This window comes from Arthrobacter sp. LAPM80, assembly GCF_046736435.1.
Taxonomy (GTDB): Bacteria; Actinomycetota; Actinomycetes; order Actinomycetales; family Micrococcaceae; genus Specibacter.
The window spans coordinates 1-105,390 of sequence record NZ_JBCHVD010000012.1; the positions used below are offsets into that span (position 1 = coordinate 1).

Consider the following 105,390-nt stretch of genomic DNA (forward strand, 5'->3'; position numbering starts at 1 on the left):
CTCTATCTGTAGGTATTGTCTGCCCCGTCCAAAAAACCCGCAATGTTGCATCGAGACGGAAAACCGCAGATGCTGGAAAACGACTTTTGTCGCTCGCCAAGGGGTCTACCCGGCAAGGAGTTCAGAACCGTCCCGAAAGCCGATCGGCTAACGGATGGCACCCAGCCTTGACCTGCGGATTAAGATTTTCTTGGATTTACAGGAAGTCGAACCTTCCGTGACACCCGTCCGGTGGAACATACCGGTGACGGGGTGTGAAACGAAACACCGGTACAGGCCCGATTCGAGCTCAATAAGGAGGAACGCCGGCCGAGGCTTGCGCGCGCGGGTCTAGTGCTATTTCAGGAGCTTGTTGCCGTCGGGCCTCAACTCCCCGGTCAGGGAGTGGTGGCGGCAGAGGGTTTGGCGGGTGTTGCCGGGTTCCTCGCACAAGACGCCGATTTAGTCTCTTTGTCCCCCATGGAAGCCATGGCAAGTCGGGCTCCCCGCTTTCCCCACGCCTTACGGTTAGGATCGAGGGGCGCTTGGAAGAGCCGGGTGGCTTTCGTTCCCGCCCAATCAAGTCGCGCGAATCCATCCGTCGAGGTGCAATTGGAATTTTCCCGTCGTACAGATGCACTTGGCCGGTTTGAGGCGGTCTGGAAGATCCGAAATTGCGGAGATGCCGCGCCCAGGAAGTCAACCTTTGAGGGCAGTTGAACAAAGGAGCTACGGTTCCCCGAGTCACCACGAGCACACTAGGTTCTCGGGACAGGACTGCGTGGAGATTTACGCTGTGTGCATGCCGGCGTCGTCGTCGCCAGCGACCACCACGAAATCATGATCGAATAGCCTAGCTTTCATCCTGTAGACACAAGTTCGCCACGCCTTTACAAGCAATTTGGCAGTCGGATAGCCATCTTCTCTGGGGGGCGCCTAGGGGGCAGAAACCAAGGGGCGGTTCGCTGCCTTCATTACTCCTGCAATGGTTAGAAGGTCACCACTCCTTGTAAAGTGCAATCATGGACTTGAACGCGCTCGGAGATTGGATATGGGTCTCCCTTCAGCAATTGTCAGGCGTGGCGCCTCTGGGAACACTTCTAGCCGTAGTCGTTGCGTATTTCTCCTACCGCGGGACAATCCGACAAAAGACATTGGCCGACAACCGGAACGCATGGTGGAACCGTGTTCAGTGGGCTATCGATGCGGCGCTGTCCGGTGATGAGCAACGTCGGGCAACAGGTATGGCGGCGATCGAACAGATGCAGGACTCCGAGCTTGCGACGGTGGCCGACCAAGCACTTCTTGCGGCCATGGCCAACGCGGTCGTTGACGAGACACTCGAAATACTTGAATCGGACAACGACTCCGAGCCCATGGTTGGAACCTAAACCGTGAACTATGATGAAGATAGCGAAAGAGGTGCACTAGGTCATGACGAACCCCCAGCGAATCGACGGGACGACGAATAATCCTGCACGTTCGGGCAGGTACGAAGTCAAGTTGAACTCTCGCGACGGCAAGGTTGTCTACGCGAAGTCAATGACCCAAAAGCGGATCTTGGAAAGCGCCGAACGGATCATCGCCAAAGCCAACAAAAAGATTGCTGGGTAGGCGGATCACCCACGTCACCAGGGATTGCTGATCGCATGTTTTCTTGGGGCCGAGGGGCCGAACCCCGTACCCTGAACAACACGAAATATCGAGGCCTGACGGCCGCCCATTCACAAGAAGTGACATGCCATCCATCGTGTCGAGGAACGTGCAAACGACCATCAAACAGCAGCTCCGGTGTTTCGTTGCAAGTCCTCGTCACGTTTTACTCGCGTTTTTGAACGAAAACCAACCTGTGAATCATGGCATTTCAAGGGACCCCTATTGCCCTCTACTCCCCCGCAAACTAGCGGTTTTTGCTAAGGAACGAGGACTGTTGGCATGAATTTCCTGAGATTCTCCTTGCCGCCGGTTCGAGCCCGGCCGGGGGCATCAAATGTGGCTCAGACCTGCAGTTTTACTGCATCTGGCGCGTGCGCTTGAACGCCAAATCACGTTCTACTTACGTTTTTGATCGAAAAGTTGGTCACGTTTTTGGCTTATTCAGGTCCAACTAAGACTCCGTCTATCGGCTCTCCTGACACATCCGTGGGTCACTTTTCTCCCTGGGAGAACCGGTTTGTGACCGCCGAGGCTGAGCATGTCCAGGCTGATCAGGGCTTGCGGGAATTTGAATCCGAAGGCTACCCGGGTCATGAGCCTGATCTTGGTGTTCATGGATTCGATGCGGCCGCTGGAGAGCCCATGTAGGATCGATGCCAGGGTGCTGTGGGGGGTGTTTGACGATGCTTTTTTGCAGTTTCACAAACGCGGTGATCCTGCAGCACCTGGCCCAGTTCATCCATTTGTCCAGGGCTTCGGTGGCTTCTTGCCGTGGCAGTTTGAAGACGGTCCCTAGACCCTCTTTCAGGTAGTAGGCTAGGCCAAGCAGTGGGTCCGTCTGCACGATACAGGCGAGCTTGACCTGTTGCTTCTCTGTGAGGTCCCCGGGGTTTTTCCAGAGCGCGTAGCGGGAGTTCTTTAGCTTCGTGGCCTGCTCGCGATCAGGGCTCGGTGGTGCGTCCTTGGCTGGTCGTCCCCGGCCCCGGGCTGACTCGTTGTCCTTGGCTGCTTTCCGTGCCCGATTCCAAGCCGTACGGCGCTCTTCATCCAGGGCCTCGGAAGCCCACATGACCACGTGGAACGGGACGGCGACCCCGACGGCGTTGGGGCAGCGTTCGGCCACGACTGTGGCGATCCATGCGGCAGCATCAGCGGAAACATGCTTAATTTCGTTACTGCGTTCCTCGCCGAGAGCGTCAAAGAACTTGCGGAGGGTGGCCTTGTCGCGGCCGGGTGAAGCCCACACCAATCTGCCGGCGTCATGGTCCACGACCACCGTCAAGTACTTGTGCCCTCGTTTGTAGGAGATCGCGTCAAGGCCTATGCGTGTCAGGTTCGCGAACGGGTCAAAGCTCTTGTCGGTGTCCTTCCAAACTCGATCGATGATGGAGCCAACGGTGCGCCAAGCGATGCGCATCAATTCGGTCGCCACGCTCTTGGAGCACTGAGTTGCCAACCACGGGACCTGCTGGTCAAATGTCCTGGTGTGTCCGGCTTGGTCGCGAGCCCAAGGAACTGCGGCAACGACCACCTTGTGCTTGGGGCAGCGCACACGCAGGCCTCGGCGACGAGATAGGTTTCAAAGGTCCCCAGATCCAGCGTCCGCCAACGCCGCGGACCATCACCGCGGTCATACCGGGGACAGCGGCTCGAACAGATCCCGCACCGGTTACGCATGGTTTTATGGGGCTGTACCCGGGCCAGCAAGACCTCATCATCGTCATCGAAATCCACGCCCATGACCGTGGTATTTTCGACTCCGAGCATCCCAGATCACATGCTTGATTTCTGCGCGCCGTTTCCCCACCCAGATCCTTGTTCCTTAGGTAGTCAAAAATCATAGGCAGGAAGCGGCGTGTTGGCGTTAAGACGCGCGGATACCAGCCACGGAAGAGTCACAAGAGCCATTTTCCTAGTCGGCAGAGCGAGCTTCTTGCTCAAGTTCACTACTTCGGGGGCCGACCACACGACTTGAACATTGCAACGACGGTCTGTGGGTTGACGGCAGGGTTGGACTGCGGAAGTATCGCTCGTATCGTGGCCGCTCTTGGGTGCTCATGTCTTTACTCGGGGGTGCACATGGTTTGAAAGGAAGATCGGTGTATGACTCAACCTAAAGAAGTCTCAATCGTCGGTCTGGGAACTGTTGGGCAAGCACTGGCTTGCGCCATGTTGGCCGCCGGATACCGAGTAACTGGAATCGATCTCAACGTCGATCGGCAGAATGACCTGCTACGTTTCGCCTGCGCCTCCTCGGCGTCGCAGAGACTTGTCGTAGGGCTGCGTCCCCTTCCCTCACGCAACCACATTATTGCCGTCGCGACACCGCTGCGAGTCAAGGACAAGGTTGGAGACCTACGTTCTCTGGTCAGCGCAAGCCGCGCCATCGGAACTGTGCTGAGACCCGGTGACCTTGTAGTCGTGCGTTCGACCGTGCCGGTTGGAACGGTTCGGAACATAGTGAGTGGTGAACTCTCTGACTCTTCAAGGCTGGCGTCTGACGAATTCCACCTTGCCTATGCGCCCGAAAGGTGCGTCGTCGGCGATGAGGCTCGAGAAATTGCCACGCTACCGCAACTGGTCGGGGCGATTGACTCTGAGGCGGCACTGCGCGCCCACGACCTCTTCGCCTCTGTCACCGGGCCTGTGATTTCCATGCAGGCAGTCGAGGCCGCTGAACTCGCCAAGCTTGCCAACAACGCCTATAACGACCTGCGGCATGCCTTTTCGAATCAGATTGCCATGATCGCTGAGCGCTACAACCTAGACGCGGTTCGCTTAATCGACGAAGCGAACAGAGATTACCCTCGGGACCCCATGGTCAGACCATCTCCCGGGGTCGGAGGCTCGTGTCTGACTAAAGACCCCTATTTGCTTGCCCAATCACTCGATGAACCGAGCCTCCCCAACCTATTCACTGTCGGACGCAATGTAAACGACCGAATTGTAGCCGACATCATCACCCTAGCCGTCGAATTCTCCAATATTCACACAACTGATACTCGAGTATTGGTCTGTGGTGCTGCATTCAAGGGGCACCCGCCAACCCAGGACACCCGCGGTTCCGTGGGTGTCCTGGTAGCCAATCAGTTGCGTGACTACGGTATGTCGGTGGCCGTCCACGATCCATGCGTAACCGAACAACAAATATTTGATCTGGGTCTGTCGCCGCATCCCGAGCTCTTTGACGGCAGTCGCTTTGATATCGTCCTGCTGATCGGCAGTCATTCGTATTACGAGGACAAACTGGTTGGAAGCGAGGTTCGGCAACTGCTGAAATCTCCGTCGCTGGTATATGACCCTTGGAGTTTTATTGACCCGAACGTACTGCGTCGAGACAGTCCAAACGTCACGTACGCCAGTATCGGTTTCCGATCGACGCCCGCAACTGCTGCCGTTAGCCACGCGCCACCCGAATGAAGGCCCGGTCGTCGAAGCTTCTAGCCCCAGGTCGCCAAGATTTGGTCTGTGGTTGTTCGCCTATTAGCAAGGGATCGACCGCCAGAAGATCAGTCAAGTAAGCCTCGCATTCAACGAGAGTCGGGAAGACCTTTGGATAACCATCTGTTGCTAAAGTGACGTCACGTGTAGCCTCTTGAAGAGAACGTATAAGAATGTGCCGCATGGGCACCCCTCTCCCGTCCAGCGCTCCATAGTAGTAGTTACCTGGTTGGTCGACGTTTCGCAGGTAGCGCTCTTGGCGAAGAAGCCCGAGAATAAGCTCACGGCCAGGGTCCTCCATCCTCAGTTGGTCCGACGTGGCTCGTTCCATCAGACTCGCGGTCAAGAAAGCTGCGCGTACACGACTCGCAGCGCGCTCATGCTCGGGGGAAAACGTCGTGGACTCACGGTCTACGCAGAATCCACCAGAACCCACCAGCCATATCTCATTCCGAAACCCTGAATAGAGAACAATCGAGGCGGAATTCACATAGTCGGGTGCCGCATGATCAGCAATGGCTCGCGTGAGAATGTCTATCGCACACCTTGCATCGGCCTCGAGGGGAATCTCATGAGCGGCAATCTCCACGATGTCGGCCAGTTCGGCGCCGGTGGGTGCAGACCCAGTCTCCGGGCCCTTGGCTGAGGACCCGTCAACGACGCCCCAGAACCCCTCGGTCACCAGTAGTCGATCACCGCCGGCAGACCCTCGTGTTTTCGATAAGCATTTTGACTCAACGACGGTGACCTTCATCAGAACTCGCTAGGACCGAGCACTAGCTCTGGTGTTTCAATGAACTCGTCACCCATTACACGCACCTTAACCACCAAGGCATACTGGCGGTTGCCAAGTGATCTGAATTTCTTGGGATTATCTAAGAAGTACCTAACGGCTGCACCCGTGCCGTAGGTGTGGGTGCCCGCGAAAACCGTTACCGAGGTTTTCGCGTTGAAACAGTTGACAGCTCGCAAAATGTAGCCATAGTCGTAGCCAGGTCGAGAATCCGAAGGCGCAGGCGTGCTTGCCGGAGGAAGTACGACAACACCTCCGCCCGGGGCATTGTGCAGAATCTCCTCATCTCCATTGGTTTGAATCGTGATCGGCAGGCGCGATGCCATCCGCTCGAGGACCTCGCGAGTCACCTCGTTGTTCTTGGGGCCTCCCAACAGGATGAGATCGCCCTCTCGGCTCACCCCGTTCGTATGCACCGAAAAGCTGACTGCATTGCTATCCAGGTTTCCATAAGCACGAGTCAGGGAGGGAACAAGCAGTCCAAGCGCTCGCGCCTGTCCCAAGCCTGTCATCCTCCTAGAATACGCACCAGTGCCAACCGTGGCGCTAGTCGCAAGAATGATCGAGACAGTGTCCGGTTCTCTGAGCCGCCACAGGCGTTTCACTCCGCTGATACGCACGCGCTTGACAAAGAACGCCAGGATTCCAGAGAGCACTAAGCCAAACGCTGCACCTATGAATTGATCGAGGGCTAGGTCAACCATTCGATTTGCCATTGGGCAGGACCCGTTGTGCAACGCTGGAAAAATCGATGATTCGTCGGCACCTTTGTTTCCTAATCACATCCACGCACCTCAAACTCTCAGTTGGACGAAGTTGTTGGATAGTATCGTTGACAGTCGGTCGATTTAGTCGATGACTCACCAAATAGGCATCACCACATTTAGAGCCTTGACACGACGTTGGATCAACGCCAGGCCTGCCGGCAATTCGAAGTCGTGAAACGGCAAGTTGGTGACAGCAATAGATAATGCGGGTTGGACCCGGCATACGACGACTTCATCCCGATCGGGATGCCAAAGAACGGCCAAGGCTGAAATCGCATTCGCGAAGTCCTTCCGGTACGTTGCTCGACCGTCCACTTGAATCCTCCCATTCGAAATACGCAGTCTAAGCCTCGGTCAAAGAGTCAGCCGGACTATGGGGCAAAAAATGTTCTGCCATGATAGGTCTATTCTGCCGTATTCTCTGGTGTTGTCGAGAGGGCGTAGTTGGGATGTTGTGGAGCTGTCCGATCAATCCGTGGCGTAATGGAGCAAATAGATTCACGACTTCGAAAGCGATTAGACCGCCACCTCCTTCTTGATCACGAGGCGACAAAACCCTGGGTTAATAGTCATTTATGCGATATCGATTCGCCGTACCGATAAACCTTTTGCCTGTTCGCAATTTGACTCACTAAATCGACTGGCGCTGCATGGGTGTCAATTCCAACAACGTATGCATATTTTTCTGTCACCATGGTCATGACGGTGATCCTCCAGATCCGGTTGATAGCCGTTAACGCGGCATCGGTCTGGAATAGGGTTCTTGTCAGGCAAATCTCTAATGAGGCACGCAACCATTGGTAGCGGCCAGCCTTTTATTAGGCCATGGCAAGAGGTCAGGTCGGTGCCGCTCCACCCTGATGGACAGGTCCACCGAAAGACACCCTGACTGGTGTCAACGGCCAGATCGAGTCACATCTTAGTTCTTAGTGGATTGGCACCATCCTGCCAGCGGGTACCAGACCTACCAAGAACAATTAGGGATCGAGGCTAAGGATACCGGGGCGTGAGTCCGCGCCCGGCACCAGGCGGGTCGATGGCCGAACTCCGGAGGCCGAGGCCGACCCCGGGACTGCTCGAGCACGTTCACTGCCGCCCCTCAACCGGTCTTTGTGTTTTGTGTTCTCGCCCCGACGCATGTACCGCTTTGAGTAGTTACGCATCACCGGTGGCCCTTTGCAGTGCCCGGATCGACAGGCTGCTCGGCTGGATTCGGTCCAGCCTGGACCGGGTCGGGTGTGCGGTTCTTTGTGCCGAACCGGTGGGCGATGATGTTGTTCCAGACCGGTAGCCAGGCCAGAATCGCGGCGCTGGCAATGAGGACTGAGGCGAAGACGTCACTGGGGTAGTGCACACCCAGATATAGCCTGGTGAAGGCGACGACGGCCACGAACACTGTCCCAACGGCTATTGCCAGCATTTTGGCCCGAGGAGTGCGGGCTACGACGAGAACGAACGCCACGGCCAGGGCCACGGCGAAGGCTGTGTGTCCGGAGGGGAAGCTGTCCATGCCATGTTCGGGGATCAACGCCTGCACGGCATCGGACGGTGGCCGAAGTCGTCCCACGATGCGTTTGCCCACTTCAGAGGCGAGCCAGCCGATGCTGACCACGGTGGCGAACGTGAGGGCGCCGGCTAGGTTCCGGCGCGCCACCGTAAGGAAAAGGCAACTCAGGAGCAAGATGATGACAGCACCGGCAGGTCCCAGACCATAGTGGACGGCCAGCGACAGTGCTGTCAGGGCAGGGTTGCGGTCCTGCGCCAGCGCCGTGTCCACCTCAAGTTCAGCAATTTTAGGTCCGGAATCCTTGATGGCCATCCCGGCAGCAACGGTTACAGCCCAGACGATTGCGCCCACGACCAGCCACCACCAGGAGCGAAAATACCTCCATGGATACGGTTCGGCGGATCGTTGCTGGTGCGAAACGATCATCATAGTTTTCCTGACTTTGTGCGGGCTTGTGGTGACAGCCTGGCACGGTGCTCCTGAGAAGTTGCTGAGGAACTGTGCTCTCAGTTACTTCTCAGCTTCGCCCGGTCATACTACTTGTACGCGGAAAGGACACAGATGCGAATCCTATTGGTGGAGGACGAGACATTGTTGGCCGAAACGGTTCGCCGTGGCTTGGCCAATGAGGGCTTCATCGTTGAGGTGGTCCACGATGGAGTCAGTGGATTGTGGGCGGCAACGGAGAATCCCTATGATGTGATCATTCTGGATCTAATGCTTCCCCTGAAGAACGGCTACGACGTACTCAAGGAGCTGCGCGGGCGCAAGATCTGGACGCCAGTCATGATGCTCACAGCAAAGGATGGCGAATACGACCAGACCGACGCCTTCGACCTGGGCGCTGATGACTACTTGACCAAACCATTCAGTTTCCTGGTACTGGTTGCCCGGATACGGGCTCTGATCAGGCGTGGAGCCCCGGAACGGCCGGTGGTGATGACGTTGGGGACCTTGAGGATGGATCCGATGAACCGCAGCGTCCATCGTGGCGCTACGTCCATCTCCTTGACGGCGCGTGAGTATGGGTTGTTGCAGTTTTTGATGCGCCGGCACGACCAAGTGGTGTCCAAGGCCGAAATTCTCGACAATGTTTGGGATCCGGCCTTTGACGGTGGTGACAACGTGGTGGAGGTCTACATCGGGTATTTGCGACGCAAAATCGATGTCCCCTACAATCTTTCCACCTTGACGACAGTCCGCGGCATGGGATACCTACTCAGTGCGGACCGCGACAGCGCCTGATAGGACCGATCCGACAATTGTGTCCGGCTCTCTGGGCACGAAGAAGTGACCATCTCAGTTCGTGGTGCACGCGGGCAGCAGCAGCTCGAAGCGGCAGTCCCCGGTAGGGCTTTGGGAGGTGGTGATAGTGCCTTGGTGAGCGGAGATGATGCTCGCGGCGATGGCCAGGCCTAGCCCACTGCCGCCGCTTTCGCGTGAGCGGCTCGCGTCGAGACGGACAAAACGTTCAAAGATCCGCGCCCTGTCGGCCTCGGGAACCGGGTCTCCGTCATTGTCAATCAGCACACGCACTCCGTCCGGGCCGGATGTCAGGCAAACGGTGATGCTGGATTGGGCATGACGATTGGCGTTATCGAGAACGTTCCGCAATACCTGTCCAAGGCGCCGAGCATCGCCGGTGACCTTGGCGGGAGTGAGTTTGGCGCTGATAGTGTGCGGGCTCATGGAGCGTAACCTGCGGATTTCCGCGTCCAGAACATCGTCGAGGTCCACGTCCTGGATCATAGCGTGGACGCCGTCATCGTTGGCTTTGGCCAGGGTCAGCAAGTCATCGACTAGGTATCGCATGCGTGCCGTCTCCCCGCTGAGCATTCCTTGGAGCTCATGCCACATTTCTCCGCTCGGGTCTGCTGCCGCTATTTCCAGGCCTGCACTGATCGTGGCCAATGGGCTGCGCAACTCGTGGCTGGCGTCGGAGACAAACCTGCGTTGTTCTCCGTCGGAGGCTTGGAGCCGATCAAGCATCGTGTTCATAGTCAGGGCCAGTCGGTGGATTTCATCGTTGGTGGCCGGGACTTCCACCCGTTCGCTAAGACGGCTGGCGTCAATCCGTGCCACCTGGCCTCGAATCCTCTCGACCTGCCTCAGAGACCGGCCCACTAGAATCCAGGCCGCAACGCCCACCACTATCAAGAGCAGGGGTGTGGCCCCGAACATGAACCACGCCACGGTACTCACGGTGTCCGCCTGAACCTGGACGGTCGAGGCGACGATGACGGTGTAGGTGCCCGTGCTGGTTTGCACTCCGGTGGCTACGATGAGGAACTCATCAGTGTCGCGGATGCTTTGCAGGCTGGAAACAGTCTGGTTCAGGGTTTGGCCCGGTCCAGGACGCAGTTCCGAGAGCACTGTGGTAGCGGCGGATTTTTCCGAAGACGCCACCACCGCGCCCCGGGGGTTGATGATCTGCACATACTGGCCGCTGCGCGCGGTGTTATTCAGGGCTTGCCCGGCCTCGGAGACGTCCTGGCTGGTAATCAATGCTGCCACATCGGCTGCCTTGGCTTTCGACGCCCCTTCGGTGGTTGCGACCAGGGAAGCTTGCAGGAGAACTAACAACAACAGGCCACCAATGAGTAGTGCGAGGGCAACGACGACGACGGCCGTGGCCGTAGCCCTTTTACGCACCCCCCAGAGATGCCGCCTTTGACGTCGGGATGCGCGTGGCCATAGGCGAAATGGGTTCATGGGTCCACTGTGCCCTTGCCAGAGCCGTTTGCACAATTGCAAGATCCACCTTCTCAGCCTCCCCACAAGGACCCTCAGCGTCCTCTCAGGGCTTACCGGGCACAGTGGAATCATCGCCACCCACCCAGGATGGCAGCGGATGTCTCCAATGTCCGCGAGGAAAGGAAACAGCAATGACCAAAAGCTCGGAAACGACTATTAAGGCGAGGATCGCGAGAATGGACATGAAAAACAAGGTGCTCATGGGTGCGGTAGGTGTCATGGCTCTGGCCGGGCTTGGCGTTGGAGCAGCCAGCGCGGCTGCCCCTATTCCGGTTCCGCCGACGTCATCGACTCAATCGACCACGGACGCCTCAACCCCCGGCGACACCACTGATGTTCCCGGCGCCACGGAGGCCACCGATCCGGCGGAAACCCCTGGTGCAGCCGAGACGCCCGGCGACAACGGTCCCGACGTCCAGCAAACCGGAGACCACACAGACCCCGGCGATCTGCCCGGTTCCCCCTAAACCGGCCATTCCACTGGCTAGCACTAGAAAGGAGGCGCCTCTGGATAACTCCGCGTGGCCCGCACCTGGGGGGCTGCCGCATAGAACGCGAATGGCCTGGACAGGATCCCCCTTCTGTCCGGGCCATTCACTGCTACAACTTTTCCGTTTCCACCCCTCAGAATATTCGAGCTTACCCGCTCCCCAACTAGTGTGTGGGTCAGTAGTCGGGGTGGGGACTTTTAAAACGCCTAGGAATTAATCGGGGTATTGGGCTGGTGGCTGGGAGAATTAGGTTATGGATATTGGTGCCCACGATGGCTTGTTTGATGAATCAGCGGTGGCTCGCGTGGAGGTTGTTGATGTTGCGGATCGTCCTTTATGGGTATTGTGTGGGGGTTCGTTCCTCCCGTGAACTGGAACGGGCGTGTACCGATGTGGTCGCGTTCCGTTGGCTGTCGGCCCAGCAGGCCCCGGATTTTCGTTCCATCGGCCGCTTCCGGGGACGGCACTTGGCGGCGTTGACGAACGTGTTCCTGCAAGCCCTGCAACTGTGTCAAGCCGCCGGGATAGTCTCTCTCGGAAAAGTCGCTTTGGATGGGACCAAGGTGCGGGCGAACGCCTCACGCCAAAAGGACATGTCCTATGCCCCGTTGAGCGCGAAACAGCGAATTCTCACGGATGAGATCAGTGAACTGATGTCCGAGGCGAAAACTGTTGACGACGATGAAGATGCCCGGTTCTGTCCTGGGAAGCGTGGGGACGAGCTCCCTGCCGAGCGGGCGAACCGGCAAGCACGCGCTAGTGCAATGGCGGTGGCGCCGGCTTCGCTCGAGGAGGAAGCTGCCGCCAAGGCCCGCCAACTCGCCCACGAGAAGGCTCGCAAGAAAGGAGACGACGATGTTGACATCACCGCGGCCGGCGATAAGGCTGCTGCGGAGGCGGTGCCCAAGCCCACCGAGCAACGCAACTTCACCGACACGGATGCCAGGATCATGAAAACCGCGGATGGCTCCTACCACTACTGCTTCAACGCCCAAGGCGTTGTTGATGCTGATCACCAAGTCATTATTGCCACCATGTTGATCAACAAGGCCACCGATATTCAGCAACTGGCGCCCATGATCGAGCACACACAAGCCACAGTCGGTGGAATGCCTGCACCATGGAGTGCCGATGCCGGGTATTGTTCAGCAGCAAATCTGGACCACGTCAAAGATATTGAAGCGGCCGACCCCACAGAGTTTTTCATCTCCACCCGGCGTATGAAACACAGCACCCCGATCCCCGAGGCGCCGCGGGGAAGGATCCTGGCCAACGCGACCATGAGCGAGCGGATGGCACGGAAGCTAAAAACGAAGAAGGGCAAGAAAATCTATGCCCGGCGTAAGGCCATCGTGGAACCAGTATTCGGGCAAATCCACACCCGCCAAGACAAATACGTCCTGCTGCGCGGGATCGAGGAGGCAGCCCCAGAATGGGACTTCCTCGCCGCCTGCCGCAACCTTCTCAAACTCCACAGTTTCCGCATCAAAATGGCCAGCTAAAGGGCAGAATGGAACATCCAAAGCACCCATCACATGACCTCAGAACGCCACAGACGACCAACTCGATGATCCGCACGAGCCCAACCAGCCCCCAACACCGCCGACCAGCCCGAATCCAGCCCAGCAACGGCTAATCCGCCGCCACACCGGCCCCGCCCTCAAACCAGTATCGACCCACATACCCAGCAACTGGAAGCGAATGACATGGATATCATCTCCACTGTTGATCTGATCTCCGGCCCGTTTCCGGTATTGCTGGCTGTTCTGGCCTGCGCTTGCGGGGCGTGGCTGTTGCTGCGCCGACTCCGGGGGTGGATCCTCAGCGTTGTGTCTGCCGCTCTTCTGGCGGCCGCGCTGGCCTGGACCATGAACTGGTATGTGGTCCATATAGCCGGGCTGAGCGCCTACGACCTGCCAGGGCAGGTGATCGCATGGATTGGTGCGGGTATCTTCGCCATACTGCTCATGGTGCTGAACCTCACCCACAGCCGCCGATGGCGCAAAGCCCTAGCTCCGGTGGCCATGGCCATTGTGGTCGTTGCCGTCGCGGCGCAAATCAACGTCTACTATGGCGCGTATCGCACCATTGGGGATGTCACCGGTGCCAGCACCAAAAACATTGCCCCCTTCGCACGCTCCGGAGCGAAAGGAACACCACCAGCGCCTGGCCTAGTCACTCCGGCCACTGGCCCGGTGGTGAACCACTGGGTGAAGCCTGCCGGGCTGCCCGGAACCGGCATCGTGAACTCGGTACAGATCCCGGGCCACGTTTCCGGGTTCACCGGGCGTACCGCCTACATCTATCTGCCCCCTGCCTACCAAGCAAAGAATGCTCCATTGCTTCCGGTGTTGGTCCTCATCCCGGGACAGCCCGGGTCCCCTGCCGACTGGCTCAAGGCTGGCCATCTGCAGCCGATCATGGACGCCTTCGCCACCACCCACCAGGGGCTGGCCCCGGTCGTCGTGGTCCCGGATGTTAACGGTTCATCAACCGCGAACACCATGTGCATGGACTCACAGATAGCCAAGACCGACACGTACCTAGCCGTGGATGTCCCTGCCTGGATCAAGAACACGCTCAACGTCAATCCGAACCCACATTACTGGGCCATCGGCGGATTCTCTTTTGGTGGGACCTGCGCGCTGCAAATGGCCGTTCTGCACCCAAAAACATACCCCTCCGCTATCGATCTCAGCGGTGAGGTCGAACCGGCACTCTCCGCTGACCGGAAAGCGACCGTACGCACGGCCTTTGGCGGCGACACCGCGGCGTTCAACGCCGTCACACCTCTGGCCGTGATGGCAAAAAACAAGTACCCGGATAGCTGGATGTTCCTCGCCGCGGGCGCGCAGGATGGGCGCTTCACCGGCTACGTGGATCAGGTTTCCACAGCAGCACGGTCCGCTGGGATCACAGTCAAAACCCACAGCGTGCCAGGTGCCGGCCACTCCTGGGGGGTGCCCTTGAAGGCTATGAACCCGGCCCTGACTTGGTTGGCTCCCCGCCTTGGCCTGGCCCCATAACTCCTCTATATTGGCAGCGACAGATTCCGGTGCACGGCTATCAAGATGCGCTGTCGATTGACTATGGGAACTGTCATGGCGGTCGCTACCCTTCAGGACTCTCTCTCAGCTTCCTCTTAGCTTGCGCCACGTAGGCTCCGAAGTTATGAGCGATTATGCAATTTCGACGGCGGCTTTGGCCAAGCGGTACGGTACCCAGCAAGCGCTGAACGAGCTGACCCTCTCAGTACCTGTCGGCGAGATTTTCGGCCTGCTGGGCCATAACGGGGCGGGGAAAACAACGATAGTCAATATCCTGACCACACTGTTGGAACCCTCCTCGGGGACGGCGGTGATTGGCGGTCATGACATCGGCACTGCAGCTAAACAGGTGCGTCGCACCATCGGGTATTTGCCCGAGAACGTCCAGTTCTATGACAATCTCACTCTGGGCGAAAACCTGATGTTCTTCGCCCGCCTCTCCGGTGTCCGCGCCCCGGGGGCGCGGATCCGGGACGTGCTGGGTTTTCTGGACTTTACCGGTCGTGAGGGCCAGAGGATGGGCACCTTCAGTAAAGGCATGCGTCAACGCGCTGGCATCGCCCAAGCAATTCTCCATGAGCCGTCCGTGCTCTTTCTTGACGAGCCCACCTCCGGGCTGGATCCCCAAGGCGTTGCGAAACTGCGTGAGATCATCATTGCCTTGAACACGGAGCTGGGCATGACGATTTTCATGAACACCCATCTGCTCGCCGAGGTGACAAAAACGTGCACCAGCATCGGTATCCTCAGCTCCGGGACCCTGATCTACCAGGACTCCGTGGCAGCAACTCTCGAGTCCTTCCCGGACCAGGACTCGTTGGAGGATATCTACCTACATATTGAAGCCGGTCAGCGGCCATGAACCGGCGGACCGCGGTGATCCACCAAGAGCTCCTGTGCACTGCACGCGAACGGCTCCCCCAATTGTTGTTGGCGGTCTTTGTGGGCATGATTGCCGCATCGGCGTTCATCGGATCCTCGGCGCGAGCCAGTGTTACAGGGGTCTACCGTGAGGTCCTCAGCCAGGGCCTGACCACGGCACCGAACCCCTTTGATGCGTTCTCCCCATTGTATTACGCCCGCAATTCGGTGATCTACATTGTGCTCATCGGGGCATTGCTGGCCATTGTCATCGGCGTCCGCTCCACCTTGCGCGACAGGCAGGCCAGAACACTAGACCTAATACTCTCCCGGGATGTGAGCCCTTCCTCCTATCTGGGAGCGAAGCTCACCGGGTTGGTCTTGTTCGTGCTGCTGTTGCTGGCGGCAGCGGCAGTGATCAATATTGGATGCATCAGCGCCGTCGCTGGTCACGTACTTTCTCTTAGTGAAGGAGCACGGATCGCTGGACTGTACGCCTTGGCGTGGTTGTTCATGCTCCCGTTCGTGGCACTGGGCATGCTCGCCGGACTCTACTCATCTACCACCACGTCGGCGCTGCTCATCCCGATCGTGCTCTGGAGCGTGATGATATTCATCTTGCCCCTGCTGGGGACCGCAGCCCATCCTGTCTCTTTACTCAACCCGGTCGCCTCGCCTCCGGCCGCCCAGACCGGATTCTTCGCCTTCACCAGCAGCGTGGTTGACCCGCTTGCGGTAGGAGAACAATTTAAGCACGTCAGTTCGCTGATCCTCTCCGACCCACAGGCCACCGGCTCCATGACTGGCGGAATCCTGACCCTCACGGCCTTTGCCGTGGCCGCCTGTGTCGCCGTCGCCCTGACCCGGCGGACACGGATGAGGAGCGAACTCCATGACTGAAGTACTAACCCTGGCCCATAAAGAAATCACCGATCTGCGCCGCAACCGGTTCATGATCATGTTGTTCATTTTCCTGGCCGCCGCTGTCGTTTTGTCAGTGGTCGTGGCCGCTGCGGATTTCCGGCTCAAGATCGCCGACTACAACCACTACATCGATGCCCTGACAGCGGCCGGAAGTGCAGCCACAGCCCCGGCCCCACAACTATTTCCCCTGCAAATGCTCCGTGGCGGAATTGAGTACCTGGAAATCATCGGGAGCCTATTCGCCGTCGTACTCGGCTATTCCATCATTTCCAAGGAGAAGGGGCGGGGCACTCTTCAGCTAATCTTCAGCCGACCCCTGGGACGGTATGCCTTCGCAGCCGGAAAAATCCTCTCACTGACTTTGCTCTGGACAGCTACCGTGACAGGACTGTTCCTCGTTATGACCGCCACCTTGCTGATCGTGGGAAACGCGCCCCTGCAAGGCGGCGACTACCTCCGCCTAGCCCTTGCGGCCATCCACACGATCGGCTACCTCATCATGTGGTCGCTGCTGGCCATGGCCCTGGCATCACTGACCCGGCGCACCGGCACCGGATTGATCCTTGCCTTGGTCCTGTGGCTCATCGTGGTCCTGATCATCCCCCAGATCGGGGACACCATGGACCCCGACAACCAGATTCCCGGCGGCCTGTTCGCAAGCTTGCAGGTCGATAAATCCCGTGAAGTAGCCGTCATGGCCCACTTCACCGGCTACGAAACGACCCGGGACCTGATCGAACAAACCTCCGTGACCAAACAATACGAACGCGCCGCCTTTGCCTACCTGGGCATCAAGAACGACTACAATCAGCAGCCCTTGGAATTCATCTGGGCCGGAACTTTCAACAACACCCTCTGGCTCCTGACCGGACTGTTCACATCCGTCAGTGCAGCACTGCTGGCCGGTACCCCGAAAATCATCCTACGAAAGGTCCCCTGACATGAAACCCATCTTCCGCCCCGCCACCATCGTTGCTGCGGCACTGATCGCCCTAGGGTCCTTGGCCGCCTGCGGATCAAGCACACTCCCCAACCAGCCGGTGGGCACCGCCTCAGCTGTCACCGTTCTTCCCGTCACCGTGAACCCCATGGCGACCACCGGCACCAAGCCCGGGCTTACCGTCACAGGCGCCATGGCAGAAAACAACGTCGATCCCCACTCCAAGGCGGCTGTTCCCGACCGGCTACAGTTCGACCTCACCAACACCACCACAGCACCCATAACAGGGTTGGAGGTGTACTACACGATGAAGGACACCAATAGCGGCAAAACCGAGTCTTATTATCAAAAGCTCGAGGGACTCACTCTCGCCTCAGGTCAGAAGGAAACCGTCTACTTCGACAACGGGACCAGCCCCGGCCACTACCCGGAAAACAAATACAGCATCTATAGAAATTCAACCAACCCAGTCGTCATCACCATCATCGCAGGCGCCTCCGGATACGCCCCAGCAACAGCGACAGCCACCAAGTCAGCAGGAACCGGGGAGAAGGTGGACTGAACCCGTCGCCAGAGGCTGAAACCGCGACCTGTGAAGGAAGGACGGTCCCTTTCCCTCAGGATCCTCTCAGCGCCTCAATGGGATGCTAGGGGATACCCTGGGAAAGGAATATGGGACCATGATCGATACGATTATCGGCGCAATACTGCAGGTTACCCCCGTGGTGGCATACCTGCTCATCGCCGCATTGGTCTTTGCTGAGGACGCACTCTTCATCGGATTCATCCTCCCCGGAGAAACGGCAGCGATCCTCGGCGGCGTCTTGGCAAGCCAGCAACGCCTTCACCTGTGGCTCATCACGGTCCTGGTAGTGCTGGCAGCCATCATCGGAGACACCGTCGGATACGAGGTCGGACGGCACTACGGACCACGGATCCTAAACCTGAAGCAGATGCGAAAACGGAGACGAAAACTAGATGACGCACGTGCTTTCCTGTCACGCCGCGGGGGAACCGCAGTCTTTCTTGGCCGCTTCACCGCTTTCTTCCGAGCAGTCATGCCCGCCCTCGCCGGGTTGTCCCACATGCCGTACCGGCGCTTCATAATATTCAACGCCGCAGGTGGCCTCATTTGGGGCACCGCAGCCGTCCTGCTCGGATACTTCGCTGGCAACACCTACCTCACCCTTGCTAAAAGCATCGGCCACACCATGACTTTCGCCGTCGTCGGCATCGCCATCGCTGGGCTCATCACATGGCGCATCCGAAAACAACGCAATGCCCGCAAGGAACAAAACCTTCACCCCGCTCCAGAATCAACACCGCAAGAATCCGTTCAGCTGGATTCCCACCAGTGACGCCAACATGCAATCGGACGAATCAACACCATCCTGTGGCAATGGTGAACTCTTCAACACCATCCAATCGACGTCCTCCGTTGGGACAGCCACGGCACTTTCACAACGATTCCACGCCCCGGTTCAGCAACGTAGCTTAAACAAATTTCGGTATCAAACATCCCCCGCTGTGACGACAATAGCCCAGGAAATCGGGGCTGTGGCTTGCGCTGCTGAAAAGTACCAGTAAATGGAACTCTAATTGGGAGAGATGCCCTATTCGAGACACCCGCGGTGGTGTTAAGACGTACCAAGGCAGATGTGGACGCGTCGCGACACGTGGACAGACAACCAGTCCCCTGCCGGACCCTGGCCGACCTCCTATGCGCAAAATGGTGTACACGGATGGTCGCCTGCGCTGCCTGAAGGCGGACCTCTCATGAACTTGTTCTTGCAAAAGTCGCAGACGAAGCTCAGATGACGCCTAGTACTACAGTCGCGTTTGTGGTGTGTGGTCGCGGGCCCTGTAGTGGCATTGTTGGGCGCGGTGTTGGTGGTGTCGGGGCCAGGCGATTCTGTTGATGAGGTGCCTGATCTCGGCCAGGGAGAGCCTTACCAGTTGCTCGGAGCCTGGATGTGGGCCCCCTTTTTGGGCGGATGACGCTCAGGAAGGCGTCGGCGAACATGGAGAGGGTGATTTGCCGGTACCTGCCGGTGTACTGGCGCACCTTTTAGTGGGCGAGGCCGGTCTCGCCCTTGAAGGTTTGGAAGGTTTGGAAGGTTTCCTCAATGGCCCAGCGGGCACCGGCGACCCGTGACAGCTCGATCACGGTGACGTTCTCGGGGGTGCAGCAGACGAAGTAGGCCAGGTCCGTGGGGTCTTTGAGGGAGCGCCGGGCCAGGGGTCGGGGGTGATGGCGCGTTGGTTCATGGGCTCGGCTATGACGTAGTGCATGCCGCGGGCCTCCAAGGGGCAGCGCAGCCCGGCGTGTTGGCCATAGACCGAGTCCTCGGCGATGTCTGCCCGCTTGCAGCGTGCCGGGTCGTCCATCCAGGCCTTGGGCAGGTCCAGGTCCCGATTCAGGGACGTGCGCCCGGCGGGTGCTGCGTAGCTCAGGAACACCCCGATCTGGCAGTTCTCCACCCTCCCGGCGGTGCCTGACTATTGGCGGGCGACCCCGGCCGAAGCGTTGCCCTTCTTCGAGAAACCCGTCTCGTCAATGGCCAGGATGCCTTTGCGGTCACCGAGGTGCTTTTTGACGTGACCAAACAGGGCGCCACGGACCTTATCCGGGCCCCAATCAGTGGTAGAGAGCTTCCACTGCATCCCATCCGGGGTGCCCTGCCGGGCCCGTTCGGACAGCATCCAGGAATTCTTCCGCTCCTCCTCCGAGAGCAGCCCGCGGATGTAAGTGACCGCGTTGTTCCGCGGCTCTGTACGCGCGAACTCGCCCCCGATCCGCTCCCCGATTCCCTCCAGGCCTTGCCCCATTCCTGTATCTCTGCCATCCAAATATCATCACTCACCCATCATGATTAACAGGATTCCGGGCCAATGTTTGCCTAAACCGCCGACACGACCGAACATAGACGCGACTGTAGAACTAGGGCATGGCTCAGGCGCGGCGTCAGCCGGGTGTTGACCTGTCCGGGTAAGCATTCCGTGGCCGTGACGACGAGCCTGAGTCCGGAGGCCGTGTGCATTACCTGCTCCGCAGCTGGCGTGACATGCCGATCACGGCCGTAATGGTGCCCAGTACGGTGCCGGTGACCTTAGACCGTCTGGTGCGTGGCCGGTAAGCAACCGGGATTTCCTCAATCCTCCACACGGCAGGCGCGGCCTTGAGGACCATTTCCAGCGGGCCCGGACGGCGTTCGCCAGCCGGGCGTGAACTGGCCACGAGCCCCGGACGGCCCGTCGTCGTCCCAGCACCAGGACCGTCCGTCCCGCCAGCAGGGTTGCGGCAACGCGGAGCAGGTCCTCCACGTCCCTCGACTCGTCGCAATCGCAGAATGCCACGTACTCCGAGGTTGCAGCGAGCAACCCGGCGTGGGCTGCCCACCCGAAGCCGGTCCGCGGTTCGAACACCACGGTGGCCCCGAGGGCGCAGGTTATCGCGGTGGACCCGTTGTCCACCACGATGGGGCGGAAGATGTCGGGTAGACCCGCCACAACACGCGGCAGCGCTGCTTCCTCATTCAAGCAGGGCAGGCCACGTCGATGCCTGGCCCATTTTCGGTCATGTTCGACCCCTGTCCGTGAACGGCGCGCCGGGGGGCGGGGTGCTTGCAGCGTCCCTGTTCTGGGGCCGCGGGCACCGGATAGTTCGGCGTTCGGCTGGTGTGTTCAGGCGCAGGGAAACCATTGGGTAGCGGCGTTGGCGCGTGCGCGGTAGTCGCTGAATCGGCGGCGGACCTCCGCGATGGCCTCGGACAGTGGGAAGATCTTCGCGGTGACGAGCTGGTCCGGGTCGTCGGCACTGACGGGGTGCCAGTAGACGCCGTCAGCAGTGACGGTCACTTCGGGGATGAGCGATTCGACTGTCAGTTCCAGGCCTGTGTCCGCGTTGCCGTGGTGGGCGAGGGCACGGATGACCTGGTCCTCGGGCGCGATGCCCAGGGAGTCGAGGAAGCTGTGGAACGGCTGGAGTTCCTGGCTCTCTCCGGCGGGCAGCGTTGCAGCAACCCTGACACGGAATCCTTCCTCCTGCGCTATGCGGATGCCGGCCACGGCCCGGGCCCACGAGCCGGTCCCGCGGTGACTGTCGTGGGTGTCCGGGGTGGCGGAGTCGAGACTGATCTGCAAGGCGAGCCGGTCGCGGTCCATCCTGCGCAGGCGTTCGAGCCTGTTCCCGCGAAAGAGCATCCCGTTTGTCAGCAGCGTGGTCGGCAGCGCCGCCGTGCATGCCTCAACAAGGTCATCGAGGTCCGGCAACAGGAAGGGCTCCCCGCCGGTGAGCAGTAGCTCACTGACCCCGGCACCGACGGCCTCGCCCGCCAGCTGGCGTACACGCTCGATGCCCAGGGCTCGGCGGGCGGTCTGCGGTGAGGACCGGGCGCAGCAGTAGTCGCAGGCCAAATTGCAGTCGAAATTCGTGTACATCCATAGCCGGGTTCCGGGCATTTGCGCGGATGCCAACCCGGCGAGCGGGTTGGGGGCGTGGCCGCGGCGGATGATGGCGGCTCCGTCGCGGACTTCGAGGAGTTCGTTGCCTGTCCGGGCGCACCATGCTGCCACAGTCTGCGTCAGCGGGCCCTGGTCGCCGGGTCCCAGCGGCACGACCGCGGTGGCGCCGTTGGCCACGGAGGCGAGGCGCTCGACCAGATCCAAAACGATGCCATGGTTTACCATCGGGGCCCGATGCCTTGTTCGTGTACGGCCTTGAACAGTGCCTCGTATCCTTCCAGCCGGGGGGCCACCCAGCGGCGCAGGCCTTCCATTTCTAGGATGGGCCGGTGTGAGGGGTCGTCCCAGTTCATCGCGAGCAGGTGCTCGACCCAGGGCGCAGAGCGCTCCTGGGAGAGTGCGGGCAAGGCGGTGAAGTTGCAGTGGCTGTAGACCGGGGATTCCCAGAACGCCTCCAGCGCCCCGGGCATCAGCTCATCACGCCCGATAGCTTCCCAGGTGTTGATGCCAATCGCGGCGGCGTCGGCCCTGTCTTCGAGGACCGCCCGGAGGGCATCGAGTTCGCTGCGGCCGGTGTCGCCGTGTTTGCCGACGTCGCTGTCAATCCGCAGGAGCTTAACCTCCCCGTCGCCGAGCCCGGCGTGGGTTAGAAAATGGACGGGCAGGATGGCGGACTGCGCCGAATCCCGGGACCCGAGCGCCAGGCGGCGGCCCTTCAGGTCCGCCAAGCCGCCCAGCCCGCTGCCAGCACGGGCCAGGAACATGGTCTTGAATACCGTGTCGGTGTCCCGCATGGCAAGCGCCCGGCAGGCGCCGTTGGTTTGCGCGACGGTGCGGACCCAGGCCAAGTTGGTATTCCAGGCCACGTCAATCGTTCCCTGAAGCAGCGCGTCCACCTGCCGCCCGTAGTTGGAGAAGAGCACGAAGTCCATCTCGGCGGGGGTGCCGGCGAAGTAGTCCCGCATGCCTTCCCAGATGGTCACCACGTTGGGGGTGTAAGCGACCGCACCGACGGTCAGCGGGGCGCTCACGCCGTGGCCTGTTCCGGGGCGGACGGCTGTGTCCCGAACAACGGCTGTCCGGTGATGGCCTTGCCGTAGAAATCGTAGAGCGCATCAGCGGTGGGTGCCATCACATGGCCGGCTCTAGAGTCGCGGAAGAACCGGTCGATCTGCAGATGCTCCGAGAATGCCGCGCCGCCGCAGACGCGCATTGCGGAGTCGGTGATGCGCAAGGCCGCGTCGTTAGCCGCGGCCTTGACGCCGAGCACGTGCAGCATGGTGTCGTCGCGGGGCTCAACTAGCCGAGCTGCGGCCTGGGTGAGGTAGGCCGAGGTGGAAGCGAGCTCGATCGACATCCGGGCCAACTGGGCGCGGATGGTTGGCAAGGCGGACAGGGCCTCATCCAGATGCTCCAGCCGGGCGGCGCTGGTGTGGCGGATGGCGGCGTTCACCGCGGCCCGGGACAGTCCAACTGACACGGCAGCGTTTCCCAAGTTGAACCAAGGCAGCACGGTCTGGAGCATCAGGTCCAACCCGGCGCCGACCCCACCAAGGCGATAGCCCTCGGGCACCTCTGAGTCGAAGCTCATCGGGTTCGAGGCGTTGCCCCGCAACCCCATGCCGCGCCACGCCCCGGCCACCCCGACACCGGGCGTGCCGGACGGGACCGCAAACAGGTCAACGGTGTCCGCGTCCGCCGTTAGCGTGGAGGCGATATATACATCTGCATGGCCGGCCGAGGTCACCCAGCTCTTGGCGGCGTTTAGCAACACCCCGGCGCCGTTGGACCGTGCCTGGGACACGGGCGCCCAGAAATGCGATCTGGATCCGGCCTCCGAGAACGCCAGCGAACCCAGAGCCCGGCCACCGGCCATATCGGCCACCAGATCCGGCAGCCCCGGCGGAGGTGCCGCCACTACCGCCATCGCGGCACTGACATGCATCAGATAGATCATCGCAGTCGATCCGCAGATCCCGGCAAGGGAACCCAGGACATCGACCAGTTCGTGTGGGCCTGCCCCGAGGCCACCGGCGTCCACTGGCAGTGTCAACCCGAGCAACCCGGACTCCCGCAGTGCTGCGACGGCCTCCTCAGGGAACCGGGCATCGGCATCGACGTCGTGGGCATGGTCTCCGGCAATGGCGAGTACGGGATCGAGTATCGCGTTCAGAATCATTGGTGAGCCTTCCCATCAGTTGCCGTGGTGTCAGATCGCCGTGCGAGGGAGACGGCAAGCAGCCCGATACCTAGACCGCCCATGAACGCCAGCGTCGAGCCGTCGCCGCCGAGCCAGTTGACCGGCTGGCCAGTTTGCAGCAGCTGAATGACCGCGGCCAGCGCTAAACCGGCACCGGCAACGATCACCAGGACTCGCCGGCGCAGCATCCCGCCAAGCACCGCAAGGACCCCCATAGCCACGATCACGATCAGGCCGGCACCACGGACATGGATCAGGTCCACCGGCGCCGGCCCACCGGTCGAGAAGGCAAAAAGGGAGCCGAGCAGTGCCGCAGCGCCCAGAACCACCGCGGCCCGGTCGACGCGCCGCCCGGTCACGAGAGCCTCACCAACATGCCAGCGAGGCGTCCGGTGGATTTCTGCCAGCCCGGACGCAGAACACCATCTACCCCAAAACTGCGCCCGGCGGCGGTGGCGAACACCGCGACGTGCGCCAGAATCATCAGATAGTAGGACCAATGCCATTCTCCGGGTGCGTTCAGAACGGACAGCATGATTGCCAGCGACTGGGCCACCCCGACCACCGCCCAGAACCGGGTGGCCAGCCCGATCAGCAGGAACGCCCCCAGTCCGGCTTCGATGAGTAGGGTCATCCACCCAAAGAAGGCAAAATTGGGTAACACCACATGCTCGACGAACCAGGCATAAGGGGCAAACACCGGGTGGTCGACGGCGAAACGAGTGAAAAAATACAATCCCGTATTCGCATGCACACCAAAATCAGGCGGCACCTTCCAGGCCACGTTCTGAATCCACAACAGGCCGACCCCGATCCGCAACGCGGCAACACCCCCACGGGCAATATAAGAGTCCCCGGCCGTCCCAACTCGGGCGGCGGTTGCAGCATTCATAGCCGACTCCCTCCATATTGCTCCCATTAGAGCCCCTCGCCGGTGGAAGCGCAATAGCGGAATCCTTACCGATCCCGAACGGCCTCCACTTACATACGGCAGTCAGGTTGCTGGAGCGTATAGGCGTAGGCGGCCCGATCGACCAAGGGTCGGGGACCAAGGCGCGGCAAACTGGGTCAAGCTGTTTGGAAGTGTCCGGTAACGACCGGCTTGCGGGACACTTTGGCTGCGTCTATATGGGACACCCCTTATGGACACGGCGATGCGGACAATGCCATTTCCAGAAGGTGAAAGAACAAATGTCAGAAGGCGTGATCACTTGGCGTTTTGGACAGGAGTGCTCAGCCCTAAACTTCAGAAGACGTCAGCACTTGCCATGAACCTTCATCAGAAAGGCGCAGTTCACCGAGCCTGGCTGCCAGAGACCGTAGCATCACCGCTGCGTCTTGGATATATGTTGCCCAGAGACCTTCGAATCCCCACCGGTTGTGCATCGGGCGCGGATCCTTGGCCTGGTCGTAGACGCCTGGAACAACGTCAATTTCAAGACGGTTATCGAGTGTCATCGCAAGACAGAACTTGGCAATGCCTTTGCCCCGATAATCCGAGTCGACAGCAAGTTCGTGAACCACGACCACATTTCGGGGGCACACGACCATCCCCTCAATACGACTATCGGAGCTGGCCATCGATGCGAGGGTCCCCTCCCACGAGTCATCACCCTCAAGACCGTGCACTAGAGCAAAACCCACACCTCTCCCGGCGCATCGGGCTATCGTAAGTCGCCCTCCAATGTGTGCAAGTTGTTCGGGCCCCAGCCGACAATTTGAGATAGCTCGTCCGGGTCTTCAAAATACTGACATGCCGAGAACGATGAACTAAAGACGGCTGCGACCTCCACCGAAACTGATGAGGGGGCAACATCGCCAAAAGACCGGTACGTGTGCTGCAACGTAGCGGAAGCTTCAGACATGAAATGAGTCTGGAGTTAGGGGGGAAAAGTACCAAAAGTCAAGGATTGAGAGGTCGAATATGTCGTCAAATGGACAGCATCTTCCATGTATCTTGGATTTGTTGTCAGTGAAGTAGTTTGTCTCGGCTGAGGATCATTCCGGCCACCACTGCCGTTCAACCCCAACGCACCCTTCATCCTCGTTCAAAGGCATCAACTGACATGTGCGGAAGCGACACCCGTAAATGCCTCAACCTGACACCGGTTTCTGACAGCGGCTGTGGGTGCTGCTCCACGGACTCGACACCCATGATTCTGCCCCCTCGGACCTACCCGGGACTGCGGGAACGAGGTACGACCTGGAAGGCCTAACGTGCGGGCATTGTGTGAAAACCGTGGAAACGGCCGTCTCAGCCGCGGCAGGAGTCGCATCGGCTTCCGTTGACCTGGTAACCGGCGGCATCTCAACGCTGACCATAACCGGGGATCCCAAGCAGACATCAGTCCTTACCGCTGTGAAAAACGCCGGTTACACCCTAGTCGGAATCTAACCAACGGCAGGCTGTCTCTGCACTACTGAGCCAGGAGTGATTGGACAACCACAACCACCCCGCCGGACCCCCATCCAACGACACAGCTCCGCAGCAGGGCCTGCCCGGCGCGCATTCCACCCCCATTCAAACGATGATGGAGCATGCTGGCGTGGCCGATGATGACCATGCCGTGCACAGTGAGGGCCAACACGCCGGGCACAACACCGCCATGTTCAAGAACCAATTCTGACTGACCTTCATCCTGTCCATCCCTGTCGTGTTCTTTAGCCCTATGTTCGGGCACCTCCTTTGTTACACCGTGCCCCACTTCCCCGTTTCGAGTTGGATCGCGCCACTGTTGGGTTCGGTGATCTTCTTCTACGGCGGCCAGCCATTCCTCGAGGGTGGGTGGCAGGAAACCAAATCACGCCAGCCGGCCATGATGTTGCTGATCTCCATGGCCATCACGGTGGCGTTCATTGCGTCCTGGGTGACAAGTCTGGGCAGTGGCGGCTTCGACCTGGATTTCTGGTGGGAACCTGCCTTGCTGGTGGCCATCATGTTGCTGGGGCACTGGATCGGGATGCGGGCATTGGGTTCTGCCCGAGGCGCTCTTGACGCCTTGGCCGCACGATTGCCCGATGAGGCCGAGCGGGTAACCGATGGCGGCACCGAGACCATCAGCATCGCAGAATTAAACCCCGGCGACATTGTTCTGGTTCGTCCTGGCGCTAGGTTACCGGCCGACGGCGAGATCACCGACGAATCCGCGGAAGTGGACGAGTCGATGATCACCGGCCAATCCAAAACTATTCCCCGCACGGTCGGAGACCCAGTAGTGGCAGGCACCGTGGCCACCGATAATCTTTTGCGGGTGACAGTGACAGCTGTGGGCGATGACACTGCGCTGGCCGGAATTCAGGGTCTGGTGTCCGAAGCCCGATCCTCAAAGTCCCGAGCACAGGCACTGGCTGATCGGGCCGCAGCGGTCTTGTTCTCCTTCGCCGCTGGCTCCGGCGTCATCACTTTCATTGTTTGGTCACTGTTGGGCAGCGTTCCCGACACCGTTACCCGCACCGTGGCAGTACTCGTCATCGCCTGCCCCCACGCCTTGGACCTGGCCATCCCGTTGGTCATTGCCATTTCCACCGAACGCGCAGCTAAGGCAGGGGTATTGATCAATGACCGGATGGCTTTGGAGCGGATGCGCACCATCGACGTCGTCCTCTTCGACACGACAGGTACCCTGCCCCAGGGCGAGCCAGCCCGGACCGACGTCACGGCCGTTGAAGGACTGTGCACGGATGAATTGCTGGCACTGGCCGCCGCCGTGGAATCCGACGGTGAACACCCCGTGGCCCGCGCCATCATCACAGCTGCCAGCAAGCCCGACAGTTTAACTCTGGAAGCCACTGCTTTCCAATCGATGACCGGCCGCGGAGTCTAGGCCACCATTGATGGTTCCACCGTGGCCGTCGGCGGTCCAGCACTGCTGAAAGAACTCGGACTCACCGAACCGGAGGAGATCGCAACCGCAACAACGGGTTGGATGGACCCCGGTGCTTCAGTGCTTCACGTCATCGAGGATAGCGCCGTGATCGGCGCCGTCGATCTGGAAGATGAAGTCCGTGCGGAATCCTTACAGGCAGTCCACGCCTTGCAGTGACGTGGCATCAAGGTTGCCATGATCACGGTGACGCGCAGCAGGTGGCCGATACTGTCGCCGCAAAACTGGGCATCGATGAGGTCTTTGCCGAAGTTCTGCCCCACGACAAGGACCAGAAAGTTGTCGAGCTCCAATGCCGCGGCATGAAAGTTGCCATGGTCGGTGACGGCGTCAATGACGCACCAGCCCTGGCCCGGGCAGAAGTTGGTATCGCGCTCGGTGCGGGAACGGACTTAGCCATGGAATCAGCAGGAGTGCTCTTAGCTGGCAACGACCCCCCGCGCGGTGCTCTCCACCAAAGATCTTTCCAAAGCCAGCTACCACAAGATATGGCGAAACCTGATCTGGGCCACCGGTTACAACATCATCTCCGTCCCATTGGCTGCCGGGGTGCTGGCTGGCGTCGGCTTGGTGCTCTCACCGGTGGCTGGAGCCGTGCTCATGTCACTATCCACCATCGTGGTTGCCCTGAACGCCCAACTGCCGCGCCAGCTCACCGGAACCATCCAGTACACTCCGGTACACTACACAACGACCATCACCGCCAAGCCACCAGAAAGGATCCCGTCATGAACGCCTCAAGTACGCTGTCACTGCCTGGATCCTTGCTGCGTTGGGTGGGTTTAATCACGCTGACGGTCGCTACGGTGGGCGGTCTTCTAGGCATGCACGTGATCGGCAACGCACAGGCTGCACCGGTGGCGTCCGTCCACATCAGCAGTGCTGGCACCTCGGTAGCAGCCCACGTGACAGAAGCTCCTGCTGCTGCTCATCCCGCAGCAGCACCAACCATGTCAGTCGCCGACCATGCCGAGGTTTCGGCAGTGGCCTCCTCCCACGGAAACATGAATGTGTGTGGGTGTTCACCCTTGGGATGCGAGATCCCCATGGCCAGCCACGGAGCTTGCATCCCCTTCGCCGGGGCGGCTACGCCAGCGGCCCCGCAACCGGGCCTCGTGCCCGACCCTGCCGCTGGGCCCACCATCTCGGGCCATCAGGGATACAAATGCGCAGGGCGCATCCCTGACCCTCCTTCGTTGACTCAACTCTCCATCAGCAGGACGTAAACCGTTCGATTCTGACCTGTCACTGAGTGACGGGTCCTCGTTAACGCACCCCGCCGAGGGGTGACGTCCATCTGTAGTGAAACTTTTGAGTTGAGGACTGTTTACTGTGAAGAAAATTCTGACGATTTCCGCCACCGCCCTAGCCGCCGTTATTGCTCTGTCCGGTTGTTCCACCAGCGCCGATGCAGGCTCCATGGAAGGCATGGACCATGGCAGCTCGGCCATGTCCCCCACGCAGACCCAAGCCATCGGTGCGGGCCACAATGCAGCGGACGCAATGTTCGCCCAAATGATGCTGCCCCACCACTCCCAGGCAGTGGAGATGAGTGACATCATGCTGGCAAAACCCGACATGGACGCAAAGATCACCACTCTTGCCAAAGAGATCAAGGCTGCCCAGGCCCCGGAGATTAGCACTATGACCAACTACCTGAGCGCCTGGGGCGAACCCACCACCATGACCGGTGATCACGCCATGGCCGGCATGATGACCAGCGCGGACTTGGACAAGCTCAAAGCAGCTCAAGGATCCGAGGCAGCCAAATTGTTTCTGACCCAGATGACCGCACATCATGAGGGTGCCCTCGAGATGGCCAAATCTGAGGTCGCTGACGGTAAGAATACGGATGCCGTCACGCTGGCGAAATCGATTGTTTCCAGCCAAGAAGCTGAAATCAAGGAAATGAAAGCGTTGTTGGCAACTCTCTAGCTGGCACCTACTCCAACCATCGGTGGCGGCCCGGTCCGTCTCTGGCCGCCACCGGCCACCGTGCCCTCCCTTCCTCCCTCCTGGAGATCTCAGTGACCCCCCGCAACGTGTCTCTCAGCAAGACCACTCGTTTCTCGATTGCCGGAGCGGCCCTTGTCCTGCCGTTGCTATTGGCGGGTTGCACATCAGCAACCACACCCACCCCGCAAACGACACTCGCATCCACCACCCAACATGTCCATGGGATATACGTGGACCAGATGTCCTCGAAGGTCCTGCTCGCAAGCCATGATGGCCTCTATGCCGCCGCCGGCAAGACCCTCGTCAAGGTCAGCACCGACACCATTGACCTGATGGGATTCACGCCCACTGCAGATCCCCGAGTGTTCTATGGCTCCGGACACCCCGGACCCGGATCAGCACTGCCGAACCCGGTCGGGCTCATCCGCTCCACGGACGCCGGCAAAACATGGGTGACCCTCTCTCGCCAGGGCAAATCAGACTTCCATGCTCTCAGCGCCACCGATCATGGCTTGGTGGCCTTTGACGGGAAGTTGCGCACGAGTGCCGACGGCATCACCTGGGAGACATCCTCGGCTAGCTTCAGCCCTGCGGTGTTGGCAGGAAATCCAGCCACCTCGGTGGTTCTGGCCACCACGCAGCAGGGATTACAACGCTCCACCAACAGTGGATCGACTTGGAACGCTGTCCCGACCGCCCCACTAATGCAGTTCGTGGCCTTTGCACCTTCGCCCGAGAAGGCCCCCACCGATGCCGTGGGGATTGCCCCGGATGGCAGCGTTCACGTCTCTACGGACGCGGGCCTGACATGGACAGCCGCGGGGAGAGTTAAAGGTGAAGTTCAGGCTGTGACCGCCCTGGCGCAAGCCAGCGGCAAGCCGGCAATCTGGGTAGCCACAGCAGACGGTGTTCAAAGCTCCTCCGACGGCGGGGCCACCTTCGGCCCGGTCACACCATAACACCGTGGGCGCTGGTGAATTCTTCGCCACCAACGTCATCGACAACCGAAACTCGGATCTAGCCACTAAACGAAGTTATCAATCACACGCTGGGGGATGCGACACTTACCACTACAAAATGTGCGCCATTTTATCGTTGAAATCCACCTCGCGGACAAACTCGTACGGCTGCCCGGAACCGGAGCGCTCCCGCTGCCGCGGCTACCCGGTTGGTAAGACGTCTTGTATCCCTAGGTTATAAGTCTCCAGCAGGTGGGTTTTTGCCAGATCCCGGTCGCGCCGGGCGTTGCCGGTGGCCAGCGGGCTCAAGTTGAGGTTGGCCGCTGCGGCGATAAGGCCGGCGTCGTGCCCAATCTCGGCAGTAGCCGACAGGAAAGGCACGGCACCCCGGACGCTGGTCCACAGCTGGGTGGCGATGAACGTTGCCGTACTTTTTGGTGCGGCCAGCATATAGGTCCCGAAGCGTCGTTCGACGGTGTGCTCACAGTACCCTCACCCCGACCGGTTCGATGCTTCCAACAGAGCCGATGAAGGGCAAGGGCTTACTGGCGGCATGTGCCAGGGCAACGGGGAGGATCCGGATCGGCTTCCGCCGTTGGAGGGGACCATGAGTGCAGATGCCGGAGCCCATGTCACCGTTGAGAGTGCCCGCGCCTGGGGTGATGGTCTTGATAGTGGGAACTTGCCCCGTCAACAGTTTGGATGCAGAGGCTCTGGCAGCCTCGGCAGCGGCTTTTCGGGTCAGGATAGCGTGATTCACGGGGTCCTCGGTTCATTGCATGGCGAATCTGTTTCTAAGGCACCATCCGCGATGGAAAGAGACCAATCCCTGAAGTCACGGGGCAAGCCCACAGCGGCCGCGGGTTCCAGCCCCTCACCGTGTCGCCGTTCGGCCGAGCTGTTGCGTTTGCGCGGATGTCAATCTGTTGAGTCGAGCAATTCGAGGACGAAACGAGCCATCGCTATACGCTCTGCCATGAACGCCCGCAGTTCCTCCGAATCTGGTTCGTCCACGCGCTGGGACGGCACCGCAGACATCCCCGTAAAGAGCGCCATGGTCATGGCGAATCCTCGCCGCACCTCGGATTCCGGGATATTCACCCCAGACTCTGCCAGCCCCTCGCGGAACGCTTTGAGGCAGAGGGGTTCCAATCGGTAGAGTTCCTCACCACGCAGGCAGCCTTGATTGACCGGGCCGGCCAGAAGCTGGCCGAGATCGAATCCGGCGCAAGCAGCCCTATAGGACCCCCAGTCAATGACGACGAATTCCGTGCAGCCTTCCTGTCCACCGTGGGTGGCTTCTATCAAGAGGTTTTGCGGGCTGGCATCTCCGTGCGCCGGAAATGTCGGAAGCTCGAGGACTTCATGGACCAGCAAGTGGGCCCGGTCGGTAAGGGCGCGAAGCCTGGAAATGAGCTCTGCGTTGGCTGCTTCGGCAACTGCCGGTATTTTCCACGATTCCTCGCCTCGAAGGCTTGGAATATACACCGTGGTCCCGACTGAATCGAGATAGAACCGCAGGCGATCCGCGTCCTTTGCCGGAGACAAGACGGGTCCGCTGTCACGGACGGGTCCGCTTCCGGCCAGCCTTCCCAGCAGGTTCGCTGCGTGGCGAAATACCTCGTCGGTCCACCGGGCGTTGGAACATTCCGCGACGTCCTCCATCCAGATGGCGGTGCGTTGTTCATCAAGGGCCGTTATGGCGTAAACCTTCCGAAGGCGGCCGCCGTCAGGCATGGCCAACGCAAGATCTGAGGAATACACCTTGACCTCCGTGTGCCACGGGTAGTGACGGACCAACCCATCCTTGAAGTGAGCGGGCACCTGACCGATCCCCGACCACAGCGGCGGGGACTGGACCACCTTGACCACGGCACGGAAGGGCATTGCGTTCGGTGGCACACCGACGCGGCTTGTCCGGGCCGTTCCGGCAACCCGTCACAGACCCCCGGTTGTCATGTTGAACAGCGGCATCGCCATCTCCTCAGCGCTTGACTTCACGAGATCCACCGAGTGCTCGTGAAGGGCGGCTGCCGCCATTTTGCGCAGTTCAGCTGAGTCCGGTGCGGCCGAACCCAGCATGTCCAGGCTCTCCATCTTCACGGTGCTCATGGCCCACCCCTTGACTGGGACCGGGGTGCCCCCACCATAGATTAATGGTTAACTTGCTATACCAAAAATGGTAAAGTGGCTTTATGAATGCTGTCAACAGTGACTTGCGAATCGATCGCCGAGTGCCCATGCCAGCTCTATTGGCAGAGGCGTTCGAGAGTTTCCGGACGGCCCTGAACGCCGCACAGCTGCCCGGCCTCAGGCCCTCCCACTACCGGGTGATGTCCCTCATCCCCCAAGAAGGTCTCCAGCTGAGCGACCTTGCCAGGCTCGCCGCCATCACCAAAGCCGGCACCGGGCAGTTCATCGCGCACCTGCGGCGCGAAGGCTACGTGCTCGTTGACCGCAACCCTGCCGACCAACGGGCAAAAATTGTCACATTGACCCCCTTGGGCGCTGCCGCAGTCAGGGTGTCGCAGAACATTATCGCCGACACCGAGCGCCTCTGGGCCGAGACGCTCGGGGCGGACCGATACGCAGAATTGCGCCTTGCCCTCACGGAGGTTGCGGCGCTCTCAGAACACGAACCGGGCTAGAAGCCACGCCGGAACCCCCTGCGGGATGGTGTTATCCTGCACATCCTATCCAACGTTTTTGTCAAGGAGAGGGATTTCTTCTTCTCGATCGATGCCCGATCGACGCACCCGGTGTAGCCCGCGCGCCTGTTCGTCAGCGAGGATGTCCTCGAGCCTCCACTCCAGGCTTCGTTCGATCCCTCCAGCGGCCAGGAATCGAGTGTGACTGGGAGTGGACGTCATGTCCGGGGGAAGAATTCTGATGGGAAACCGGCTCGACGTCGATACTCCCCCGCGATGGGACTGCTGGGTGTGACTGAGGCAGTGCCACAGCCTGAGAGTAGCAGTTCTTGTGGCTTTGGGTTCCTTTAGATTTCGTTGCGGTTGCCGGCGGGGTCGACGTCGGGGCGTGCTCTAGCTAGGTCCGTCTGGGGACTGGAGATCCGGTGGGAGAGTCCGGGGTGCAATCACTGGCCGGTCCCGATATGTTGTGGTATCCGGAAACGCAGTCGACGATGCGGTCGGTGTGTTTCTGTCCCAGTACCAGCAGTCCGACGGCAAGCACGGCAGCAGCGATGACCGCTACCGCGACGATTCTCAAAGTACGTTGTCCTGTCGTGGACATGCCTTCCTTGCTCCGGCTCCGGACTCGGACCCGTCTTACGCCCAGCATAGCGTTGGCCACCCGGTTCTGATCCCCAATTCCGTGCCCGGGTTCTGGGTGGAGCGCTGAATCCCGGGTACGAGCGACAGCCTGCCGGAAAGAGACGCTGTATTTATAGCGGGAGGATGGTTCACCGTTGCTTTCGGAACTGGTGATTCCGGCCGGTACGGACAGAGCCAGCTGGATCGGTACGGCAGCGGGCCATTGTTGGGCCCCGTTGACACCTACTCAGGGATACGGCAGATCGGGCATCCCATCAAAGCACCATGGTCCGTAGTCCCGAGAGGCTGCCTGATTACACTCGGCACCGTCCGGGGAACGGTGGAACTGGCAACAATCACATCAGTACTCGGCTTACTAACCGAAAAATCCGTGCAGATGGAAGGTGGAGTCCATGAGGGTTTTCACGTGCTGCCTGCAAAGTACACCGGGCAAGTTACAAGGTCCCCTTACCCGCCAATTCACGAACACCTTTCCCGGAAGCCGTCCACAGCTGTCAACCGCATGGACTGGTATCCCCGGAACCGCACCGGTCCAGGAACTCGCTGTGGAGGAAACATGGCCAGCGACGGCGTTTTGCACCAGCAACGCTGACCAGTAGGGCAGCGATCGCGGCCCATGAGAGCTGCCGAGCCCGGATGTCAGTTAGAACACAACTCGCCAAGGACGCACTCCCCGCGAGCCTCATCACGCCCGACCGGCTGGTAAAACGGACACGAAGCGTGAGGGCGCTCGCGGTTTCTTGCCTCAACCAACAACGCCCCTCCTCCCGGATATCAGCGGTCGAGCTGGTCCCCACTGTTTGTTCATCGCAAGATACGTGCCCCCATACCCTTTCGGCCGCTGTCATCTGGGCAGAAACAGACCGCTTCAGCCCATAGGGCTCGTGTCGAGCATGCCCTCGAGACGGGCGTAGCTCGCCGCCGCGCTCTAGGTCCGGCCCGTTGCCCGCGCAGCATCACGTTGCTCCGCGTTCGCGTACGTGATGACGGGAGAGAGCAGCGGCTCTCACCGGTGGGCAAGTTGTCACCGTGTACCAGCTGCTCGATGATGCTTCGCGCTTCGATGTGGGCACTGCAGCGTACTCCCGTGCCGAGAACCGTGCCGATGCCAAGGAGGTCCTTGAACGAGCCATCAACGCTTACGGCCCGCGCCAAGCGGTGATTTCGGACAACTCATTGGCGTTCAACCAGCTGCGGGCCGGCAGGATTGGTTCCGTCGAAATCTTCCTCGTTTCCAAGGGGACCATGCCGATCAGCGTCCCTGCCGGGAAAACCCACCACGCAAGGCAAGAAACGAGCGCTCACAGCAAAGCCTGCGGCGGTTCTTGGACGCGCAACAGTCCGCCACGCTCGAGCAGTTCCAGGGCAGGATTAACCGCTTTCGGGACCACTACAACAACCGCCGTCCGCTCCAATCCGTGCACCATGCCACACCGCGTACAGCCTGGGATTTACTCGAACATACACCCACCACACAGCCGATTCCCTTATAGGTCCTGGAAGCGAAAGCCTCGTACTTCATGCAAGTCCGCACACGCCGGCAGGGAGACCTTGATCGGGCGGCACTGACGATCTCCAAGACCGGGGAAATCCTACCCGATGAAAACGCCCAAGACAGGGCCGCGGATCAGTCAGTCGTAGAGAGCACCCGCGCGAACCGGCAAGTCTATTACCAAGACTTCCATGTCTCCTTGCCCACGCCCTACGCCGACCGCCAGTTCTCTCGGACCATCACCAACGGCGCTTTCCTGCTCACCGACCCAGCCACAGGTGAGATCGTGTTCTCCTTCCCACTGCCGATGGTTGCCCTGAGTGTCCGTGGCCGCTATGTTGCTTCATACTCAGTTCAAGGTGTTCAGGCGGCGTACTCGACAAAACAACGGGACCTCAAATAAGACCACTACAAAGACCAATATGCCAAACGCCAAGAAGAACAACCGGACGTGATGGCCACTCGATATCCACCCACACAGCTACCGGCGCCACGATGCCGGTAGCTGTGTACAAAGTAGTGAGACCCGGTGTCAACGAAGAAACGAGATTAAGTGGCCCCGATGTAGCGAGATTACACACCGGAGGGCACCGTTACAGCCCCAGGTCCCTGATCGCGGTGTACCAGTCTCGGGCAACTGCGTTCTGCGCATCGATCAGCTTCACCCTGTGGTCACAGACCGCCTTGTGAAGGGTGCCCTCCACCGCGTCCTTCGGATTCGTGGTGCCGGTGGCGCCGGTACGGTTCAACTCCGGCCACAGGTTGGTCGCGGAGTTGGCGCCGCCAAGTTCCAGGGACACAAGATGGTCCAGCTCGATGGTGCGGTTGGGCGACTCCCCGTAGTCCAGCAGGCTAATGACCTTGAACCTGTCGGTGGCCGAAGCCGGAGGGCGGACCGTCGCAGTGTAGCCGCTCATGCAAATCGTTGAACCTAAGTTTCCCTCGGTGACGGCCGGGTCCACTGCACCGGGTGTGCAGGAAGGGTCCGGGAGAACCTCACCACTGGCGGCATCGATGACCTTTGCTATGCACTGGCCAGGTGTGAGCAGCTCGTCCACGTCAACGGCGCCCGGGGAATGGACCTCCCTGAGGGGCCCGCTGGCCGTCGTGGCAGCGATACCGACCCGCGGACGGGCAACGCCACCGTTTAAGAGGGTGGCGGCAGGCGATGCGCTGTCCACCTCTCTCGCGGCGGAGTCCGCAGAAGGAGCTGCGGAGGGCCCGGCGTCCGGCGCGAAGCAGGCAGTACCGAGGCCGAGTAGGGCCGCGCCGACGGCAACAGCGGCCAGGATGTTCCGGCGCGAAGTCATCATACTAAATTATGTGCTCGGCGACCCGAATTGCGCCCGTCAAATGTGTGAGACTTGCGATGGATACTGCCTCTTATGCTGCTATTTCTTTGACTTGATTTTGGTACACGGCCAGAGCCTTACTGAGGGAAGTTCCTGGTTTTTGACATGGGGCCGACGGCGATTTCACCAGGATTCGATGTAGTCCATGACCACGGTCCTGGCCGCCAGATGGTTAGGGAAGTCAAGGTGGTGGTAAAGCGCGGAATTCGGGTCCGAGAAGAATAATTCGCAGCGTGGTTCCGTGACTCATGGCACGGCGAACTTAGATTGACGTCCGATCCTATCGGCTCGCATGATTCTCTCTTATAGTCGGTCTGATCGCACTTATTCCCGCTTGCGTCCCACCCTGCGCCTACCAGTGTGCGGCAATGGCAATGAGATCCCGAGCCGGGCCGTCATGGGATGCCCCGCCTGCGCGCCACACCGCCGTAATGGTGCGCTTGAGTTGGATCCCACTCACCGGAACACGAATCAGGCGCCTGAGCACCACATCGTCACGGACTGCCAGTGCGCTCATGACCGTGGGTCCGGCTCCTGAAGCCACGGCCGTCCGGACCGCAGCGGTGGTTGTCAGCTCCATGCGGGGCGCTGCCTGTCGGGGGGTGCCTGCAGCCAACAATGCCTGGTCCAAGGCGTCGCGTGTCCCGCTTCCCTCTTCCCGCAAGACCAGCGGACTGCGTGCAAGCTCAGCCCCGGTGACCGGCCGTTTCCGCATAGCCCACGGGTGAGTGGGGCAGACCACCAAGACCAATTCATCTGTCCGGACCGCGGCGGAGTGAAGGTCTGCAGGAAGGAACGGGGTTTCTACAAAGCCAAGTGCAGCATTCCCGGCACGCAGATGCTCGATGGTTCCTGCGCTGTTGGAAACCACGAGCTTGACGATGGTTGCTGGTGTACCGGCATCTTCCTGTCCGCTGCGCAGCTCGACCAGCCAGCGGGGCAAGAGATGCTCCGCGACCGTTTGGCTGGCGGCAACCATCAATTCCTTAATGCCCTCGGAGCGCAAGGCCGCAGCTCCCACGTCCAGCAACTCGGCCGCGCCAAGCATTTCGCGGGCCCAGCGCCCCACGAGAGTGCCCTGCTCGGTCGCGATGCTTCCCGTGGGAGAGCGCTGAAGTAGTCCAAGACCCATTCTCGACTCCAGCGATCGCATCCGTGAGGAGACAGCCTGCTGCGTCAGCCCCAGTGCCTTGCCCGCTGCAGAGAAAGAGCCGGTCTCCAGCACGGTAACGAACATTTCCAAGGACGCTATATCCGGCATGCGCGTGCTAAGCATTGCCCCTCTTCCATAGGTAGCCAAAACAGCTTCAGGCACAAGTGGATCTTGTACCCCAACAAGTCTATGCCGTCTACTGGCAGGAGACTTCGAGCGGAAGAATGAAGTTGTGCAGATGACCACCAGCTTTCGAGAACCAGTAGATAACGACACCACAGCCCACGTAAGGGGGCCATCAATCCGTCCCCGCCGGATCTTGCGCGACCTTGAATACCCGGCACAGCTTTTCTCCAACATCACCCCCAACTGGTTTGCGTCGGTGATGGGCACAGGGATCATCGCCACCGCGGCGGCAACACTTCCCGCTCAAGGCCCGCTGCTGCATGGTGTGGCGCTCGTGATGTGGGTACTCGCGTCGGTCTTACTGATTTCGCTCCTAGCCGCAACAACCATCCATTGGATATTCCATACCGAAACCGCCAAGAGCCACCACAGACATTCGGTCATGTCGCATTTCTACGGCGCACCAGCCATGGCTCTGATGACCGTCGGGGCCGGGACTCTCCTTGTCGGCCGGGACCTGCTGGGCCCCGAACTTGCGCTGAGCATTGACATCGCACTCTGGAGCACCGGGACTGCTCTGGGATTGTTCATTGCCGTGGCTATCCCATATCTGCAGTTCACCAAGCACCAGGTAGGGCAAGATGCTGCCTTTGGCGGTTGGTTGATGCCCGTCGTTTCCCCAATGGTCTCGGCCTCCACCGGCGCCATGCTGCTTCCCTACCTTCCCCAGGGACAAACCCGACAGACCATGCTGCTGGCCTGCTACGCAATGTTCGGACTGAGCCTGTTGGCCTCCATGATGGTCATCCCGCATATTTGGGGTCGTCTCATCCATCACAAGGTAGGTGCAGCAGCAGCGGTCCCGACTCTGTGGATCGTGCTGGGCCCACTAGGTCAGTCCATCACCGCAGCGAATTTGTTGGGCGGCAACGCCCACCTAGCTGTCTCGGGATTCCTAGCCCAAGCACTAGAGGCCTTCGGGATCCTCTACGGGGTCCCGGTACTCGGATTCGCGCTGCTCTGGGCATCTATCGCCGCCATGGTCACCATCCGCACAGCACGTGAACACCTTCCCTTCTCACTGACCTGGTGGTCATTCACCTTCCCGGTGGGAACCTGCGTCACCGGCCTGAGCGGCCTAGCGGCACACACCGGGTTGGTTGCCTTCGAGGTCATGGCGGTAGCTGCATTTATCGGCTTGGCTGCTACTTGGTTACTTGTGGCGACCAAGACCTTCATCGGCAGCGCCATCCATGGCACCTTGTTCCTGAAGGTGTCGCCACAGGAAGCGGAAAAATCCCACGCTAACGCGGCGTAGAGCCAGATAGTCCAACGGACCGCAGCTTCCGGATTGAATCCAGGCAAAGCCCATCCGCAACCGGGACTGAGGTGGCGTTGTTCCATGACGATGCTTGTGTCGGTTACAGGGCGGAATCAGCTCGAGCGAATACTGTTGCTACATGGTGAAGATTCATGACGAGCCAGACTGCGGAAATGCTCCTCGAAAAGAGATTGTCAGAGATTTTGTTGTTTCCCTCGCGGAACGAAACAGTGAGCACGTCATGTCATTGCTCGCCGAGGATATCGCGTGGAAAATTGTAGGAGATCGAATTTTGACCGATCGCGAGACGGTCCTTAGGTGGGTTACGGGACTCCCAAAGGTTGATCAGGTGGTGTTCGGATCACTGCTTACTCACGGCCGTGGAGCAAGCGCCGACGGCGTGTTTTATTTAGCAGATGGAACACAAAGCTCGTTTTGCCATGTTCTACGCTTCGCCAGTGCAGTCAAGACCGCGAAAATCGTCGGCGTAAACACCTACGCCATCGTCCTGACCGCTGCCAGCTAGCTTCATATCGACAGCCCAGCATAGGATTCACCCGTGCCATTGGAAAGTCGGAGACTGAACCTTGAATTCGTGCGCTCGCGGAGCTAAAAAATGGCAAATACGGCTTTAGGGTACGGCTGGTCCGGGTAGGTGGTACCGCTTGTTTCGGCTAGGTGGTACTGCTGTGGTCTTCTTGTGAAACCGGCGGCGCAATCGGCGTTGCTGCGTTGAACTGGAGGGCCCTTTGATGGCGGATTACGGTGCGATCATGGCGTTGGTGTTGGAACGCCGAAGTTACAGCGAGATTGTTCAGTTGGTGGGTTGTTCACGCCGGGAGGTTTCATTGGTGAACAAGACCGTCAAGGCCCGTGGAATCACCGCGGGCCACGCGGCGTCATTGAGCCGGGATGAACTGGCGGAGTTGTTTCCTGACGGGCGGAAGGACGTCTCGGCCGGGTTTGTGCAGCCGGACTTCGCGGGGATTGTGAGGTCGATGAAATCGAATCGGCATTACACCTTGCAGCAGGCCTGGCACCGGTATGTGCAGGCGCCTGCAGTGCAGGAAAAGAAGAAGTACGGGTATACGCAGTTCTGTCAGTTGTTCAATGACTACGCGGCGGTTCATGAGGTCGTGGCCACCTTGCATCACGAACCGGGCCGGGCGATGTTGGTGGATTGGGCCGGGGACACGCTGCCGCTGGTTGACGCCGTGACGGGCGAGGTGAGCAAGGCGTATTTGTTCGTGGCGGTGTTGCCGTATTCGGGCATGGTCTTTTGCAAGGCGTTTACCGATATGAAGCAGGAGGCGTGGAACAGCGCCCACGTTCAGGCTTTTGAGCGCTATGGCGGTGTCACCCCTATCGTGGTCCCCGACAACGCTGCGACAGCAACGAACCGGCACAGCAAGGGTGATAGCACCCGGGTCGTCAATGCCAAGTATCAGCAACTGGCTGACCATTACGGCACGGCGATCGTGCCGGCCGGGGCAAATCGTCCCCGTCACAAGGCAGCCGCAGAATCTGCGGTCAACGTCGTCAACAAGCGGGTCATCGGGTACTTGAGCGAGGAGCTCTGGATGACGTTGGCGGAGTTGAACATGGCCATCGATGAGCGGGTCGATGAGATCAACGAACGGATCAAGCGCGTGGATGGATCGACCCGGGGCGGACAATTCACCGCAGAGGAAGCACACTTGCTGCAGTCTCTGCCGGTGGAACGGTTTGAGTCGGTGGAATGGAAGCAGCTGAAAGCCGGACGGAATTACCATGTCACCGCCGATTACCAGCATTACTCGGTGCCCTACAAGCTGACCGGCCGGATTCTGAAGGTCCGGCTGACCGGCGTGAAGGTCACGGTCTTTGACGGCGAGGCGGTGGCCTGTGAGCATCCGCGCAAACACGGGCGCAAGGGCCAGTACTCGACCCTGGCCGAACACGTCCCCAAGCAGCACCAGGACATCGACGGGTTGTGGTCCCCGAAGTGGTTCCTTGACCGTGCCCGCCCCTTTGGCCCGGCGACCGTCGCGGTGATCACGGCGATCCTTGAACGAGCGAAAATTCCGGCCCAGGCCTTTCTGGACTGCCAGAACATCCTCGGTGGCTTGGGCAAGAACAACAGGCAGCGTTTGGAAGCAACATGCCAGCAAATCCTGAACCAACACGGCTATCCGACTTACACCACGCTCAAGCGGTTGATGGCCTCGATGAACAGTGACAGCCAACAAGCTCCGCCGCCACTGCCGGCGGCACCGAACACGAAGAAAGCCCCGGCCTGTACCGACATTGGTGAACACATTGATGTGTATGTTCGCGGCGCTGACTACTACCAGGAAGGCCGGTAGCCGGGAATGTTCACCAGTGTTGACTACGAGAAATTCCGGGCGCTGCGCATCACCCAGGTCGCCCTTCAACTGGAGGAACTGCTCAAGGATGACGGCAATGACCTCAAGACCCCGGAGGAGCTGTTCCTTACCGCTGTGGATGAGGCGCTGGAGGTCCGGCGCTCAAACCGGATCGACAAGCTCATCGGCAAGGCCCGGTTCCCCGTCCCGCACGCATCGATCGAAGAGATCCGGTACATGCCAGAACGGGGTGTATCCTCGGTGCGGATGCAACGCTACGCCGCTCATGATTGGCGGGCTGACCCGACGAACCTGCTGTTGATTTCTCCCACCGGTGCCGGGAAAACCTACATTGCCTGCGCGATAGGGATTGCCGCGTGCCATGCGGAGCAATCGGTCCACTACACCCGCATGGACGAGCTCGCACTGGAACTGGTCATCTCCCGTGGAGACAGGATCGCGCACCAGAACCTGCTCAACATGCTCAGCAACGTAGATTTGCCCATCGTCGATGACTTTTTAACGATCGGCATCGATGAGACGGCCGCGAACGACCTGTTCACGATCCTGGTCAACAGGGACCAGCGCCTGCCCACCATGATCGCCAGCCAGTCAGGGCCGAGATACTGGATCGAAAGCCTGCCCGAGAAAGTCGCCGCTGATTCCATCGTGAACCGGCTCGCCAGCCGGGCCCGAACGATCAACCTCGGCGCCATCGACATGCGCCGGCTGCACGCCGAAGAAGCACGCGACGCAACCGACCACTGGGAATAACCGCCACACCCAGGAAAGGCACCAACGCACACCCGGCGGCGGTCAACCCCGGTACTGGCCAGAAACCCGAGTCAGCGGCTCCTGGCCAGTACCGGGTCCCCGAAACCAGCGGTACCACCTGTCCGGACTGCCCGTACCATCAGGCTGAATTTGCCAAAAAAGTCGCACCTTGGCAGTTCCGGAGGGGAAGCCCTTGTGGGGCTGGCTATTGCTGTGCCGCGTCGTTGGACAGATATGCCGCCGCTTTGGGTGGGAGCCGAGGCTGGGCAGCACGAAGGCACTTCACTGCGGAGATGTGAGAATCTGCCGGAATTATGCCGGCTCGGTGGAGGGCGTTCTTCGCCCCACTCACGTGCCACCGGTGGCGTGCCGGGCGGGTCGGATGGCCAGGCAAATATGTTCTCCAACCGCCGAAGGGGATCTTCTGTGTCCCCCAACATTTTTGCTACAGGGTGCATCCTCTCAACGACCCGTTGAATACAGCTTAGATAACGTGCCAGATAATCCTCTACTCCAAGCAGTTCCGGAAGTCAGAGTCGATCACTGGATTGAAGGAACTCCGGAAGAAACGAAGACGGGTGATCTCTAAGTGCGTCCAGCGGGGAAGCCTTGGCGGGCACTGGTGAAGTGGTTGACCTGGGCTCGATTAGGGTTGATCCGCCTCCGCCTCAAATAATGCATAACCGCTTCCATGACGGTTGCCACGGCGTAGGCCGAAACGGCAACAACTGCCTCAATGAGCGTCGCGGTTTTGTGTCACGCAACCGCCACTGTCGGTCGGCCTCGATATTCTGCTGGTTACGCATGTCAAATACGAGGAGCTGACCGCTGATGCCATCAACGACCGCAAGACGGCCACCGACGGTGAGTACGATTAGCGTGTTTGCCCTGGCATTGTTCATGTTTGTGCTCAGCGTGATAGCTGTGGTGTTCTGGACGCCGATCGATGAAACCTTTGTCAATCGTGCGGATGCGGCCGGGGACTTGAGTCTGCTCCTTCCACATCCGACTGCACTCTGGCTCGTCCTCCGCGCCATGAGCTTCGTTGCCTTCCTTATGACCGTGATCGCGTTCGTCACAATGTGGAAATCGCGGACGGAACGCACAAATGTCCAGAGTGGGGACCGGGCACCCGAACAACTCCGCCCACCCATTCGGCAGCACAAGCGCGTCCCATAGCCGAACATCTTGCGGGACCGCATGGAGCGCTATCCTCTGTCGTTGCCAAGGGAAGCCGTTGCATTACCGCAGACGGCACGCTGCACGCGGGCGCTCACACTGGCAGCGGATGGTCCGTGACCGCACGGTTCCCGGCGCAGGAAGGCGCACCATGGCAGCGGTAGCTGGCCCGACCACGCTCCCTATCCGGGTGCTGCTCGTTGATGACCAGACACTGGTCCGCATGGGATTCCGCATGGTGCTCGACGCCCAAGACGGCGTCGAGGTGGTGGGCGAAGCCGGGGATGGCAGGACTGGGATCGAGATGTGTCGTACCCTGGCACCGGACGTGGTGCTGATGGATGTGCGCATGCCGGGCATGGACGGCATCGCTGCGACCGCGCTGATCGCCGATGAGTGCCCCCAGTCACGCGTCATTGTCCTCACAACCTTCGACCTCGATGAGTATGCTTTCGCGGCGCTCCGGGCCGGTGCCAGCGGCTTTCTGCTCAAGGACGTCGGGCCAGCTGAGCTGCTCGCATCCATCAAAGCGGTCGCTGGAGGAGACTCCGCCATTTCCTCCAGAATCGGCCGCCGGATGCTGGACCTTTTCAGTCAAAGGCTTCCCTCCGGTCACCCAGATTCCGGTGACAACGCGGTCGCGGCCCTGACTCCCAGAGAATCGGAAGTTCTCTCGGCCATCGCCGCCGGACTGACAAACTCCGAGATCGCCCAACAGATGTTCGTGTCCGAATCAACGGTTAAAACTCATGTGGGCCGCATCCTGATGAAACTTGGGCTGCGGGACCGTGTGCACGCCGTTATTTTCGCCTACGAACATGGCCTGACCAGCCACCACCGGTTAGGCTGACTAATCCAGGTTCGCCATGATTCAGATTGCGCGCAACGGCACGACAAGGGAGGATGTCCGGGCCTGCTGGCTGTTGCGCGTTCAAGTCACTGGTCCCCATCGCCACACGCTTCGCGGACACTTCGCGAGTCTCCATTTGCAAAGCAGCAGGTCAGAGACGATTTGACTCGGGGGCACCCTTCACCTCACCGGCCCTTGAGGATCTTCTGGCTGATCAATCGGACGGCTCCCTCAAGCCACGCGCTTAGGTCAGTTCGCGGGCCTGCTCGCGGAGGAAGTCGCTGGCGGGCCTGGGGATGATTCCGCGCTGGCGCAGGGGCTGATCGTCCCAGGTGGCCTCCTGGAGGTCCTCGAGCAACCCTACACCGAACAAGGATGCGAGGGCGTCGTTGCGGCGGTCGAGCAGGCGGATCGCGAGGCGGGCTATGGTGCGCGGCATGCGCTGCACTTTCATTTGGTGATGGGTGAGCTCCGCGGCGATCGCGATGGCTTCGTTCTTCGTGAGCGGCTCGGGGCCGCCGACCTCGATCAGCAACGGCGGATCGGGCTCGGTCGCGACCGCCGCGAGGAGAGAGGCAATGTCTTCAGTGGCCACATAGCGCCTCTTTGTGTCGCCCTTGCCGATGACTGCCGCCTTCCCAGCGGCCATGTCGAAGCGTGCCATGGGGGCGAGGATGACTTCTTGGAAGCCGTCCGAACGGACGATGACCGTCCGCATCGCCGAGCCGACCAGTTGCCTCTCGATCGCAAGCTTGGCTCGTTCCAGAGGCGTGCCGATAGCCGCGTCGGCTCCGGGGAAGGACATGTAGACGAAGCGGCGCACGTGCGCGGCCTCGGCCGCATCCACCAGGCAACTCATGCCCTGTTCGTCGACGGCCCGGATGGTCTCATGGCTGATCCTGGCGATGCGTCGACCGATCGCCGTCGCCGTGGCGATCACAGTATCGACGCCCTGACAGGCAGCTTTTAGGCTGGCCGGTACCGTGAGGTCTCCACGCACCACTTCCGTGCCGAGTTCACGCAACCCGGTGTCGTCGCTGCTTTGCCTCACTAGGCAGCGAACCTCCTGTCCCTCTGAGCGCAGCAGCTTGGCAACGCGGCCGCCGAGATTACCGGTGGCGCCGACAACGAGGATCATGGCCGTGGTCCTCTCGAATCGGCGCCTGCGACGTCACGGATGGCCGTGTTGACGTCCCCGGACTCGTGCTCGACGGGCTCAAAGTAGAACCGGACGGCGGAGAGTAGTCCTTCGCGCACGGTGAAGATCGCAACTCCGGCCTGCTCGACGGGAACGCCGTCGCGACGCGTACCGCGGGAGGCCCACTCGACCCAGACTTTCCCATCGGGAGAAGTTGCCGCGTCGCGTATTTCCAGTGTGAGATCGGGGACTCCCGCGAACAGGGCGGACCAGTTGGACCGCACCTGAGCGCTCCCGGTGAAACTGCGGTCGGGGTGGTTGGGGGTGATATTGACGTAGTCGTCGGCGAACTCGGCGACCATCGCGTCGAGGTCTTTCCGGCGGGCGGCGGCGAACATTCGCCGCACGGTGCCGTCGGGGAGGCGGTCCAGACCTTCAGGCGTGTCCATGATGATGACTCCTTGGTGCCTCGGGCGTGTGAAGGAGGCTCAGATCTGCTAGATTTAGTTTAAATACAGCTAACTGTATTGATAAAATTTTAGGACGACATGCCCCACCACGTCAATGCATCTGAGCCTCCCACGCCCAGGCGCGCCTACGATGCACGACGGCGCCGGGAGCTCGCCGAGCAATCGCGGCGCACTGTGCTCGCTCGTGCGCGCGAGTTGTTCCTCGCGCACGGGTTCGGGCCCACGACGATAGCGCAGATCGCGCACGCGGCAGAGGTGTCCCCCGAATCGGTCTACAAAAACTTCGGCGGCAAGCCCGGGCTCGTGCGGGCCATCCAGGAACAAAGCCTCCTCGGCTCGGGTGCCCCGCCAGCAGAGCAGCGATCCGACCTCGCGCAGCTGACGGCAACGGATCCGCGAGCACTCATTGAACAGCTCGGTAGCTTCACTGCCGAGGTCAGCCCGCTCGTGGCGCCGATCATCCTGCTCATCCGGGACGCGGCGGCCAGCGGCGACGCGGACATGGCGGACTTGCTACGCGAGGTTGACGATGTCCGCTACCGGCGAATGCTGCGCAACGCGCAGCAGATCGCGGACCGTGGTCTCCTGCGTCCAGGCCTTGGCGCCCAGGAGGCCGCAGATATCATGTTTACGTGCACGACCGCGGAGCTGTACGAGAACCTCGTCATGAAACGGGGATGGTCAGACCAGCGATACGGCACCTTCATCGCCAGGACCCTTGAGGCGAACCTACTCTAGGAACCCCGGACGACGGCGGACCTGGCGCCGATGCAGCCAATCCCACCGGTGGCGGCGGACTGTTCCTCCGAGCAGATCGCCGTGTTCGGTCATCGCGGTCGTACTCGAGCCAGATTCAGGATGGCCGATGAAGCACGTCTGCTGATCGGGAGGAAGCCGCTTCGACGGCGGCACGTGACCGGCCGACCCGCGTCCAGACCGTTGGGATTCGGTGCCATCTCGGGAGTCATCGCACTCCCGCGCGGAGTCCTACCCGTAAGACCGTACCTGGTGTGGTCGGTGATCGCCGGGGAGCCGAGATTCTCAGCCGACATCACCCGGATGACGTCCGCGCTACCGATGGTGGAGTCCCGCGAGTACCTATACCCCTGATCGCAGCGATACCAGGATCTGATCGCCGCAACGGTTCCAGACACACTCGGTCGGTGGAGCTCGGACCGGATCACGCTCCTCGACGCCGCGCACCTCGCCGAAGGCCTCCGTGCATCATCGATTCCCGAGGCGCTTGGTCACGGCCAGGAACTCATGCTCGAGTATGCAGCGTTCGCTGTCGCGAAGACGGAGCCACCCCTCGCTTGGCAGCGGCGACTGGGCAACCCGCTGCTCTACACCGTCGCCGTTCACGCGGGGCTCCCGCTCGCTAGCGGTGCAGCGCGAGTGCTCGGCATCCGATGGCGGTGACAACTCTTGGCTCTCAACTGTGTGAGCACGTCGACGTAAAGGATGCTCCAGATCACAGACGGGGTGATACTGCGAATTGCGCTGGACTGTTGAACTGTCCGGGCGAGCACCCGCCGATCTCAAAGAGCCGTAATACATACGCGACCCTGCTACGGTTCTTGGCCAGCTCTCCCCCATCGACAAGCTGCGGTCAGACGCGGTCCTTATATGGTTGGAGTCGCATCGTTTGACTCGGCGGTAGCGGGCGGCGCAGTAGCCCCCGTCCTCGGGCATGAGAGCCCTCCAGCGGCCTTCCTTGAACGGCAGCTTGCCGAACTTTTCCCGCAGCGCCTTCCGAATAGTCTTGGGGTTTTTGCCAAGCTCGAGTGACAGCTCGACCGGCATGAGTCTGCCCGTCTGCCTGCGCCCACCCTCATAGCAGTGGCATGTAGCACAGGCGCGGCGGTTGGTGCGCTGGTCACAGAAGTCATCATGGCTTGTGAGCCGGTTTTAGTCGAGGCAGCGGCCGGGCGTGGGCCCTGATGTTCAGTGGTGGCCTCTTGAACCGAATCACTGCGACTTCGATTTCTACGAGGGGTTGCGCGGGCCGCAGTGGACGCCCTACACCGCGAGCGATAGGTGCTCGTGCATCCAGTTTCACCAGCACTACATACAATCAGCAGGATCCGGGCATTCCGTACCCGGAGAATCAACCAGTTAAGACCAAGGCGCGGCGGAGCAGGGTAAGTGTTCCAACCGGTCCGCACGCAGGACTTTCACGACGGGGTTCAAGCGAGCGATCGTCAAGGACTACGATGTGGCACCGTACGGGTCCGGGGGTGCTGTGCTGCGCCGTGAACGGCTTCACGATTCCCTCTTCAGAAATGGACGACCGCGTTCGACGCCGGACCATGGAGAAGCTAGTGACATGCGGGTGCCGGCCGAAAACACGGCCTGGCAGGCCCAGACCGTCGCGAGGTTCAGGGAGTTGGCTACCCGCAGGGCTTAGTATCCATTTCTTTCATGATGTTGTCCGCTTAGAGTCCATTATTCACTGTCGTGGTCGGACGCGTTTGTGGTCTGGATAGAATCCCTGCTCGAGTCCCCAGAGGATGGCGTTGGAGCGGTCAGTCGCGCCGATACTGCGGTAGCAGCTTCGGATAAAAGTCTTGACGGTGTTGATAGATGACCGCGCCCTTTCGGCTTTCTCGGCGTTACTTAGCCCCTGGGTGGTGAGGGCAAGAACTTCAGCCTCCCGTTGGGTCAGGCCTTCTTCGCGGCCAGGCCAATCTCCGAGGCTCGATTTCGACTGGCCACTGGGTCCTTGGAAAACTTGACCTTCGCCCCGGTGGATATCGTGGAGGGCACTGACTAGGCGGGCCGCGGGAAGGCCTTTGGACAGGTATCCGCTGGCGCCATTGGCCAGAGCAGCCTGGACAAGTGTTTTATCGAGGTCCCAAGAATAGACAACCACCTTGCCAGCAAGCGAATTACTTGCCAGTTCGTGCACATCCGCACCGTCTCCCGGCGTCGCCGCGAAAGTATCGTAGAGCGTAAGGTCGACAGGTTTGGCCACATTTCGGTTGCGGTCGAGTTCGACTTCCACGGTATCCCCGTAGGACCGAAGTATCTTCTCCAGCCCTCGAAGCACGATTTCATAGGCATCCACCAGGGTGACGCGAAGGTTTGCCATGCCCCCACCTTGCTGCAGGAGGGGGCAAGAGTTCACCCCTTGGGGTGAAGACATTAACCCCTCTGAAAATTAGGCTTTGGGGATGAATTCAGTCCAAATCATGAACAGAAGCACGCTTGAGGACGACGATCTCGCCCAAGCGACTGTGCGGGAGCTCATTGTTCAATTGGCCCTGGCCGAGGATGAGCACCGGAACACCGCTAACCCCCAGCGGATCGCGGCACTGACTCGACGCGAGCAAGCAATCGTCGTGGCGTTACACCGGAATGGACTCGGACCCACAGCCCCGGACAACCCACACCAACCTTGGCCGTCAATAGCCTGTTCCGTTGAAAAACTGGTGGTCAAATAGTGTCAACAACGACTACGAGACGGGTAACTCTGAGTCAGGTTGAGCCTCCTCTTACCCGATCAACGGCTCGCCTGCAGACAGCGGCCGCGAGGGTGGTGGTCAGGGATGCCGGCATCGAGATCCACGGATATGTGGTTGGCCGCGAGGGGAACTACGTCCGCGTCATGTGGGCTGTAGCGTCCGGTCGGTACCGCCAGCGCACGTTCTCAGCCGAGACGGTCTTCCTGGCAGGCTGCGACCACCGCTGGGACGGGTACCTTATTCCTTTTGAAAAAACTCGCTTTAATCGCTCCGGCAGCCCGCTGACCGCGAAGGACGTGACCGACGTGATATACACGCAAACTCAGCGGCCCGAAAGTCAAGAGAAGAGTATACCCACCGTTAGGCGAAATGCCAACGCTGCTCCGTTGTTAGGCGAGTCCAAGGCCAGCAATGCGTTGCAGGGGTCAATCTCCCGAACTTTCGCACTCGGGCCTTCGTGTGTTGGCAATCCATTCTCGCCACAACCAGCAAGGTTGGAGGCCGGGATGAGCCCTGATCAGTTGGTGCTTCAATTCTTGGGGCTAGCCGACGCTCTCTCGCGCCGCTATAGCGCCCCGGGGTGTGAGGCGGAAGACTTGCGGCAGGTAGCTAGGCTTGGCCTGGTGAAGGCGGCCAAGAGGTACCGCGACTTGGGAAACCATGGGTTCATGGCCTTTGCAGTGCCGACAATCACTGGGGAGCTCAAGCGACATCTCAGGGATCATTCCTGGGTGGTGCGACCACCGAGGCCCATTCAAGAGGCTAGGCTCAAGATCAGCCGGGTGCGCCCCGAGCTGACGCAGCGCCTGGGGAGGGTTCCCTCAGCCGCCGATCTGAGTTTTGCCGCTGGCATATCAGTGATGGAAACGACGCTGGCCTTGATAGCGGAGATGGCCATGGTCGCCCAACCGATCGAGCACAATGACGCCCCAACGAGCTACGAGGACCGAGGGTCAGAAGTCCTTCTGGCCACGGAGGACCCCGCCTATGAACGCGTTGAGCAAAAGCTGACCCTTGAAGCGGCCCTCAGGGACACGAGCGAGGACGACCGGCGGCTACTTCATTTGCGCTTCGTTCTGGAGTTGTCGCAGGGGCAGATCGCCCAAGAATTCGGCGTCAGTCAAATGCAGATTTCCCGACGCCTCAAACGGTTGCTCGCCCGTCTCGGGCGTCGCCTGACCGAGCCCGCGGAGAAGTAGACAAAAGCAATGGAAGCAACACGAAAGGATCCCCTCCCGCGCCCTCTGTGGAGGACGCGGGACGGGCTCGGCTCGTGTCAGGCGCGGCGGCGCACAACGGCGCCGTAGACTCCCAGGACGACCAATGCGCCCACGATGGCGACCAGCCAGGTTTGCAGGCTCCAGAAATTCTCAAGCCCGACGCCGAAGATCGCCCCACCGATCCACCCTCCCAGCAAGGCCCCCACGACTCCTAGGAGCATGGTGATAAGGATGCCACCACGTTGACGGCCGGGCAGGATGGCTTTTGCGATCGCACCAACGATGAGTCCCAATATCAGGAACGCGATAAAACTCATGAACTAACTCCTTTGGTTCAACTTCTCAGGTCGAGTGAGGACGTGCCCAATATGGGCCTGTCCAGGTGACTCCGTGACGATCAGCGGTCAGTGACGTCCTTGGCAGCATCCTTGACGTGCTCACCAGCCTGCTTGACATGTGCCTTGGTCTGGTCCACTTTGCCTTCCGCTTCAAGGCTCCGATCGTTCGTGGCTGCACCGATGTGCTCCTTGGTCTTGCCTTTGAGTTCCTCGGCCTTATTTTCAAACTTGTCTGCGATACCCATGATTGTCTCCTTGAGGGAACGAAAAGCACGAGGGGCCGACCGGCCGCTGCTCTTCGATCCGTTTCCCGGGCTACGCGGCAATGGCGCCTCGAGCCTCATCCATAACAATGCCCCCACCGGGGGAATCCAAACATTTTCGAAACCTGTTTCTTCAGCAAGGAGTAAAGCCAGCCGGGGTTGTGCTCGGTCAGAGGCTGACGGGCAGGCCGCGTAGCAGCACCGATCGGGGTTGGTGCAACGCTGTCACATCAGTCTCAAGGTCCCGGGCGACGACGAGGAGATCGGCGTCGTAGCCGGGGGCGAGTCGGCCTTTGCGTGTGCCGACCCCGCATGCCTCCGCTGCACCCGAAGTCGCCGTTGCCAGGGCCTCAGTGATGCTCAGGCCTGCGGTGACCAGCTCGCACACAGCGTACGGGAGCACTCCATGCCGTTTGGCCGGCGCGATGCCGGAGTCGGCGCCGGATACCAGGCGCACTCCGCTGCGGTGCAGCCGGGCGACAAAGTCGGACCGGACCTGCAGCATCCCTTCGACCGTCATCCCGATCCTCGCCAACATCGTCCGTATCGCCGGCGGCGGGGTCGTCATCAGATGTGTGTCGTAGCCGAGGGTGGGACAGACCGCGATGCGGCTCCGCGCGAGGGTCGAGAGCGTCTCTTCGCTGACCTGTCCGAAGCCGCGGGCGGTGACACAAGAGCAATGCTCTATCCCGTCTACCCCGGCAGAGAGCGCCTGCTCCACCGCAGGAGTTCCATGCGCATGAGCCGTCACCGGAACACCAGCTGCGTGGGCGCGGCCAACGATCAGCCGCAGCTCATCTGCCGTGAACTGAGTCTGCATCACATCGGTGCCCGGAGTGTTCACACCGCCCGAGGCCATCACCTTGATGATGTTCACGCCCCGTTCCACCCGTTCTGCGACCGCCCTGATGATCTCGTCGTTCCCGGAAACCTCACCGCCGAGGTAGTGACAGTGGCCGTTCGTACTTGTCAACGGTGGCCCGGAGGCGAGGATCGTAGGCTCGATCCCGGGACTCGACAGCTGCCGATCACGGCGCTCGAGGACATAAAATCGCCGATCCCCCAGATCTCGTACGGTCGTCACACCCGCCACGAGCTGATCGTGCAACGCGGTGGAAACGACCTGCTCGATCTCCTCGGCGGAAAAGCCGGCGACCCGGTCCAAGGCCGAGACACCGCTGTCGGTGACGAGGTGTGTATGGGCGTCGATCAGCCCCGGCAGCAACGTCCCTTCGTGGCGCGTCACCTGACAAACCCCGGGGACCGAAAACCCATAAGGCTCAACTCCGACGATCGAACCGTCCTCGATCAGGACCGTCGCACCGCCAGCCAAAAATAACTCACCGTCGAAGATATGACGAACCCGGATGGCATGCATCTACCCATTTTCCGCCCACGACCAACACCCCGGCAAGGTCCCGACGAGACTCATCTAAAGTGCTCGCGAAATGGGGTGCGTGCCTCATTTGGAATGTGCTCGCGAAATCTCTGGTGCATGGTCGGGCACTCTTGTTGTGCTCGAGGGATGGGTTATGGGAAGACGAAAGATTGCCCGCAAGGAAATCACGATGAAGGAAGCTGCCGCGAATGCGGACGCTGCGAAGAAGGCGAAGGGCGAGATCCCGGACCGGTTGGTATCCGAGAGACGGCAGTGGGTTGACCGTTGGCGGCAAGTCGCCAAAAAGCTGGGGAGTTTCGTGGCCGCCTACGGCAGTTTTTTCATGGCCCCTGAGAATCGCCAGCACCTACACCCCGGGTCTCAGCCTGCCCACCAAGCTCGAAACCCCGGACCCTGCCGCAAAAGCCCGATTCCACCACGCTCAAACAAACCAGACATCAGCTTGGCGGGCACAAACCAACCACCAATCTAAGCCGTCAGATCTTTGTTGCAATCCAGCGGTTCAGACCGAAACCACTCTCCCTGAAGAGCCGCCTGGATCTATTGTTCGTCCGAGTCCGCGTCACCGTTGTAGGCGATACCACCTCATGGTGGCCACTCCGGAAATTTGGCGAAGCGTCCGATGAGGTTGATCGATAGCCTCGGCCAAGTGGCTTAGCTGTGCTTTTGCCTGGTCGAGTAGGTCTTCTTTCGGATGAGGCAAACTGCGATCAGCGCTACCCAGCTCGTGACAGCGAGAAGACTAACCCCAACTGACACTGCGAGGTCTGGAGTGGCATTCCACCAAGTCGGCTCGAAGATCGGTGTATGTGTTCGGCTTGGCACGACGACCAGAGCAAAAAAGACAGTTGCGCTTGTTATCAGGGCGCCGACAAGGATCGGAAGCCACCGCCCGGTACGCGAGTGACGGGGGCGTGCGGCTGCGACGATCAGCCAGGCCACCATCATCAGCTGCAGAATGGGGAGCCCGATCATGATGAGCGGCGCCGCGGCAACGAGCGGGTCCACCGTCGCCGGGGTGTCTCGGGTGCCGACGATCTGGTGCAACAGCGACTCGGTGAATCGCGAGAATTTGTTCTGGTCCGTACCGAGGCCAGAGTTGCTCAGGACCACGACGCCCAGTCCGAGGGACGGCGCGAAGGCTAGGTATGACATCGATCGTTCGGTGTTGCCGGAATGCTCCCACAGCGTTGGAAGACTCGGGTCGGTGCTGTTCTCGTCGTTATCGTGCAGTTCCCAGAACGGGCGAACAAACCACCCGCTGGCGTATTGGCTGTACTCGTTGGCTCGAGTAAGGGGAGCCCGGGCGTTGGCAAGTGTTGCAGCAGCGATTCCCGCTGGCTCACCCATGTGGACCTGCAGGAGGTGGGTGAGGTCACTGGCAGTGGACGTAATGAATGCTGACGGCGCACCCATCGGCCACATCGCCCCCGGGGTTACGGCGCGAACGATCCCGTACCAGTTGTAGTAGCTGGCAGCCAATCCGTTCGAGCGAGCAAGTTCGAGGTCACTCGTGGTTGAGGTGAGCCCGAGAGGCTCAAGGACAAGGACTTGGAGCGCATCCTCAAACGACCGCCCAGTCACCTGTTCGATGACCGCACCGAGCAGCGCGTAGTTGGCATTCGAGTACTCGAAATGCGCACCCGGTGCCGCGGTTGGCGTACTCTGCAAAACGCGCCGGGCCTCGTCCCGGATCGAAGTGACCGCTGGCCAAGGATTGAATTCCTCCCGACCCGTATGTTCGCTAATCCCCGAGGTGTGACTGAGCAGTTGAGCCAGTGTCACGGTCGAAAACAGGCTCTTGGCACCACCCACTTCCCGCAGAACAGTTCCGACAGAGTCGCTCAAAGCGAGACGTCGCTGCGAGATGAGCTGCTGAACTGCTAAGGCGGTGAATTGTTTGGATGTTGACCCAAGTACGAACGGTGTGTTGAGCGTAACCATCGGCCCGCGAGGATAAGCGTCTCCGTAGGTTCCCTCGAATTTGACTGAGCCCTGGGAAAGCACAACAACGGCAAGTCCAGGTAGTCCGAGGTCAGCGCGCTGCTGCCGCACGAAGCTGTCGAGACTGGAATCCGTCTCGCGATTCGCAGTGTTGGCAACAGCCGGAGTCGGTAAGAGGGATGCTGCGACTATCGCAACTACCACGGCCACTAGTACAGGCGGTCGTGCAAGCTTTTCAGTACGAAGTCTCTGCCCGAATGTGGATCGCATGGGCAAATCGTAGTGATCACTCCCCTGGCGCGCAAGGGCACACGAAGAGACTCATCAGGCTCGCCAAGATGCGCTGGCGGATCGAGCATGACTACCGGGAAGTGAAGACCGGGCTCGGCCTGGACCACTTCCGCGAACGCTCCTACAACGGCTTGCACCGCCACCTCACCATCGTTGCCGCGGCCCAACTCCCCAACCTAACAAAGTACTTCTAGGAGCTTGTGCCGCCTTAGTCTCGAGCCTCCCTCACTCGATTTCTGCGTCCACGGGCGCGCCGGCAACGGTGCCTGGCTGAAAGTTCCCTGGAACACGATGAAGACCGAACGTAACATCATGGAAGCGGACAGGACGGTAAGATCATCAGCCCGGTACGTCGGCCCGCCCAGCACCTCGCCAGCTGATACCGCCTGGTCCGTCAGGTTATGCCGAGCTGGAACCAGCCAGCCCAGCCGCCGGAGCCGTCCCACCAAGTGCTATAGAGAAGGCCGTCGGAACCGACGGCGAAGAGGTCAATGTGTTCGGTGACCCGTGAAATGGCGGCGATCTGGCTGCCTGGTTCGGCAATCCCGCCGGAGACGCCGAACCAGCTGGCCCAACCCGTCGTGTCATGCCACCACGTGCTGTAGATCCGGTTGTCCGTGCCCACGGTGAAAAGATCCAAATGGTTCGAATAGCGGGCGATGGCGGTCACCGGAGATCCTGCCGAGGCCACTCCGCCGGAGACCTGGAACCAGTCCGACCAACCGGCCCTGGCATCCCACCACGCCGAGACGATCCGCCCATCCGAGTCGGTGCTAAAGAGGTCGAGATGATCGGGGTAGCGGGCGACGACGGAGATGGTGGCGTCGCCCCGGGCCGTCACGGAACCGATCAGGAACCAACCGGACCAGCCGGAACGTTGATCCCACCAGCAGCTGTACACGCGATTGTCGGTGCCCACGGTGAACAGGTCGAGGTGGAAGGGATAGCGGGCTATGGCGGTAACGGTAGCTCCCGGTGCGGCGACGCCGCCGGAGACCTGGAACCAGCCGGCCCAGCCGCCAGAAGCGTCCCACCACGTGGACATGATGCTGCCGTTCGCCGCCGTCGTAAACACATCAAGGTGATCCGCATATCTGGCGACGACATTAACGGTCGCGCCCGCGCTGGCGACTAGGTCACCGAGCTGAAACCATGAGGACCAGCCGCCGTTCTGGTCCCACCAAGCACTGTAGACACGGTTGTCCGTTCCGATGGTGAAGACATCCAGATGGCCGGAGTACCGCGCGATGGCCGTCACCGGGGACCCCGTGCCACCGGGGGAGGCAATACCTCCGGAAAGATCGAACCAGCCGGCCCAACCGCTGTTTTGGTCCCACCAGTCCGAAACGGTCCTGCCGTCGGAGGCCACCGGGAAGACATCCAGATGCTCCGGGTAGCGGGCGATCACGCTGATCGGCGTTCGGGTGCGGGCCGGAAGCGTGTCCAGTGGGCCGATCCTGTTCCAGATGACCTGCTGGCAGACCCGGCAGAACGGAACGCCGAGCTGGCGCATCCTGCAGCTGTACTCCGGCCGGAAGGCGCCGCAGTGGAAATAATGGGCACCCTCAAAAAGGCCGACCGTGCCCGACGGAACGGGGCTGGCCCGACCGTCGTCGGTGCTGCAGTCGGGGTTAGCCATGGTCGGGAGCGCTGTCGCCGCGGCCACCGCCCACCCCCACTTAAGCGTTGCCCTGGTGCTGTTGATGGTGACGTTGGGCTCTGCCGGTTCCACGCTTGGGTGGTGATCGTGTCCGGTTTCCGAGCCGCCTGCATAGTAGGCGTATTCATCGGCCAGCCCGTAGGCAGTGTGGCCCATCTCGTGTAGGGCAATTTCCGTCGCCCCGGACGCCAGTGAATAGGTCCCTACCGAACCGCCGCTTCCGCCGTAGACCGCGGAATTCACCACCACCAGGACCACCGTGAATTCCGGAACCTGACCGGCGGCGGCGGTGAGCGCCGTCGTACTGTTGCATTCGAGCAGCCGCCTGATGCCGTTGTTACCGAAGGATGAATCGAAATAGGTATGCGGGGCCGCGCCGGATCCACCCGTAGCAACCGGATCCGCGGCCCCGGAATCCGTTGAACTGACGTTGACCCTGAAGACGTTGATGGCGGGCGCCAACCGATCGTAGGGTCTTGTCGTCAGGAAGGCGGTGAGGAAATCGGCGCAGGCCGCATCGAAGTCGCCCTGCTGGGCAGAGGTGAACCCGTCGCCCAGCATCACCACGTTAAAGGCCCGGTTGCGGGGAGCGGAGCCGTAGATCTGGGTGGTGCCAAGTATGGTTCCGTCGGAGGTTGTCATGGCAGCACCTCACAGCTTCAGGTCGAGGGGAAAGGTTGCCACGTCGGTGACGGTAGGTCCGCCGGGACTGGGGCTCGTGGCCCCGCCGGCGGGCGGCGGTGCCTCTCCTTCAGGGGTGGAGATACGCACAACGGCGATGCTTTGGGCCGCCGCCGTAGCCGGGACGACGACGGTGAACGCACCGTGGGCGGCGGCCCGCTCAACCCTGCTGATCGGTTCCGCATGGTCTTCGGGAAACACTTCCGCACTCCCGGCCAAATCTTCCCGGACCGGGACTCTAGCCAGCGACGCGCCACCGCCGTCACGAAGCTCCACATAGTGACCAGAGCGAGTGTCGAGGTGCGTCTCAACACCGGGCACTGCCACATCCACCTTCTGCTGGTGGACTAGGCTGATTTTCCCCTCTGAGTATTCGAAGATCAGCCGGACAGCATCGGAACCGCTGGAATTGCCGACATCACTCATAACCGTCTCCCCGGGAAAGCGCCTCACGGCGGAACTGCCCCCAAGCCAGCCACTGCTTATGGTTCAGTGAACTCCCGGCCAAGGACAATGTCAATAGGCGTAGGCGTAGGCCGTCGGCGGTCGTTTCCCTAGCCGACAAATTCTGAGCTGACGGGCTTGGCATGGGGCGCCCTCCCCTACTCCGAGGAGCCCTGCCTAGAACTCGGATGTGCCGCGGAGTCGGCGGGGTCGACCGTCCGGGTCCACCACGAAGCGGCTCAGCGGGTCGGCCCACAGGCGCTTCAGTGGCGGCACGGGTTCGGGGATGTGGTGTCGAACCTGACCGACGGGACGGGGCGAGCGGCCGCCCGTTTCGTGCCACCGGTCGAGGGCGTCGGCGGTGGACTTCCAAAGCTGGAGCGCCGAAAGCGGGTCATGTAGCCGTGGATCGTCCTGTTCCAGGCCCAGGTGTTCGGCCCAGAGTTCGCGGCGCAGTGCGTGCGCCAAGGACGAGGACGCGTCGTGACCGGAATCGACCACGGCGCAGGTAAGCTCGCTATCAGTGGTCCAGGATCGGCGGTTGAAATTGTCTGATCCGCAAGTGAACCAGGCATCGTCGATGATGCAGATCTTGGCATGGACATAGATCGGAGTGCCGGATCTATTCTCCAGATTAAAAACGCCCACCCTATCAGGCGCAACCTCGCGGAGCATCCTCATGGCGCGGAGTTGCCCGAGTCGCATGGGTGGTCCTTTGAGTGCGCCGTCCGAGTCTGGCGCACGGGGCACTACGGCTATAAAGTTCAGCTCGGGGTTACGCTTTAGCGCCATGGCGATTCCTGCCACGACTTCCGTTGCCCAGAGGTACTGGTCCTCGATGTAAATCAACGAACGGGCGCGGGCGAACGCTTTCATGTAGGCGCGCGCGATGCTGCGCTCTCCCTCAGGGGCGAACGGGAACGGCGGCCGCTTGATCCCATAAGTGCGCAGCAGCTGCACCGCATGCGGGCCCGCCGGCGGTGGCGGCGGCGCCGCCTCTGGCAGCGGCTTGGGGTGCCGCGGCATCCGGGCGAGGCGTTGTAGCAGCATTCGATAAGGCGTACGCCGGTCCAGGGGGTGTGGATCGTTCCATCGTTCAGCGAACACTGCCAGAACATCGGCCACCACGGGCCCGTGCAGCTCAAGTGTGGCATCGTGCCACGGGGGCTGCGTCCCGTAAAGGGGATCCATGCTCACCGATTGCGGGTCCCCGGAGTGCTCCGCATCGTCCCTCCGGCTGTGCGAAAGATCGATCCCGCCAACAAAGGCCACGTCCCTCGAGGGGTCGTCACGGTGACGGATGACCACCAGCTTTTGGTGGTGGGAACCGAACAGGCGCACACGCTGATCCAGCAGAACTTCGCCGCCGGCGTCGTTGATCTGACGGCTCAGCAGCTCGTTGGCCCGGCCGCTGATGGGGGAAGAAACGCGCTCCCCATGCGATCTCCAGACAAGGCCACGCACTTCAACGCCCTCGCTTGCCAAACTCGCGAGTAGTTCCCCGATCGTCGGGCCGCCCGGCAGCAGTCGCTCGTTGGCGTCGCCGCGCCAATCGGTGAACCAGACACGGTCACCCGCCCGCAGGACCGTTAGCTCCTCATGCAGCCTTGCGAAGTACCCCGCTCCATGAATCAATGGGCGCACAAGGTTGCCCTCCGACCACGATGGCGATCCGGCACCACCAGCATGTATCTCCGTGGCCAGGTTTCCCCGCTCATCGCGGCTCAGAAACCACGAACCGGCGTGACTGTCCATGTAGTATTCCTTCCGTGCCCTGGCCAAGCGGCCCATGTCTGATCCCCAAGATAGCCTACGACCTTGTGCCCCTCTTATCCCCAACCGTCTCTGAAGGGCCTGGCCCACCGCGGACGGTGCCGTTCGGGGCAGGTGGGCAGCTCGGCGATCTGTCCCACCCTGTGCTCGCACTCCTGTGGCTTGGTGGTACATGGTTCAACAAGCGTTTTCCGACGTTCAGGTCCCTTCTGGCCTCGATGCCCATGTTGTGTGGGACAGTGGAGACATGGTCCCCACTTCGCACCAATACGAGCAGCACGCGCCCGAGAAGCCCACCGTTGATTCCGTGCGTGAACCTCCGGCACGGGCGCTGCTGGCGACGGTCGTCCACCTCTCGAACGTCATCCACGGCGTACGCATGCAAGTGGCTGGAACCATCGGCTTCAGGCCCACAATCATCGCCTATCCTTGCTACGGCAGCACCACGTGGGTGCGCGTGCTTGCCCGGGTCGTCCTCACCAGGGAGGCTCCCGCCACCAGTGAGAAGGTCCGCGGGTGGCGCGCCTTCACCAGCGTGCCCATCCCTCAAAGCGAGCTTGAGGTGGAAATCGGCGGCGTCGCCCACCCGGTCCGAGCCGACGACGGTGGCCTTGTGGACGTGGTCGTGCAAGTCTCCCTCGAACCCGGCCGGCACACCGTCCTCTTGCGCAGCCCGGGGACGGTCCCGGCCGAGGCCCAGGTCCTGGTCGTGGCGCAGGACGCCACGTTCGGCATCGTGAGCGACATCGACGACACCGTCATGGTTACGGCACTGCCCAGGCCCCTGCTGGCCTTTTGGAACACCTTGGTCCTGAGCGAACGGGCACGCACGCCTACCCCCGGCATGGCGGTATTGCTGGACCGAATTGTGACCCGCCACCCTGAGGCGCCCGTCCTCTATCTGTCGACCGGGCCTTGGAACGTTGCGCCGGCCCTCGGACGATTCCTGGCACGGAACCTCTATCCGAAGGGCATCCTATTGCTCACCGACTGGGGACCGACCCGGCAGCGCTGGTTCCGCAGCGGACGAGAGCACAAGCGCACCAACCTTGAACGACTCGCCCGGGAATTCCCCGGCATCCGGTGGCTTCTCGTGGGCGACGACGGGCAGCACGACCCGGAAATCTATGCCGACTTCGCCCGCACGCACGCCGGACAGACCGCCGCAATAGCCGTCCGCCAGCTATCCGCGGGCGAGGCCCTGCTAGCTGGCAGACTCCCCCACGAGGACGCCCCCACCTCCGAACACGGCACTGTGCCCTGGGCGAGTGCGCCGGACGGGGCGGGAATAGCCGAACAGCTGGCTAACTACGGGCTGCTTTAATCCTGTTCCCGTCGCGAACTTGTCGCGGCCATGCCGACGTGGGCACTCGGAGCGGCGGCGGCCGCTCTTATTATGCAATAGCTGACCAGCCCGGGACCCTTTGCTCGGTTCTTCGCTCCCTACCGGGCACCTACCCCACCAAGCGTCACTCCAACCGGACAGTCACAAGGACCAGCGCCTGCCCCGAGGCCTGGGCGCAAACTGTCACTCACAGCCCGTAACCCACGCTGATCCACGGAGGCCCACCGATGAGCCGGTTTTCACAAATTCCAGGGTCCACCGGCGATAGAGACAAGGGCTTCAGCATTCTCACTCATTGAATACCCCTCTAATTCAACGAAAATCACGGCCATCTACGACATGCGATAGCCCCAAGAAATCGACGAAAAGCCCTGAACTACGCGGTTTTTGATAGAAAACCCCACCCCACAATATCCAGATCGTGAGATTCCCCCGTTCAGTAAATTTTACTTTCCCGGGAACGGACCAGAAAGCCGTTAGAATACGAGGCGTTCACCAATGCGTGCTTACTAACTAATACCCGTCGGTTTCGGCAGTGGATGCTGCGATGACCGGAAAGCCAAACCCCTCCCCGACTAGGAGTTATTCGTCGCGGGCGTCGGATCAGGGGCGCAGAGGATTTATCGATCTGCAGGCGGTGCATGAGCAGCGCGGTACAAGCCACGAGTTCCCCTAGGACAACAAGCAGGGATTGATCCAGCCGCTGATCGGCGCCCACACCATATTGGTGTTGACCAAGCTAAGTGGTCAAAGATGCCTAGGCATGGCGGACTCCGCCACCTTCAAGAACGGCCGCGTAGCCTTCCCGATAGGTAGGGTAAGAAAACACGAATCCAGTTTCCCGAAGCCGGTGGTTGTTGCAGCGTTTGCCGCGGATCCCTTGCCCACGCGAGGAATCGCTATTAACTTCCGGCGCGGGCAGGTCAAGGCTGCGTGCCAAGAATTCAACGACGTCGCGACGATCGGCGGGGAGGTTGTCGACGCCTATATAGACAGTCTCAGGCCAGTTCTGCATGGTCATGAGGTGCACGATCGCTGCTGCAGCATCGTCACGATGGATCCGACTCGTGAATTCTGGCTCAGACGAGATCGGCGCGACTCCCTGACGGACACGGTCAATTTCCCGAGTGCGTCCTGGTCCGTAGAGGCCTCCAAGGCGCAGGATCGTCGCCTCGGGAATCAGCTGGAGCAAGGTCTCCTCTGCTTCTAGCAGCACAACTGCAGTCGGCGAGGTGGGTTGGGTTGGAGTCGTTTCGTCGACCCAGGATCCATCGTCAATACCGTAGACCGCTGTCGATGACACGTACAGCACTCGCGGTGGAGCAGCGCAATCTTTACGGATGGCAGCGGCAATCCGCAGAACACTGTTGACGTATGCCGCTTGATAACCCTCTACGCTGCGCTGATCGGGGCTCATGGCAATTACCACGATGGTGGTGTCCACCGGCAGGCTTGGCATCTCTACGGACAGATCAATCGCCTGTCCTTCAATTTCGGATGGCAGCTTCTCCGCTGAGCGTCGAAGTCCCATCACTCGGTGGCCCAGAGAAGCGAACCGCAGCCCGGCTTCAGTTCCCAGGTCACCACAGCCGGCAATCACAACAGCCACTTCATACTCCTCAGTCCACACTGTTCGTTCGGATATTCTCAAGGCTCGGTCACCGAACCGCGAGGCACAGTACGAGCTTATCGAAACTCCCAGAGGGCATCGGCACGGCGCACCGCTGGCATATTCGGGATTGAACGGCTGCACAGATTTTGGCTACCAGTGACTGCAGGCTTTCAGAATGGTGAGTCGTTGTGGAGAATGAGACGATGCAGACACGTGGTGATGAGCCTGAATCGGTTCCTTCAATTGTCGCGCCGGAGCCGGATTTCGATTGGACTTCAGCCCCGGACGTACCTCACGAGCTATTCCTGCGCTGGCGTCAGGACGCGATAAATGCGGGTTTGACTGAAGCGTACGCAGCGACGCTCTCGACTGTCGATGCGGACGGCATGCCAGATGCCCGAGTGCTCACCGTCAAGGATGTGAGCGAGGAGTGTGGCTTCAAGATCGCCACGGGTGAGGATTCGGTCAAGGGCCGCCAATTATTGGCGAATCCAAACTGCGCCCTGACGTTTTATTGGAGTCCACTGAACCGAGCGGTACGGGTCCGTGGAGCCGCGCAACGAGCTACCGCTGCAGAATCAGCGGCAGATTTCCTCGCACGCCACCCCCAAACCCGAGCTAACACTTTGGCCGCCCCACAGAGTTCCTCTTTTTCAACGGACACCGCCCGAGATGAACTCATCAGACAAGCCCGGGCCGCCATGGAGCTCGATCCCGGAATTGTTTCTCCGCAGTGGACCGTTTGGACTGTCGTACCGAAATCAGTTGAATTTTGGCAGGGCGATCCGAACCGCAATCACCAACGCCTCAGCTACATACGGACCGAGACCGCGTGGGACAAGCAGCGCTTATGGCCATGAGGCACCGCCGCGATCTACTATCCGTCCCGCAGTAGGTTTTCCCGATGGGATTTCGTCGAATACCCGTTTTTCACCCGTAGCCTTGTGCCATGGCATTTCACCAACGCACTCTCGAAGAAGTCATCCCCGATGTGGTTTCTGGTGTGCCTATCAACTCTTCGATTCGGGTGGCGATGGTCCTGCAGTGGTCACAGGCGTTGGTGGAACTGCTGGGCCGGCACACGGGGACACCGGAAGAGAGCTTCTTTGCCCTCTAGGACGGCCACGCTCCCCTGTTTGACATGAGAGGACCAAGCGGCAACATGGGATTCGTGACTTTTCCTCCGGATCGGGAGATGGAAATCCTTGCAGGTCCGCTCGGTGACGGGGCAACGCTAATGGGCGATCCGGGCAGGCGATACGGTGTTCCCTAGGACGACTGAGCCGCCTCCGGATCACGTATTAGGAGCGGCCGCCCGGAGGGCCGACGAACAGCATGGTGGCCATGATGCCGCCAACAAACACAACGAATACGACGCTCAGCAGTGCCGGGCGGTTGAGCATCCAGCGCAGGACGACCTGGACCCAGTGCCCGTCGCGCGGGTGGTCAGTGGCAGAGGTGCGCCATCCGCCGTCGAGCTTGTTGTTCTTCTCGAGCCACTTGTCGAACGGGATGGTCAGGTACGGCACGAAGGCTGTTGCAGCAGCCCCCACGATCATCCGTTTGGGCCAGCGCTGGTTCAGGCCGACGAGGACTGCCGTGGTGACGTAGCCGATGAACACCAAGCCGTGGGCGAAGCCGCCCACCTTGACGGGCCAGTCGCCCACCTTGAACACATATTTCAGGATCATGGCCGCGATCAGCAACGTCCAGGTGACGGCCTCGGCGATGGCTACTGTGCGGTAGAAGGTACGTGGCGACATGGGCTGGATGCAGTCCTTGGGTTGGTAAGTTACAGAGTGTCGGCAAAAATGCCATGACCAGCCTATCTGTGGTTTCTGGGAGAACCCTCCACGCCAAGCCGCTTTCTGCGGGCACGGGCCGACGCTTCGCTAGGTCCCGGAGACCCCAAACTCCATCCCACGACGCCGAGCACGGCCCTGGTGGACACCGTCACCGGAAGCGGGATGGGGCCAAGCGACGGCGCATGAAGCCTTAGCAGTTCCCTGTACCCCGGCGGCAGCGAGGCAACGGCCGCAGCAAAGAGAACCTTGTACCCGCCTTGCTGCGAGCGCGGCAGCGGCGGGTCCTTGATGAAGGACACCGTTTCGGCGACGCGTTCGTCGTAGCGCAGCTCCGGTGTGAAGGCGGCAAGCTGCTCGTTGAGTTCCCTGACAGTTGTAGGCGGGTTTTCCACGTGCATCAGGGTGCCTGCCACGGCCCAGTCCGCAACATAGGAATCGGCGCCTCCGGGGATGGGCCCGCCGTACGCTTCATGGGTGGCCAGGAACGCCTGGGTGAACGCGAGGTGCACCCACCGCAGGAGGTCGGGATCGTTGGCTGTATATTGGCGTTCCTCACCGTTGTTGGCAGTGTAGCTGCCGGTGATGTACTCGTGGATGCGCAGCACCTTCGCAGACGCCGTCCTGGCCGCAGCCGTGTCCCCGTAACTGACGGTGAAGATCCATTGGATGGTGCCTGCCAGCCTGCCCAGCGGGTCCGTGCGATAGCTTGAATGCTCGTGGACTCCTGCGAGCGCGCCCGGGTGCAGGGACTGGATCAGCAGGGACTGGATTCCAGCCACGAGCGTCGTCATTGACCCGTGCACTGCCCAGGCCGCCGATTCGGGACCGAAGTAGCCTCCGTCGTCGCCCTTCTCCAGGTCAAGCTCCCATTGCGGGATGTCGGGTGAGTTGTTGCTGAACGTGCCGCGCAGTTCGCGCTGCCAGCGGGCCAGGACGTTTTCCATGTCCCCAGTCTGACCCTTCGACGGCGGGTGCGCATCTCGTCATGACAAAGCGCTGCAGCGGGGCCACAATTGAAGGGTAGGGCCCTTGGCCATCAGGGGCCCGACGTGGAGAGAGATGATCAGCCATGAGCGACTCACCAGCACCTGTCGAATCAGGCCATCCGGGACCCGGGGGCACAACCTCGCGTGAACACAGCGAGACTGCCGCCGAGGGCAACGATGGTTCGGATATGCCGGAAATCCGCATGCACAGCCAGGATGCGGCGGAAGGTCCCGACAGTGCGGACTAACGGCTGGCCGACCCCCTGGGCCGTCGGTGCAGACACGGCGGCCTGCTCGGCATAGGCTGGCGCCATGTCAACCTTCAACGTTTCACGCAGCGCCTTCATCCCCTCCCCTGCCGGGGACATCTTCCCGTTCGTCACCAGCTTCCGCGAGTGGATCAACTGGTCCCCGTGGGAAGGCCTCGATCCGTCAATGAACCGCACTTACTCCGGTCCGGTTGAGGGCGTGGGGGCCAAATACGCGTGGCGTGGCAGCGGCAGGGCAGGCGCTGGCACCATGGAGATCCTTGAGGTTGTGGAGCCGTCACGAATTCACATCCGCCTCGAATTCAGCAAACCCATGAAGTCCGTCAACTCGATCACCTTCACCTTCGCCCCCGAAGGCCACGGCACCCTTGTCACCTGGAGCATGACGGGCGAGAACAAGGGGCTTGGCCGGGTGTTGATGCTCTTCATAAACATGGAGAAGATGGTAGGTGGCGACTTTGAAAAGGGCCTGGCACAACTGTCAGCGGTGGTGGCCGCCAAGGGCTGAACACGCCCGGGTCCGGGCACCCATGTGCCTGCAGGCCCAGCCGCGGATATGCGGATGAGGGCGGGGAACCGCGAGTACGGGGATGCACTGGGTCGCCAGCAGCTTTCGCAGAATCGAGCCCGACCGCGCATGCGAGCACCGCAGGATCCTGTTCCGGCAGCAGCCCCACCACGGCACCGTTGCCAATTCGAGGTTTCACGGCCTCCCGGTTTCCCTGTGGCCCACCCTGCAGGGCGGTCAGTGGTGGAAGGCCACCTTGTCGGGTTGCCATCCTGACAACCGCTGAACACACTTGCCCAGATCGGCCAGGAACATGGCAGCAAGATCGAAGGTGAAGCCGTTGCGCACCACCACCCGCAGCACGTCAATGTCAGCCATCCCCTCGGGCATGGGGTAGGCGGGCACAATCCAGCCAAAGCCGCGCAGCTCATGCGAGAGGTCGTAAACGGTCCAGGCGTCCGGCGTCGTCAGCTTGAAGGCAAGCACCGGCAGCTCGTCGCCACGGCTGAGCAGCGTGAACGGCCCCATGGCGCCGACCCCCTCCGCAATGGTGCCGGCAATGTCCCGTGAGCGTTGCTGGATGCGGCGGTAACCCTCGAAGCCGTAACGGACGAGGGTGTAGTACTGGGCGATGACCTGCGCCGCGGGGCGGGAGAAGTTCAGGGCAAACGTCGGCATGGAGCCACCAAGATAGTCGACGCTGAAGATCAGGTCCGCCGGCAGGTCCTCGGCGCCGCGCCACAGGACCCAGCCGACGCCCGGGTATACGAGACCGTATTTGTGGCCCGAGGCGTTGATTGACTTGACCCGGTCGAGCCTGAAGTCCCAGAGCAGGTGCTCGTCAAGGAACGGGGCGATGAACCCGCCCGATGCGGCATCAACATGCACGGGGACATCCAATCCGGTGCCGGCCTGGAGCGCATCAAGGGCCGCGGCGATTTCGGCCACGGGTTCATAGGATCCGTCGAATGTTGAGCCGAGCACCGCCACCACACCAATGGTGTTTTCATCGCACGCGGCGGCGGCCTGCTCGGCGGTGAGGTGGGTTGCGCCGTCGAGCTTGACCATACGGGCTTCCACGTCCCAGTATCTGGCAAACTTTTCCCAGCAGACCTGAACGTTGGCGCCCATGACGAGGTTGGGTCTGGTGGCATCCAATCCGGCAGCCTCCCTTCGGGCCCGCCACCGCCATTTCAGCGCCATCCCCGCCAACATGGCTGCCTCCGAGGAGCCCGTGGTGGAACAGCCGACGGCGTCCCCTCCCCCTGTGGGCTCCGGCGCGTTCCACAAATTCGCCAGGATGTTCACGCAGCGCCGCTCAATCTCGGCCGACTGCGGGTATTCGTCCTTGTCGATGATGTTCTTTTCCAGCGACTCACGGATCAGCACCTGGGCCTGTGGTTCCATCCAGGTGGTGACGAAGGTGGCAAGGTTTTGACGGGCGTTCCCGTCAAGCATGAGTTCATTCTGGATGAACCGCATCGCAGCATCCGCGTCCTGGATGCCCACCGGCAGCTTGTGTCGGGGGATGGATCCCACCCCGTCGTCAAAGGCTGAATCTTCAATGGTTTCGTCTGGACGGGTGTGGTGCTTGTGCAAACTCATGCGGCTCCCTGCTGGGCATCGAATGGATCGGTTACACCGAGGCTAGCCAGTTCCACGGCCAATATGAAGTCCGCTGCCCAATCGGCCTGTGACCACCGAGTCGTCGAGTTCTTCGCTGGTTGAAATGCTGGTGGAGAATCCGCTGGTGGTGAGGATTCCCGCGCTCACGGGGGCCTGCCTGATGCTGCATTCAAGGAGCAGTCTCCCGTGGGGACGCAGCCATCGCGGTGCGTCGGCGGCGATTCGTCGGTGCAGTTCCAGTCCATCTGCTCCCCCGTTGAGTGCAGCCTCGGGCTCGTGGATCCTGGCCTCCTGCGGCATGAAGGCAATGGACGCAGAGGGAACGTACGGGGCGTTGGCCACGATCAGGTCGAAACTGCCCCGCAACCGCACGGGGATGGGGGCAAATAAGTCACCGCAATAAACGTATCCGTCGAAGGGCGCTACATTCCCGGCGGCACAGTCAACGGCGGCCTGATCAATGTCGGTGCCGTGCAGTTCACAGCCTGAATCTCCGCCGGCGGGTTTCTTGTCCAGGGTTTCGGCCAGCGCCGCCCCCACGGCCCCGCTGCCGCAGCACAGGTCCAGGATTCGGGGCGGATCCGCCCTGCCTGGCCTGGACTTCAGGGCGGCAAGGGCCTGATCGACAAGGAACTCGCTGCGCCTGCGCGGCACGAACACCCCCGGTGCCACCGCGATGCGCATTCCGTAAAACCGGGCCCACCCCACAATGTGTTCAAGCGGGAATCCCTGCACCCGCCGGGCCAGCATGAGAGCAAGGTCCGCTGTTGATCCAGCCGCGTCTGCCAGGATGGCGGCTTCCTCCTCCGCGTACACGCAGCCTGCAGCGCGCAGGGCGGCAACAAGCTCCCCCGTGGTCGGCCGGCTGCTTTGCTCCATATCAACCACATGCTAGCCGCTGCCACTACGCTTTTGGCATGATGACAGCAGAAACGGCCGGCACACCCAACGCGGCTTTCCTTGTGGCCCTGCGCCCGGCCCTGGACCAGGCGGCGATCCCGGAGAAGGCCGCGGGCATGGCCGCCTACATGAAATCGTCAATGCCGTACCTGGGGGTTCCCTCCCCCGTGGTGAGAAAAACCGTGCGGGCGCTGGTGAAGAACTCTCCGTTTCAGGAGGTCAAGGAACTCCAGGCCACGGCCGCAACGCTATGGGAAAACGCCCGGTTCAGGGAGGAACGCTACGCAGCCATCATGCTCACAGACTCCCGCCTCGGCCGGGGCGAGCCGGGGCTCCTGCCATTTTACGCCGTCGTCATTGGGACCGGACAGTGGTGGGATTACGTCGATTCCGTAGCGCCGCGCCTCAATGAGCTGCTGCAACGGGACAGGGACACCATGGATGCCTTGTTGCGCGAATGGAGTGTGCACCCGAATTTTTGGTTCCGCAGGGCTGCGATCATCGCGCAACTTCCTGCCGGGGACGCCACCGACACGCAGTTGCTGCGGGACGTCATCCACCCCAACCTTGACGACAGGGAATTCTTCATCCGCAAGGCGATCGGCTGGGCGCTGCGGCAATACGCCAGAACCGAACCGGACTGGGTCCGCGCCTATGTCACCGAGCATGAAGCCCGGCTCAGCCCGCTGTCGCGCCGCGAGGCACTCAAGCATCTGTATGTGCGGTCCGGCGCCTGTCAGGCCTGTTTAGGCCGGGCTTCAGGATCGCGTGCGGGCACAAAGAACCCCCTCGTTTTCCTGTCCAAAAACATGACGTACAGGACGCTGGCAAGGCCCACGACGATCGCCACCGTGCGGATCAGGGCCACGGGAATCCAGGGGAACACGCTGAGCTGGTCGGTCAGGGCGATCAGGATGAAGAAGGCCGTCAGGTATGACACGGTGCGCAGCTGCCAGCCCTCGTCAATGCCTGTCACGGCGAAAAATGCCAGCAGCCACACCACGTACCAGGGCTGGATCATGGGCGCCAACAGAACAACGGCGGCAAACGCCCAGGCCATGCGGCGCAACACGGCCTGGCTGAAGCGCTGCGATTCATCCAGTGCAGCAGGTCCGTTGAAAGCTGGGGACCTGCCCGCGGCACCGCCCACCTTGGCCGGGGGCAGCGTGATCTTCAGGAAGGCAAGGGCCATGACGATCAGGATTGACGAGGCCTGGCCAATTGTCTGGATGACGTCCGTCACGGCGGTTCCCGCCCCGCCCACCAGCGTCACCACAAAGCCGGCAATGTTGGAGAGCAACCCCACCGGTGCGTACCAAATCCACACGGTGCCCGAGGTGTTCAGGGCGGCAAGCCAGCCGAATCCGAGCCCGTTGACGGCACCCATGGCTGCCAGCACACCGGTGGAAATGCCTAGTGTTGCGGCCCAGAGTCCAAACTTCCGCACCCACCCGGCCTGCGAACCGGCCCACAAAAGGCCCACAAATGGCAGGGCGATCAAGGTGATGGGCTTGATCGCAATCGAGGCCGTGACCAGCAGGATGCCGACGATCGGCCGCTTGGCCGACGCGTAGTAGAGGCCCGCAACAACAAGGCCAAGCATGATCGAATCATTGTGCACACTTGCGACAAAATTGATCAGCACCACCGGATTCAGGACGACAAGCCACAGGGAGCGGTGCGGATTGAAGCCGTGCCGTGCTGCAAGCTTTGGCAGATAGACCGCCAAGAGCACCACGCCCGCCAAACTGGCAAGCCTGAACGGGATGAGCGCAATTTCAGGGGTGCTGCCCGGCAGGATGACGGCGAAGTGTTCAAGCCACAGCCACAGCGGGCCGTAAGGCGTGGGGGCCTCGGTCCACAGCGTGTCGGGCCCAAGGGAGAAGTAGTTGTTGAGGGCCGAAATGCCGTTGGTGTACGGATCCAGACCCTGTTGCATGAGCCTGCCCTGGCCGATGTAGGCGTAGGAATCGCGGCTGAACAGGGGCAACGCCAGCATCATCGGTGCCACCCACAGGATCAGGGCCTTGCGCAGCACCGGCCCGGCGGAATCGTCCCAGGCCGCCAGGTGCTGGCGAAGCCGCAGCCACGCCCGCAGCATCAAGGCGGCACCGACACACAACAACACCGTGGCGATGACGACCGCCACAGGCGTGGTTCTTGCCACAATGAACAACGGGTTCCGGATCAACACCGAACTGCTGGCGAGCCACCCCACGCCGAGGGAGCCAAGCAGCAGCATCAGCGATCCGGCAAAACCCTGCCAGATGGCCGATTCGGCGGTGCCGGTGCGAAAAGGCAGCTTGCCTATCACCTTGTTCTTCACCTCCGGCAGGGCGGCACGAGTGCTGGTCAACACGAAACTCCTGAACTATTGCTGTCACCCGTGGTTGGGCGGGATGGCTCGAACATGGCGGGGTGTCCCGGGAAGCCACAACGGGGCTGCGCTAATATGTAAACTGCCAAGGGTTCCGTCCTTGGCATTGTACCCACGTCAGCCGGACGTTCCTTGGAAAAGATGTCCAACGTCTGTCTTGGCCGCATCACATGCACCGGCAGCCGCAACGGCCCGGCGGCATCGGGTTCAGGCCGACACCACTTCTGAGAAGGATTCGACCATCTCCACGGATACGTTTTTTGCCTCCCTTGCCCGCTTCCGGGACAAGGTCCTGCCCGCCCGGACCCAAAACTGGCTGACAACCCCACGCGGCATGTGGACCGTTTTTGCTGCGGTCCACCTGATTTTCCTTGGACTGGCGGCCCTTCTGTCCCTGCGCGGGGAGGCCTTCAGTGACACGTTCATCTACCGCATCTGGGCTTCAGTGGACTTCAACGGCGACCGCGTGCTGGGTCCCAGCCCCTGGGTCTACCCGATCCTTGCACTGGTCCCCATGGCGGTGGCCTACATCTTTGGCGGCGGTCCGTTCCTGTTCATCTGGGTGTTGATGATTTCGTCCCTGAACTTCCTGGCAGTGGGCAAGCTCACCAGCTGGGGGCGGAACAGGAAAGCCATTCCGGCCGCCCTGTGGTGGATCGCCTTCACAACCCTGCTGGCCTGGCTCGGCTTTGCCAGGGTCGACGGACTGACCGCCCCCGTGGTGCTGATCGCCCTATCCCTTGGCGTGGCCAGCCCGTTCCTGACCTCCTTCATCCTCAGCGTCGTCACGTGGACGAAGGTCTGGCCGGCCGCCGTCGTGCTTGCGCTTTTCACTGTGGTCAAGCAGCGCGTGCAGGTGGTCCTGGCAGGCGCGCTGGTCACAGCCTTCGTCGTGGTCCTGGCGGTGAGCATGGGCGCGCTGCCCAAGCTGCTGAACTTCCTGCTCGAACAGGGCGACCGCGGCATGCAGCTCGAGGCGACCTTCACCACGCCGTGGCTGTGGATGAGCGTTCTGGGCATTGGCGGCTCGCACATGTACATGAACCGGGACATTAACTCCATGCAGGTCGACGGCCCGGGCTCGTCCGTCATGAGCGTCCTCATGCAGCCGCTGCTTGTCATCGCCGCACTTGTCGTGGCCGCGCTGATTTTCTGGGCCTTGCACACCGGCAAGCGCAATGGTGGCGCCGACCGTACCGCTCTGCTGCTCTTCGGCTCGCTCGCCCTTGTCACGGCGTTCGTGGTCTTCAACAAGGTCGGCTCCCCGCAGTTCATGGTCTGGCTCGCACCGGCCGTCGCCGTGGGCCTGTCCTACCAGTGGAAGGCCTGGCGCGTCCCCGCCACCATGCTCATCGGTGTGGCCGTCCTGACGTTCCTGGTCTACCCGCTCTTTTATGACGCCCTCTCGCACGACAACGCCATCATGGCCGCCGTGCTGACCCTGCGCAACCTGCTGCTGGTTGTCCTGTTTGTGTGGAGTGTGCGCCAGCTGTTCCTCATGGGCCGCAACCCCTCCCTGATTCCAAGGCACGACGCCGTTGCCTCCTCCGTGGACGCCGGCACCGCCCCCGTGGGCCCCTCCGCCAACGCCGCATCCGCGGTAGCAGAGCCGTCCCCGACGAAGGAGCCCTGAGATTTCCACTCCGTTGATTGACAGGCTCCTGGCTCGGGCCGTTTCCGTCCGCGACCGCTTCCTTGCGCCCAAGGCGGTGGCCTGGTTCCGCACGCCTGCCAGCGTGTGGTGGGGCTTCGCCGTCGTGCATGGCTTCTTCCTTGCCTGGATGATGACCTTCATCGTGCACGGTGACACGTTCAGCGACACCGAGCAGTACCGCCAATGGGCACAGCTAGGCTACAACCCGGCCGAGCTGGGTGAGACGATCAGCCCGTGGGTTTACCCGCTGCTCGCACAAGTGCCCATATTTGCCGCGAACATGTTCGGCCCGGCGCTCTACCTGCTGGGCTGGACGCTGATCATCATTGCGCTCAATGCCGTGGGCATGCTGTTCTTGACCCGCGGTAAACGCGCCCACACCGGCATAGCCCCCGCATGGTTCTGGCTGTTCTTCACCCTGTTCATGGGCTTCCTCAGCTTTGCCCGGGTTGAAGGCATCACCACCTCCTTCGTGCTGGTGGCGCTGCTGTACGCGGTTGAACGGCCCGTCGTTGCAGCCTTCCTGCTGTCGGCTGCCACCTGGATCAAGGTGTGGCCTGCCGCCGTCATCGCCCCGCTGCTCATCGCCAGCGCCAAGCGCGTGCAGATCTTCCTCACCGGGCTTGCCGTCAGCGCCGCGGTGGCCGCCGTCGCCGTCCTAACGGGCGCCGGTTCGCACCTCCTGGACTTTGCCGTCAATCAGGGCGACCGCGGAATGCAGCTTGAGGCCACGTTTTCCACCCCGTGGGTCTGGCTCAGCGTGTTCAGAATCGGCGGATCGAAGATTGCCGACAACGTGGCAATCAACTCAACCGAGGTCTACGGGCCAGGCGCCGACGTGGCCGCGTTCCTGATGCAGCCGTTGCTGATCGTCGCCGCCCTGACGGGTGCGGCGCTGATGATCTGGGCCCTGCGGCGCGGCGCCCAGCGCGAGGAACTGATCCTTGAGGGCTCGCTGCTGATGGTCACGGCGTTCATTGTCTTCAACAAGGTGGGCTCGCCACAGTTCATCATCTGGCTGCTGCCGGTGGTGGTTGCCGGCCTGGTGCACAACTGGGACCGTTGGAAGGTTCCTGCGACGCTCCTGATGGGCATCGCTTTTGCCACGTTCATCATCTACCCCCTGTTTTACACCCCGCTGATCCACGCGAACCCGATCATGGCGGCGGTGCTGACCGGGCGGAACGTGCTGCTGGTGACGCTGCTCGTGTGGTCGGTGCGACGCACGGTGGAACTGGGCAGGAACGCAGTGCCCGCCGCGGGATCCCCCGCACGACGGTAGCCCTCCCCTCCCCTCATGCGTCGAGTCAGCGGGTCCGCTTCGAGACCGGCCGTTATAGGCCGCCGTTTCGAATCGGACCCGCTGACTCGGCGAAGGCGGACGGCGGTTGGGGCTGGTGAGAAGCCTAAGGGGTTATCCACAGATTGGTCATCGGCTCTGGATACCGCGTGAAATGACGGCCACGCTTGACCCATGAACTCCTCCATGGCGGGCGATGACAAGGCCGGCGCCCACCCCGCGGCGCCAGGTGCCAAGGGGCTGCATCTTGTTCAGGGCGTGCGGCCAGGCCTTGAACACCCTGCATCATCGGGGCTTCAGGGGCGGTTGCCCGCGAATGAACACGCATGGCGCACCCGGCAGCTCAACGATTCTGGGCTCAACCCGGCGGCCATCGAGGTGCTTCTCGACACGGGCGTGCTCATTCGAATCCGCCGCGGCGCGTATGTGAGGGCCGCCTACTGGGAATCGCTCGACCAGCTGCACAGGGACAAGGCCCGCATCATCCTGCACGCCCACGCGGCAGTCGCCACCGAGCGGGCATATTCCGTGTACAGCCATGTCTCTGCCGCCCGACTGCATGACCTCCCTCTGTGGAAGGCCGATGAGCGCATCCACATCACGCGGGCCGGCAAGTGCTCCACCGCCGAGAGGGCCTCCGACGTCCGAATACATTCCCGACAGCTCCGCGACGATGAATGCACCGTCATTGATGGAGTCCCCGTAACCAATCTTCTGCGTACGACAGTGGATTGCGCGTTGACCATGACCTACCAACAAGTCCTGATCCTCATGGACCACGCCCTGCGCAGCGGCATTCCCCGTGACGTGCTGGAACGGGAGGCGAGTGTCCTGGACCGGCACCGCGGCATCCGGATATTCCGTGCGGCGCTCGACTTCGCCACCCAATTTTCGGAATCGGCAGGGGAAACGTTGACCCGCGACCTGATCCGGGTGTGCAACATTGAACCACCCCAATTGCAGTTCACGGTGCCCAGCCGGAACGGAAGCTACCGCGCGGATTTTGCCTGGCCCGCCTACAAGGTGATCCTCGAGTTCGACGGCGCGGGGAAATACTTCAACTACCGCCCCACCCAGGAAGTGCTGCGGGACGAGCGCGTTCGCGAGAACACCCTCATTGAACTTGGCTGGAGCGTCATCAGGATCGAATGGCGGGACCTGTTCAATGAACACGCGTTCAAGACCCGGCTCGTGGCGGCACTGCGCAAGGGCGGCATGAAGTGACCCGCTCGTCGAGTCAGCGGGTCCGCTTCGAGACCCGGGCGTGCAACCGCCGGTCTCGAAGCGGACCCGCTACCTCGGCGTGAGGGGCGGGGTGGAAGACGGCACGTTGGCCTCGCGGCTGAACAGCAGCTTGCGGGTGTGGACGTCGAGCGCCAGGAGGTACAGGACCACTGCCCCCGCCACGAGCGACGCCATCGATTCGGTTCCCATGGGCAGTTGCACAAAGTTCCAGACGAAGAGCTGGTCCTGCGCGCCGAACACCACGAAAAAGGCCACCGTCACGTAGCAAAGCTTGATCTGCCAGTTGTTGCGGATGCCCGTCGCGGCCAGGAACGGCAGGAACCACAGGATGTACCAGGGCTGGATGATGGGCGCCAGAAGCACGACGGCGGCAAACGCCAGCCCCATCCTGCGCACCACCTGCTTCGGGTCGCCAAAGAGCACGAGCCAGCCAGCGAGGCCGATGCTCGCCACCGTCAGCAGTGAACGGAATCCGCCCGCAACGGCCATGCCGTCCAGGCCGAGGGCGTCGGCCAGCAGTTCAACCATCTGCCCGCTGAAACCCGATGGTGAATACCCTGTGTAGCCGGGTATGGAGTCGGTGAGCGCCCAAGTCCAGCCGAGCCCCAGGTTGCGGGGAATGCCGGCCAGCCACAACAGGGCCAGGCTCAAGGACCCGGTTCCGGCCCAGAACAGGAAGCGGCGCCCCCAGCCTGCTGCGTGCCCGGCCCACAGCAGGCCGATGAAGGGCAGCAGGACGATCGTGATGGGCTTGACGGCAATGGATGCGGTGACAAGCACAACGCCGAGCAACCCGCGCCTCGTTGACGCGAACCAGGTCCCGGCAACGGCCAGGCCCACCATGAGCGAATCGTTGTGCGCACTGGCGATGAAAGAGATCAAAAACAGCGGGTTGGCCACAGAGATCCACAACGCCCTGGCACCGTTGATGCCGTGCAGTTGCGCCAGCTTCGGCAGGTACACCACGCACAGGGCCACCCCGACGCAGGTGCTGGCGCGAAACAACAGCACCGAGAGGTCTGGCTGCCCGCCCGTGAGGGCCACAACGCCCCTGCTCAGCCACAGAAACAAGGGACCGTACGGGGTGCGGTTTTCGGCCCACGACGGGTCTGTTCCAAGCATGAACCAGTTGCTCAACGCCGATATGCCCGTGGTGTACGGGTTCAGGCCCTCGGCCATCAACCGGCCCTGGCCCGTGTAGGCATAAACGTCTCGGGAAAAAATCGGGACAGTCAGTGCAAGGGGCGCCCCCCACGCAATAACGGCGGTGACCACTGCACGCAGTGATCCCTGATCCCACCCGGCCAGGCGTTGCCCCAGCCGCAGCCAGGAGCGCAACAGCAGCATGGCTCCAAGTGTCAGCAGGACCGTGGAGACAACAACGCCCACACCCTCGGTGCGGAGGGCAATCACCAGGGAATTTCTGACGAGGGGTGAACCGTTGGCAATCCAGCCGACACCGACCGAGCCGGCCAGCATCATGGTTGAGCCGATGGTGCCCTGCAGCAGCGCAATCCATGGCCGCACCCCAGCGAATTCCCGCTGTACGGGCGTGGAAGGCGATGCTGTCATCGAAAGTCTCCGGCCGGCGTCGTAATTTCCCCGCATCAAGAAGATGGCAGTGCGGGCTCCGCCGCGGCCAATTTTACCAGCGCGGCCGCGCCCCCCGGGTAGGCGGTACATTGGACGGGTGGCTATTACTAATGAACGCATTGTGTGGATTGACTGTGAAATGACCGGCCTGGATGCCGTCAACGACGCCTTGATCGAGGTTGCGGCGCTCGTTACCGACTCGGAACTGAACATTTTGGGTGAGGGTGTTGACGTTGTCATCAAGCCCAGCGACGAGGCCCTGGCCCAGATGGGCGACTTTGTGCGCAGCATGCATACCTCTTCCAAGCTGCTCGAGGAGCTGGCAGGCGGCACCACCATAGAGGACGCACAGGCGCAGGTTCTTGCCTACATCCGCCAGCACGTGCCCGTGGCGAACAAGGCCCCGCTGGCAGGAAACTCCATTGGCACCGACAAGGTGTTCCTTGCCCGCGACATGCCCGAACTGGTGGAGCACCTGCACTACCGGGTCATCGACGTGTCCACCATCAAGGAGCTTTCACGACGCTGGTACCCGCGTGCCTACTTCCAGTCACCGGCCAAGACAGGCGGCCACCGCGCCCTGGGCGACATCAAGGACAGCATCAACGAGCTCAAGTACTACCGCGAGGCAGTGTTCGTGCCGGCTCCGGGACCGGAATCTGCAGCGGCAAAGAAGATTGCAGCGAAGTTCTAAACACACATTCCGCATGATTATGCGGAATTTCCGCCGGCGCAACGCGATCTAGCTCACAAAAAGGACAAAGAGGCCATTTTTGGTTTTGATGCCCTCCAGGATCGGGTAGACTTTTCGACGTTGCCAAAAGCACGGAGGACATAAGCAAGACGTCAACCTGTGCCCAACGGCGGACATGGTGGGATTAGCTCAGTTGGCAGAGCGCCTGGTTGTGGTCCAGGAGGTCGCGGGTTCAACCCCCGTATCTCACCCCAAGGTGGTTTGATTGCAAATCACGAAACACCCCGGTCAATTGATCGGGGTGTTTTTCATTGCCCCGGTATTTTTGAACTAAACATTTTTCCGGACTGAAGAGTTCCCGTACCTGAAAAGGAAGCCGTCATGACCATCCACCCCGTGACAATCTTGGGTGAGCCCGTGCTCCACCGCCGCGCTGATGAGGTCAAGGCCTTTGACGGGCAGCTCAAGGCCCTCGTGGCCGACATGCACGAGACCATGGATGCCGCCAACGGCGTGGGACTTGCCGCCCCACAGATCGGCGTCGGCCTGCGGCTGTTCACCTACAAGATGGAGAACGACGACGGCGTCCCGACCCGGGGCGTGGTGGTGAACCCGACGCTGACGGTTGGCAAAATATCGGGCAACGCCCCCGACCCCGACGACGAGGTTGAAGGCTGCCTGTCGGTGCCCGGCATCGACTACCCGCTCAAGCGCGCCGACTGGGTGCGTGTTCGCGGCTTCGACGCCGACGGCACCCCGCTGGACTTTGAGGCGACAGGCTGGTTTGCCCGCTGCATGCAGCACGAATACGACCACCTCGACGGCAAGCTGTACGTTGACAGGCTCAATGCCCGGTACGGCAAGAAGGCGCGCCGCGCCGCCAAGAGCAATGGCTGGGGCGTGCCCGGGCTGACCTGGATGCCGGGCGTGGACCCCGACCCGTTCGGCCACGAACCCAAACAGTGACCCGGCTTCCCTGACGTTTTTGCCCACGCGGCAAAGTGTTGGTCACAGTACGCGGCAAAGTGCTAAGCAAAGTGCTGGGCAAACGGTGGTGGGACTGGCCGGCAAGGAGTAGCTTTACGGTACAGAAGCACTCCACGTGTTCATGAAAAACGGCCGCTCCGCCATCCCGGTGGCGGCAGCTAGGGGGAACAATGTCCGGCCCAACCGAGCCCAACCCGGCAGCCTCGAGCATCCCCCGCAAGGTCATCGGCCTTGCCGTCGCCGGTGCCGTCGGCGGCTTCCTTTTTGGCTTTGACTCCTCGGTCGTCAACGGCGCGGTCGACGCCATCCAGGGCCAGTTCGGCCTCGGTGACACCCTGACGGGGTTCGCCGTCGCGGTCGCCCTTTTGGGCTGCGCGGTGGGCGCCTACATGGCAGGGCGGATTGCCGATGCCAAGGGCCGCATTCCTGCCATGAAACTCGGCGGCATCCTGTTCCTTGTCAGCGCCATCGGCACCGGTCTGGCATTCAACGTGTACGCCCTGATCTTCTGGCGCCTCGTCGGAGGCCTGGGCATCGGCCTGGCCTCGGTCATTGCACCGGCGTACATTTCCGAAATCTCACCCCGCAGGCACCGCGGCCGACTGGCATCGCTGCAGCAGCTGGCCATCACTGTGGGTATTTTTGCCGCGCTCCTTTCCGACGCGCTGTTTTCCAACGCGGCGGGCGGCGCCACCCAGACATTATGGTTCGGCCTCCCGGCCTGGCGCTGGATGTTCCTTGCCGGCGCCATTCCCGCCGTGGTGTATTTCGGCATTGCCCTGGTCCTGCCCGAATCGCCGCGTTTCCTTGTCCTCAAGGGCAGGGAAGCCGAAGCGGCCAAGGTCTTTGAAACCATTGCACCCGGTGAAGACACCGAGCGCAGCATCCGCGACATCAAGGAAGCAGTCAAGGAAGACGCCCTGTCGGCGCGGAAGGGTTCGTTGCGGGGCAAGCGTTTCGGCCTGATGCCAGTGGTCTGGATCGGCATCATCCTCTCGGTGCTGCAGCAATTTGTCGGCATCAACGTCATCTTCTACTACTCCACCACCCTGTGGCAGGCAGTGGGCTTCCAGGAAAAGAACTCCCTGACAATTTCAGTGGTGACGGCCGTAGTGAACATCCTTGTCACCCTCGTGGCCATAGCCCTCGTGGACAGGATCGGCCGCCGCCCCATCCTTTTGACAGGCTCCATCGGCATGGCGCTCTCCCTGGGCACCATGGCCCTTGCCTTCTCATCGGCCACGGGTTCGGGGTCCAACATCAGCCTGCCCGGCGCATGGGGTCCCGTTGCCCTGGTTGCCGCGAACGTGTTTGTTGTCAGCTTCGGCGCTTCGTGGGGTCCGCTGGTGTGGGTGCTGCTTGGTGAAATCTTCCCGTCCCGCATCCGCGCCCGCGCCCTCGGCCTGGCCGCCGCGGCCCAGTGGATCGCGAACTTCATCATCACCTTGACGTTCCCTGGCATGGCCGCGGCCTCCCTGCCGCTGACGTACGGCATGTACGCGGTGTTTGCCGCGGCGTCGTTCTTCTTTGTCATGTTCAAGATCCCTGAAACAAACGGCATGTCGCTGGAGCAGGCCGAAACCCTGTTCGTCAAGAAGCCCAAGGCCACCAAGTAACGTGCAGCAACGGGCTGCGGATTGGCTAAACTGGGGCCATGACGCCGCGGACCGCCTTGAGCCCAGAAATGACACTTGACGCACTGAACGTCGAACCCGGGGACCGCGCCGGGTGCCTGGCCCTGCTTGAGGGACCGGCGTCACCCGCCGTTGAAAAGGTCCTGGCGCATTTGGCCGCCCGGCTGGGCAGTGCCGATGAGTCAAACCCTGAACTGGGCACACCCGAACTGCCCGTCACCGAGATGGACTGGCTCAGCGCCATGATGCGGTTCGTTCCCGATATCCGGCAGTGGCATGGAGCCCGCGGCATTTCCGCGGAGATCTCCTTGGCCACTCTTGCCGACTTTGGCAGGAACATGGCCATCAACCGCCGCGTCCACCACCGCTTCGGCATGGACACCTACAAATGGCTCAACAACGTGTTCTCCGGACGCCTCTACCAGCTGGGCCGGCTGCAGTACCTGATCCACCAGCCCTCGGCTGACATCCCCGGCGTCGGCGCGGGCGAGTGGATCCTTGGCGTCCATATCCCGGAGGGCGGGGACCTCTCCCCCGCAGTGGTCGCCGAAAGTCTGGCATTGGCGGCACCCTTCTTCGCCGAACATTTCCCCGAAAAGCCGGTGCAGAGCGCCAACTGCGAATCATGGCTGCTTGACCCGTACCTCGGCGCAACCATTGCCGAGGACTCCAACATCGCCCGCTTTGCCGCCCTTTTCACCCCGTACGGCGAACCCCGCAACGAACCGACCGATGCCGTGTACTTCACGTTCCGCACCCGCAACATGGACAACCTCGATGCACTGCCCCGCACGACGGCGTTGCAGCGGGTTGTCCTTGAACGCATCGACGCCGGAGGAACCTGGCAGCTCGGCTTCGGTTTCGTGGCGCTCCCGCGCTAAACCGGGAGCCAACCGTGGGCCACGAACGCTGCGGTAAACTTGATGGTTGGCGTGTTTGCCCCTGCCTGAACATTTTTGTCACCGCTAGAAAGTAGTCCTGTGTCCTCTCCGGCCCAATCCCCCGCCCGCGCCACCGAAATCACCGGCCAGGCGGAGCGCCGCCGCACCTTTGCCGTGATTTCCCACCCGGATGCGGGCAAGTCAACGCTGACCGAGGCGCTGGCCCTGCACGCCAAGGTGATTGGCACGGCGGGTGCCACGAACGGCAAGTCGAACCGCAGGGACACCGTCTCGGACTGGCAGCAGATGGAAAAGGACCGCGGCATCTCGATCAGCTCCGCGGCGCTGCAGTTCTCCTACCGCGACACCGTCATCAACCTCCTTGACACCCCCGGCCACGCCGACTTCTCCGAGGACACCTACCGTGTGCTGGCCGCCGTCGACTGCGCCGTCATGCTCATTGACGCCGGTAAGGGCCTGGAAACCCAGACCATGAAACTGTTCGAGGTGTGCCGCCAGCGCAACCTTCCCATCATCACCGTCATCAACAAATGGGACCGCCCGGGCCTTGACCCGCTTGAACTTATGGACGAGATCACCGAACGCACGGGCCTGACCCCCATGCCGCTGACGTGGGGCATCGGCATCGCCGGCGACTTCCGTGGCGTATGGGACATCCGCCGCAACGAGTTCGCCAAATTTGCCCGCAACAGCTCGGGCGCCCAGATCGCCCTGACCGAGTACATGACGCCCGAGGCCGCAGCCGCATCCGAAGGCGACGCGTGGGCCGACTCCATCGAGGAGGCCAGCCTTGTGGTCGACGAGGACGCGCCCCTGGACCTCGAGGCCTTCTACGCGGGCAAGGCCACTCCCCTGCTGTTCTCCTCCGCGGCCCTGAACTTCGGTGTCAAGCAGATCCTTGACACGTTGGTCGACTTCGCCCCGCCCGCCTCACCGCGCGCCGACATCACGGGCACTGCCCGCGCCGTCGAAGCCCCGTTCTCCGGCTTTGTGTTCAAGGTCCAGGCCGGCATGAACCAGGCACACCGCGACCACGTGGCCTTCGTGCGCGTCTGCTCGGGCATGTTTGAGCGCGGCATGGTCGTCACCCAGACCCGCACGGGCAAGTCCTTCGCAACGAAGTACGCCCAGCAGGTGTTCGGCCGCGAACGCGAAGTCATCGACACCGCCTTCCCGGGCGACGTCGTCGGCCTCGTCAACGCATCGGCCCTGCGCGTTGGCGATTCGCTGTTCGTGGAGGAGCCGGTGGAGTACCCCGCCATCCCGCTGTTCGCACCCGAGCACTTCCAGGTGGCCCGTTCCAAGGACCCCAGCAAGTACAAGCAGTTCCGCCGCGGCATCGAACAGCTCGAACACGAAGGCGTGATCCAGGTCCTGCGCTCGGACCTGCGCGGGGACCAGGCACCGGTGCTCGCCGCCGTCGGACCCATGCAGTTCGAGGTTGTCGAGGACCGCATGCACCACGACTTCAACGCCCCCATGCGCCTGGAGCGCCTGCCCTACTCCCTTGCCAGATTGACGACGCCGGACGCAACTGAAACGCTGGCAAATGTCCATGGCGCCGAGGTACTCGAGCGCAGCGACGGCGAATTCCTGGCCCTGTTCAACGACATCTGGGCCATGCGCCGGGTTGAAAAGAACCACCCGGACCTGCCGCTGGCCGAAATCGGCACCACCATGTAGGCATGGCTTCTTCCCGAGAAAGCCTGCCCCGGCCGCCTCCCCTACGTAAGGTAGCCCGAGGGCAGGCTTTGCTGTTTCGGGCACGGCCCCAGCACCCTTTTCATGGCGGCCTTCTCAGCCGGGGTGACCCACAGGTGGTAGGCGGCCTTGACCGATATTTGCCGGGCAACGTAATGGCAGCGGAACTTCTTGGACGGCGGCAGCCACGTGGCGGCGTCGGCATCGGACTTCTCCTGGTTCGCGGGGCCGTCAACGGCAAGCAGGTTCAGGGGGTCGTTGGCGAGGCTTTGGCGCTGCATCGGGGTCAGGGCCCCGGCGCCCGTCTGCCAGGCGTTGCCGAGGGCCACGACGTGGTCGATCTGCACCGTACCGCTGCTGTCCTTGCCACGGCGGAACCGGACTTCCCTGCCCGTATAAGGTTCATCGAGGCGCCCGCTTGCCACCAGGCAGGGCGAGGAATCCACAAACGTGACGTCCTGCAGGTCACGGCGAAGGATGTCGTTGCGGGTGTCGCAGCCGTTCGCGTCGGCATCAAGCCATGCCTCGCCAAAGGCGCTGCGCTGGTAGTCGCTGCGCGGGGCCCTTCCCTTGACGGCAAGGGTCTCCAACAGCGCCAGCGCCGTGCCTGGTCCCACGGCAACAACCGGCTTGCCCAATTCCGCCGGCTGGCTCGCAAGCGCGGGTGGAGGGCCGGCGTCGGGCTCAAAGGGCCACCGGCCCGAGCTGTGCAGCCAGCCGGCAAGGACGAGGAGCGCCAACGCCGCGAGCCCTGCTGCGGCCAGCAGCAGCCGTCTTGCGGACGGGCTGGGCGGCCCCGGGCCCCGATCACGCCCCGTGCGGGCAGGAACTCCCGTGATTCGTGCCGCATGGCGGGCCACGGCGCGGCTCAGCCCCGCCCGGAGGCGTGCTCGCTGCCGCAAGGGTGTGCCATGGTTCAAGTCTAGGATCGCTTGGCGAACGGTGCCTGACGTTATCCACAGGCCGGCTCAGCCCACGGCACCGTCAATGAGCTCCCTGGCCAGGTCAGCATGTCCGGCATGCCTGTGAGTTTCGGTAATTTCATGGACGAGGATCTGATGCGGCGTCACGGGGGTTCCTATCCTCCGGCCACCATACGACCTGTCCCGGGGCGTCCCGCGGCGGGCCGGCGGGCGTCGTGCTCACCCAGACCCTGAAGCTTCCATATGACGGCGTCGCGTCCCGCTTGGAGGTAGCGCTGCAGATCTGCCTTGGCCCGTGTCTCATCCATGCCCCAAGCCTTGCAGGGACCAGCGGGCGCCACAAGCCCGGGAAGACCCGGCGGGCCGTTGCATCGGTACTGCAGCATGCAGTAGTTCCGTCCCAGGGCCTGGCGTGCCGGCCTGCACCGGGCCCGTCCGGTGATTTCCTCGCTGGTGCCCTCACCGGAGCCGTTGGCCGTGTCCGAGAAGTTTATGCCAAACTCAAGGACCTTGCTGAAGATTGCTTCGGCGTCCTCAGGCGCCCAGTCGTGTGTATTCCACCGTCCACGGTCCTTTCATGGAGTCGATGCAACGACGCTACGCCTGCCCGGACCCGCGCGGCAGTGCCCGCCAGCACACCTCTGGAGCGTGCTCCCGTTAAACAGAAAAAAGCGTGTCATTGCCGCACAATGCGGGAATGACACGCTGATTGTTGGACAGGGCAGCCGATACGCCGGGTTTTGTCATCCGCCGCAGTTACCCGCGGCGGAGAGGCAACCATCCATCTACGGACGCCGTTGCCGACGCCCTCTAGCAGCCTACCCAGGCACTCGGGCGAACAGCCCTCAACCATGCCCTGTCTGGCCTTGCTCCGGGTGGGGTTTACCTAGCTCCCCCAGTCACCTGGGGCACTGGTGGTCTCTTACACCACCGTTTCACCCTTACCTGCGCCGGTCCTTGCGAACCGTGCCGGCGGTCTATTCTCTGTGGCACTTTCCTGCGGGTTACCCCGAGTGGGCGTTACCCACCACCCCGTTCTGTGGAGCCCGGACGTTCCTCGAGCCACGTGCGTGACGCGCGGTTGCCTAGCTGCCCTGTCCAGTGAACAAGTCTACCCTCTGCGGCGGCCGCAGCCGGCGTCGTTGATGCACGACGCCGGCCCTTGGCTTGGCAGGGCGGGTTACACGGAGGCTGTGGCCAGCTTCGGCGAGGGGTCCAGTGCGGGGAACTGGCGCGGGTGGACCCCTGCCATTTCCTCCATGACACGCACCACCTGGCAGCTGTAGCCGAACTCGTTGTCGTACCAGACGTACAGGACAAGGTTTTTGTCGGTGCTGATGGTGGCCAGGCCATCAACGATGCCTGCACGCCGGTAGCCGACGAAGTCAGAGGAGACCACCTCTGGTGAGTCGATGTAGTCGATTTGCTTGCGGAACTCCGAGTTCAGCGACACGTCGCGCAGGTAGCTGTTCACTTCTTCCTTGGTGGTGCCGTGTTCGAGCGTCAGGTTCAGGATCGCCATTGACACGTTGGGTGTTGGCACGCGGATGGAGTTGCCCGTCAGCTTGCCTTCCAGCTCCGGCAGAGCCTTGGCGACAGCCCTTGCGGCGCCCGTTTCGGTCAGCACCATGTTCAGTGCCGCCGAGCGGCCGCGGCGGTCACCCGTGTGGAAGTTGTCGGTCAGGTTCTGATCGTTCGTGAACGAGTGGACCGTCTCAACATGGCCGTGGATGATCCCGTACTTGTCGTTGAGGACCTTCAGCACCGGCGTGATGGCGTTGGTGGTACAGGAGGCGGCGGTGACGATCTTGTCCGAGGCCTCAATCATGTCGTGGTTGATGCCGTACACGATGTTCTTCAGTGAACCCTTACCTGGGGCCGTCAGCAGCACCCGGGCCACGCCCTTGCTCTTCAGGTGCTGGGACAGGCCCTCTTCATCGCGCCAGCGGCCGGTGTTGTCAACAACAAGTGCGTCCTCGATGCCGAACGCCGTGTAGTCGATGGTTGACGGGCTGTCGGAGTAAATGACCTGAATGGCAGTGCCGTTGGCCTGGATGATGTTGCTGTCCTTGTCAACGGTGATGGTGCCGTCGAAGGGGCCATGGACGGAATCGCGCCGCAGCAGGCTTGCACGCTTGGTCAGATCGAAGTCGCCGCCCTTGCGGACCACGATGGCACGCAGGCGCAGGCCGTGGCCGCCGCCGTTGTGTTCGATGAGGATGCGGGCCAGCAGACGCCCGATGCGGCCGAAGCCGTACAGCACCACGTCGGTGCTGGTGCGGCCGTCTTCGCCGCGACGGCCCACGATCTCGGCCAATTCTGTGCGCAGGAAGGTTTCCAGGTCAGCCTGCCCCGAGGCCTTGAAGCTCGCGTTCAGGCGGGCGACGTCCAAGGATGCCGAGCCAAGCTCCAATGTGGCAAGGGCCTGGATCAGTGGCAGGGTCTCAGCCAAGGGAAGTTCCACGTCGTCGATGTGCCGGGCGAAGCGGTGGGCCTTGAGGATGTCATACGGGGACTTGTTGATCAATGAGCGCCCGTGGACACTGGTGATGACATTGTTTTCTCGGTAGAGGCGCCCAATGAGCGGGATCAGTGCCTCGGCCATGGTTTCGCGCTGGATCCAGGTGTCCAGGGCGGCGTCACTTTTCAGTGCCACGTCGTTGTGCGTCACGTTTTCTACCTCTTCTAGCTTAAAACACCCTTGGTTCAAGCCAAAATCCAGTGTGACAGCGGGCGCCTGCTACCGACGACTTCAGTGAGCCGACTCACTAGACCGGTCCACCCCACCCTCTGCCCCTCCCCGCCGAACGTACAGTTGATGGCAATGTTTTCGCGCACCATTGGCATCATCTGTACGTTCGAATCTGGGCGGGCCCGAAATTCGGCGCCCAACAAGCCGATAAGCTCGCAGGGTGTTGATTTTGCTGCCGCCTTCAGAAGGCAAGACCCCCGCCGACGCCGGATCCCCCGTTGACCTGGCCGAGCTGAGTTTTCCGGAGCTCACCGCCGCCCGGCAGGAGGTTGCCGCGGCGCTGGCTGCCGTCTCGGGGCAGCCGGACGCGCTCACGCAATTGGGCGTGGGGGCGTCGCTGGTTCACGAGGTCAGCCGGAACACGCGCCTGGCCCTTGAACCCGCCGCACCGGCACACACCATCTATTCGGGCGTGCTTTTCGACGCCCTGGGCTACCGGGGCATGACCGCTGCGCAAAAGCGCAAGGCCGATGACGCCGTCGTGGTTGTCTCCGGGCTGTGGGGTGCTGTTGGATTCGCCGACAGGATTCCCGCCTACAGGCTCTCGATGTCCGTGGGTCTTCCCGGCGTGGGAAAGTTGGCAAGTTTTTGGAAGCCGAAGCTCGGCGCAGCACTGGCGGCCCGCAGCGAGGGGCACCTGCTGGTGGATTGCCGCTCCAGCACCTACGCCGCAGCGTGGGTTCCGGAACCGTCACGCACAGTGGCCGTCAACGTTTTCACCGAACGCGACGGCACGCGCAAGGTGGTCTCGCACTTCGCCAAACACACCCGCGGCGAACTGGCCGGGCATTTGCTGACCCGCCGCGGCAAGGCCCCCGAGACGCCTGCTCAGCTGGCCAAGGCCGCCGGGGAAAAATGGGCCGTGGAACTGGTGCCGGGCACCGCCCGCAAGGCCCATGCGTTGAACATCATCCTGACGGACTGAGGCACGGGCCGGCGGGCAAGTTCCGCTCCTGTGTTCCTAGCTCCACTCCTCCGAACGGACAAGGATGGCGCCCGAGTCCGGGCAAAAGACGATCGTATCGGGCGCGGCCTTCTTGATCTCGACGAGGTCACCGGCGCTCAGGTGCATGCCCGAGCCCTCCGACTTGCCGTGGAACAGCCGCGCGGCACCAACGCCATACTTGGCCAGTGCCCTGTCGTAGATGGCCATGAGCTCAGGAGCGAAGGTTGCGGCCAGCTCTGCGCGCTCGGCCAAGGTGGCGTCACGTTCCATCTTCAACGCACCCAGCTTGCTGCGCACCTCGTCGAGAACCTCATCGAGGACAGCCTGCATCTGGACCACCAGCTCGCGCTGCGCCTGCTGCCTGGTAACGGCCTCCTCGAAGGTTTCCATGGCAACAAGCTCGGTATCTTCAAGATCGCCCCGTCGGTGGTTCAGCGACTCAATTTCGCTCTGCAGGGCCATCAGGTCCTTTGACAGGCCTGTTCCACTGTTCAGCTTTGCCTCGTCCCGTTCGATGCGGGCAACAACTGCGGCGACGTCGTCCTCGGACTTGGTCAGGGCACGCTGGGCATCGCTGACGGCCGTGTCCAGCACAACAAGGTCGCTCTTGGCGACGGTGACACCACCGTGGAGGTCGGGAAGACGGGGGTCTTCCTTCAATTCCTTTGCCTGGACGTCGAGCCCCCGCAGTTTGCCATCCAGTACCTGAACCTCAAGCAGGCGCATTTGCTCGCCCGGTGCTGCCTTAGCCATGTAAGTCCTCCTGCTACATAAAGAAAAATGGGTGCTGCTCTAGTGCAAGCCTAGCGGTCGAGGGTCCCGCCGCGAGCCTGCGAGCGGTGGGAGACCACTAGGCGCTAGTTCCCGGGCGTGAGAATAAAGTCCCACGGGTCCGTGTTCGTCTGGCTCACTGTCAATTCAGCCTCAAAACCCTGGTCGGCGAGGACAGTGGCCAGGGCCTGGGCCGCGGCCGGCAGCCACAGCCATTCACTGGCAAAGTGGGAAAGGTCGATCAGGTACGGCCGCCCGTCGATGCGGGCTTCACGCGCCTCCGACGCCGGATGGTGGCGCAGGTCCGCTGTGACATAGACGTCGGCATCACTGGCGCGGACGGCGTCAAACAGGCTGTCGCCGGCGCCACCGCACACGGCAACCTTGTGGACCAGGGCATCCCTGTCCCCGGCGACCCTGACCCCGCCGGCAACGGCAGGCAGCGTCAGGAAGATCCGTGCCGCAAGGTCGCCGAGCTTCTCGGCCCCGGGCAGCAGGCCTACGCGGCCGATTCCCTCTTCGACGAGCCCGTGTGCCGACGGCATGAGCGGCTGCGCATCTGTCAGGCCCAGGACATCGGCGAGAACGTCCGAGACGCCGCCCACTGCACTGTCCCCGTTGGTATGGACTGTCAGCAGCGCGCAACCACCCTCGATCAACCTGTGGACGGCCCGGCCCTTGCCCGATGTGGCGGCCACCGAATTCACGCCCTTCATCAGCAGCGGGTGGTGGGTGATCAGCAGCTGGGCACCCCACTCGAGGGCTTCGTCGATGACCTCGAGGGTGGGGTCGACGGCAAACATGATCCGGTCGACCTCGGCCTCCGGACGTCCGACCACCAAGCCCACACGGTCCCAGTCCTCGGCGAGCGATTCGGGCCAGAGTTCCTCAACAGCCACCAGGACATCCGACAGCACGGGCGTCTGCAGCGGCGTGGCGTCCTGGTCAATCAGTTCCTCGACATCCTCGGAAGGGTCAAATTCCTCGGAAGGGTCAAATTCCTCATCCGGGGCACCGTGGAGGTCATGGACGGTGGCGATGTCGTCATCCAGCCCGGCGGCCACCAATTCCTCGGTATGTGCCGTTTGCTCCACGGCTCCGTGGGCAACTGCTTCAGTCACGTCGTCGGACGCGGGAAAGGTTGGTTCCTTGCTCATGTTTCTAGTTTACTGGCGGGCAGACCGGGAATCGGACCGGGAGGCCGGCGGCGGGAATGTTCCGGGCCGCCCAAGGCTTATAAATGACTATGAAGACTTTTGTATTGGGCGGTGGCTGCTTTTGGTGCCTTGACGCCGTGTATCAGATGACCCTCGGCGTGGAATCAGTGGTGTCCGGATATACCGGCGGCGCCTTGCCGAATCCCAACTACGATCAAATTTGCACCGGGATGACGGGGCACGCCGAGGTGGTTTCGGTGACGTTTGATGAAAACGTCATCCCTGAGGACGTCATCCTGGACATGTTCTTCGTCCAGCATGACCCGACCACGTTGAACCGCCAGGGGTACGACGCCGGAACCCAGTACCGCTCTGTAATGTACTTCCGCGATGCGCAGGAAGATGCGTTGTTCCGTGCTGCGATTGCACGTAACCAGCCGTTGTGGAAGGACCCGATTGTCACAGAGGTGTCCCCCTTGGAAAAGATTTACCCGGCGGAGTACTACCACCAGGATTTCTACGCCCAGCGGCCGGAGGTTGGCTACTGCCAGGTCATTATCAACCCTAAGATTGCTAAAGTTCGAAAACATTACGCGAAGTGGCTCACCGCCTAGAACGCGGTAATTCGACTCGCTACGCTGGCGGATATGCACAGCGTGCGGCCTCGCGGACACTGACTGACTGCCCTTGCGCTTCATCCCTTTTCACCACACCACTAAGGACCCTTCATGGCACGTATTTATGACAACGTCACCCAGCTGGTTGGCGGCACACCGTTGGTGCGCCTGAACCACCTGACCGAAGGTCTGAACGCGACCGTGGCCGTGAAGCTGGAGTTTTATAGCCCCGCCAACAGCGTCAAGGACAGAATCGGTGTGGCAATCATTGATGCAGCCGAGGCCTCCGGGGAACTCAAGCCCGGCGGAACCATTGTCGAAGGCACCTCAGGCAATACCGGAATCGCCCTTGCCATGGTGGGCGCCGCCCGTGGTTACAAGGTCATCCTGACCATGCCGGAGACCATGTCCACCGAGCGCCGTGTCATGCTGCGCGCCTACGGTGCCGAGATTGTCCTGACACCGGGCTCTGAAGGCATGCGTGGTGCTGTGGAGAAGGCCAAGGAGATCGTGGCCAGTACAGAGAACGCCATCTGGGCCCAGCAGTTCGCCAACGAGGCCAACCCCGCCATCCACCGCCAGACCACGGCCGAGGAAATTTGGGAAGACACCGACGGCGCCGTGGATATCTTTGTTGCCGGCGTCGGCACCGGCGGAACCGTGACAGGCGTGGGCCAGGTGCTGAAGGAACGCAAGCCCGGCGTACAGATTATTGCCGTTGAGCCCATCGATTCACCCATCCTCAACGGCGGCGCACCCGGCCCCCACAAAATTCAGGGCCTCGGGGCGAACTTCATCCCCGAAATCCTCGATCAGGGCATCTACGACGAAGTTATCGACGCCACCCTGGAGGATTCGGTACGAGTTGCTCGTGACTTGGGCATGCGCGAAGGCATCTTGGGCGGTATTTCCTCCGGGGCGATCGTGTGGGCGGCCCTTGAACTGGCCAAGCGTCCGGAGAACGCCGGAAAGCTCATCGTTGCCATCGTCTGTGATTTTGGCGAGCGCTACATTTCGACAGTGCTCTACGACGACATCCGGGGCTAGCACGCGCCAAGCAGTGCGATAAATCGCAGAGAATTCCCGCAGCATTCGCGCCCGGCGCCAATGCTGCGGGCGTCTCGATTGTGCCAGCCAACGCCATGAGAACCACGCCGAAGAAGCACGACGGCGGTCAACTGAAGGAAGTCTGTGGGATTCTTCGCAAAAATACGTGAGGACCTTGAATCCGCCCGGTCACATGATCCGGCAGCCAGGGGCTCCTTGGAGAACTTTTTTGTCTACTCAGGCCTTCACGCCATCTGGGTGCATCGGCTGACCCACAGGATGTGGGCCAATCCCGGGCTGCGGTTCCCTGCCCGGGTGCTGTCGCAGCTGACCCGCTTTGCCACAGGCATTGAAATACACCCAGGCGCCACCATCGGCAAGCGCTTCTTCATCGACCACGGCATGGGAGTGGTCATTGGCGAGACAGCCGAAATCGGCGACGACGTCATGATCTACCACGGCGTCACCCTGGGCGGGCGCTCACTGGCCAAGACCAAGCGCCATCCCACCATCGGCAACCGGGTGACCATCGGGGCCGGTGCCAAGGTTCTTGGCCCCATCTACATCGGCGACGATTCGGCGATTGGCGCCAACGCCGTCGTCGTCAAGGATGCGCCCGCCGCATCGATCCTGACAGGAGTGCCCGCCACCATCAGGCACAGGGACGCCCGCAAGGAAATGGCACCGGCCGTTGACCCGGCGGAGTACATAGATCCCGCCATGTGGATCTGACCCGGCAGCTACGTTCCTTGGATCAACGCATCAAATAAGCGCGGGCGGCCCCGGACAACGCGGCGGCCACCTCTGGCGTCGCGAACATGAGCGAGTACAGCACGGGATGGGACAGTGCCCAGTCCCGATAGGCGCGTCCCCCACGCCGGAACGGTCGCTGTCTTCCTCATCGGCATGCGCGCCAACCGGTGGTGGCATCTGGGCGCAGTCATGCGGCCCGCGATGGCAAGGCTAAGGATGCTGAACTACCTGTCCACGCGACCCGAATCGGGAATGCTCGGCTTCCACCAGTGGCTCGGACGGGCAACAATCCTGCTCCCCTGCTGGCAAAGCCCTGAACACCTCCGAGGTGACCACCCGTGTGCTGACTGCCGCTTAGGACGCTTTGCGCAGATGCTCCCCCTGAACCCTGGGAACGCTGTCCGAGGATTCTTCGTGAATTCCCTGCCACACGGTATCCAGCGACAAGCCGAGGACCATGGAGAGCATCGCCACCGTGGAGAATGAGGGTGTTGGGACCCTGCCGCTTTCGATCTTCCGCAAAGTTTCCGGCGAAATGCCCGCTGCCATCGCCACGGCAAGCATGGGCCGCTCGCCACGTGCTCGCCGAAGCATCTGGCCCAGGAGCTTGCCGCGGACAATCTCTTCCGGGGATAGGGGTAAACGAACCATGACTCCATCATAGCGGTATAGTAATACCGGTATAGTAATAGGAATATTATAAGGAAGCCCATGATCGAAATTCTCAGCCCGGCAAGGCTTGAACTGGCCAAGAAGAGCGGCGCGTTCGTTGCCCACGTACTGAAGACCCTCCAGACGCGCGTAGCCGTCGGCACCAACCTTCTGGAGATCGACGCCTGGGCCGCAGAGATGATCGCCGAGGCCGGGGCCCTCTCCTGCTACGTGGACTACGCTCCCGCCTTCGGCCGCGGCCCCTTCGGCCACGTCATCTGCACCTCCGTCAATGACGCAGTGCTCCACGGACTCCCCCGCGACTACGCCATCGTGGACGGTGACCTGCTCACACTCGACTTCGCCGTGTCCCTCAACGGCGTCGTGGCCGACGCCGCCATCAGCTTCATCGTGGGCACACCCCGCGATCCCGAGGACCAACGCCTGATCGACGCCACCCGAGCTGCCTTGAAAGCCGGTATTGCCGCCGCCAAGCCGGGCGCCCGCGTGGGCGACATCTCCGCTGCGATCGGCAAGGTCCTCAGGGGCGCCGGATACAGCGTCAACACAGATTTCGGCGGGCACGGGGTGGGCTCCACCATGCACCAGGAACCTCACATCGCCAACAACGGAAAGGCCGGCCAGGGCTACAAGCTGAAGGCGGGCCTGCTGCTCGCGATTGAGCCATGGGCCATGGTCGACACCGCGAAACTCGTCATGGACCCCGACGGCTGGACTCTGCGCAGCGCGACAGGCGCTCGAACTGCCCACACCGAACACACAGTTGCCATCACCAAAAACGGGCCGGAAATCCTCACGGCCTGACCTGGCTTAAAGCACGACGGCGGCCGGTGCCCTTCTTCTGAAGGTCACCGGCCGCCGTCGTACGTCATAGTCCGGTGGGGACTAGTGGGTGTCGACTGCTTCGATTTCGCTCTTGTCACCGCTCCACTGGGTGTGGAAAGTGCCCTCGATGTCAACACGGTTGTACGTGTGGGCGCCGAAGAGGTCGCGCAGGCCCTGGGTCAGGGCTGCGGGCAGGCGCTTGCGGCGCAGGCCGTCGTAGTAGGCCAGCGAGGAGGAGAACACCGGTACCGGGATGCCCAGCTGGACGGCGGTGGATACCACGCGGCGCCAGGCAGGGAGGACCTCGGCGATTTCCGCGGCGAACGCCGGAGCGAACAGCAGGTTCGCCGGCTTCTCCTTCGCCGCGTAGGCCTTGGTGATGTCCTTGAGGAGTTCGGCGCGGATGATGCAGCCGCCGCGCCAGAGCGAGGCGATCTCATCGAGCTTCAGGTCCCAGTTGTACTCGGTCGCGGCGCTGGTGAGCATGTCGATGCCCTGCGCGTAGCTGATGAGCTTGGACGCGTACAGTGCCTGGCGGACGTCCTCGACGAAGTCGGCGCCCAGGTCAACGGCAACCTCGTGGCCGGCCAGGACGTCCTGGCCGATCGCACGCTGGTCACGCTGGCTGGAGAGGCCGCGGGCGAACACGGACTCTGCGATCGCGGAGATGGGCGAACCCAGATCCAGGCCGGACTGGACCGTCCATCGGCCCGTGCCCTTCTGGCCTGCGGAGTCAACAATCACATCAACGAGCGGCTTGCCGGTCTTGGCGTCAACGTGGCCCAGTACCTCGGCGGTGATTTCAATCAGGAAGGAGGCCAGCTGGCCTTCGTTCCATTTGCCAAAGATCTCAGCCTGCTCGGCGGGCTCGATGCCTGCGGCGCTGCGCAACAGGTCGTAGGCCTCGCCGATGACCTGCATGTCGGCGTATTCGATGCCGTTGTGGACCATCTTCACGAAATGGCCTGCACCGTCGGTGCCGATCCATGCACAGCAGGGTTCGCCGTCGACCTTGGCGGAAATCTTTTCCAACAGCGGGCCCAGCGCATCGTAGGATTCCTTGGACCCACCGGGCATGATGGACGGGCCCAGCAGTGCACCCTCCTCGCCGCCGGAGACGCCAACACCCACGAAGTGCAGGTCCTTCTTCGCCAGGTCCGCCTCGCGGCGGCGGGTGTCGACGAAGTTCGAGTTGCCACCGTCGATGATGATGTCGCCGGCCTCCATGAGCGGAACAAGCTGATCGATCACGGAGTCAACCGGGCCGCCGGCCTTGACCATGATGAGCACGCGGCGCGGCTTCTCCAGGGACTCCACGAGCTCGGCGAGAGTCTCGGTGCGAACAAAATCCCCCTCGGAACCGTGCGCGGCAAGCAGTGCGTCTGTCTTTTCAACGGAGCGGTTGTGCAAGGCAACGGTGTATCCGTTACGGGCCAAGTTCCGGGCCAGGTTGGCGCCCATGACAGCCAAACCTGTGACGCCGATCTGTGCGGTGCCATTCACTTCAGACATACTACCTCCAGAGAGAGTTAAAGAGTTTCCTACAGCTTATCGGTGATGACACCCGTTCCCCAGCTGATTCCAAGATTCGGATACGTGCCTTGTCATGTATGACACCAACAATGGCAACCGAATGCCAAATGCTGTCTTTAGCTGGTGAAATTCAGAAGGACCTTCCCCGACGCCGCCGAGTTGCGCGCCATGTTGAAGGCCGCCAGCCCGTCGGTGAGCGCGTACTCATGGGTAACCACGGGATCCACGAAGAGCGAGCCATCCGCGAGGGCTTCAATGACTTCGTCAATCTCGTCATTGAAGCGGAATGACCCAATCAGCTCCAGCTCGCGGGTGATCGCCAGTGATATGGCAACCGGTTGGGGCCCGGAGGGCAGGAGGCCCACCATGACAACCCGTCCGCCGCGGACAGCGCCGTTGATTGCCGACGCCAGGCCGAAGTGGTTGCCGGAGGATTCAATAACGACGTCGGCCTCCACTGCGGCAATTGCATCGGCGTTTCCGGCTTCAAGAACGACGTCGGCACCCACCGCTGCGGCGATCTCAAGCGGCTTCGCGTGCATGTCGACGGCGGTAATGTGGGCTGCACCGGCGCGCTTGAGCACTGCAACAGCCAGTGCCCCGATGGGTCCGCAGCCAACGACGAGCGCCGTCTTTCCGCGAACGCCACCGGCCCGGCCCACGGCATGCCAGGCGACGCTGGCGGGTTCAACGAGCGCGGCCCGACGCAGCGGCAGGCCATCCGGCAATGGCCGGAGCATGCGTGTCGGAAGGTTTGCGTAGCGCAGGAAGGCCCCGTCCGTGTGGGGGTGCCGTGCCGCGCTGCCAAGGTAGGTACATCCGGGCGACAGGTTGGGGCGGTCCGCCGGGTACTGTGCGGCACCCGGGCCTGGGGTGGCGGGGTGGACGGCCACACGGGTTCCAGAAACCGGCCCCGAACCGTCGGTGGCTGCGCGGACCACAGTGCCGACGACCTCGTGTCCGAGCACCATGGGGTCCCTGAGGATTGATTCCCCCGCCGCGCCGTGCAGCCAGTAGTGCAGGTCGGAGCCGCAAATGCCGCCGTAGGCTATTTCGACGACGGCCTGCCCGGCGCTTGGCTCTGTCAGGGCCACGTCCTCGATGCGCAGGTCGCCCTTGCCATGGGCTACGACGGCGGGGGCACTGCCGGGAAGCTGTATTTCATTCATGATTGCCATCTTTCTAGACCACTACCGTCATGCCGCCGTCGATGAAGATGGTCTGGCCGTTCACGAAGTTCGATGCGTCGGAGGAGAGCCAGACGGCCGGGCCCACCAGGTCCTGGACGGTCCCCCACCTGCTGGCCGGGGTCCGGCCCAAGATCCACGAGTTGAACTTCTCGTCGTCGACAAGGTTTTGCGTCATTTCCGTGTGAATGTACCCGGGGGCGATGCCGTTGATTTGAAGCCCGCCACCCGCCCACTCTGCCGTCATCGCGCGGGTCAGGTTGCGCAGGCCACCTTTGGCCGCGGTGTAGGCGGCAATGGTGGGGCGGGCCAGGTCAGTCTGTACGGAACAGATGTTGATGATCTTGCCGCGTCCACGGGCCAGCATGCCCCGGGCGGCCTCGCGGCCCACGAGGAACGCACTCGTCAGGTCCGTGCGGATGACCCTGTCCCAGTCCTTCACGTCGAGCTCGAGCAGCGGGACGCGGTGCTGGATTCCTGCGTTGTTGATGAGGATTTCCAGCGGGCCAACGTTGGCGTCGATCCAGGCGATGCCCTCGGCTGCGGCCACGTCGCTGGTGACGTCAAACGCCAGCGAACGAATCCGGCCGGGGGCGAAGTCAGCGGCCATGGCAGCCTCCGCCGCCGCCAGCCGCTCTGGGCTCAATCCGTTGAGCACCACCGTTGCGCCGGCTTCCGCCAGTCCGCGGGCCAGCGAGTTGCCAATGCCCCGGCTGGAGCCCGTGACCAGGGCCACCCTGCCGGTCAGGTCAAACAATCCACTCATTCTTCAGTCCTTGCCATATATAGAGGTTTCCAATTGCCCCGCCCCGCCCTCGTTGAGGTTGGAGATAATGACCCCTCGAAGGCGTCATTATCTCCAACCTCAACGAGGGCGCGGGGTTAGATTTCATTGCCCAGGCGGGAAATGGATTCCCTGACCACGGCGAGGTCCTGCTCCCCCAGCCCCTGGTCCTTCAAGGCGCCGTACAGTGCATGTCCGGCGGTGGCCATGGGAACCGCGGATCCGGCCGCCCGTGCACTTTCAAGCACGAAGCCCAGGTCCTTGTGCATGAACTTGGCGGGCCCCGTTGGCGCATAGTCCTTGGCAGCAATGCGGGGGCCGACAAACCTCAGCACTGCGCTGTCAGCCAGTCCGCCGCCAAGGACGTCAAAGAGGGCCGCAACATCCATGCCCGAGCGTTCGGCGAGCTCGGCCGCCTCGGCAAGTGCCGCCGTCGTTGTTCCCACCAAAAGCTGGTTGCAGGCCTTGGCCAGCGAGCCGCTACCCAAGGCGCCCAGGCGGCGCACGGCGGTTCCCATGCTTTCAAGCACGGGCAGGACCCTGGCGAAGTCGTCTTCGCTGCCGCCTGCCATGATGGCGAGCGTGCCGTTTTCCGCCCCGATGGTTCCGCCGCTGACGGGGGCGTCGAGCACTGCCGCGCGGCCGGCGCTGGCCCGTGACACCTCGTCCCCAAAGTCCTTGACGGCCCGGGGCGAGACGCTGCTCATGACCACGACGGCGGTTCCCGCCACAGGGGGCACCTCGCGCCATGCGTCAAGCAGCGAAGCTGCGGCCTCGGCGATGAAGCCGAGGTCGGGGAGCATGAAGATGATGACGTTGCAGTCGCGAAGTTCCGCAACTGTGTCAGCAATCCGGGCCCCTTGTGCGGACAGCGGCACGATTGCGGCAGCGGAACGGTTCCACACCACTAGGGGCCACTGCGCACGCAGCAGGTTCGCTGCCATGGGGGCGCCCATGTGGCCCAGGCCGACGAACCCGACAGTCGTCGTCGCCTGCTGGGCGGAATCGGTTGTTTGCGTCATTGACTGCCCGTCCTCACAACTTTATGGTTTCGTGATTTCATGGGACATTTCGCCACATGTGTTCAGTATTCTATCCACAATTCAGTATGATGAACATCATGACAGTTAATAATCTCACCGTCGCGATTGCCGTCCCGCTCGAAGCAGAGCATGTTCAGGCCATCAGGTCCGCCAACCCGAACATCACGGTCCAGTACGAACCTGAGCTGCTGCCACCCGAGCGCTTCCCGGCCGACCACGCAGGCGACCCCGCCTTCACCCGCACACCCGAGCAGGAAGCCCGCTACTGGGACATGCTGCGCGGCGCCGATGTGCTCTACGGCTTCCCCAACGAAAGCCCCTCCGGACTGGCGGAGATTGCCGCCACCGGCAAGGTCCAGTGGATCCAGGCCATGGCCGCAGGCGGCGGCGGTGCTGTGAAAGCGGCAAACCTGCCGCCCGAAGACCTGGCGCGCATCGCCGTCACCAGCTCGGCAGGCGTCCACTCCCTGCCGCTTGCCGAATTCGCCATGATGGGCGCACTTAACGGCCTCAAGCGCACAGCGGAAATGGCAGCCGACCAGGCCGCAAAGCACTGGCCTGGACTGCGCACACCGACCCGCCTTGCCAGCGGCTCAAACGTTGTCATCACGGGCCTGGGTGAAATTGGCCTGGAAACCGCACGCCTGGCCCGCGCCTTGGGCATGAACGTCAGCGGCACCAAGCGCACGGTCGAGGCCATCGAGGGAATCGACAAAGTCACCGACACGGCCGGCCTGCCGGGGCTGGTGGCCACGGCCGACATCCTCATCAACACCCTGCCTGGCACCCCCTTCACCGAGAAGATGATCAACGCCGACATCTTCAACGCCATGAAGCCCGGGGCGATCCTTGTCAACGTCGGCCGCGGCACCGTCGTTGATGAGGACGCCCTCCTCGAGGCCCTTGACAATGGCCAGGTGTCCTACGCCTGCCTGGACGTATTCGCCGTCGAGCCGCTGCCTGAGGCCAGCCCGCTGTGGGATCACCCGCGCGTCATGGTTTCACCCCATACCTCGGCCCTGAGTACGGCCGAGAACCGCCTCATTGCCGAGCGTTTCATGGAGAACCTGACGCGTTTCCAGGCCGGCGGCCAGCTGCTGCACGTGGTTGATCCGGTCCACTTCTACTAACCTCAACCGCACACAGGGGAGCTTCCTTCGGGGGGCTCCCCTTTTGAGTGCCCGCATCCCAAGCACGACGGCGGCGGGCCCGGGCCCGGCGCAAGTCCATGGAACGCTTAAACGCACCATGGCGCCTGCCGAAGCAGACGCCATGGTGGCTTTTGGTGCGGATGGAACCTAGGAAGCGTCCTGGACAAGGTTCAGGTCGCGACCGACGGTTTCCGGGGTGACGAAGGTGGTGGCAAAGGAGATTCCCGCCAGCAACAGCGAGTAGCAGGCCAGGACCATCCATGAGTAATTGGTGGCAGCCAACAATGCGACACCGACGATGGGGGCGAGGCCGCCGGCAAAGACCGCGGAGATCTCCCGGCTCATGGCAACGCCGGTAAATCGGTGGGTGGAGCCGAACAGTTCGGGCAATAGCGCGCACTGCGGGCCAAGCATCGACTGCACGCCGAGGGCGATGCCGACGCTCATGACCAGCCAAACCAGCGTCACGTTGCCCAGGGAAACCAGGTAGAACGCCGGGAAAGCGAAGAGCAGCTGGAACAGGGCGCCATAGCGGTACACCTTGACGCGGCCGACCCTGTCGGACAGGGCTCCGAAGGTGACAACCATGACGGCTGAGAAGCCGGCCGCGATGAGCAGCCCTGCGGGGCCGACGAACTTGTCGCCGTGGAAGGCGCCACCTTCGGCCGCAAGAAATGCCACAAGCAGTGTCGAGTAGATGCTCGAGTTGCCGTTTTCACCCATGCGCAGGCCGATGCCGATCAGCACGTTCTTCTTGGAGGTGCGCCACAGCACGCCCAGCGGGTTCTTGTTGACGTTCTCGTGCTTCTCAAGCTCCTGGAAGACGGGCGTTTCCTTCAACTTGAGTCGAATGTAAACAGCGACCGCGATCAGGACGGCGCTGGCCAGGAACGGCACGCGCCACAGCCAACCCTCCAGGACCTCAGGGTTCGCCAGGCCCAGCAGCGCGAAGGTTCCTGCGCCCAGCAGGGTGCCGACCTGGATACCCACGAAGGGAAGCGCGGCGAAGAAGCCGCGGCGCTTGCGCGGGGCGACCTCGGAGATGAGGGTTGTGGCGCCCGCCTGTTCGGCGCCGGCGCCCAAGCCCTGGAGGATGCGCAGGATGACAAGGAGCACGGCTCCCAACATTCCGGCCTGCTTGTAGGTCGGCAGCAGCCCGATGGCGAACGACGCCGTCCCCATGAGGCCGATTGTCAGCAACAGGACCTGCTTGCGGCCGAACCTGTCGCCGATGTATCCGAAGATGAGCCCACCGAAGGGCCGTGCAGCAAATCCGACACCGAAGGTGGCGAAGGAGGCAATCAGCCCGCCCGTGGCGCCCAGCGGGGAGAAGAAGAGCGGGCTGAAGATCAGCGCCGAGGCCAGCCCGTAAATGTAAAAGTCGTAATACTCAAGCGCCGAGCCGACGGAGCTGGCGAGGGTGGCCCGGCGCAGCTGCTCCGGATCAACCTTTTCCTCGCCCGGCTGTGCAGGGGCAACGGTGGGGCGTAATGGCTGTGTAGTCACTGGTTCTCCCTTGAAACAGCCCGAACCACCATTGGTCCGGGCAGGCGACAACGACCCGAAGGTCGATCACTATGCTGTACAGCGTACATCACAGTGAACACTCCGCCAAGGGGAAAATGTTGCACGCGTCACTAACCCATGGGATTACCCAGCATCTTGGTCAGGTCGGTCAGTTCGCGTACCATCGCTTCCCGCTGGCCTTCTGAGAATGTCGCCTTGAGTGCTGTCACCGAAACGGCAAGGCTGGGCCCATGGAATCCCCGGGTGGGGACGGCAACGGCAAGGCTCACGACACCCAGAGTGGACTCCTCGTCCTCAAAGGCGTAGCCCTGGGCACGAATCCGGGCAATCTCAGCCTTGAGCTCGCGGCCGCTGCGCAGCGAATTAGGGGTCATGACGGGCAGTTCCACCTCATCAGGAAACAGCTGGTCAAGGTCGTGGTCATGGAGCCTGGAGACGAGCACCTTTCCGACGGAGCAGAGGCTCACAGGCATCTTGTCGCCAATGTTCGAGGTCAGCCTGACGGCCGGGTGACCCTCATGGCGGGCAAGGTAGATGACATTGCCACCGTCAAGCATGGCGATCCGCACCGTTTCGCCCTTAAGCAGAGGGGCTTGTTCGCAGAAGCGGTAGAACTCCCTGACTTCGTCGCGGCGACTCAGGTAGGCGGCACCAAGCTCAACCAATTTCACACCCAGGGCATAGTCGGAACCAACCCGGGTGATCAACTGCGCATCCTCAAGGGCCTGCAGCAGGTTGGACGTGGAGGATTTGGGAATGCCCAATTCGCGGGCCAGGTCGCTGAGCGTGAGCCTGCCCGTGGTGGACTCGGCCAGCGCGTCCAGGACGGCCGCGGCGCGTGTCACCGCAGGTGCGGGCGTTGCATGCGCCCGGGTGTCGCCACTTTTGTTCGGCATGGCCTGAATCTCGCTCACGTGGTTTCCTCATCGCTGAAGGCGGCCCGGATTTTCCCGGCCCCATGTTCCACACCCCATAATGGTTCATTGCAGTGGACAACATCCATCATATTGTCACTTAGTGGAGGTAGAACGTCCGGTATTGTGTTTTTGCTGCCGGGGCTGTATATTTTTTCTCAGACCTTCCACTGTGGCGTCCCCCAATAGCCACAGTGGAGGGTCCTCCAATTTAAGTGCCCGTCGGTCCGGTCCCAACTCTGGACAGTGCCCACCACGGTTTGCGTCTCGCGGATTCAAGCGTTATATTTTTGTTACTGGTTCCCAGCCACAGCGTCCCCCAATAGCTGTGGAGGGGAACCTTTTACTTTTTTAACGGCCCACTCCGAGCCGCCGTCGCCCTTAACCGGCCAATTGCAGCTCCTCCCGGACCCGCCACGGACCGCCGCCGGGGTCAACCTCCAGGTCCATGGTGACGAGATCGCTGCGGCGGTTCGGCCCCAGCCGCACCTGAAGGCGCCACACCTGCACATCCACACGGCCCTGCCCCTTGGGCATGCGCCGGTTGTGTTTCCACCACTGCGTTCGTTCGTACCAGCGCACAGGCTCGGCACCAACAAACCACACCCTTCCGCCGCGGTGCACCTCGAGCGGAACGCCGGCCTCACTGATGCGAACCCCTACTTCTTCCCCATGGATCATCATGTCAAGGAGGTTACTGGCGGGGTCTGACATTGCCGCCTCCACAGTGGTGCGCATGGCTTATTTGAAGGCCATGAGGCGCAGGAACTGCACTTCGCCGATCACCTGGATGTCCTGGCCCGCCGCAGCGAGTTCGTGCGCACGGCGCACCTTGGCACTGGGCCGGCCCCCGCGGTCCAGTTCGGCGCAGACCACCATCGTGACCTTCCTGGTGGTGCTGTTGGCGATGGCGGCTCCCCTGGCAGCTGCGCTGTCCTGGGCCTCAGCCCGCGGCAGGGCGGCCAGGTCACCGCTGAACACCATGGTCTGCCCGTAGAGGGGCCCGTAGGGGTTTGCCGCGATGTTGGCCTGGGGCAGGTCGGCAAGTTTTCGTGTGTAGCCGGCCGAATAGTAACCGGGCACCCTGGCTGCGGGCTTCTGAGCTGCGGGCCATAGCGCAGCCAGGCTGGTTATGCCGTTGCGGCTTGCAAGTTCAATGGCGATGAGGGCGCTGGCACGCGCGTCGTCGCCGGCGTCGTGGTGGTTGAAGGCCGGAATGTCCAGGGCCCCGGCAACGTCGGAGAGCGTGTAGTGGGGCAACTCCAGGTGTTTCTTAGCCAGCGCCAGGGTGCAGTGAAAGTCGAGCGTTGCAGCTGGCAGCCTGCAGGCCTCATTGGCCTTGGCGATGACGGACTTTTCAAAGCTGACATTGTGCCCCACCAGGGCATCCCCATCGATGAAGTCCATCATGGGCCCGTGGATACTTTGCCATGTGGGCATGTTGTGCACGCGGGAGGCGGTGATGCCGTGAATTCCGACGTTTACTGGATGGAATTCCTCGTAGCCGGGCAAAGGCTTCATGAGCCAGGAGACCTGGTCAACAACCTTCCCGGCCCGAACCTTTGTCATCCCGACCGAGCACGCGGACGCTCGAAAGTTATTGGCCGTTTCAAAATCAATGGCCGTAAAAGAAATCCCGTGCATTAATTCCTCCACTAATTTAGTTGCAATTCTTAACCAGTCCTGAAATGCAAAAGAACCCCGCGGATTCTTGGCTTTCGCCTGAATCCGCAGGGTTCTTCTTTGGTGGGTCCTACCGGGATCGAACCGATGACATCCACGGTGTAAACGTGGCGCTCTACCAGCTGAGCTAAAGACCCAATCATTGTTCCTGGCTTCCAAGCTATGCGCTTGTCGGCCTGACCAACGAGAAACTACTGTACATGATGTTTTAGGTTTTACGCCAATCGAGCCCCAGGACACTTGCAAGACGGGTCAAACTCTCCCCCACGCCAGCCTCCAATTTCACGTCGGCATGCCCGTCCCCCCGCGTCGTTCCACGGTTTATGATGACCACGGGCTTGCCATCCTTAGCGGCCTTTTTCACAAAACGCAGCCCGCTCATCACCGTCAATGACGATCCCGCCACCAGCAGCATCCCGGCAGAGTCAAGGATTTCAAAGGACCGCTGAACCCTGTCCCTGGGCACGTTTTCGCCGAAGAAGACAAAGTCGGGCTTCAGCATGCCGCCGCACAGGGGGCACGTGGCGACCTTGAAGTCGGCAATGAGCCTTTCGCTTTCAAGGTCGGCATCGGCGTCGGGGGCAGCAGACGCCCCGCCGGCAGACTCGACGGCTTCCAGGAAGCCTGGATTGATTTCGTTGAGAATCAGGGCAACGAAGGCCCGTGAGTATGTATTTGCGCACCCCAGACACACGACCTGGTCAACCCGACCGTGCAGGTCCACGACGTTGGCGGCGCCCGCCTCCTCGTGAAGACGGTCAACGTTTTGGGTAATGATGCCACTCAGCCTGCCACCGCGTTCAAGCGCGGCGGCCGCATAATGCCCGGCGTTCGGTGCGGCATGGCGCATGTGGGTCCAGCCCACATGGTTCCTTGCCCAGTACCGCCGGCGCAGCAGCGGATCCCCGATGAACTCCTGATAGGTAAGGGGCCGCCTGGGCGGCGTATTCGGGCCGCGGTAGTCGGGTATCCCGGAGTCGGTGCTCAGGCCGGCGCCGCTCAGCAGAGCCACGCGGTGGCGGCTCATCATTTCCGCGACGGCATCCAAGACGGCTTCCTCGGCCGGGGCCAACGCGCCGGCAGCAGCCTCGCCAGCGTCGGCAGGGTCATCGTGCACAAAACCTGTCTGCCCAATGCCGGGACGCACACTGTCCACGGTTAAAGTCGTTCCAATGCCCGTCGGTAACGCTCCAACGGTCGGGCCTGCCCCGTGGGGGTGGCGAACATGTCGGCAATGACGCCCTCGGCCGTGATTATCAAGGTGCTGCGCCCGGCCATGCCCCTGACGGGATCAAAGGCGCCGTAGGCGCTGGCGACCGCTCCGTGGGGCCAAAAGTCGGCCAGAAGGTCAAAATTGTAGTCCTCGGCCTCGGCATAGGCGCGGAGGGTGTACTTGGTGTCGACGGAAATCGCCAGGAGCCTGACACCCGCCTCGGCGAACTCGGCAAAGTTGTCCCGCAGCTCGCACAGCTCCCCCGTACAGATGCCGGAGAAAGCGAAGGGATAAAACACGATCGCCACAGGGGCGCCACGCAGCCCGGAAAGGGAAATTGGCTCGCCAAACTGGTTTGGCAGGGAAAAGTCTGGGGCCATGTCGCCCACGTGCAATCCCGGCTGCGTGCCGCCGTCGTTCATTACTGGCGCTTGCGCGGAACCAGGCGGGTTGCCGCCCAGTCTTCTGACACACCCGCGGTGGTCGTGACGTGCAGGCCAGCCGTAGGGGCTGCTTCCTGAATGTCCGACGGCGGGACGTAACCATCCCGGCCGGACTTGGGTGTGAGGATCCATACGATCCCACCCTCATCCAAGGTCGTCAGTGAATCCACCAGTGCATCCACCAGGTCGCCATCGTTTGCACGCCACCAGAAGATGACGGCGTCCACAACGTCATGATCATCCTCATCGAACATTTGGGACCCAATCAGGTCCTCAATGCTGTCGCGCAAACCAAAATCAACGTCGTCGTCGTATCCGAGTTCCTGGACAAGATCCTCGTCCTTGAACCCCAAATTGCCTGCCACCATGGCAACAGTGCCGGCGTCGGCCTCGCTCACGTTTTTCCTCCTGCGGTCAGCGCTTATGCGCTGGTTTGTTGATAAGTAAACCCAGTCTAGTGGGTCAGCCCATATTGCCTCTACTTAACGGCCATTGGCAACAAACACCCCGCAATATTGTGTGATTTGCCTTACATGACACGTCGCTGTAACGCACGACAGGCCGCGCGGACCCGTCGAGCGAGCAGTTCATGCAGGGGGCGCAGCTACGCACAAGCTCCGGGTGCGGTCTACAGTATTAATACACGCCCATGGCCACAGCACTGGGCGCCCCACACTGCTTTTAAGAGAGGTTGGACGTGGCTGCCGGAGACGATAGT

Annotated in this window: 96 protein-coding genes, 2 tRNA genes, 1 other RNA gene and 6 pseudogenes; 50 read left to right on the forward strand and 55 right to left on the reverse strand. The window is 61.8% G+C overall.

Annotation, left to right across the window (positions count from 1 at the left end; genetic code table 11):
• The first annotated feature begins 1,001 nt into the window (after positions 1-1,001).
• Together AAGW05_RS12755 and AAGW05_RS12760 are read left to right on the forward strand one after the other, a co-directional pair.
• A complete protein-coding gene (locus tag AAGW05_RS12755; protein WP_411804918.1) occupies positions 1,002-1,370 on the forward strand; it encodes a hypothetical protein in 369 nt (122 codons plus the stop codon).
• A 43-nt stretch (positions 1,371-1,413) separates the two neighbouring features.
• Entirely contained in the window at positions 1,414-1,593 is a 180-nt protein-coding gene (locus tag AAGW05_RS12760; protein ID WP_411804919.1) for a hypothetical protein, read from the forward strand.
• A 483-nt stretch (positions 1,594-2,076) separates the two neighbouring features.
• Here AAGW05_RS12760 and AAGW05_RS12765 read toward each other — a convergent pair.
• Positions 2,077-3,402, reverse strand: a pseudogene (locus tag AAGW05_RS12765) (ISL3 family transposase).
• Between the two features lie 336 nt (positions 3,403-3,738).
• Here AAGW05_RS12765 and AAGW05_RS12770 point away from each other — a divergent pair.
• On the forward strand, positions 3,739-5,055 hold the full coding sequence (locus AAGW05_RS12770; protein WP_411804920.1) for a nucleotide sugar dehydrogenase: 1,317 nt from the start codon (positions 3,739-3,741) through the stop codon (positions 5,053-5,055).
• A 774-nt stretch (positions 5,056-5,829) separates the two neighbouring features.
• Here AAGW05_RS12770 and AAGW05_RS12775 read toward each other — a convergent pair.
• Together AAGW05_RS12775 and AAGW05_RS12780 are read right to left on the reverse strand one after the other, a co-directional pair.
• Positions 5,830-6,573, reverse strand: a complete 744-nt coding sequence (locus AAGW05_RS12775; RefSeq protein WP_411804921.1) for a hypothetical protein — start codon at positions 6,571-6,573, stop codon at positions 5,830-5,832.
• Positions 6,574-7,798: 1,225 nt separating this feature from the next.
• Complete coding sequence (locus AAGW05_RS12780; protein WP_411804922.1) at positions 7,799-8,572, reverse strand: phosphatase PAP2 family protein; 774 nt, start codon at positions 8,570-8,572, stop codon at positions 7,799-7,801.
• A 132-nt stretch (positions 8,573-8,704) separates the two neighbouring features.
• Here AAGW05_RS12780 and AAGW05_RS12785 point away from each other — a divergent pair, with 132 nt between their 5' ends.
• A complete protein-coding gene (locus AAGW05_RS12785) occupies positions 8,705-9,388 on the forward strand; it encodes a response regulator transcription factor (RefSeq protein WP_411804923.1) in 684 nt (227 codons plus the stop codon).
• Positions 9,389-9,442: 54 nt separating this feature from the next.
• Here the strand turns inward: AAGW05_RS12785 and AAGW05_RS12790 are convergent, their stop codons facing one another.
• Entirely contained in the window at positions 9,443-10,795 is a 1,353-nt protein-coding gene (locus AAGW05_RS12790; protein ID WP_411804924.1) for a sensor histidine kinase, read from the reverse strand.
• A 278-nt stretch (positions 10,796-11,073) separates the two neighbouring features.
• On the opposite strand from AAGW05_RS12790, the gene AAGW05_RS12795 reads away from it, so the two are divergent.
• From AAGW05_RS12795 to AAGW05_RS12830, 8 genes are all read left to right on the forward strand, one after another.
• Positions 11,074-11,364, forward strand: a complete 291-nt coding sequence (locus AAGW05_RS12795) for a hypothetical protein (protein ID WP_411804926.1) — start codon at positions 11,074-11,076, stop codon at positions 11,362-11,364.
• A 341-nt stretch (positions 11,365-11,705) separates the two neighbouring features.
• A complete protein-coding gene (locus AAGW05_RS12800; protein WP_411804927.1) occupies positions 11,706-12,890 on the forward strand; it encodes a transposase in 1,185 nt (394 codons plus the stop codon).
• A 204-nt stretch (positions 12,891-13,094) separates the two neighbouring features.
• Positions 13,095-14,414 carry an alpha/beta hydrolase gene (locus AAGW05_RS12805; protein ID WP_411804928.1) on the forward strand — a complete coding sequence of 440 codons (1,320 nt, stop codon included), beginning with the start codon at positions 13,095-13,097 and terminating at the stop codon, positions 14,412-14,414.
• A 145-nt stretch (positions 14,415-14,559) separates the two neighbouring features.
• On the forward strand, positions 14,560-15,297 hold the full coding sequence (locus AAGW05_RS12810) for an ABC transporter ATP-binding protein (protein ID WP_411804929.1): 738 nt from the start codon (positions 14,560-14,562) through the stop codon (positions 15,295-15,297).
• Positions 15,294-16,196, forward strand: a complete 903-nt coding sequence (locus AAGW05_RS12815; RefSeq protein ID WP_411804930.1) for an ABC transporter permease — start codon at positions 15,294-15,296, stop codon at positions 16,194-16,196. Before AAGW05_RS12810 ends, AAGW05_RS12815 begins: the two co-directional genes overlap by 4 nt.
• Entirely contained in the window at positions 16,189-17,160 is a 972-nt protein-coding gene (locus AAGW05_RS12820) for an ABC transporter permease (protein WP_411804931.1), read from the forward strand. Before AAGW05_RS12815 ends, AAGW05_RS12820 begins: the two co-directional genes overlap by 8 nt.
• 1 nt (position 17,161) lies before the next feature.
• The gene (locus AAGW05_RS12825) at positions 17,162-17,722 is read left to right on the forward strand and encodes a hypothetical protein (RefSeq protein WP_411804932.1); all 561 of its coding nucleotides are present in this window, start codon (positions 17,162-17,164) and stop codon (positions 17,720-17,722) included.
• A gap of 118 nt (positions 17,723-17,840) precedes the next feature.
• On the forward strand, positions 17,841-18,518 hold the full coding sequence (locus AAGW05_RS12830; RefSeq protein ID WP_411804933.1) for a DedA family protein: 678 nt from the start codon (positions 17,841-17,843) through the stop codon (positions 18,516-18,518).
• 632 nt (positions 18,519-19,150) lie between these two features.
• Here AAGW05_RS12830 and AAGW05_RS12835 read toward each other — a convergent pair.
• From AAGW05_RS12835 to AAGW05_RS12870, 8 genes and pseudogenes are all read right to left on the reverse strand, one after another.
• A pseudogene (locus AAGW05_RS12835) lies at positions 19,151-20,006 on the reverse strand (IS701 family transposase); the annotation flags it as partial.
• Positions 20,007-20,232: 226 nt separating this feature from the next.
• On the reverse strand, positions 20,233-20,700 hold the full coding sequence (locus tag AAGW05_RS12840; protein WP_411804934.1) for a glycosyltransferase family 2 protein: 468 nt from the start codon (positions 20,698-20,700) through the stop codon (positions 20,233-20,235).
• 144 nt (positions 20,701-20,844) lie between these two features.
• A complete protein-coding gene (locus AAGW05_RS12845) occupies positions 20,845-21,849 on the reverse strand; it encodes a radical SAM protein (protein ID WP_411804935.1) in 1,005 nt (334 codons plus the stop codon).
• Positions 21,843-22,655, reverse strand: a complete 813-nt coding sequence (locus AAGW05_RS12850) for a phosphate/phosphite/phosphonate ABC transporter substrate-binding protein (RefSeq protein ID WP_411804936.1) — start codon at positions 22,653-22,655, stop codon at positions 21,843-21,845. Before AAGW05_RS12850 ends, AAGW05_RS12845 begins: the two co-directional genes overlap by 7 nt.
• Positions 22,652-23,803: an acyl-CoA dehydrogenase family protein gene (locus AAGW05_RS12855; RefSeq protein WP_411804937.1), complete on the reverse strand. Its 1,152-nt coding sequence runs from the start codon at positions 23,801-23,803 to the stop codon at positions 22,652-22,654. Before AAGW05_RS12855 ends, AAGW05_RS12850 begins: the two co-directional genes overlap by 4 nt.
• Positions 23,800-24,183, reverse strand: coding sequence for a hypothetical protein (locus AAGW05_RS12860; protein ID WP_411804938.1), 384 nt, complete (start codon positions 24,181-24,183; stop codon positions 23,800-23,802). The genes AAGW05_RS12855 and AAGW05_RS12860 overlap by 4 nt, the downstream gene beginning before the upstream one ends.
• Positions 24,180-24,716 carry a TQO small subunit DoxD gene (locus AAGW05_RS12865; RefSeq protein ID WP_411804939.1) on the reverse strand — a complete coding sequence of 179 codons (537 nt, stop codon included), beginning with the start codon at positions 24,714-24,716 and terminating at the stop codon, positions 24,180-24,182. The genes AAGW05_RS12860 and AAGW05_RS12865 overlap by 4 nt, the downstream gene beginning before the upstream one ends.
• Before the next feature lie 347 nt (positions 24,717-25,063).
• Positions 25,064-25,405, reverse strand: a complete 342-nt coding sequence (locus AAGW05_RS12870) for a hypothetical protein (protein WP_411804940.1) — start codon at positions 25,403-25,405, stop codon at positions 25,064-25,066.
• A 547-nt stretch (positions 25,406-25,952) separates the two neighbouring features.
• Between AAGW05_RS12870 and AAGW05_RS12875 the strand changes: the two genes are divergently transcribed.
• The 5 genes and pseudogenes from AAGW05_RS12875 to AAGW05_RS12895 all read left to right on the forward strand — a co-directional run bounded on the left by AAGW05_RS12875 (position 25,953) and on the right by AAGW05_RS12895 (position 30,623).
• On the forward strand, positions 25,953-26,219 hold the full coding sequence (locus tag AAGW05_RS12875) for a heavy-metal-associated domain-containing protein (protein WP_411804941.1): 267 nt from the start codon (positions 25,953-25,955) through the stop codon (positions 26,217-26,219).
• Between the two features lie 133 nt (positions 26,220-26,352).
• A pseudogene (locus AAGW05_RS12880) lies at positions 26,353-28,440 on the forward strand (copper-translocating P-type ATPase).
• Positions 28,437-28,934, forward strand: coding sequence for a hypothetical protein (locus tag AAGW05_RS12885; RefSeq protein ID WP_411804942.1), 498 nt, complete (start codon positions 28,437-28,439; stop codon positions 28,932-28,934). Before AAGW05_RS12880 ends, AAGW05_RS12885 begins: the two are co-directional and overlap by 4 nt.
• 193 nt (positions 28,935-29,127) lie before the next feature.
• The gene (locus AAGW05_RS12890) at positions 29,128-29,643 is read left to right on the forward strand and encodes a DUF305 domain-containing protein (RefSeq protein ID WP_411804943.1); all 516 of its coding nucleotides are present in this window, start codon (positions 29,128-29,130) and stop codon (positions 29,641-29,643) included.
• Between the two features lie 92 nt (positions 29,644-29,735).
• On the forward strand, positions 29,736-30,623 hold the full coding sequence (locus AAGW05_RS12895; protein ID WP_411804944.1) for a F510_1955 family glycosylhydrolase: 888 nt from the start codon (positions 29,736-29,738) through the stop codon (positions 30,621-30,623).
• A gap of 201 nt (positions 30,624-30,824) precedes the next feature.
• On the opposite strand, the gene AAGW05_RS12900 is transcribed toward AAGW05_RS12895, so the two are convergent.
• The 3 genes from AAGW05_RS12900 to AAGW05_RS12910 form a co-directional block, all read right to left on the reverse strand.
• The gene (locus AAGW05_RS12900; protein ID WP_411804945.1) at positions 30,825-31,073 is read right to left on the reverse strand and encodes a hypothetical protein; all 249 of its coding nucleotides are present in this window, start codon (positions 31,071-31,073) and stop codon (positions 30,825-30,827) included.
• 468 nt (positions 31,074-31,541) lie between these two features.
• Positions 31,542-32,525 carry a phosphotransferase gene (locus AAGW05_RS12905; RefSeq protein ID WP_411804946.1) on the reverse strand — a complete coding sequence of 328 codons (984 nt, stop codon included), beginning with the start codon at positions 32,523-32,525 and terminating at the stop codon, positions 31,542-31,544.
• A 36-nt stretch (positions 32,526-32,561) separates the two neighbouring features.
• Entirely contained in the window at positions 32,562-32,735 is a 174-nt protein-coding gene (locus AAGW05_RS12910; RefSeq protein WP_411804947.1) for a hypothetical protein, read from the reverse strand.
• Positions 32,736-32,818: 83 nt separating this feature from the next.
• On the opposite strand from AAGW05_RS12910, the gene AAGW05_RS12915 reads away from it, so the two are divergent.
• From AAGW05_RS12915 to AAGW05_RS12925, 3 genes are all read left to right on the forward strand, one after another.
• Positions 32,819-33,271, forward strand: a complete 453-nt coding sequence (locus AAGW05_RS12915; RefSeq protein WP_411804948.1) for a MarR family winged helix-turn-helix transcriptional regulator — start codon at positions 32,819-32,821, stop codon at positions 33,269-33,271.
• 1,820 nt (positions 33,272-35,091) lie between these two features.
• A complete protein-coding gene (locus AAGW05_RS12920) occupies positions 35,092-35,409 on the forward strand; it encodes an integrase core domain-containing protein (RefSeq protein ID WP_411805012.1) in 318 nt (105 codons plus the stop codon).
• Between the two features lie 27 nt (positions 35,410-35,436).
• On the forward strand, positions 35,437-35,811 hold the full coding sequence (locus AAGW05_RS12925; RefSeq protein ID WP_411804949.1) for a hypothetical protein: 375 nt from the start codon (positions 35,437-35,439) through the stop codon (positions 35,809-35,811).
• A gap of 190 nt (positions 35,812-36,001) precedes the next feature.
• On the opposite strand, the gene AAGW05_RS12930 is transcribed toward AAGW05_RS12925, so the two are convergent.
• Positions 36,002-36,718 carry a hypothetical protein gene (locus AAGW05_RS12930; RefSeq protein WP_411804950.1) on the reverse strand — a complete coding sequence of 239 codons (717 nt, stop codon included), beginning with the start codon at positions 36,716-36,718 and terminating at the stop codon, positions 36,002-36,004.
• 394 nt (positions 36,719-37,112) lie between these two features.
• Positions 37,113-38,036, reverse strand: coding sequence for a LysR family transcriptional regulator (locus AAGW05_RS12935; protein ID WP_411804951.1), 924 nt, complete (start codon positions 38,034-38,036; stop codon positions 37,113-37,115).
• A 115-nt stretch (positions 38,037-38,151) separates the two neighbouring features.
• Between AAGW05_RS12935 and AAGW05_RS12940 the strand changes: the two genes are divergently transcribed.
• The 5 genes from AAGW05_RS12940 to AAGW05_RS12960 all read left to right on the forward strand — a co-directional run bounded on the left by AAGW05_RS12940 (position 38,152) and on the right by AAGW05_RS12960 (position 44,508).
• Positions 38,152-39,357: a TDT family transporter gene (locus AAGW05_RS12940; protein ID WP_411804952.1), complete on the forward strand. Its 1,206-nt coding sequence runs from the start codon at positions 38,152-38,154 to the stop codon at positions 39,355-39,357.
• 142 nt (positions 39,358-39,499) lie between these two features.
• Positions 39,500-39,886 carry a hypothetical protein gene (locus AAGW05_RS12945; protein ID WP_411804954.1) on the forward strand — a complete coding sequence of 129 codons (387 nt, stop codon included), beginning with the start codon at positions 39,500-39,502 and terminating at the stop codon, positions 39,884-39,886.
• A 247-nt stretch (positions 39,887-40,133) separates the two neighbouring features.
• Positions 40,134-41,705 (forward strand): IS21 family transposase, encoded by a 1,572-nt coding sequence (gene istA / locus AAGW05_RS12950; RefSeq protein WP_411804955.1) that lies wholly within the window; start codon positions 40,134-40,136, stop codon positions 41,703-41,705.
• 6 nt (positions 41,706-41,711) lie between these two features.
• Positions 41,712-42,479 (forward strand): ATP-binding protein, encoded by a 768-nt coding sequence (locus AAGW05_RS12955; protein ID WP_411804956.1) that lies wholly within the window; start codon positions 41,712-41,714, stop codon positions 42,477-42,479.
• Positions 42,480-43,809: 1,330 nt separating this feature from the next.
• Entirely contained in the window at positions 43,810-44,508 is a 699-nt protein-coding gene (locus AAGW05_RS12960; protein WP_411804957.1) for a response regulator, read from the forward strand.
• Positions 44,509-44,752: 244 nt separating this feature from the next.
• Here the strand turns inward: AAGW05_RS12960 and AAGW05_RS12965 are convergent, their stop codons facing one another.
• Both AAGW05_RS12965 and AAGW05_RS12970 read right to left on the reverse strand, forming a co-directional pair.
• Positions 44,753-45,646: an SDR family oxidoreductase gene (locus AAGW05_RS12965; protein ID WP_411804958.1), complete on the reverse strand. Its 894-nt coding sequence runs from the start codon at positions 45,644-45,646 to the stop codon at positions 44,753-44,755.
• Complete coding sequence (locus AAGW05_RS12970; RefSeq protein ID WP_411804959.1) at positions 45,643-46,095, reverse strand: nuclear transport factor 2 family protein; 453 nt, start codon at positions 46,093-46,095, stop codon at positions 45,643-45,645. The genes AAGW05_RS12965 and AAGW05_RS12970 overlap by 4 nt, the downstream gene beginning before the upstream one ends.
• 99 nt (positions 46,096-46,194) lie before the next feature.
• Here AAGW05_RS12970 and AAGW05_RS12975 point away from each other — a divergent pair, with 99 nt between their 5' ends.
• Positions 46,195-46,854 (forward strand): TetR/AcrR family transcriptional regulator, encoded by a 660-nt coding sequence (locus tag AAGW05_RS12975; RefSeq protein ID WP_411804960.1) that lies wholly within the window; start codon positions 46,195-46,197, stop codon positions 46,852-46,854.
• Positions 46,855-48,565: 1,711 nt separating this feature from the next.
• Here AAGW05_RS12975 and AAGW05_RS12980 read toward each other — a convergent pair.
• Positions 48,566-49,207 carry a LuxR C-terminal-related transcriptional regulator gene (locus tag AAGW05_RS12980; protein ID WP_411804961.1) on the reverse strand — a complete coding sequence of 214 codons (642 nt, stop codon included), beginning with the start codon at positions 49,205-49,207 and terminating at the stop codon, positions 48,566-48,568.
• Positions 49,208-50,086: 879 nt separating this feature from the next.
• Here AAGW05_RS12980 and AAGW05_RS12985 point away from each other — a divergent pair.
• The gene (locus AAGW05_RS12985) at positions 50,087-50,779 is read left to right on the forward strand and encodes a sigma-70 family RNA polymerase sigma factor (protein ID WP_411804962.1); all 693 of its coding nucleotides are present in this window, start codon (positions 50,087-50,089) and stop codon (positions 50,777-50,779) included.
• Positions 50,780-50,856: 77 nt separating this feature from the next.
• On the opposite strand, the gene AAGW05_RS12990 is transcribed toward AAGW05_RS12985, so the two are convergent.
• From AAGW05_RS12990 to AAGW05_RS13005, 4 genes are all read right to left on the reverse strand, one after another.
• A complete protein-coding gene (locus AAGW05_RS12990) occupies positions 50,857-51,117 on the reverse strand; it encodes a GlsB/YeaQ/YmgE family stress response membrane protein (protein ID WP_411804963.1) in 261 nt (86 codons plus the stop codon).
• A gap of 80 nt (positions 51,118-51,197) precedes the next feature.
• Positions 51,198-51,383, reverse strand: coding sequence for a CsbD family protein (locus AAGW05_RS12995; RefSeq protein WP_411804964.1), 186 nt, complete (start codon positions 51,381-51,383; stop codon positions 51,198-51,200).
• A 187-nt stretch (positions 51,384-51,570) separates the two neighbouring features.
• Positions 51,571-52,779: an amidohydrolase family protein gene (locus tag AAGW05_RS13000; RefSeq protein ID WP_411804965.1), complete on the reverse strand. Its 1,209-nt coding sequence runs from the start codon at positions 52,777-52,779 to the stop codon at positions 51,571-51,573.
• 675 nt (positions 52,780-53,454) lie between these two features.
• Positions 53,455-55,014, reverse strand: a complete 1,560-nt coding sequence (locus AAGW05_RS13005; RefSeq protein ID WP_411804966.1) for a serine hydrolase domain-containing protein — start codon at positions 55,012-55,014, stop codon at positions 53,455-53,457.
• Positions 55,015-55,064: 50 nt separating this feature from the next.
• Here AAGW05_RS13005 and AAGW05_RS13010 point away from each other — a divergent pair.
• Positions 55,065-55,199, forward strand: a pseudogene (locus AAGW05_RS13010) (transposase); the annotation flags it as partial.
• A gap of 230 nt (positions 55,200-55,429) precedes the next feature.
• Here the strand turns inward: AAGW05_RS13010 and AAGW05_RS13015 are convergent.
• The 3 genes from AAGW05_RS13015 to AAGW05_RS13025 all read right to left on the reverse strand — a co-directional run bounded on the left by AAGW05_RS13015 (position 55,430) and on the right by AAGW05_RS13025 (position 59,575).
• Positions 55,430-57,337 (reverse strand): M64 family metallopeptidase, encoded by a 1,908-nt coding sequence (locus AAGW05_RS13015; protein WP_411804967.1) that lies wholly within the window; start codon positions 57,335-57,337, stop codon positions 55,430-55,432.
• 9 nt (positions 57,338-57,346) lie between these two features.
• Complete coding sequence (locus AAGW05_RS13020; protein ID WP_411804968.1) at positions 57,347-57,802, reverse strand: hypothetical protein; 456 nt, start codon at positions 57,800-57,802, stop codon at positions 57,347-57,349.
• A 195-nt stretch (positions 57,803-57,997) separates the two neighbouring features.
• Positions 57,998-59,575, reverse strand: a complete 1,578-nt coding sequence (locus AAGW05_RS13025) for a phospholipase D family protein (RefSeq protein ID WP_411804969.1) — start codon at positions 59,573-59,575, stop codon at positions 57,998-58,000.
• Positions 59,576-59,840: 265 nt separating this feature from the next.
• Between AAGW05_RS13025 and AAGW05_RS13030 the strand changes: the two genes are divergently transcribed.
• A complete protein-coding gene (locus AAGW05_RS13030; protein ID WP_411804970.1) occupies positions 59,841-60,917 on the forward strand; it encodes an App1 family protein in 1,077 nt (358 codons plus the stop codon).
• A gap of 778 nt (positions 60,918-61,695) precedes the next feature.
• On the opposite strand, the gene AAGW05_RS13035 is transcribed toward AAGW05_RS13030, so the two are convergent.
• Entirely contained in the window at positions 61,696-62,547 is an 852-nt protein-coding gene (locus AAGW05_RS13035) for an NAD-dependent epimerase/dehydratase family protein (protein WP_411804971.1), read from the reverse strand.
• 191 nt (positions 62,548-62,738) lie between these two features.
• Between AAGW05_RS13035 and AAGW05_RS13040 the strand changes: the two genes are divergently transcribed.
• Positions 62,739-63,410, forward strand: coding sequence for a pyridoxal 5'-phosphate synthase (locus AAGW05_RS13040; protein WP_411804972.1), 672 nt, complete (start codon positions 62,739-62,741; stop codon positions 63,408-63,410).
• Positions 63,411-63,499: 89 nt separating this feature from the next.
• Positions 63,500-63,667, forward strand: coding sequence for a hypothetical protein (locus tag AAGW05_RS13045; protein WP_411804973.1), 168 nt, complete (start codon positions 63,500-63,502; stop codon positions 63,665-63,667).
• Between the two features lie 184 nt (positions 63,668-63,851).
• On the opposite strand, the gene AAGW05_RS13050 is transcribed toward AAGW05_RS13045, so the two are convergent.
• Positions 63,852-64,313, reverse strand: coding sequence for a DUF3817 domain-containing protein (locus AAGW05_RS13050; RefSeq protein ID WP_411804974.1), 462 nt, complete (start codon positions 64,311-64,313; stop codon positions 63,852-63,854).
• Positions 64,314-64,375: 62 nt separating this feature from the next.
• A complete protein-coding gene (locus AAGW05_RS13055; protein WP_411804975.1) occupies positions 64,376-65,299 on the reverse strand; it encodes an oxygenase MpaB family protein in 924 nt (307 codons plus the stop codon).
• 125 nt (positions 65,300-65,424) lie between these two features.
• Between AAGW05_RS13055 and AAGW05_RS13060 the strand changes: the two genes are divergently transcribed.
• Both AAGW05_RS13060 and AAGW05_RS13065 read left to right on the forward strand, forming a co-directional pair.
• Positions 65,425-65,589: a hypothetical protein gene (locus AAGW05_RS13060; RefSeq protein WP_411804976.1), complete on the forward strand. Its 165-nt coding sequence runs from the start codon at positions 65,425-65,427 to the stop codon at positions 65,587-65,589.
• 64 nt (positions 65,590-65,653) lie between these two features.
• Positions 65,654-66,118, forward strand: a complete 465-nt coding sequence (locus AAGW05_RS13065; RefSeq protein ID WP_411804977.1) for an SRPBCC family protein — start codon at positions 65,654-65,656, stop codon at positions 66,116-66,118.
• 237 nt (positions 66,119-66,355) lie between these two features.
• Here the strand turns inward: AAGW05_RS13065 and AAGW05_RS13070 are convergent, their stop codons facing one another.
• On the reverse strand, positions 66,356-67,723 hold the full coding sequence (locus tag AAGW05_RS13070) for a glutamate decarboxylase (protein WP_411804978.1): 1,368 nt from the start codon (positions 67,721-67,723) through the stop codon (positions 66,356-66,358).
• Positions 67,724-67,765: 42 nt separating this feature from the next.
• On the reverse strand, positions 67,766-68,623 hold the full coding sequence (locus tag AAGW05_RS13075; protein WP_411804980.1) for a putative protein N(5)-glutamine methyltransferase: 858 nt from the start codon (positions 68,621-68,623) through the stop codon (positions 67,766-67,768).
• Between the two features lie 41 nt (positions 68,624-68,664).
• Here AAGW05_RS13075 and AAGW05_RS13080 point away from each other — a divergent pair.
• Positions 68,665-69,348 (forward strand): annotated as a pseudogene (locus tag AAGW05_RS13080) (DNA alkylation repair protein); the annotation flags it as partial.
• A 32-nt stretch (positions 69,349-69,380) separates the two neighbouring features.
• On the opposite strand, the gene mptB (AAGW05_RS13085) reads toward AAGW05_RS13080, so the two are convergent.
• A complete protein-coding gene (mptB, locus tag AAGW05_RS13085) occupies positions 69,381-71,003 on the reverse strand; it encodes a polyprenol phosphomannose-dependent alpha 1,6 mannosyltransferase MptB (protein ID WP_411804981.1) in 1,623 nt (540 codons plus the stop codon).
• 175 nt (positions 71,004-71,178) lie between these two features.
• On the opposite strand from mptB (AAGW05_RS13085), the gene AAGW05_RS13090 reads away from it, so the two are divergent.
• The 3 genes from AAGW05_RS13090 to AAGW05_RS13100 all read left to right on the forward strand — a co-directional run bounded on the left by AAGW05_RS13090 (position 71,179) and on the right by AAGW05_RS13100 (position 75,199).
• Complete coding sequence (locus tag AAGW05_RS13090) at positions 71,179-72,654, forward strand: hypothetical protein (RefSeq protein WP_411804982.1); 1,476 nt, start codon at positions 71,179-71,181, stop codon at positions 72,652-72,654.
• A 16-nt stretch (positions 72,655-72,670) separates the two neighbouring features.
• Positions 72,671-73,957 carry a hypothetical protein gene (locus AAGW05_RS13095; RefSeq protein WP_411805013.1) on the forward strand — a complete coding sequence of 429 codons (1,287 nt, stop codon included), beginning with the start codon at positions 72,671-72,673 and terminating at the stop codon, positions 73,955-73,957.
• Between the two features lie 192 nt (positions 73,958-74,149).
• Positions 74,150-75,199 carry a hypothetical protein gene (locus AAGW05_RS13100; RefSeq protein ID WP_411804983.1) on the forward strand — a complete coding sequence of 350 codons (1,050 nt, stop codon included), beginning with the start codon at positions 74,150-74,152 and terminating at the stop codon, positions 75,197-75,199.
• A 69-nt stretch (positions 75,200-75,268) separates the two neighbouring features.
• Here the strand turns inward: AAGW05_RS13100 and mptB (AAGW05_RS13105) are convergent, their stop codons facing one another.
• Positions 75,269-76,792 carry a polyprenol phosphomannose-dependent alpha 1,6 mannosyltransferase MptB gene (gene mptB / locus AAGW05_RS13105; RefSeq protein ID WP_411804984.1) on the reverse strand — a complete coding sequence of 508 codons (1,524 nt, stop codon included), beginning with the start codon at positions 76,790-76,792 and terminating at the stop codon, positions 75,269-75,271.
• 118 nt (positions 76,793-76,910) lie between these two features.
• Here mptB (AAGW05_RS13105) and orn point away from each other — a divergent pair, with 118 nt between their 5' ends.
• From orn to AAGW05_RS13135, 6 genes are all read left to right on the forward strand, one after another.
• Entirely contained in the window at positions 76,911-77,507 is a 597-nt protein-coding gene (orn, locus tag AAGW05_RS13110) for an oligoribonuclease (RefSeq protein ID WP_411804985.1), read from the forward strand.
• A gap of 178 nt (positions 77,508-77,685) precedes the next feature.
• Positions 77,686-77,761 (forward strand) — tRNA-His (locus tag AAGW05_RS13115).
• Between the two features lie 127 nt (positions 77,762-77,888).
• Positions 77,889-78,473: a peptide deformylase gene (gene def, locus AAGW05_RS13120; RefSeq protein WP_411804986.1), complete on the forward strand. Its 585-nt coding sequence runs from the start codon at positions 77,889-77,891 to the stop codon at positions 78,471-78,473.
• A gap of 191 nt (positions 78,474-78,664) precedes the next feature.
• Entirely contained in the window at positions 78,665-80,110 is a 1,446-nt protein-coding gene (locus AAGW05_RS13125; protein WP_411804987.1) for a sugar porter family MFS transporter, read from the forward strand.
• Between the two features lie 38 nt (positions 80,111-80,148).
• A complete protein-coding gene (locus tag AAGW05_RS13130) occupies positions 80,149-81,009 on the forward strand; it encodes an acyltransferase domain-containing protein (RefSeq protein ID WP_411804988.1) in 861 nt (286 codons plus the stop codon).
• A 99-nt stretch (positions 81,010-81,108) separates the two neighbouring features.
• Positions 81,109-82,713: a peptide chain release factor 3 gene (locus AAGW05_RS13135; protein ID WP_411804989.1), complete on the forward strand. Its 1,605-nt coding sequence runs from the start codon at positions 81,109-81,111 to the stop codon at positions 82,711-82,713.
• Between the two features lie 41 nt (positions 82,714-82,754).
• Here AAGW05_RS13135 and AAGW05_RS13140 read toward each other — a convergent pair whose 3' ends face one another.
• From AAGW05_RS13140 to AAGW05_RS13160, 5 genes are all read right to left on the reverse strand, one after another.
• Positions 82,755-83,501: an HNH endonuclease family protein gene (locus AAGW05_RS13140; RefSeq protein ID WP_411805014.1), complete on the reverse strand. Its 747-nt coding sequence runs from the start codon at positions 83,499-83,501 to the stop codon at positions 82,755-82,757.
• A 198-nt stretch (positions 83,502-83,699) separates the two neighbouring features.
• Positions 83,700-83,801 carry a DUF664 domain-containing protein gene (locus AAGW05_RS13145; RefSeq protein WP_411804990.1) on the reverse strand — a complete coding sequence of 34 codons (102 nt, stop codon included), beginning with the start codon at positions 83,799-83,801 and terminating at the stop codon, positions 83,700-83,702.
• An 8-nt stretch (positions 83,802-83,809) separates the two neighbouring features.
• Positions 83,810-83,962: a hypothetical protein gene (locus AAGW05_RS13150; RefSeq protein ID WP_411804991.1), complete on the reverse strand. Its 153-nt coding sequence runs from the start codon at positions 83,960-83,962 to the stop codon at positions 83,810-83,812.
• Between the two features lie 405 nt (positions 83,963-84,367).
• An RNA gene (gene rnpB, locus AAGW05_RS13155) (RNase P RNA component class A) lies at positions 84,368-84,751 on the reverse strand.
• A gap of 83 nt (positions 84,752-84,834) precedes the next feature.
• The gene (locus AAGW05_RS13160; RefSeq protein WP_411804992.1) at positions 84,835-86,325 is read right to left on the reverse strand and encodes a glyceraldehyde-3-phosphate dehydrogenase; all 1,491 of its coding nucleotides are present in this window, start codon (positions 86,323-86,325) and stop codon (positions 84,835-84,837) included.
• Positions 86,326-86,566: 241 nt separating this feature from the next.
• On the opposite strand from AAGW05_RS13160, the gene AAGW05_RS13165 reads away from it, so the two are divergent.
• Entirely contained in the window at positions 86,567-87,331 is a 765-nt protein-coding gene (locus tag AAGW05_RS13165) for a YaaA family protein (RefSeq protein WP_411804993.1), read from the forward strand.
• Between the two features lie 36 nt (positions 87,332-87,367).
• On the opposite strand, the gene AAGW05_RS13170 is transcribed toward AAGW05_RS13165, so the two are convergent.
• Positions 87,368-88,105, reverse strand: coding sequence for a zinc ribbon domain-containing protein (locus tag AAGW05_RS13170; protein WP_411804995.1), 738 nt, complete (start codon positions 88,103-88,105; stop codon positions 87,368-87,370).
• 104 nt (positions 88,106-88,209) lie between these two features.
• Positions 88,210-89,280 carry a Nif3-like dinuclear metal center hexameric protein gene (locus AAGW05_RS13175; RefSeq protein WP_411804996.1) on the reverse strand — a complete coding sequence of 357 codons (1,071 nt, stop codon included), beginning with the start codon at positions 89,278-89,280 and terminating at the stop codon, positions 88,210-88,212.
• Between the two features lie 89 nt (positions 89,281-89,369).
• Between AAGW05_RS13175 and msrA the strand changes: the two genes are divergently transcribed.
• From msrA to epsC, 3 genes are all read left to right on the forward strand, one after another.
• A complete protein-coding gene (gene msrA, locus AAGW05_RS13180; protein WP_411805015.1) occupies positions 89,370-89,894 on the forward strand; it encodes a peptide-methionine (S)-S-oxide reductase MsrA in 525 nt (174 codons plus the stop codon).
• Between the two features lie 114 nt (positions 89,895-90,008).
• A complete protein-coding gene (gene cysK / locus AAGW05_RS13185; RefSeq protein ID WP_411804997.1) occupies positions 90,009-90,944 on the forward strand; it encodes a cysteine synthase A in 936 nt (311 codons plus the stop codon).
• A 144-nt stretch (positions 90,945-91,088) separates the two neighbouring features.
• Positions 91,089-91,676: a serine O-acetyltransferase EpsC gene (gene epsC / locus AAGW05_RS13190; protein ID WP_411804998.1), complete on the forward strand. Its 588-nt coding sequence runs from the start codon at positions 91,089-91,091 to the stop codon at positions 91,674-91,676.
• A 22-nt stretch (positions 91,677-91,698) separates the two neighbouring features.
• On the opposite strand, the gene AAGW05_RS13195 is transcribed toward epsC, so the two are convergent.
• Positions 91,699-91,779: a hypothetical protein gene (locus AAGW05_RS13195; protein ID WP_411805016.1), complete on the reverse strand. Its 81-nt coding sequence runs from the start codon at positions 91,777-91,779 to the stop codon at positions 91,699-91,701.
• Between the two features lie 11 nt (positions 91,780-91,790).
• On the opposite strand from AAGW05_RS13195, the pseudogene AAGW05_RS13200 reads away from it, so the two are divergent.
• Positions 91,791-92,012, forward strand: a pseudogene (locus AAGW05_RS13200) (monooxygenase family protein); the annotation flags it as partial.
• Positions 92,013-92,051: 39 nt separating this feature from the next.
• On the opposite strand, the gene AAGW05_RS13205 reads toward AAGW05_RS13200, so the two are convergent.
• The gene (locus tag AAGW05_RS13205; protein WP_411804999.1) at positions 92,052-92,348 is read right to left on the reverse strand and encodes a helix-turn-helix domain-containing protein; all 297 of its coding nucleotides are present in this window, start codon (positions 92,346-92,348) and stop codon (positions 92,052-92,054) included.
• 60 nt (positions 92,349-92,408) lie between these two features.
• On the opposite strand from AAGW05_RS13205, the gene map reads away from it, so the two are divergent.
• Positions 92,409-93,173 carry a type I methionyl aminopeptidase gene (gene map, locus AAGW05_RS13210; RefSeq protein WP_411805000.1) on the forward strand — a complete coding sequence of 255 codons (765 nt, stop codon included), beginning with the start codon at positions 92,409-92,411 and terminating at the stop codon, positions 93,171-93,173.
• A gap of 81 nt (positions 93,174-93,254) precedes the next feature.
• Here the strand turns inward: map and gndA are convergent, their stop codons facing one another.
• From gndA to AAGW05_RS13230, 4 genes are all read right to left on the reverse strand, one after another.
• Positions 93,255-94,706: an NADP-dependent phosphogluconate dehydrogenase gene (gene gndA, locus AAGW05_RS13215; protein WP_411805001.1), complete on the reverse strand. Its 1,452-nt coding sequence runs from the start codon at positions 94,704-94,706 to the stop codon at positions 93,255-93,257.
• Between the two features lie 137 nt (positions 94,707-94,843).
• Complete coding sequence (locus AAGW05_RS13220; RefSeq protein WP_411805002.1) at positions 94,844-95,896, reverse strand: L-idonate 5-dehydrogenase; 1,053 nt, start codon at positions 95,894-95,896, stop codon at positions 94,844-94,846.
• 13 nt (positions 95,897-95,909) lie between these two features.
• Complete coding sequence (locus tag AAGW05_RS13225; RefSeq protein ID WP_411805003.1) at positions 95,910-96,680, reverse strand: SDR family oxidoreductase; 771 nt, start codon at positions 96,678-96,680, stop codon at positions 95,910-95,912.
• A 116-nt stretch (positions 96,681-96,796) separates the two neighbouring features.
• Positions 96,797-97,720 carry an NAD(P)-dependent oxidoreductase gene (locus AAGW05_RS13230; RefSeq protein WP_411805004.1) on the reverse strand — a complete coding sequence of 308 codons (924 nt, stop codon included), beginning with the start codon at positions 97,718-97,720 and terminating at the stop codon, positions 96,797-96,799.
• Positions 97,721-97,806: 86 nt separating this feature from the next.
• Here AAGW05_RS13230 and AAGW05_RS13235 point away from each other — a divergent pair, with 86 nt between their 5' ends.
• Complete coding sequence (locus AAGW05_RS13235; protein WP_411805005.1) at positions 97,807-98,871, forward strand: D-2-hydroxyacid dehydrogenase; 1,065 nt, start codon at positions 97,807-97,809, stop codon at positions 98,869-98,871.
• A gap of 168 nt (positions 98,872-99,039) precedes the next feature.
• Here the strand turns inward: AAGW05_RS13235 and AAGW05_RS13240 are convergent, their stop codons facing one another.
• From AAGW05_RS13240 to AAGW05_RS13275, 8 genes are all read right to left on the reverse strand, one after another.
• Entirely contained in the window at positions 99,040-100,398 is a 1,359-nt protein-coding gene (locus AAGW05_RS13240) for an MFS transporter (RefSeq protein WP_411805006.1), read from the reverse strand.
• A 131-nt stretch (positions 100,399-100,529) separates the two neighbouring features.
• Positions 100,530-101,315 (reverse strand): IclR family transcriptional regulator, encoded by a 786-nt coding sequence (locus AAGW05_RS13245; RefSeq protein WP_411805017.1) that lies wholly within the window; start codon positions 101,313-101,315, stop codon positions 100,530-100,532.
• Between the two features lie 399 nt (positions 101,316-101,714).
• Positions 101,715-102,071: a hypothetical protein gene (locus AAGW05_RS13250; protein WP_411805007.1), complete on the reverse strand. Its 357-nt coding sequence runs from the start codon at positions 102,069-102,071 to the stop codon at positions 101,715-101,717.
• 3 nt (positions 102,072-102,074) lie between these two features.
• Positions 102,075-102,977 carry an exonuclease domain-containing protein gene (locus AAGW05_RS13255; RefSeq protein WP_411805008.1) on the reverse strand — a complete coding sequence of 301 codons (903 nt, stop codon included), beginning with the start codon at positions 102,975-102,977 and terminating at the stop codon, positions 102,075-102,077.
• 100 nt (positions 102,978-103,077) lie between these two features.
• Positions 103,078-103,153 (reverse strand) — tRNA-Val (locus tag AAGW05_RS13260).
• A 71-nt stretch (positions 103,154-103,224) separates the two neighbouring features.
• On the reverse strand, positions 103,225-104,172 hold the full coding sequence (locus tag AAGW05_RS13265) for an NAD-dependent protein deacetylase (RefSeq protein WP_411805009.1): 948 nt from the start codon (positions 104,170-104,172) through the stop codon (positions 103,225-103,227).
• 2 nt (positions 104,173-104,174) lie between these two features.
• Positions 104,175-104,651: a peroxiredoxin gene (locus AAGW05_RS13270; protein ID WP_411805010.1), complete on the reverse strand. Its 477-nt coding sequence runs from the start codon at positions 104,649-104,651 to the stop codon at positions 104,175-104,177.
• Positions 104,651-105,070: a DUF3052 domain-containing protein gene (locus AAGW05_RS13275; RefSeq protein WP_411805011.1), complete on the reverse strand. Its 420-nt coding sequence runs from the start codon at positions 105,068-105,070 to the stop codon at positions 104,651-104,653. The genes AAGW05_RS13270 and AAGW05_RS13275 overlap by 1 nt, the downstream gene beginning before the upstream one ends.
• Between the last annotated feature and the right edge of the window lie 320 nt (positions 105,071-105,390).

Bases quoted from the DNA above. Each gene is read 5' to 3' on its own strand.
- AAGW05_RS12755 (WP_411804918.1), top strand. From the start codon at position 1,002: ATGGACTTGAACGCGCTCGGAGATTGGATATGGGTCTCCCTTCAGCAA.
- AAGW05_RS12760 (WP_411804919.1), top strand. From the start codon at position 1,414: ATGACGAACCCCCAGCGAATCGACGGGACGACGAATAATCCTGCACGT.
- AAGW05_RS12770 (WP_411804920.1), top strand. From the start codon at position 3,739: ATGACTCAACCTAAAGAAGTCTCAATCGTCGGTCTGGGAACTGTTGGG.
- AAGW05_RS12775 (WP_411804921.1), bottom strand. From the start codon at position 6,573: ATGGTTGACCTAGCCCTCGATCAATTCATAGGTGCAGCGTTTGGCTTA.
- AAGW05_RS12780 (WP_411804922.1), bottom strand. From the start codon at position 8,572: ATGATGATCGTTTCGCACCAGCAACGATCCGCCGAACCGTATCCATGG.
- AAGW05_RS12785 (WP_411804923.1), top strand. From the start codon at position 8,705: ATGCGAATCCTATTGGTGGAGGACGAGACATTGTTGGCCGAAACGGTT.
- AAGW05_RS12795 (WP_411804926.1), top strand. From the start codon at position 11,074: ATGGACATGAAAAACAAGGTGCTCATGGGTGCGGTAGGTGTCATGGCT.
- AAGW05_RS12800 (WP_411804927.1), top strand. From the start codon at position 11,706: ATGTTGCGGATCGTCCTTTATGGGTATTGTGTGGGGGTTCGTTCCTCC.
- AAGW05_RS12805 (WP_411804928.1), top strand. From the start codon at position 13,095: ATGGATATCATCTCCACTGTTGATCTGATCTCCGGCCCGTTTCCGGTA.
- AAGW05_RS12810 (WP_411804929.1), top strand. From the start codon at position 14,560: ATGAGCGATTATGCAATTTCGACGGCGGCTTTGGCCAAGCGGTACGGT.
- AAGW05_RS12815 (WP_411804930.1), top strand. From the start codon at position 15,294: ATGAACCGGCGGACCGCGGTGATCCACCAAGAGCTCCTGTGCACTGCA.
- AAGW05_RS12820 (WP_411804931.1), top strand. From the start codon at position 16,189: ATGACTGAAGTACTAACCCTGGCCCATAAAGAAATCACCGATCTGCGC.
- AAGW05_RS12825 (WP_411804932.1), top strand. From the start codon at position 17,162: ATGAAACCCATCTTCCGCCCCGCCACCATCGTTGCTGCGGCACTGATC.
- AAGW05_RS12830 (WP_411804933.1), top strand. From the start codon at position 17,841: ATGATCGATACGATTATCGGCGCAATACTGCAGGTTACCCCCGTGGTG.
- AAGW05_RS12845 (WP_411804935.1), bottom strand. From the start codon at position 21,849: ATGGTAAACCATGGCATCGTTTTGGATCTGGTCGAGCGCCTCGCCTCC.
- AAGW05_RS12855 (WP_411804937.1), bottom strand. From the start codon at position 23,803: ATGATTCTGAACGCGATACTCGATCCCGTACTCGCCATTGCCGGAGAC.
- AAGW05_RS12865 (WP_411804939.1), bottom strand. From the start codon at position 24,716: ATGAATGCTGCAACCGCCGCCCGAGTTGGGACGGCCGGGGACTCTTAT.
- AAGW05_RS12870 (WP_411804940.1), bottom strand. From the start codon at position 25,405: ATGGCCAGCTCCGATAGTCGTATTGAGGGGATGGTCGTGTGCCCCCGA.
- AAGW05_RS12885 (WP_411804942.1), top strand. From the start codon at position 28,437: ATGAACGCCTCAAGTACGCTGTCACTGCCTGGATCCTTGCTGCGTTGG.
- AAGW05_RS12890 (WP_411804943.1), top strand. From the start codon at position 29,128: ATGGAAGGCATGGACCATGGCAGCTCGGCCATGTCCCCCACGCAGACC.
- AAGW05_RS12900 (WP_411804945.1), bottom strand. From the start codon at position 31,073: ATGCTGGCCGCACCAAAAAGTACGGCAACGTTCATCGCCACCCAGCTG.
- AAGW05_RS12910 (WP_411804947.1), bottom strand. From the start codon at position 32,735: ATGAGCACCGTGAAGATGGAGAGCCTGGACATGCTGGGTTCGGCCGCA.
- AAGW05_RS12915 (WP_411804948.1), top strand. From the start codon at position 32,819: ATGAATGCTGTCAACAGTGACTTGCGAATCGATCGCCGAGTGCCCATG.
- AAGW05_RS12925 (WP_411804949.1), top strand. From the start codon at position 35,437: ATGCAAGTCCGCACACGCCGGCAGGGAGACCTTGATCGGGCGGCACTG.
- AAGW05_RS12930 (WP_411804950.1), bottom strand. From the start codon at position 36,718: ATGACTTCGCGCCGGAACATCCTGGCCGCTGTTGCCGTCGGCGCGGCC.
- AAGW05_RS12935 (WP_411804951.1), bottom strand. From the start codon at position 38,036: ATGCTTAGCACGCGCATGCCGGATATAGCGTCCTTGGAAATGTTCGTT.
- AAGW05_RS12940 (WP_411804952.1), top strand. From the start codon at position 38,152: ATGACCACCAGCTTTCGAGAACCAGTAGATAACGACACCACAGCCCAC.
- AAGW05_RS12945 (WP_411804954.1), top strand. From the start codon at position 39,500: ATGGTGAAGATTCATGACGAGCCAGACTGCGGAAATGCTCCTCGAAAA.
- istA (WP_411804955.1), top strand. From the start codon at position 40,134: ATGGCGTTGGTGTTGGAACGCCGAAGTTACAGCGAGATTGTTCAGTTG.
- AAGW05_RS12955 (WP_411804956.1), top strand. From the start codon at position 41,712: ATGTTCACCAGTGTTGACTACGAGAAATTCCGGGCGCTGCGCATCACC.
- AAGW05_RS12960 (WP_411804957.1), top strand. From the start codon at position 43,810: ATGGCAGCGGTAGCTGGCCCGACCACGCTCCCTATCCGGGTGCTGCTC.
- AAGW05_RS12965 (WP_411804958.1), bottom strand. From the start codon at position 45,646: ATGATCCTCGTTGTCGGCGCCACCGGTAATCTCGGCGGCCGCGTTGCC.
- AAGW05_RS12970 (WP_411804959.1), bottom strand. From the start codon at position 46,095: ATGGACACGCCTGAAGGTCTGGACCGCCTCCCCGACGGCACCGTGCGG.
- AAGW05_RS12975 (WP_411804960.1), top strand. From the start codon at position 46,195: ATGCCCCACCACGTCAATGCATCTGAGCCTCCCACGCCCAGGCGCGCC.
- AAGW05_RS12980 (WP_411804961.1), bottom strand. From the start codon at position 49,207: ATGGCAAACCTTCGCGTCACCCTGGTGGATGCCTATGAAATCGTGCTT.
- AAGW05_RS12985 (WP_411804962.1), top strand. From the start codon at position 50,087: ATGAGCCCTGATCAGTTGGTGCTTCAATTCTTGGGGCTAGCCGACGCT.
- AAGW05_RS12990 (WP_411804963.1), bottom strand. From the start codon at position 51,117: ATGAGTTTTATCGCGTTCCTGATATTGGGACTCATCGTTGGTGCGATC.
- AAGW05_RS12995 (WP_411804964.1), bottom strand. From the start codon at position 51,383: ATGGGTATCGCAGACAAGTTTGAAAATAAGGCCGAGGAACTCAAAGGC.
- AAGW05_RS13000 (WP_411804965.1), bottom strand. From the start codon at position 52,779: ATGCATGCCATCCGGGTTCGTCATATCTTCGACGGTGAGTTATTTTTG.
- AAGW05_RS13005 (WP_411804966.1), bottom strand. From the start codon at position 55,014: ATGCGATCCACATTCGGGCAGAGACTTCGTACTGAAAAGCTTGCACGA.
- AAGW05_RS13015 (WP_411804967.1), bottom strand. From the start codon at position 57,337: ATGACAACCTCCGACGGAACCATACTTGGCACCACCCAGATCTACGGC.
- AAGW05_RS13020 (WP_411804968.1), bottom strand. From the start codon at position 57,802: ATGAGTGATGTCGGCAATTCCAGCGGTTCCGATGCTGTCCGGCTGATC.
- AAGW05_RS13025 (WP_411804969.1), bottom strand. From the start codon at position 59,575: ATGGACAGTCACGCCGGTTCGTGGTTTCTGAGCCGCGATGAGCGGGGA.
- AAGW05_RS13030 (WP_411804970.1), top strand. From the start codon at position 59,841: ATGGTCCCCACTTCGCACCAATACGAGCAGCACGCGCCCGAGAAGCCC.
- AAGW05_RS13045 (WP_411804973.1), top strand. From the start codon at position 63,500: ATGGCATTTCACCAACGCACTCTCGAAGAAGTCATCCCCGATGTGGTT.
- AAGW05_RS13050 (WP_411804974.1), bottom strand. From the start codon at position 64,313: ATGTCGCCACGTACCTTCTACCGCACAGTAGCCATCGCCGAGGCCGTC.
- AAGW05_RS13055 (WP_411804975.1), bottom strand. From the start codon at position 65,299: ATGGAAAACGTCCTGGCCCGCTGGCAGCGCGAACTGCGCGGCACGTTC.
- AAGW05_RS13060 (WP_411804976.1), top strand. From the start codon at position 65,425: ATGAGCGACTCACCAGCACCTGTCGAATCAGGCCATCCGGGACCCGGG.
- AAGW05_RS13065 (WP_411804977.1), top strand. From the start codon at position 65,654: ATGTCAACCTTCAACGTTTCACGCAGCGCCTTCATCCCCTCCCCTGCC.
- AAGW05_RS13070 (WP_411804978.1), bottom strand. From the start codon at position 67,723: ATGAGTTTGCACAAGCACCACACCCGTCCAGACGAAACCATTGAAGAT.
- AAGW05_RS13075 (WP_411804980.1), bottom strand. From the start codon at position 68,623: ATGGAGCAAAGCAGCCGGCCGACCACGGGGGAGCTTGTTGCCGCCCTG.
- AAGW05_RS13100 (WP_411804983.1), top strand. From the start codon at position 74,150: ATGAACTCCTCCATGGCGGGCGATGACAAGGCCGGCGCCCACCCCGCG.
- mptB (WP_411804984.1), bottom strand. From the start codon at position 76,792: ATGACAGCATCGCCTTCCACGCCCGTACAGCGGGAATTCGCTGGGGTG.
- def (WP_411804986.1), top strand. From the start codon at position 77,889: ATGACCATCCACCCCGTGACAATCTTGGGTGAGCCCGTGCTCCACCGC.
- AAGW05_RS13125 (WP_411804987.1), top strand. From the start codon at position 78,665: ATGTCCGGCCCAACCGAGCCCAACCCGGCAGCCTCGAGCATCCCCCGC.
- AAGW05_RS13130 (WP_411804988.1), top strand. From the start codon at position 80,149: ATGACGCCGCGGACCGCCTTGAGCCCAGAAATGACACTTGACGCACTG.
- AAGW05_RS13150 (WP_411804991.1), bottom strand. From the start codon at position 83,962: ATGGATGAGACACGGGCCAAGGCAGATCTGCAGCGCTACCTCCAAGCG.
- AAGW05_RS13170 (WP_411804995.1), bottom strand. From the start codon at position 88,105: ATGGCTAAGGCAGCACCGGGCGAGCAAATGCGCCTGCTTGAGGTTCAG.
- AAGW05_RS13175 (WP_411804996.1), bottom strand. From the start codon at position 89,280: ATGAGCAAGGAACCAACCTTTCCCGCGTCCGACGACGTGACTGAAGCA.
- msrA (WP_411805015.1), top strand. From the start codon at position 89,370: ATGAAGACTTTTGTATTGGGCGGTGGCTGCTTTTGGTGCCTTGACGCC.
- cysK (WP_411804997.1), top strand. From the start codon at position 90,009: ATGGCACGTATTTATGACAACGTCACCCAGCTGGTTGGCGGCACACCG.
- AAGW05_RS13205 (WP_411804999.1), bottom strand. From the start codon at position 92,348: ATGGTTCGTTTACCCCTATCCCCGGAAGAGATTGTCCGCGGCAAGCTC.
- map (WP_411805000.1), top strand. From the start codon at position 92,409: ATGATCGAAATTCTCAGCCCGGCAAGGCTTGAACTGGCCAAGAAGAGC.
- gndA (WP_411805001.1), bottom strand. From the start codon at position 94,706: ATGTCTGAAGTGAATGGCACCGCACAGATCGGCGTCACAGGTTTGGCT.
- AAGW05_RS13220 (WP_411805002.1), bottom strand. From the start codon at position 95,896: ATGAATGAAATACAGCTTCCCGGCAGTGCCCCCGCCGTCGTAGCCCAT.
- AAGW05_RS13225 (WP_411805003.1), bottom strand. From the start codon at position 96,680: ATGAGTGGATTGTTTGACCTGACCGGCAGGGTGGCCCTGGTCACGGGC.
- AAGW05_RS13230 (WP_411805004.1), bottom strand. From the start codon at position 97,720: ATGACGCAAACAACCGATTCCGCCCAGCAGGCGACGACGACTGTCGGG.
- AAGW05_RS13235 (WP_411805005.1), top strand. From the start codon at position 97,807: ATGATGAACATCATGACAGTTAATAATCTCACCGTCGCGATTGCCGTC.
- AAGW05_RS13245 (WP_411805017.1), bottom strand. From the start codon at position 101,315: ATGCCGAACAAAAGTGGCGACACCCGGGCGCATGCAACGCCCGCACCT.
- AAGW05_RS13250 (WP_411805007.1), bottom strand. From the start codon at position 102,071: ATGCGCACCACTGTGGAGGCGGCAATGTCAGACCCCGCCAGTAACCTC.
- AAGW05_RS13255 (WP_411805008.1), bottom strand. From the start codon at position 102,977: ATGCACGGGATTTCTTTTACGGCCATTGATTTTGAAACGGCCAATAAC.
- AAGW05_RS13270 (WP_411805010.1), bottom strand. From the start codon at position 104,651: ATGAACGACGGCGGCACGCAGCCGGGATTGCACGTGGGCGACATGGCC.